The organism is Candidatus Pantoea rara (genome assembly GCF_051136265.1).
In the GTDB taxonomy this organism is placed as follows: domain Bacteria; phylum Pseudomonadota; class Gammaproteobacteria; order Enterobacterales; family Enterobacteriaceae; genus Pantoea; species Pantoea rara.
Window position 1 is genome coordinate 3088590 of the sequence record NZ_CP194942.1, and the last position, 113489, is coordinate 3202078.

Annotated in this window: 109 protein-coding genes, 3 tRNA genes and 3 rRNA genes (2 of these 115 cut by a window edge); 43 read left to right on the plus strand and 72 right to left on the minus strand. The window is 56.4% G+C overall.

The genetic code is table 11. The features are described 5' to 3' along the window. The 5 genes from brnQ to phoB all read right to left on the minus strand — a co-directional run. Positions 1 to 987: the 5' portion of a branched-chain amino acid transporter carrier protein BrnQ gene (gene brnQ / locus ACR8BF_RS14750; RefSeq protein WP_434745189.1), read on the minus strand. It extends 333 nt beyond the left edge of the window; only the first 987 of its 1320 coding nucleotides appear in the window; the start codon lies at positions 985 to 987; its stop codon lies beyond the left edge, outside the window. A 391-nt stretch (positions 988 to 1378) separates the two neighbouring features. Beyond that, entirely contained in the window at positions 1379 to 2485 is a 1107-nt protein-coding gene (locus tag ACR8BF_RS14755) for a cobalamin-independent methionine synthase II family protein (RefSeq protein WP_434745190.1), read from the minus strand. 156 nt (positions 2486 to 2641) lie between these two features. After that, on the minus strand, positions 2642 to 3568 hold the full coding sequence (locus ACR8BF_RS14760; protein ID WP_434745191.1) for a PstS family phosphate ABC transporter substrate-binding protein: 927 nt from the start codon (positions 3566 to 3568) through the stop codon (positions 2642 to 2644). Between the two features lie 19 nt (positions 3569 to 3587). Further along, positions 3588 to 4901: a phosphate regulon sensor histidine kinase PhoR gene (phoR, locus tag ACR8BF_RS14765; protein WP_179896833.1), complete on the minus strand. Its 1314-nt coding sequence runs from the start codon at positions 4899 to 4901 to the stop codon at positions 3588 to 3590. A gap of 15 nt (positions 4902 to 4916) precedes the next feature. Continuing rightward, on the minus strand, positions 4917 to 5606 hold the full coding sequence (phoB, locus tag ACR8BF_RS14770; RefSeq protein ID WP_003852491.1) for a phosphate response regulator transcription factor PhoB: 690 nt from the start codon (positions 5604 to 5606) through the stop codon (positions 4917 to 4919). Between the two features lie 197 nt (positions 5607 to 5803). Between phoB and sbcD the strand changes: the two genes are divergently transcribed. Both sbcD and ACR8BF_RS14780 read left to right on the plus strand, forming a co-directional pair. Beyond that, complete coding sequence (gene sbcD / locus ACR8BF_RS14775; RefSeq protein WP_434745192.1) at positions 5804 to 7003, plus strand: exonuclease subunit SbcD; 1200 nt, start codon at positions 5804 to 5806, stop codon at positions 7001 to 7003. Then, on the plus strand, positions 7000 to 10674 hold the full coding sequence (locus ACR8BF_RS14780) for an AAA family ATPase (RefSeq protein ID WP_434745193.1): 3675 nt from the start codon (positions 7000 to 7002) through the stop codon (positions 10672 to 10674). The genes sbcD and ACR8BF_RS14780 overlap by 4 nt, the downstream gene beginning before the upstream one ends. Positions 10675 to 10703: 29 nt before the next feature. Here the strand turns inward: ACR8BF_RS14780 and ACR8BF_RS14785 are convergent, their stop codons facing one another. Genes ACR8BF_RS14785 through ACR8BF_RS14795 form a run of 3 tightly spaced genes read right to left on the minus strand, consistent with a single transcriptional unit; the run spans position 10704 to position 12405 of the window. After that, positions 10704 to 11360 carry a DUF799 domain-containing protein gene (locus tag ACR8BF_RS14785; RefSeq protein WP_179896840.1) on the minus strand — a complete coding sequence of 219 codons (657 nt, stop codon included), beginning with the start codon at positions 11358 to 11360 and terminating at the stop codon, positions 10704 to 10706. Beyond that, positions 11357 to 11716, minus strand: coding sequence for a DUF4810 domain-containing protein (locus tag ACR8BF_RS14790; protein ID WP_179896842.1), 360 nt, complete (start codon positions 11714 to 11716; stop codon positions 11357 to 11359). The genes ACR8BF_RS14785 and ACR8BF_RS14790 overlap by 4 nt, the downstream gene beginning before the upstream one ends. An 11-nt stretch (positions 11717 to 11727) precedes the next feature. Then, positions 11728 to 12405 carry a CsgG/HfaB family protein gene (locus ACR8BF_RS14795; RefSeq protein ID WP_179896844.1) on the minus strand — a complete coding sequence of 226 codons (678 nt, stop codon included), beginning with the start codon at positions 12403 to 12405 and terminating at the stop codon, positions 11728 to 11730. Positions 12406 to 12580: 175 nt separating this feature from the next. Here ACR8BF_RS14795 and ACR8BF_RS14800 point away from each other — a divergent pair, with 175 nt between their 5' ends. Beyond that, the gene (locus ACR8BF_RS14800; protein ID WP_255434159.1) at positions 12581 to 12952 is read left to right on the plus strand and encodes a cell envelope integrity TolA C-terminal domain-containing protein; all 372 of its coding nucleotides are present in this window, start codon (positions 12581 to 12583) and stop codon (positions 12950 to 12952) included. Here ACR8BF_RS14800 and qhpR read toward each other — a convergent pair. After that, complete coding sequence (gene qhpR, locus ACR8BF_RS14805) at positions 12949 to 14016, minus strand: AraC-like transcriptional regulator QhpR (RefSeq protein ID WP_434745194.1); 1068 nt, start codon at positions 14014 to 14016, stop codon at positions 12949 to 12951. The genes ACR8BF_RS14800 and qhpR overlap by 4 nt on opposite strands. A 162-nt stretch (positions 14017 to 14178) precedes the next feature. Further along, positions 14179 to 15183: a phosphotransferase enzyme family protein gene (locus tag ACR8BF_RS14810; protein ID WP_434745195.1), complete on the minus strand. Its 1005-nt coding sequence runs from the start codon at positions 15181 to 15183 to the stop codon at positions 14179 to 14181. A gap of 250 nt (positions 15184 to 15433) precedes the next feature. Between ACR8BF_RS14810 and eat the strand changes: the two genes are divergently transcribed. Continuing rightward, entirely contained in the window at positions 15434 to 16798 is a 1365-nt protein-coding gene (gene eat / locus ACR8BF_RS14815) for an ethanolamine permease (RefSeq protein ID WP_313699911.1), read from the plus strand. A gap of 86 nt (positions 16799 to 16884) precedes the next feature. Here the strand turns inward: eat and mak are convergent, their stop codons facing one another. Then, on the minus strand, positions 16885 to 17796 hold the full coding sequence (mak, locus tag ACR8BF_RS14820; protein WP_434745196.1) for a fructokinase: 912 nt from the start codon (positions 17794 to 17796) through the stop codon (positions 16885 to 16887). A gap of 146 nt (positions 17797 to 17942) precedes the next feature. Between mak and rdgC the strand changes: the two genes are divergently transcribed. Beyond that, positions 17943 to 18854 carry a recombination-associated protein RdgC gene (gene rdgC / locus ACR8BF_RS14825; protein WP_022625153.1) on the plus strand — a complete coding sequence of 304 codons (912 nt, stop codon included), beginning with the start codon at positions 17943 to 17945 and terminating at the stop codon, positions 18852 to 18854. Between the two features lie 67 nt (positions 18855 to 18921). Here rdgC and ppnP read toward each other — a convergent pair whose 3' ends face one another. From ppnP to aroL, 3 genes are all read right to left on the minus strand, one after another. Further along, entirely contained in the window at positions 18922 to 19218 is a 297-nt protein-coding gene (ppnP, locus tag ACR8BF_RS14830) for a pyrimidine/purine nucleoside phosphorylase (RefSeq protein ID WP_003850060.1), read from the minus strand. Positions 19219 to 19487: 269 nt separating this feature from the next. Continuing rightward, positions 19488 to 19679 (minus strand): YaiA family protein, encoded by a 192-nt coding sequence (locus tag ACR8BF_RS14835; RefSeq protein WP_090963318.1) that lies wholly within the window; start codon positions 19677 to 19679, stop codon positions 19488 to 19490. Between the two features lie 111 nt (positions 19680 to 19790). Then, positions 19791 to 20315: a shikimate kinase AroL gene (aroL, locus tag ACR8BF_RS14840; protein ID WP_179896855.1), complete on the minus strand. Its 525-nt coding sequence runs from the start codon at positions 20313 to 20315 to the stop codon at positions 19791 to 19793. A gap of 315 nt (positions 20316 to 20630) precedes the next feature. Here aroL and ACR8BF_RS14845 point away from each other — a divergent pair, with 315 nt between their 5' ends. Next, on the plus strand, positions 20631 to 21359 hold the full coding sequence (locus ACR8BF_RS14845) for a DUF2076 domain-containing protein (RefSeq protein ID WP_434745197.1): 729 nt from the start codon (positions 20631 to 20633) through the stop codon (positions 21357 to 21359). On the opposite strand, the gene ACR8BF_RS14850 is transcribed toward ACR8BF_RS14845, so the two are convergent. Then, a complete protein-coding gene (locus ACR8BF_RS14850) occupies positions 21356 to 21811 on the minus strand; it encodes a YaiI/YqxD family protein (protein WP_003850071.1) in 456 nt (151 codons plus the stop codon). The genes ACR8BF_RS14845 and ACR8BF_RS14850 overlap by 4 nt on opposite strands. A 168-nt stretch (positions 21812 to 21979) precedes the next feature. On the opposite strand from ACR8BF_RS14850, the gene proC reads away from it, so the two are divergent. Next, positions 21980 to 22792: a pyrroline-5-carboxylate reductase gene (proC, locus tag ACR8BF_RS14855; protein WP_313699918.1), complete on the plus strand. Its 813-nt coding sequence runs from the start codon at positions 21980 to 21982 to the stop codon at positions 22790 to 22792. A 59-nt stretch (positions 22793 to 22851) separates the two neighbouring features. Here the strand turns inward: proC and ACR8BF_RS14860 are convergent, their stop codons facing one another. The 4 genes from ACR8BF_RS14860 to ACR8BF_RS14875 all read right to left on the minus strand — a co-directional run bounded on the left by ACR8BF_RS14860 (position 22852) and on the right by ACR8BF_RS14875 (position 25615). Further along, positions 22852 to 24378, minus strand: a complete 1527-nt coding sequence (locus ACR8BF_RS14860; RefSeq protein ID WP_179896861.1) for an FAD-dependent oxidoreductase — start codon at positions 24376 to 24378, stop codon at positions 22852 to 22854. Between the two features lie 225 nt (positions 24379 to 24603). After that, positions 24604 to 24909: a PsiF family protein gene (locus ACR8BF_RS14865; protein ID WP_179896863.1), complete on the minus strand. Its 306-nt coding sequence runs from the start codon at positions 24907 to 24909 to the stop codon at positions 24604 to 24606. 115 nt (positions 24910 to 25024) lie between these two features. Beyond that, positions 25025 to 25276: an anti-adapter protein IraP gene (gene iraP, locus ACR8BF_RS14870; RefSeq protein WP_313699922.1), complete on the minus strand. Its 252-nt coding sequence runs from the start codon at positions 25274 to 25276 to the stop codon at positions 25025 to 25027. Positions 25277 to 25480: 204 nt separating this feature from the next. Further along, positions 25481 to 25615 carry a hypothetical protein gene (locus ACR8BF_RS14875; RefSeq protein WP_255434160.1) on the minus strand — a complete coding sequence of 45 codons (135 nt, stop codon included), beginning with the start codon at positions 25613 to 25615 and terminating at the stop codon, positions 25481 to 25483. A gap of 253 nt (positions 25616 to 25868) precedes the next feature. Between ACR8BF_RS14875 and ACR8BF_RS14880 the strand changes: the two genes are divergently transcribed. After that, complete coding sequence (locus ACR8BF_RS14880; RefSeq protein ID WP_434745198.1) at positions 25869 to 29006, plus strand: beta-galactosidase; 3138 nt, start codon at positions 25869 to 25871, stop codon at positions 29004 to 29006. Here ACR8BF_RS14880 and ACR8BF_RS14885 read toward each other — a convergent pair. Then, the gene (locus tag ACR8BF_RS14885) at positions 28888 to 30162 is read right to left on the minus strand and encodes a multidrug efflux MFS transporter (protein WP_292989433.1); all 1275 of its coding nucleotides are present in this window, start codon (positions 30160 to 30162) and stop codon (positions 28888 to 28890) included. The genes ACR8BF_RS14880 and ACR8BF_RS14885 overlap by 119 nt on opposite strands. 435 nt (positions 30163 to 30597) lie before the next feature. Between ACR8BF_RS14885 and ACR8BF_RS14890 the strand changes: the two genes are divergently transcribed. Beyond that, a complete protein-coding gene (locus ACR8BF_RS14890; protein ID WP_292989430.1) occupies positions 30598 to 30849 on the plus strand; it encodes a biofilm development regulator YmgB/AriR family protein in 252 nt (83 codons plus the stop codon). Positions 30850 to 30858: 9 nt separating this feature from the next. Here ACR8BF_RS14890 and ACR8BF_RS14895 read toward each other — a convergent pair whose 3' ends face one another. The 3 genes from ACR8BF_RS14895 to ACR8BF_RS14905 all read right to left on the minus strand — a co-directional run bounded on the left by ACR8BF_RS14895 (position 30859) and on the right by ACR8BF_RS14905 (position 34507). Next, positions 30859 to 31176 (minus strand): hypothetical protein, encoded by a 318-nt coding sequence (locus tag ACR8BF_RS14895; protein ID WP_434745199.1) that lies wholly within the window; start codon positions 31174 to 31176, stop codon positions 30859 to 30861. Between the two features lie 154 nt (positions 31177 to 31330). Further along, positions 31331 to 31627 carry an I78 family peptidase inhibitor gene (locus ACR8BF_RS14900; protein WP_179896871.1) on the minus strand — a complete coding sequence of 99 codons (297 nt, stop codon included), beginning with the start codon at positions 31625 to 31627 and terminating at the stop codon, positions 31331 to 31333. Between the two features lie 282 nt (positions 31628 to 31909). After that, a complete protein-coding gene (locus ACR8BF_RS14905) occupies positions 31910 to 34507 on the minus strand; it encodes a bifunctional diguanylate cyclase/phosphodiesterase (protein WP_434745200.1) in 2598 nt (865 codons plus the stop codon). Positions 34508 to 34720: 213 nt separating this feature from the next. Here ACR8BF_RS14905 and ACR8BF_RS14910 point away from each other — a divergent pair, with 213 nt between their 5' ends. The 3 genes from ACR8BF_RS14910 (at position 34721) to ACR8BF_RS14920 (ending at position 36047) form a co-directional block, all read left to right on the plus strand. Beyond that, positions 34721 to 35371, plus strand: a complete 651-nt coding sequence (locus ACR8BF_RS14910; RefSeq protein ID WP_179896875.1) for a CPBP family intramembrane glutamic endopeptidase — start codon at positions 34721 to 34723, stop codon at positions 35369 to 35371. Positions 35372 to 35543: 172 nt separating this feature from the next. Next, positions 35544 to 35714, plus strand: a complete 171-nt coding sequence (locus tag ACR8BF_RS14915; protein ID WP_003850083.1) for a hypothetical protein — start codon at positions 35544 to 35546, stop codon at positions 35712 to 35714. A 99-nt stretch (positions 35715 to 35813) separates the two neighbouring features. Continuing rightward, positions 35814 to 36047 carry a hypothetical protein gene (locus ACR8BF_RS14920; RefSeq protein ID WP_179896876.1) on the plus strand — a complete coding sequence of 78 codons (234 nt, stop codon included), beginning with the start codon at positions 35814 to 35816 and terminating at the stop codon, positions 36045 to 36047. 115 nt (positions 36048 to 36162) lie between these two features. On the opposite strand, the gene yniD is transcribed toward ACR8BF_RS14920, so the two are convergent. From yniD to ACR8BF_RS14950, 6 genes are all read right to left on the minus strand, one after another. Next, on the minus strand, positions 36163 to 36270 hold the full coding sequence (gene yniD, locus ACR8BF_RS14925; protein WP_292989419.1) for a small membrane protein YniD: 108 nt from the start codon (positions 36268 to 36270) through the stop codon (positions 36163 to 36165). A 120-nt stretch (positions 36271 to 36390) separates the two neighbouring features. Next, positions 36391 to 36819, minus strand: coding sequence for an OsmC family protein (locus ACR8BF_RS14930; RefSeq protein WP_022625164.1), 429 nt, complete (start codon positions 36817 to 36819; stop codon positions 36391 to 36393). Positions 36820 to 36876: 57 nt separating this feature from the next. Continuing rightward, positions 36877 to 38064, minus strand: coding sequence for an FMN-dependent L-lactate dehydrogenase LldD (gene lldD, locus ACR8BF_RS14935; RefSeq protein ID WP_292989414.1), 1188 nt, complete (start codon positions 38062 to 38064; stop codon positions 36877 to 36879). Then, a complete protein-coding gene (gene lldR / locus ACR8BF_RS14940) occupies positions 38064 to 38837 on the minus strand; it encodes a transcriptional regulator LldR (protein ID WP_179896881.1) in 774 nt (257 codons plus the stop codon). The genes lldD and lldR overlap by 1 nt, the downstream gene beginning before the upstream one ends. Continuing rightward, positions 38834 to 40489 carry an L-lactate permease gene (gene lldP, locus ACR8BF_RS14945; RefSeq protein ID WP_434745201.1) on the minus strand — a complete coding sequence of 552 codons (1656 nt, stop codon included), beginning with the start codon at positions 40487 to 40489 and terminating at the stop codon, positions 38834 to 38836. Before lldP ends, lldR begins: the two co-directional genes overlap by 4 nt. A 207-nt stretch (positions 40490 to 40696) precedes the next feature. After that, positions 40697 to 41869, minus strand: a complete 1173-nt coding sequence (locus tag ACR8BF_RS14950) for a cyanate transporter (RefSeq protein WP_434745202.1) — start codon at positions 41867 to 41869, stop codon at positions 40697 to 40699. Positions 41870 to 41956: 87 nt separating this feature from the next. Here ACR8BF_RS14950 and ACR8BF_RS14955 point away from each other — a divergent pair, with 87 nt between their 5' ends. From ACR8BF_RS14955 to dbpA, 3 genes are all read left to right on the plus strand, one after another. Continuing rightward, a complete protein-coding gene (locus ACR8BF_RS14955; protein ID WP_292989402.1) occupies positions 41957 to 42817 on the plus strand; it encodes a LysR family transcriptional regulator in 861 nt (286 codons plus the stop codon). 90 nt (positions 42818 to 42907) lie between these two features. Beyond that, the gene (locus tag ACR8BF_RS14960) at positions 42908 to 44296 is read left to right on the plus strand and encodes an amidohydrolase (RefSeq protein ID WP_434745203.1); all 1389 of its coding nucleotides are present in this window, start codon (positions 42908 to 42910) and stop codon (positions 44294 to 44296) included. A gap of 764 nt (positions 44297 to 45060) precedes the next feature. Further along, positions 45061 to 46443 (plus strand): ATP-dependent RNA helicase DbpA, encoded by a 1383-nt coding sequence (dbpA, locus tag ACR8BF_RS14965; protein ID WP_434745204.1) that lies wholly within the window; start codon positions 45061 to 45063, stop codon positions 46441 to 46443. A 36-nt stretch (positions 46444 to 46479) separates the two neighbouring features. Here dbpA and ACR8BF_RS14970 read toward each other — a convergent pair whose 3' ends face one another. Further along, positions 46480 to 46872: a YgiW/YdeI family stress tolerance OB fold protein gene (locus tag ACR8BF_RS14970; protein WP_179896893.1), complete on the minus strand. Its 393-nt coding sequence runs from the start codon at positions 46870 to 46872 to the stop codon at positions 46480 to 46482. A gap of 167 nt (positions 46873 to 47039) precedes the next feature. Between ACR8BF_RS14970 and ACR8BF_RS14975 the strand changes: the two genes are divergently transcribed. The 3 genes from ACR8BF_RS14975 (at position 47040) to ACR8BF_RS14985 (ending at position 50116) form a co-directional block, all read left to right on the plus strand. Further along, on the plus strand, positions 47040 to 48002 hold the full coding sequence (locus ACR8BF_RS14975) for a chemotaxis protein (protein ID WP_179896895.1): 963 nt from the start codon (positions 47040 to 47042) through the stop codon (positions 48000 to 48002). An 82-nt stretch (positions 48003 to 48084) separates the two neighbouring features. Next, on the plus strand, positions 48085 to 48237 hold the full coding sequence (locus ACR8BF_RS14980; protein WP_179896898.1) for a hypothetical protein: 153 nt from the start codon (positions 48085 to 48087) through the stop codon (positions 48235 to 48237). A gap of 301 nt (positions 48238 to 48538) precedes the next feature. Further along, positions 48539 to 50116: a methyl-accepting chemotaxis protein gene (locus ACR8BF_RS14985; protein WP_434745205.1), complete on the plus strand. Its 1578-nt coding sequence runs from the start codon at positions 48539 to 48541 to the stop codon at positions 50114 to 50116. Between the two features lie 232 nt (positions 50117 to 50348). On the opposite strand, the gene ymcF is transcribed toward ACR8BF_RS14985, so the two are convergent. The 10 genes from ymcF to proB form a co-directional block, all read right to left on the minus strand. Further along, entirely contained in the window at positions 50349 to 50519 is a 171-nt protein-coding gene (ymcF, locus tag ACR8BF_RS14990; RefSeq protein WP_136197472.1) for a cold shock small protein YmcF, read from the minus strand. Positions 50520 to 50522: 3 nt separating this feature from the next. Beyond that, entirely contained in the window at positions 50523 to 50735 is a 213-nt protein-coding gene (gene cspE / locus ACR8BF_RS14995) for a transcription antiterminator/RNA stability regulator CspE (RefSeq protein WP_003854408.1), read from the minus strand. Positions 50736 to 51113: 378 nt separating this feature from the next. Then, entirely contained in the window at positions 51114 to 52859 is a 1746-nt protein-coding gene (locus tag ACR8BF_RS15000) for a glycosyl hydrolase family 28-related protein (RefSeq protein WP_314985203.1), read from the minus strand. 204 nt (positions 52860 to 53063) lie between these two features. Then, positions 53064 to 53357: a hypothetical protein gene (locus ACR8BF_RS15005; RefSeq protein WP_434745206.1), complete on the minus strand. Its 294-nt coding sequence runs from the start codon at positions 53355 to 53357 to the stop codon at positions 53064 to 53066. Next, positions 53354 to 53701: a hypothetical protein gene (locus tag ACR8BF_RS15010; protein WP_179896906.1), complete on the minus strand. Its 348-nt coding sequence runs from the start codon at positions 53699 to 53701 to the stop codon at positions 53354 to 53356. Before ACR8BF_RS15010 ends, ACR8BF_RS15005 begins: the two co-directional genes overlap by 4 nt. Then, the gene (locus ACR8BF_RS15015; RefSeq protein ID WP_313699953.1) at positions 53698 to 54165 is read right to left on the minus strand and encodes a glycoside hydrolase family protein; all 468 of its coding nucleotides are present in this window, start codon (positions 54163 to 54165) and stop codon (positions 53698 to 53700) included. Before ACR8BF_RS15015 ends, ACR8BF_RS15010 begins: the two co-directional genes overlap by 4 nt. Positions 54166 to 54369: 204 nt before the next feature. Beyond that, positions 54370 to 54648 (minus strand): hypothetical protein, encoded by a 279-nt coding sequence (locus tag ACR8BF_RS15020; protein WP_313536323.1) that lies wholly within the window; start codon positions 54646 to 54648, stop codon positions 54370 to 54372. A 423-nt stretch (positions 54649 to 55071) separates the two neighbouring features. After that, positions 55072 to 55803, minus strand: coding sequence for a S24 family peptidase (locus ACR8BF_RS15025; protein WP_179896910.1), 732 nt, complete (start codon positions 55801 to 55803; stop codon positions 55072 to 55074). 360 nt (positions 55804 to 56163) lie between these two features. Further along, positions 56164 to 57417: a glutamate-5-semialdehyde dehydrogenase gene (gene proA, locus ACR8BF_RS15030; protein ID WP_434745207.1), complete on the minus strand. Its 1254-nt coding sequence runs from the start codon at positions 57415 to 57417 to the stop codon at positions 56164 to 56166. A 10-nt stretch (positions 57418 to 57427) separates the two neighbouring features. Next, positions 57428 to 58531, minus strand: a complete 1104-nt coding sequence (gene proB / locus ACR8BF_RS15035) for a glutamate 5-kinase (RefSeq protein WP_179896914.1) — start codon at positions 58529 to 58531, stop codon at positions 57428 to 57430. Between the two features lie 238 nt (positions 58532 to 58769). On the opposite strand from proB, the gene ompC reads away from it, so the two are divergent. Continuing rightward, positions 58770 to 59882: a porin OmpC gene (ompC, locus tag ACR8BF_RS15040; RefSeq protein WP_179896916.1), complete on the plus strand. Its 1113-nt coding sequence runs from the start codon at positions 58770 to 58772 to the stop codon at positions 59880 to 59882. A gap of 110 nt (positions 59883 to 59992) precedes the next feature. Here the strand turns inward: ompC and crl are convergent, their stop codons facing one another. The 3 genes from crl to gpt all read right to left on the minus strand — a co-directional run bounded on the left by crl (position 59993) and on the right by gpt (position 62348). Beyond that, on the minus strand, positions 59993 to 60394 hold the full coding sequence (crl, locus tag ACR8BF_RS15045; protein ID WP_179896918.1) for a sigma factor-binding protein Crl: 402 nt from the start codon (positions 60392 to 60394) through the stop codon (positions 59993 to 59995). Between the two features lie 132 nt (positions 60395 to 60526). Next, positions 60527 to 61774, minus strand: coding sequence for an esterase FrsA (frsA, locus tag ACR8BF_RS15050; protein WP_179896920.1), 1248 nt, complete (start codon positions 61772 to 61774; stop codon positions 60527 to 60529). 115 nt (positions 61775 to 61889) lie between these two features. Next, the gene (gpt, locus tag ACR8BF_RS15055) at positions 61890 to 62348 is read right to left on the minus strand and encodes a xanthine phosphoribosyltransferase (protein ID WP_031590376.1); all 459 of its coding nucleotides are present in this window, start codon (positions 62346 to 62348) and stop codon (positions 61890 to 61892) included. A gap of 253 nt (positions 62349 to 62601) precedes the next feature. On the opposite strand from gpt, the gene pepD reads away from it, so the two are divergent. From pepD to ACR8BF_RS15075, 4 genes are all read left to right on the plus strand, one after another. Then, a complete protein-coding gene (gene pepD / locus ACR8BF_RS15060) occupies positions 62602 to 64059 on the plus strand; it encodes a beta-Ala-His dipeptidase (RefSeq protein ID WP_179896923.1) in 1458 nt (485 codons plus the stop codon). A gap of 260 nt (positions 64060 to 64319) precedes the next feature. Beyond that, positions 64320 to 65825, plus strand: a complete 1506-nt coding sequence (locus ACR8BF_RS15065; protein ID WP_434745208.1) for a sugar ABC transporter ATP-binding protein — start codon at positions 64320 to 64322, stop codon at positions 65823 to 65825. After that, positions 65822 to 66823 carry an ABC transporter permease gene (locus ACR8BF_RS15070; RefSeq protein WP_314985220.1) on the plus strand — a complete coding sequence of 334 codons (1002 nt, stop codon included), beginning with the start codon at positions 65822 to 65824 and terminating at the stop codon, positions 66821 to 66823. Before ACR8BF_RS15065 ends, ACR8BF_RS15070 begins: the two co-directional genes overlap by 4 nt. A gap of 25 nt (positions 66824 to 66848) precedes the next feature. Continuing rightward, positions 66849 to 67916: a sugar ABC transporter substrate-binding protein gene (locus tag ACR8BF_RS15075; protein WP_434745209.1), complete on the plus strand. Its 1068-nt coding sequence runs from the start codon at positions 66849 to 66851 to the stop codon at positions 67914 to 67916. Positions 67917 to 67952: 36 nt separating this feature from the next. Here the strand turns inward: ACR8BF_RS15075 and dinB are convergent, their stop codons facing one another. After that, on the minus strand, positions 67953 to 69008 hold the full coding sequence (dinB, locus tag ACR8BF_RS15080; RefSeq protein WP_292989351.1) for a DNA polymerase IV: 1056 nt from the start codon (positions 69006 to 69008) through the stop codon (positions 67953 to 67955). Positions 69009 to 69252: 244 nt separating this feature from the next. Between dinB and dpaA the strand changes: the two genes are divergently transcribed. Continuing rightward, the gene (dpaA, locus tag ACR8BF_RS15085) at positions 69253 to 69999 is read left to right on the plus strand and encodes a peptidoglycan meso-diaminopimelic acid protein amidase (RefSeq protein ID WP_179896932.1); all 747 of its coding nucleotides are present in this window, start codon (positions 69253 to 69255) and stop codon (positions 69997 to 69999) included. Here dpaA and ACR8BF_RS15090 read toward each other — a convergent pair. Both ACR8BF_RS15090 and lpcA read right to left on the minus strand, forming a co-directional pair. After that, entirely contained in the window at positions 69970 to 70737 is a 768-nt protein-coding gene (locus ACR8BF_RS15090; protein WP_003851154.1) for a class II glutamine amidotransferase, read from the minus strand. The genes dpaA and ACR8BF_RS15090 overlap by 30 nt on opposite strands. Before the next feature lie 50 nt (positions 70738 to 70787). Further along, entirely contained in the window at positions 70788 to 71366 is a 579-nt protein-coding gene (lpcA, locus tag ACR8BF_RS15095; RefSeq protein ID WP_434745210.1) for a D-sedoheptulose 7-phosphate isomerase, read from the minus strand. A 253-nt stretch (positions 71367 to 71619) separates the two neighbouring features. Between lpcA and fadE the strand changes: the two genes are divergently transcribed. Then, entirely contained in the window at positions 71620 to 74070 is a 2451-nt protein-coding gene (gene fadE / locus ACR8BF_RS15100; protein WP_434745211.1) for an acyl-CoA dehydrogenase FadE, read from the plus strand. 100 nt (positions 74071 to 74170) lie between these two features. Here fadE and mtnK read toward each other — a convergent pair whose 3' ends face one another. Beyond that, a complete protein-coding gene (mtnK, locus tag ACR8BF_RS15105; RefSeq protein WP_313699972.1) occupies positions 74171 to 75370 on the minus strand; it encodes an S-methyl-5-thioribose kinase in 1200 nt (399 codons plus the stop codon). 121 nt (positions 75371 to 75491) lie between these two features. Between mtnK and mtnA the strand changes: the two genes are divergently transcribed. Beyond that, complete coding sequence (gene mtnA, locus ACR8BF_RS15110) at positions 75492 to 76514, plus strand: S-methyl-5-thioribose-1-phosphate isomerase (protein WP_434745212.1); 1023 nt, start codon at positions 75492 to 75494, stop codon at positions 76512 to 76514. A 55-nt stretch (positions 76515 to 76569) separates the two neighbouring features. On the opposite strand, the gene ACR8BF_RS15115 is transcribed toward mtnA, so the two are convergent. Genes ACR8BF_RS15115 through ACR8BF_RS15125 form a run of 3 tightly spaced genes read right to left on the minus strand, consistent with a single transcriptional unit; the run spans position 76570 to position 78408 of the window. Further along, the gene (locus tag ACR8BF_RS15115) at positions 76570 to 77112 is read right to left on the minus strand and encodes a 1,2-dihydroxy-3-keto-5-methylthiopentene dioxygenase (protein WP_136197732.1); all 543 of its coding nucleotides are present in this window, start codon (positions 77110 to 77112) and stop codon (positions 76570 to 76572) included. A 1-nt stretch (position 77113) separates the two neighbouring features. Beyond that, the gene (gene mtnC, locus ACR8BF_RS15120) at positions 77114 to 77797 is read right to left on the minus strand and encodes an acireductone synthase (RefSeq protein WP_313699976.1); all 684 of its coding nucleotides are present in this window, start codon (positions 77795 to 77797) and stop codon (positions 77114 to 77116) included. Further along, positions 77794 to 78408 carry a methylthioribulose 1-phosphate dehydratase gene (locus ACR8BF_RS15125; protein ID WP_179896944.1) on the minus strand — a complete coding sequence of 205 codons (615 nt, stop codon included), beginning with the start codon at positions 78406 to 78408 and terminating at the stop codon, positions 77794 to 77796. Before ACR8BF_RS15125 ends, mtnC begins: the two co-directional genes overlap by 4 nt. Positions 78409 to 78740: 332 nt before the next feature. Here ACR8BF_RS15125 and ACR8BF_RS15130 point away from each other — a divergent pair, with 332 nt between their 5' ends. Together ACR8BF_RS15130 and ACR8BF_RS15135 are read left to right on the plus strand one after the other, a co-directional pair. Continuing rightward, positions 78741 to 79901 carry a pyridoxal phosphate-dependent aminotransferase gene (locus ACR8BF_RS15130; RefSeq protein ID WP_434745213.1) on the plus strand — a complete coding sequence of 387 codons (1161 nt, stop codon included), beginning with the start codon at positions 78741 to 78743 and terminating at the stop codon, positions 79899 to 79901. Further along, positions 79889 to 80656, plus strand: coding sequence for an amidohydrolase (locus ACR8BF_RS15135; RefSeq protein ID WP_434745214.1), 768 nt, complete (start codon positions 79889 to 79891; stop codon positions 80654 to 80656). Before ACR8BF_RS15130 ends, ACR8BF_RS15135 begins: the two co-directional genes overlap by 13 nt. Before the next feature lie 11 nt (positions 80657 to 80667). Here ACR8BF_RS15135 and uraH read toward each other — a convergent pair whose 3' ends face one another. The 9 genes from uraH to hpxU all read right to left on the minus strand — a co-directional run bounded on the left by uraH (position 80668) and on the right by hpxU (position 87867). Continuing rightward, positions 80668 to 81003, minus strand: a complete 336-nt coding sequence (gene uraH / locus ACR8BF_RS15140; protein WP_292989321.1) for a hydroxyisourate hydrolase — start codon at positions 81001 to 81003, stop codon at positions 80668 to 80670. Continuing rightward, positions 81000 to 81494, minus strand: a complete 495-nt coding sequence (gene uraD, locus ACR8BF_RS15145) for a 2-oxo-4-hydroxy-4-carboxy-5-ureidoimidazoline decarboxylase (RefSeq protein ID WP_313699982.1) — start codon at positions 81492 to 81494, stop codon at positions 81000 to 81002. The genes uraH and uraD overlap by 4 nt, the downstream gene beginning before the upstream one ends. A gap of 2 nt (positions 81495 to 81496) precedes the next feature. Then, a complete protein-coding gene (hpxK, locus tag ACR8BF_RS15150) occupies positions 81497 to 82750 on the minus strand; it encodes an allantoate amidohydrolase (protein WP_434745215.1) in 1254 nt (417 codons plus the stop codon). Then, complete coding sequence (locus ACR8BF_RS15155) at positions 82747 to 83982, minus strand: pyridoxal-phosphate-dependent aminotransferase family protein (protein WP_292991107.1); 1236 nt, start codon at positions 83980 to 83982, stop codon at positions 82747 to 82749. Before ACR8BF_RS15155 ends, hpxK begins: the two co-directional genes overlap by 4 nt. A gap of 21 nt (positions 83983 to 84003) precedes the next feature. Further along, positions 84004 to 84735, minus strand: coding sequence for an amino acid ABC transporter ATP-binding protein (locus ACR8BF_RS15160; RefSeq protein ID WP_008924827.1), 732 nt, complete (start codon positions 84733 to 84735; stop codon positions 84004 to 84006). After that, entirely contained in the window at positions 84716 to 85372 is a 657-nt protein-coding gene (locus ACR8BF_RS15165) for an amino acid ABC transporter permease (RefSeq protein WP_033742952.1), read from the minus strand. Before ACR8BF_RS15165 ends, ACR8BF_RS15160 begins: the two co-directional genes overlap by 20 nt. Beyond that, the gene (locus ACR8BF_RS15170; RefSeq protein WP_179896957.1) at positions 85372 to 86040 is read right to left on the minus strand and encodes an amino acid ABC transporter permease; all 669 of its coding nucleotides are present in this window, start codon (positions 86038 to 86040) and stop codon (positions 85372 to 85374) included. Before ACR8BF_RS15170 ends, ACR8BF_RS15165 begins: the two co-directional genes overlap by 1 nt. Positions 86041 to 86050: 10 nt before the next feature. Beyond that, positions 86051 to 86836, minus strand: a complete 786-nt coding sequence (locus tag ACR8BF_RS15175; protein ID WP_090963444.1) for a transporter substrate-binding domain-containing protein — start codon at positions 86834 to 86836, stop codon at positions 86051 to 86053. A 191-nt stretch (positions 86837 to 87027) separates the two neighbouring features. Beyond that, the gene (hpxU, locus tag ACR8BF_RS15180) at positions 87028 to 87867 is read right to left on the minus strand and encodes a MurR/RpiR family transcriptional regulator HpxU (RefSeq protein WP_292989314.1); all 840 of its coding nucleotides are present in this window, start codon (positions 87865 to 87867) and stop codon (positions 87028 to 87030) included. A gap of 151 nt (positions 87868 to 88018) precedes the next feature. On the opposite strand from hpxU, the gene ACR8BF_RS15185 reads away from it, so the two are divergent. The 4 genes from ACR8BF_RS15185 to hpxZ are packed head-to-tail and all read left to right on the plus strand — an operon-like array spanning position 88019 to position 91574. After that, a complete protein-coding gene (locus tag ACR8BF_RS15185) occupies positions 88019 to 89605 on the plus strand; it encodes a gamma-glutamyltransferase family protein (protein ID WP_434745216.1) in 1587 nt (528 codons plus the stop codon). 12 nt (positions 89606 to 89617) lie between these two features. Then, a complete protein-coding gene (gene hpxX / locus ACR8BF_RS15190) occupies positions 89618 to 89800 on the plus strand; it encodes an oxalurate catabolism protein HpxX (RefSeq protein ID WP_434745217.1) in 183 nt (60 codons plus the stop codon). Continuing rightward, complete coding sequence (locus ACR8BF_RS15195) at positions 89797 to 91194, plus strand: AtzE family amidohydrolase (RefSeq protein WP_434745218.1); 1398 nt, start codon at positions 89797 to 89799, stop codon at positions 91192 to 91194. Before hpxX ends, ACR8BF_RS15195 begins: the two co-directional genes overlap by 4 nt. After that, the gene (gene hpxZ, locus ACR8BF_RS15200) at positions 91194 to 91574 is read left to right on the plus strand and encodes an oxalurate catabolism protein HpxZ (RefSeq protein WP_179896969.1); all 381 of its coding nucleotides are present in this window, start codon (positions 91194 to 91196) and stop codon (positions 91572 to 91574) included. The genes ACR8BF_RS15195 and hpxZ overlap by 1 nt, the downstream gene beginning before the upstream one ends. A 49-nt stretch (positions 91575 to 91623) precedes the next feature. On the opposite strand, the gene puuE is transcribed toward hpxZ, so the two are convergent. Genes puuE through ACR8BF_RS15215 form a run of 3 tightly spaced genes read right to left on the minus strand, consistent with a single transcriptional unit; the run spans position 91624 to position 94060 of the window. Further along, positions 91624 to 92577: an allantoinase PuuE gene (gene puuE, locus ACR8BF_RS15205; RefSeq protein WP_292989307.1), complete on the minus strand. Its 954-nt coding sequence runs from the start codon at positions 92575 to 92577 to the stop codon at positions 91624 to 91626. 32 nt (positions 92578 to 92609) lie between these two features. Next, the gene (gene hpxA, locus ACR8BF_RS15210) at positions 92610 to 93341 is read right to left on the minus strand and encodes an allantoin racemase (protein ID WP_003852554.1); all 732 of its coding nucleotides are present in this window, start codon (positions 93339 to 93341) and stop codon (positions 92610 to 92612) included. Further along, complete coding sequence (locus ACR8BF_RS15215) at positions 93338 to 94060, minus strand: GntR family transcriptional regulator (RefSeq protein ID WP_292989304.1); 723 nt, start codon at positions 94058 to 94060, stop codon at positions 93338 to 93340. The genes hpxA and ACR8BF_RS15215 overlap by 4 nt, the downstream gene beginning before the upstream one ends. Before the next feature lie 144 nt (positions 94061 to 94204). On the opposite strand from ACR8BF_RS15215, the gene ACR8BF_RS15220 reads away from it, so the two are divergent. Next, positions 94205 to 95713 carry an NCS1 family nucleobase:cation symporter-1 gene (locus ACR8BF_RS15220; protein WP_434745219.1) on the plus strand — a complete coding sequence of 503 codons (1509 nt, stop codon included), beginning with the start codon at positions 94205 to 94207 and terminating at the stop codon, positions 95711 to 95713. 49 nt (positions 95714 to 95762) lie between these two features. On the opposite strand, the gene ACR8BF_RS15225 is transcribed toward ACR8BF_RS15220, so the two are convergent. Then, positions 95763 to 95839, minus strand: a tRNA-Asp gene (locus ACR8BF_RS15225). A 134-nt stretch (positions 95840 to 95973) separates the two neighbouring features. Then, positions 95974 to 96705: a DNA polymerase III subunit epsilon gene (gene dnaQ, locus ACR8BF_RS15230; RefSeq protein ID WP_013356870.1), complete on the minus strand. Its 732-nt coding sequence runs from the start codon at positions 96703 to 96705 to the stop codon at positions 95974 to 95976. Between the two features lie 51 nt (positions 96706 to 96756). Here dnaQ and rnhA point away from each other — a divergent pair, with 51 nt between their 5' ends. Further along, the gene (gene rnhA, locus ACR8BF_RS15235; RefSeq protein WP_434745220.1) at positions 96757 to 97224 is read left to right on the plus strand and encodes a ribonuclease HI; all 468 of its coding nucleotides are present in this window, start codon (positions 96757 to 96759) and stop codon (positions 97222 to 97224) included. On the opposite strand, the gene ACR8BF_RS15240 is transcribed toward rnhA, so the two are convergent. Then, positions 97206 to 97943 (minus strand): class I SAM-dependent methyltransferase, encoded by a 738-nt coding sequence (locus tag ACR8BF_RS15240; protein WP_314985250.1) that lies wholly within the window; start codon positions 97941 to 97943, stop codon positions 97206 to 97208. The two genes, rnhA and ACR8BF_RS15240, sit on opposite strands and share 19 nt — an antisense overlap. Positions 97944 to 97985: 42 nt before the next feature. On the opposite strand from ACR8BF_RS15240, the gene gloB reads away from it, so the two are divergent. Both gloB and mltD read left to right on the plus strand, forming a co-directional pair. Then, positions 97986 to 98741, plus strand: a complete 756-nt coding sequence (gene gloB, locus ACR8BF_RS15245; RefSeq protein WP_434745947.1) for a hydroxyacylglutathione hydrolase — start codon at positions 97986 to 97988, stop codon at positions 98739 to 98741. A 71-nt stretch (positions 98742 to 98812) separates the two neighbouring features. Next, positions 98813 to 100189 (plus strand): murein transglycosylase D, encoded by a 1377-nt coding sequence (gene mltD / locus ACR8BF_RS15250; RefSeq protein ID WP_179896985.1) that lies wholly within the window; start codon positions 98813 to 98815, stop codon positions 100187 to 100189. Between the two features lie 108 nt (positions 100190 to 100297). On the opposite strand, the gene ACR8BF_RS15255 is transcribed toward mltD, so the two are convergent. Beyond that, entirely contained in the window at positions 100298 to 101089 is a 792-nt protein-coding gene (locus ACR8BF_RS15255) for an endonuclease/exonuclease/phosphatase family protein (protein WP_179896987.1), read from the minus strand. Positions 101090 to 101354: 265 nt separating this feature from the next. Between ACR8BF_RS15255 and yafC the strand changes: the two genes are divergently transcribed. Next, positions 101355 to 102257, plus strand: a complete 903-nt coding sequence (gene yafC, locus ACR8BF_RS15260; protein ID WP_434745221.1) for a DNA-binding transcriptional regulator YafC — start codon at positions 101355 to 101357, stop codon at positions 102255 to 102257. 144 nt (positions 102258 to 102401) lie between these two features. On the opposite strand, the gene ACR8BF_RS15265 is transcribed toward yafC, so the two are convergent. The 6 genes from ACR8BF_RS15265 to gmhB all read right to left on the minus strand — a co-directional run bounded on the left by ACR8BF_RS15265 (position 102402) and on the right by gmhB (position 108584). Then, a tRNA-Asp gene (locus tag ACR8BF_RS15265) sits at positions 102402 to 102478 on the minus strand. Between the two features lie 87 nt (positions 102479 to 102565). Then, positions 102566 to 102681 (minus strand): 5S ribosomal RNA (rrf, locus tag ACR8BF_RS15270). Between the two features lie 92 nt (positions 102682 to 102773). After that, positions 102774 to 105682, minus strand: a 23S ribosomal RNA gene (locus ACR8BF_RS15275). A 231-nt stretch (positions 105683 to 105913) separates the two neighbouring features. Then, a tRNA-Glu gene (locus ACR8BF_RS15280) sits at positions 105914 to 105988 on the minus strand. An 88-nt stretch (positions 105989 to 106076) separates the two neighbouring features. Continuing rightward, positions 106077 to 107617 (minus strand): 16S ribosomal RNA (locus tag ACR8BF_RS15285). Together the 16S, 23S and 5S rRNA genes with 2 tRNA genes alongside form the textbook arrangement of a ribosomal RNA operon. A 406-nt stretch (positions 107618 to 108023) precedes the next feature. Then, a complete protein-coding gene (gmhB, locus tag ACR8BF_RS15290; RefSeq protein ID WP_179897816.1) occupies positions 108024 to 108584 on the minus strand; it encodes a D-glycero-beta-D-manno-heptose 1,7-bisphosphate 7-phosphatase in 561 nt (186 codons plus the stop codon). A 189-nt stretch (positions 108585 to 108773) separates the two neighbouring features. Here gmhB and metN point away from each other — a divergent pair, with 189 nt between their 5' ends. The 6 genes from metN to proS all read left to right on the plus strand — a co-directional run. Continuing rightward, a complete protein-coding gene (metN, locus tag ACR8BF_RS15295; protein ID WP_434745222.1) occupies positions 108774 to 109805 on the plus strand; it encodes a methionine ABC transporter ATP-binding protein MetN in 1032 nt (343 codons plus the stop codon). Further along, entirely contained in the window at positions 109798 to 110451 is a 654-nt protein-coding gene (locus ACR8BF_RS15300) for a methionine ABC transporter permease MetI (RefSeq protein ID WP_031375299.1), read from the plus strand. The genes metN and ACR8BF_RS15300 overlap by 8 nt, the downstream gene beginning before the upstream one ends. A 34-nt stretch (positions 110452 to 110485) precedes the next feature. Beyond that, positions 110486 to 111301 (plus strand): MetQ/NlpA family lipoprotein, encoded by an 816-nt coding sequence (locus tag ACR8BF_RS15305; protein ID WP_090964440.1) that lies wholly within the window; start codon positions 110486 to 110488, stop codon positions 111299 to 111301. A 128-nt stretch (positions 111302 to 111429) separates the two neighbouring features. After that, positions 111430 to 111828 (plus strand): Rcs stress response system protein RcsF, encoded by a 399-nt coding sequence (rcsF, locus tag ACR8BF_RS15310; RefSeq protein WP_434745223.1) that lies wholly within the window; start codon positions 111430 to 111432, stop codon positions 111826 to 111828. Continuing rightward, positions 111825 to 112529 (plus strand): tRNA (N6-threonylcarbamoyladenosine(37)-N6)-methyltransferase TrmO, encoded by a 705-nt coding sequence (gene tsaA / locus ACR8BF_RS15315; RefSeq protein WP_179897810.1) that lies wholly within the window; start codon positions 111825 to 111827, stop codon positions 112527 to 112529. Before rcsF ends, tsaA begins: the two co-directional genes overlap by 4 nt. A gap of 89 nt (positions 112530 to 112618) precedes the next feature. Continuing rightward, positions 112619 to 113489, plus strand: partial view of a proline--tRNA ligase gene (gene proS, locus ACR8BF_RS15320; protein WP_434745224.1) — the 5' portion only. Its footprint extends 848 nt past the window's final position; 871 of the gene's 1719 nt are visible here — the first part of the coding sequence; its start codon is at positions 112619 to 112621; its stop codon lies off the right edge, out of view.

Below are 113489 nucleotides of genomic sequence, written 5' to 3' on the forward strand. Positions count from 1 at the left end.
CGACACCACCATCGAGAACAGACCCAGAATAAACACCAGCTTTTTATACGATAACGGCAGGTATTGCGCAAAAAATTCCGCACAGGCACAGGTCAGGCCAACAGCTGTCACCATACAGGCGATGAAGATCAGGGTGGCCAGGAAGAAGCTGCCCATGTTGCCAAAGGTGTGCTGAACATACGCATGCAGAATCGCTGCGCCGTTGGCGTTCTGATCCACCAGCGCCCCGCTGCCTGCGCCCAGTTTAAACAGGCAGAGGTAGACCAGCGTCAGGCCCAGACCCGCGATCAAGCCTGCCAGGACAGTGTAACGGGTCAGCAATGCGGCATTATCGACGCCACGCGAACGGGCGGCGTTGACAATCACGATGCCAAATACCAGCGCGCCCAGCGTATCCATGGTCAGATAGCCGTTAACGAAACCACTGGAAAACGCCGCACGCTGATAATCAGCCGTCGCCGGAATGGTTCCGCCTGCCGGCCACACCAGCGCAGCCACGCCCAGCACAGTCAGCGCGATGATTTTTAGTGGCGCAAGGAAGTGCCCTACCGTGTCGAGCAACTTACCCGGATAGAGCGACACGCCAATGACCAGCGCGAAATAGATCAGGCTGTAGATAAACAGCGGCAGCGCGCCATCGCCGGTCAGCGGGGCAATGCCCATCTCAAACGAGACCGTTGCTGTGCGCGGGGTGGCAAACAGCGGTCCGACAGCCAGATAGCACACGGTGGCCAGCACGATGCCAGCGACCTTGCCAATCGGGGTGCTGAGCGCATCCACACCGCCGCCGACACGGGCCAGTGCGATCACGGTCATCACCGGTAAACCGACTGCGGTAATCAGAAAACCAATCGCGGCGGTCCAGACGTGTTCACCAGACTGAATACCGACCATTGGCGGGAAAATGATGTTGCCCGCGCCAACAAACAGGGCGAATGTCATAAAGCCCAGCGCGAGAATGTCCTTCGAAGTTAAACGATGTGTCATACGGCCTGTCACTGATGTTGCGGTGGAAGTTGGGTTAGTGTTGTCCCCTCGCTGCGTGTAAACCGCGATCTGGCTGACAATGTCAGCGCATTATGCTCATCGCAGGCTAAAGCGCAGGTGATTTAAGCTGCTTTTATTCTGTTCACAGAGGGATGGATCGACAACGGCGCTAAGTAAAACGTTTATAGCGGCGAAAGGCAATACGGGATCGGAAAACCAGAAGGTTATACCGCCATTTTTTTAAAAGGCAGTGGATAGCGTTAATTTTTGCAGCAGCCACACAAGATGATGTGCCTAAATAATAGACAGAGAGTGAGAAATCCCCGCATAAACGGGGCTGTAGATACACAAAAGGCGCGTTTTACGCGCCTGTCTGCACAACGTTACAGCACTACCAGACCTGATTCGCGATCTCAACGACCAGGCGAATCTTCTGCCACTGCTGCGCTTCGGTCAGGCTGTTGCCCTCTTCGGTTGAGGCAAAACCGCATTGCGGGCTGAGGCAAATCTGATCCAGGCTGACATACTGCGCCGCCTCGTCCAGCCGGATTTTCACCTGCGCCGGATCTTCCAGTTCACCCACTTTAGTGGTGATTAAACCCAGCACCACCTGCTGATGACCCGGCTTAATGTAACGCAGTGGCTCAAAGCCACCGGAACGGGCGTTGTCATACTCCAGGAAGAATGCATCCACGTTCACGCTGCCGAACAGAATTTCTGCCACCGGCCCGTAGCCCCCCTCGGAGATCCAGGTGGAGCGGAAGTTCCCGCGACAGACATGCAGACCCACGGTCAGATCGGCAGGTTTATCCTCCAGCGCTTTATTAAGTACCTGAGCGTAAATCTGTGCCAGCTGATCCGGATCGTCGCCGCGTGCGCGGATATCGCGCTTCTGATCTTCAGAGCAGAGATAAGCCCAGACGGTGTCATCCAGTTGCAGATAGCGGCAGCCCGCATCATAAAACGCCTGAATCGCCGCTTTGTAGGTCTGCGCCAGATCGTCAAAGTAGTCCGCCAGATCGGGATAGACCTCAGCATCGATTACTTTGCGGCCACCGCGGAAGTGAAGCACGCTGGGGCTCGGAATCGTCATCTTCGGCACCGCGTCCCCGGCAATACTCTGCAGGAAGCGGAAATGCGCCAGCATCGGATGATCCGCCGGAAAACCGAGTTTGCTCACCACTTTCACACCATGCGCTTTGGTCTGCACGCCATTAAACTGGATGCCCTGTTCCGCTTCATAGCGCTCGACGCCATTCAGGCCATAGAAGAAGTCGAAGTGCCACCAGCCGCGACGAAACTCGCCGTCAGTGACCACCTTCAGGCCATTTTCACGCTGCTTCGCCACCACATCGCGAATCGCATCATCTTCGATCTGCTGCAGGGCCGCCGCATCAATCTCTCCGGCAGCAAACTGTTTACGCGCCTGCTTAATCGCAGCGGGACGCAGGAAGCTGCCAACGGTATCGGCACGGAACGGGGCGGTTTCTCTTTGCATGATCACTCCTGTCTCTCCTGCCGGTAATGACGGCAGGAAATAATTGCATCCTGATATAAATAGCCGTCTGGATGGCTACATGTCTGAACACAGAGTGGCATGCACCGCGCTCATCTGCAACTGAAGAAAATTCAGCGATGATGAAAAAAATTCAACTTAGGGGTTAAGCAGCGCGGCACGCGCCTGCGCCATCTGGCTGTCTGAGAGCGGCAGATAGCCCGCTTCGCTGACCCGCCGCTGACCTTGCGGAGAGAGCACCTGCTGCAGAAACGCGGCGACCAGTGGCGGCAGCGGTTTACCGGGTGCTTTATTAACGTAGAGATAAAGGGGACGCGCCCAGGGATAGCGCCCGCTGCGGATGGCATCGGCATCCGGGGCAATCCCCTGCCCCTGATCATTCGTCACCGCCAGCATTTTTACGCCGCTGAGATGAAAGCCAAAACTGGCGTAGCCGATACTTCGCGAATTACCGGCCACCGCCTGCACCACCGCGGCCGAGCCGGGAAACTCCGCCACGTCGCTGCTAAAATCGCCTTTGCAGAGTACCTGCTGTTTAAAGAAACCCCAGGTGCCGGAGGCGGAATTACGTCCATAGCGCTGAATAGGTCGTTTGCTCCACTGCGCGCCGCTTAACCCGAGATCGCCCCAACGCAGCGGCACGCTGTGTGCGCCACACAGACGGGTAACGGAGAAGATGGCGTCGAGCTGACGTGGTTCAATCTGCTGTAGCGGATTGCGCTGATTCACGACCACCACCAGCGCATCCATCGCCACGGGAACCGCCAGCGGCGGATAGCCGTAGCGCGCCTCAAAAGCCTGCCGCTCATCGGCCTGCATCGGACGGCTCATCGGTCCGAGCTGTGCGGCACCCGCCGCCAGCGCGGTCGGCGCAGTAGAAGAACCGGAAGCCTGAACCTGCACATTGACGCCCGGCGCCTGACGACTGAAATCTTCGCCCCACAGGGTCATCAGATAACCGAGCGTATCGGATCCCACGCTGCTGAGATTGCCGGAGAGCGTGCCAGGCTGGGCCAGAGCCAGGCCCGGCAGCAGAGTAACGATCAACAAGAGAAAGAGACGCATCAGAGAGATCCGGCAGCGATTAGTGAACGGCATTCTCCTGCATGACGCTGCTGACAATCAACCTCGCGGGCAGCGTAAAAGTAAAACAGGTCTCTTTGTGCGGCACGCTGGTGATATCGAGCCGCGCGTTATGGTGGCTCAGCGCATGTTTTACAATCGCCAGCCCCAGCCCGCTGCCGCCGGTCGCACGCGAACGCGCTTTATCAACCCGGTAAAAACGCTCGGTCAGACGGGGAATATGTTCTGAGGCGATACCCGGTCCGTTGTCGCACACCCGGAAGGTGGCGCCCTGCTTGCTGCGCAGCCAGCTGATATCAATCCGCGTGCCATCCGGGGTGTGATTCACCGCGTTGTAAACCAGATTAGAAATGGCGCTGCGCAGCTGCTCATCGTTGCCGAACACTTTCAGATGGGGATCGGTATGGAAATGGATATCGTGACGCCCACCACTCAGCGTCGCCGCTTCATGCTGCAGCAGTTTCAGCATCACTGGCACATCGACCTTCTCTTTCAGATCGATTGCCGGTGCAGCTTCAATGCGCGACAGCGTCAGCAACTGTTTGACCAGGCTATCCATACGGCGCGTCTGCTCCGACATCGTGTGCAACGCTTTGCTGCGGGAAGGCTCGCTCATCACCGAGTCGTTCATCATCTCCAGATAGCCCTGCAGCACCGTGAGTGGCGTGCGTAACTCATGGCTGACGTTGGCAAAGAAGTTGCGGCGCGCCCCTTCCAGCTGATGCATCTGCGTCACATCACGTGCCACCAGCAGCCACTGCCCTTCGCTGTAGGGCATGACGCGGAATTCCATATGAAGTTTGTTGTTCAGCACCAGCGTCAGCGGCTTGTCAAAATCGCGCTGGCGAAGATAACGGGAAAACTCCGGATAACGCAGCAGATTGAGGATGTTCTGGCCATTATCTTCTGGCCAGCGCAGACCCAGGTGCTGCTGGGCCAGGCCGTTACACCAGAAAATGGTGCCCTCTTCCGTGGTCAGGATCACCGCATCCGGCAACGACTCAGCACCGCTGCGGAAACGTTTGATCAGATTACCGAGTTCACGCCGCCGTCGCCGGTTGCGCAGCTGCATCTGGTAAAGACCATAAAACAGCGGTTCCCAGCTGGCACGCCCGGCGGGCGGCGTCATGGTGCGGTCCAGCCACAGCCAGTGCGACAGCCGCATCAGATTGTGGAAATGCCATAACAGCACCATGACCACGCTGAGCAGCAGCCACCAGGGCAAGCCGCCAGACAGCATGCCCAGCAGCGCCGCAGGCAGACAGGCCAGCAGCAGTTCTGTCAGTAATCTCTTCCAGGAGAGGCGTTCCAGCACGGTTAAAGCTCCGTCTTAGTAGCGGGCAGAGAAACGATACCCTGTTCCACGGACGGTTTGTACCATGCGATCGTGGCCGGAGACTTCCAGCGCTTTACGTAAACGACGGATGTGAACATCGACAGTACGATCTTCCACATACACATTGGTGCCCCAGACATGGTTCAACAGTTGTTCGCGGCTGTAGACGCGTTCCGGGTGGGTCATAAAGAAGTGCAGCAGCTTATATTCGGTAGGGCCCATCTCCAGCGGGGTGGTTTCGGACATCACACGATGTGAAGAGGGATCCAGACTCAGTCCCTGCATCTCAATCACCTCTTCCACCGCCATCGGTGAAATACGGCGCATCACCGCTTTAATTCGCGCCATCAGCTCTTTGGGTGAAAACGGCTTGGTAATGTAATCATCGGCGCCCACTTCCAGGCCGCGTACCCGATCTTCCTCTTCACCGCGCGCGGTGAGCATCATCACCGGAATATCGCGGGTCATCGCCTCACGTTTCAGATGCTTGATAAACTGAATACCGCTGCCACCGGGTAACATCCAGTCCAGTAAAATCAGATCGGGCCAGGGTTCAATCAGCTTGCCAACGGCACTGTCATAATCTTCCGCCTCGATTGGCTGATAGTCGTTCTGTTCCAGAACAAAACATAACATTTCACGGATGGGGGCTTCATCCTCCACAACCAAAATGCGCTTAGCCATTATTACTCCTGCTGATTATGACGGCTGTCACTGAGATTCGCGGCGCCATTATGCGTCAGATTTGTGACACTTTTATGAAAAACATAACCTGCCTGTAACGCCGTTGGTAATCATTTATGACAGCGCAGCGACAATTTTTTGCTTTGGCCGCAGAGCCAGTATAATCGCCGGGCGAATCACAACGGCAGGGACTCATCATGCGCATCATTCATACTGCGGACTGGCATCTGGGGCAGTTCTTTTACAACAAAAGTCGGGCAGCCGAGCATCAGGCGTTTCTCGACTGGCTGTTGATCCAGATTGAACAGCATCAGGTGGATGCACTGATTATTGCAGGCGATCTGTTTGATACCGGCACGCCGCCCAGCTACGCCCGCGAGATGTTTAACCGTTTTGTGGTGGCGCTGCAGCCCACCGGCTGTCAGCTGATTGTGCTGGCGGGCAACCACGATTCCGTGGCGACACTGAATGAGTCGCGCGAACTGCTTGCCTGTCTCAACACCCGGGTGATCGCCACGCCCCAGGAGCAGGATGATGTGCTGCTGCTCAACACCCGCCAGGGCGAACCTGGCGCGCTGCTGTGCGCCATTCCCTATCTGCGGCCGCGCGATATCCTGCGCAGCCGTGCGGGTCAGTCGGGTCGCGACAAACAGACCTCGCTGCTGGAGGCGATCGCCCATCACTATCAGCAGCGTTTCGCCGCTGCCCAGGCGCTGGGTTATGCGCTGCCGATTATCGCCACCGGCCATCTCACCACCGTCGGCGTCAGCCAGAGCGATTCGGTGCGCGACATCTATATCGGTACGCTGGATGCCTTCCCCGCCAGCGCCTTTCCGGCGGCTGACTACATTGCGCTGGGCCATATTCACCGCGCCCAGCGCGTCGCGGGAAGCGAGCATATCCGCTACAGCGGCTCGCCGATTCCACTGAGCTTTGATGAGCTGGGCAGCGAAAAGAGCGTCTTCCTGCTGGAACTGGCCGCCAGTGGCCTGCAATCGGTCACGCCGCTGATGGTGCCGCAGGCGCAGCCGATGCAGGTGCTAAAAGGATCGCTGGCGCAGATTGCAGAGCAGGTAAACGCCTTCAGTACGGCAGAGCAGGAGAAGCCAACCTGGCTCGACATCGAAGTCACCACGCAGGAGTACCTCAGCGATCTGCAGCGTCAGGTCGAAACCCTGACCGCCACGCTGCCGGTTGAGGTCTTGCTGCTGCGCCGCAGCCGTGAACAGCGGCAGCAGAGCCTGGCGCGGCTCGACAACGAAACCCTGAGTGAGCTGAAGGTAGAGGAGGTCTTTGCCCGCCGGCTGGCGCTGGATGAAGAGCTGCAGCCGGCGCAAATCGACGAGATGACCACCCTGTTCCGCCAGACGCTGGCCGCCATGGAAGAGACCCAATGAAGATCCTCACGCTACGGTTTAAAAACCTCAATGCCCTGCGCGGTGAATGGTTCATCGACTTCCGTGCCGAACCCTTTGCCAGCAACGGCCTGTTCGCCATAACCGGGGCCACCGGGGCGGGTAAAACCACGTTGCTGGACGCCATTTGTCTGGCGCTCTATCACCAGACACCGCGCCTGGGCGCGATTTCCCAGAGCCAGAATGCGCTGATGACGCGCGACTGTGCCGAATGTCTGGCTGAAGTAGAGTTTGAGATCAAAGGCGAAGCCTGGCGCGCCTTCTGGAGCCAGAACCGCGCGCGCGGCACCGCCGACGGCAAGTTACAGGCACCGCGCGTTGAGCTGGCGCGCTGCGCCGATAACACCATTGTTGCCGATAAAGTCGGTGACAAACTGAAGATGATCGAAACCCTCTCCGGTCTTGATTTCGAACGCTTTACCCGCTCGATGATGCTGTCACAGGGCCAGTTCGCTGCCTTTCTCAACGCCAAAGCCAGTGAGCGTGCCGAACTGCTGGAGGAGCTGACAGGCACCGAAATTTACGGCCTGATTTCCGCCGCCATCTACGAGCGCCATAAAGAGGCAAAAAACCAGCTGGAACTGCTGCGCAGCCAGGCTGGTGCGATGGCGCTTCTGGATAGTGACGCACGCGACGCGCTGCAACAGCAGCTCACCGATCTGACCGACGCTGAACAGCGGCTCAGCGCGCACTATCAACAGGCGCAGCAACAGCAGCAGTGGCAGCAGCAGACACAGCAGTTACAGCAGGAGAAGGAGCAGGCTGAAGCGGCAGTACAGCAGGCCCAGGCCGCATCCCAGGCGGCAGAGATGGACCGCCAGCGGCTGGCTCGCAGCGAGCCGGCTGAAAAGCTGCGGGTAAAACTGCAGCAGCGCGACGCGTTACGCACCGAACAGCAGCAGGTTGAGAGCCGCTGTCAGCAACTCACCGCGGCGGCATCGCAGGCGCAGAACCAACAGCAGCAGCATCAGCAGAATTACGCAGCTGCTCAGACGGCCCGCCAGCAGGCGCTGCAGGAACAACAGCTGCAGGAAAGCCTGCTGACGGAACAGGTTCTCCCGCTGGATCAGCGGATCAGTACGTTGCAGCAGCATCTTGCGGAGCAGCAGCAGGAAAATAGCCGTCTGCAGCAGCATGTCGACCAGACCCAGGCCAGCCTGACGGAGCAGAAGCGGCAGGTCACGTCAGTGCAGCAGAAGATGGCTGAACAGCATCAGTTACGTGAGCAGCTTGCCGATCTGGCGCATTGGGGCGCTTCGCTGCCGGTATGGCAGGAGAACTTTGCCCTGCTGGCACAGCGTGAGGCGACGCTGGCGGAACTGACCCGGCAGCGCGATCAGCAACAGCAGCAAATCGACGCGCAGCGTGCAAAGCAGCAACAGCAGGCACAGCAGGCATTGCCGCGCCAGCAGGCGGAGCAACAGGCCCGCCAGGCGCTGTTGCAAACGGAGCAAGCACTAACTTCGCTTCAGGAACAGCATGCGCCAGCCGCACTAAGGCAGGCATTGAGCCAGTTGCAGAACAGCCGTCCGGCGCGTCAGCAACTGCTGCTGCTCTCTGCACAGTGGCAGCCGCTGCACCAGCAGCTGGGACAACGTCAGCAGCGGCTGAACACACTGGAAAAAGCGCATCAGCAGAGTGAATCAGAACTCCAGACCCTGCGCGAGACGTGGAAACGCGAAAAACAGCAGCTGGATGACGTCGAAAAAATCTGCGCGCTGGAGCAGCAGATTGTCGATCTCAGCGATTACCGTGCACGACTGACCGTCGATCAGCCCTGCCCGCTATGCGGCTCCTGCTCCCATCCTGCCGTCGAGGCCTACAGCACGCTGGAAGTGAGTGCTAACCAGCAGCGCCGGCCTGCTCTGCAGCAGCAAACCGAGGCATTGCGCGAAGCGGGCACGGCCAAAAGCGAACAGCTGAAGCAGTCCGCACTGCAACAGCAGACGCTGCGCGATGAAATCGCGGAGACGCAGCGTCAGCTCGACCAGCTAGAGCAGCAATGGCAGGCGCTGAGCGGTGAGCTGGCACTTACCTTCCCGCTTACCGATCGTGACGCTTTAGCCACGTGGCAGCAGCAACAAAGCGAACGTGAAAGCCAGCTTGAGCAGCAGCGCCAGGCACAGGAAGCCGCTGAACAGGCGCGGCAGGCTGCAAAAGATCACCATCTTCAGCAGTCGCAGGCCTGGCAGCAACATCTGCAGGCGGAGCAACTGGCGCAGCAGTCGCTGACCAGCCTGCAGCAGACGCTGGATGCGCTGCAACAGCGTCTGCAACAGGAACAGCAGGCCATGGCGCAATTGCAGAGTCGTCTGGAACAGCAGTTCAGCGCGCATAACCTGACTTTGCCGGATGCCGCCTCTCGCGATGCATGGCTGGCAGAACAGCAGCAGCGCTGGCAGCGCTGGCAGGAGAGTGAGCAGTTGCTCGCTAACCTGCAACCGCAGCTGTTAAAGGGCGAAACCCAGCTCACTGCGCTGCAACAGCAGGCAGACCTGGAACAGCAGCAGCTGGCGATCCGTCAGCTGCAGCAGCAGCAGAGCCAGACGCAGCTAGGCGAAATGCGTCAGCAGCGCCACGCGCTGTTTGGCGATCGCGACGTCACCCAGGCCCGTCAGCAGATGCAGGCCCGCGTTCAGCAGTCTGATGAACAGCTGACCCAACAGCTCAGTGCCCTGCAGCAGGCCCAGGCCGAGGTCAGTCGCCTTCAGGGTGAGCTTTCAGGTCTGGAAAATCAGCGTCAGACACTCAGCGGCAAACTGGCAGAAGCGGAAAGTGCGCTGCAGCACGCACGTGAGAGCGCCGGATTCGCCGACGAAGCCAGTCTGCGCGCGGCGCTGCTGGATGAGCAGACCGCGCTGCAACTGCGTCAGCAGCTGCAACAGCTCGATCAGCAATGCCAGCAGCACCAGGCGCGACTGGCCGATCTGCGCCAGCGGCTCAGCGTCCATCAGCAGGCGAAGCCTGATGCGATGCCAGAATCCGCCGAAGCGCTGGTGCAACAACTGGAGCAGTTACGGCTGGCACTGCGCGACAACGCCAGTCAGCAGGGTCAGATTCAGCAGCAACTGCACAGCGATGCCAGCCTTCGTGTGCGGCAGCAGAGCCTGATGACCCAGATTGAACAGGATGGCGTGGTGCTGGCGCAGTGGAGCCGGCTCAACGATCTGATCGGCTCCGCGACCGGCGATAAGTTCCGGCGCTTTGCACAGGGCTTAACGCTGGATCACCTGGTGGCACTGGCTAACAGGCAGCTTGATCGGCTGCATGGGCGCTATCTGCTGCAACGCCGGGCGCAGGATTTGCTGGAGCTGGATGTGGTCGATACCTGGCAGGCCGACGCGGCACGTGATACCCGCACGCTATCGGGAGGCGAGAGTTTCCTGGTCAGTCTGGCGCTGGCGCTGGCGTTATCGGACCTGGTCAGCCACAAAACGCGCATCGAATCGCTGTTTCTGGATGAGGGGTTCGGCACGCTGGATGCCCAGACGCTGGATACCGCGCTGGATGCTCTTGACGCGCTTAATGCCAGCGGCAAAACCATTGGGGTGATCAGTCATGTGGAAGCGATGAAAGAGCGTATTCCGGTGCAGATTAAAGTGCGCAAGATGAATGGATTAGGATACAGCCAGCTGGAACTGCCGCAGGGATAACGGGCGCCAGAGCGCCCGTCTGAATCTGATCAGCGGGCGCTAACCAGCGTATAGCGTGGACCGGTAAGTAACCCGCCCTGCTCGTTCTGTGCCAGCATACGATTGCTGGTCAGTCCGGCAACGGTGTGCGCTTTGTCAGTCACGTTGCTGGCAATCTGTTTGATCGCCGCGTTAACCAGCATCCCCACCAGTCCGCCATTATTATTGTTGTTCTCTTCATTGTCGCTGGCACTGGCCTTACCCTGCCAGATCTCTTTGCCGCTGCGCAGATCGACCAGCCGTGCCTGAGCCGTCACGGTCGTTACACTGTCAATAACCCGGTAGCTGCTGCCATATTCGCTGATCGAGATATAGAGCGCGCTGTCGGCGTGGAAGATCTCATTCAGACGCTTCGCGCTGACAGCCTGAGCGTCAGTGGCGCTGGTCACACCATTCTGCTGAAACGTCTCTTCAACCACAGCTACCGGGAAGACGTAGTAACCGGCTTCGGCCAGCGGACGCGTCACCAGCGAGTTCAGACTGTGTGCGGCGTTGATATCCGGTGATTTATTATCCGCAGGCAACACCAGAATCGAGGCGGGCTTGCTGGCACGAAACGCGCTGTAGTCATACGGTTTTTTCGGCTGCGCACAGCCGGTCAGCAACAGCACCATCAGCGCGCCACTCAGGGCAATCAGTTTTTTCACCGTACTACTCCTTGTTTTTTACTCATCAGAAAATCCATGTAAGGTGCCGATTCAGGAAACAGTTGCTTCTCCGTGGCGAACTGACCAAAGGCTTTCTGCGTATCGCCAGTCTTCGCATAGAGCAGGCCGAGCTGGGCATGCAGGCCAGGCGCAACCGCCTGGTTAACGGCACGGGCTTTCTCAATATCCAGATTCAGCGCATCAATCTGCTTCAGCGGATCGCTGCCCGGCTGATAGTAGCTGTAAACCTGCTGCTGATAATCGCCCCAGTAGTAGATCGTTTTCGGCGCTTTTGGCGCGCAGCCCGCCAGCAGCGCCGCTGCAATCAGCACGCCGCTCAGTGTCATCATCTTCATTTACTGCTTCCTTATTTAGCCGGACGCCATGCGCCGTTGTTGATTCCATCCACTAAATGATCGACTGCTTCCCGAATCGCCAGATCCATCACTTTGCCGTTCAGCGTCGAGTCATAGCTGCTGGTGCCCCCAAAGCCGATGACTTCACGCGCCGAAAGCTGATACTCGCCCGCACCCTGGGTGCTGTAGACCACTTCAGACGTGGTGACATCCACCACGTTCAGATTCACTTTGGCATAGGCGACCTGCGTTTTACCGCGGCCCAGAATGCCCCACAGCTGCTGATCGCCCACTTCTTTGCGGCCAAACTCGGTGATATCACCGGTGATGATATAGTTCGCGCCTTTGATATTCTGCTGGCTGCGTTTGAAGTCCGACTCCTGCTGCAGCTCTTTCAGATTGCTGCGATCCAGCACGCTGAAACGGTTAGTCTGCTGCAGATGGGTAATGAGAATGGTTTTCGACTGATTACCCAGCCGATCGACGCCATCAGAGAAGATGCCGTTCATGTACGAAGAGCGGTTATCAAACTGACCCACCGCAATCGGGCTGCGCACGCCCTGATAAACCGGCTGGCTGGCAGCGCGAGCCTGCGGGGCCTGAATAGCACGGGAGGATTCGGTGGCACAGCCGCTGATCAGCGACGCCGTTAACAGGGAGAGTGCCGCAAAGGCATATTTTTTCTGCATTTCTAATCCATGAAGTGAAAGAGACGTAAACCCGCGCGAGGGCGGTAAATTCTGGTTCTGTCGACAGTCGGAGTAATGCCATAGCATTCATGATGCCGGTCTGTAGACTGTCGGCAGCAGACTGAAAGATCTTTAAGGAAAGTTGGCCAGTTAAATGAATTTAATTAATATAAAAATGAGAATATTGCTGGGGGTGATTATTGTAACGTCGCTCAGCGCCTGTCAGCAACCTGTGACAAAGCAACGGGATAGTGTGGCAAACCTGTGTCAGCCGGCAAAAGATCCGGACAGCGAATCCTGTCACTGGACTTATCAAATGCAGCCGGTGCTCAACAGGCAGTTCACGGATGCAGCGCGTTATGCTGGTCAGCAATGTCTGGTCCGGATGGAATGGCAGGAACACAGCAGACGTTATGCGGTGACACAAACTCAGGGTAATGAAGCGCTCTGCCTGCGCGCCTGGCAGCTGGTGGCGCAGACCCGCGATTTGCCGCCGCCACCGGAGCCAGGGCAACCGGCGTGGTTCGGCTTTGCACCGCGCGGTTAGCTGGCCAGACCTTCCTGACGCCACTGACGTGGACTGATGCCAAACCAGCGGCGAAATGCGCGTGAGAATGCACTGACTTCTGAGTAGCCCAACAGCAGCGCCATCTCTGATATCGGCAGTTGCTTCTGCTGCAGATAGTGCGTCGCCATTTCGCAGCGCACCTGATCCACCAACGCGGTAAAGCTGCTGCCCTCTTCGCGCAGTCGCCGCTGCAGTGACCAGCTCGATAGCCCGAGTTTATCCGCCACCTCTTCCAGCACCGGCTCACCCTGCATCAGCGATAAATTAACCTGCGATCGCGCCTGCTCAATCATACTTTGCTGCGACGTTCCACGGTTAAGCCGCCGGATCGCATCCTGCATCACCATCAACAGGATCGGATCGCTCTCCGGCATCGTGCGCAGCAGATCGCGTTTCGGGATTACCAGCGAATTAAACGGCTGATCGAACCAGACCGGCGCATCAAACACTTTACAGTGATCGTGCCACTGGCCGGGACGCGGATGTTCAAAGTGAACTTCACGCGGTGCCCAGTGCCTGCCTGCCACGTGACGGATCAGATTCATAAACATGCCAAGCGTCAGCTCGGCGTCCTGACGGCGCGACAGGATTGCGCCGTGTCGCACCTGGTAGTCGAGCCGCCAGCACTCTCCCTTATCCACCAGCCTGGTTAAGGTGTCGTGCTGATGCCAGGGAAAGGCATTGACCACATTGTGCAGCGCCTGCTCCAGCGTGTCGGAGCACAAGCCGATGTAGCCGATCAGGCCTAATGACTGCGGTTTAAACTGCCTGCCGTAGTGCAAACCGAAGTTATCAAAACCGGAGTGACGCGCCGCCTCTTCCAGCACCCGACAGTAGTTAACCAGTCCCAGGCTCAGCGTCGGGCTGGCCAGGCGTTCCGGGTCAATGCCGCTGATACCGAAGATGCGATCAACATCGCCGCCCTGGGTATGAATAAATTCGCTTAAGCCGGTCGCCGCCGCTGCCAGCACGCCGTGATTGCCTGCGCCCGCCGCTGCAGAGCAGGCCGCAAAGGCATCAGGCTTTATCAGTGTCGGATTCATGGTCGCCTCAGTCAGAATTCAGGTGGATCACCCGTCCCTGAGATCAGAGCAAATTTCATACCAGGTCCCCGAGGCCCGCCGCGCCGCCTACTTGCGGGTCAGCCTGCGCGCGGGCATGGCATCCGGCACTGCGGCGGCGCAGTAACGCCCGCCGCTGGTGCATCAGACGCCAACCGGCAGCTGCTGACCTTCCAGATAACGGCGGCAAAGGCGAACCGAATGGCTTGCCCACGCCGGACCGAGACTGTGCGCCATGTCGGTTTCGGCATGCGATCCTACCCATGCAGTGAGCTGGATGCGGCGCTGGATCAGCAGCGCGGGCAGCATGGCCATCTCCGCATCGCTGATATGCGCCACCTGCTCGTAACCGCGGATCCAGTGATCGATCCACTCTGTCGCGCGCGGATGATGTTCAACAAAACTGATCGCTGCCGCCAGATCATGCAGATACCAGCCAAGCCCGCAGTCATCGAAGTCGATCACCCGCGTTTCGCCCTTGTGCAGCAGCAGATTGGTCAGCCGCAGATCGGCGTGGATCAGACCATAGCGATCCGATCCCTTGCCAAACTGTGCCATCGCCGCACCGACCTGGCTTATCGCCTGCCCGACCACGTCGTGATCGGCGGGATCCAGGTTGGGTGCATCCTGCCAGCGTCCCCAGTGACTCTCGCTACTGGTCATGGTGTGGTGATCCCAGATAATCCGCTGAAAACCCGCAGGCGGCTGCCACTGTTTACTGTGCTGATGCAGCCGCGCGGTAATGTTGCCCAGTTGCTGAAAAGCGCGGGGATCGACGTCGGTGGTCGGCATCTCGCCGTCGATCCAGTGAAACAGCACCACATAGCGTTCACTGCCGTCCGGCAGCCGCAGTGTCAGCACGGTTTCGCCCTCTTTGTCCGGTACCGCTTCCGGCACCTGAATGCCGGTTTCGCGCAGCGCATCGAGCCACAACAGTTCGCTGATGATGTCCGCTTTTTGATGGTAATCGCCGCGATGCAGCCGCAGCGCATAACGCCGGCCAGCCGCCTGCAGCAGGAACGTGGCGTTCTCTGAGCGGCACAGCAGGCTGAGCTGCCCCTGCAGCGCGGCGGGATAACAGGCCAGCGCCTGCTGCGCCATCAGGGTGAGTTGTGAATCAGTCAGGTTGTCATATTGTTTAGCGCTCATCTGTCCGGCTCCTTTTCACTTGCGTTATCTCAGCATGCGTTGCCAGAAGGTGAGCTGCTTGACCTCAGAAGAGACAAAGTTGACCGCAGCGTGCATCTGGCCCGGTTTTTGCCTGTGAGTTGACCGTGGAGGACAGAAGTCACTGCGCCCGCGTCAAGTCGCGGCGCGCAAGGCAACGGCATTATCTCCTTACTTTAGTCGTCATGGCGGTGTAACGCCGCGTGAGACCAACAACGACGGGGATAACGGTATGACAAACAGACTCAAGCCCACGCTGGGCACCCTGCATCTGTGGGGGATTGCGGTTGGCCTGGTGATCTCAGGCGAATATTTTGGCTGGAGTTACGGCTGGGCTGTGGCAGGCACGCTGGGATTTCTGGTCACTACCGCACTGATCGCCACGCTCTACACCTGCTTTATCTTTAGCTTCACCGAACTGACCACTGCGATCCCCCATGCGGGTGGGCCCTTTGCCTATAGTCGTCGCGCCTTTGGCGAAACCGGCGGACTGATTGCCGGTCTGGCGACACTGATTGAGTTTGTCTTTGCGCCACCGGCGATTGCTATGGCGATCGGGGCTTATCTCAATGTGCAGTATCCCGGGCTCAACCCGAAAACCGCGGCGGTTGGGGCTTACCTGATATTCATGACGCTGAATATTCTTGGTGTAAAACTGGCGGCGATGTTTGAACTGGTTGTCACCGTGCTGGCCGTAATCGAACTGCTGGTGTTTATGGGTGTGGTCTCACCCGGCTTTAGCCTGGCAAATTTTGCCGCGCACGGCTGGGCAGGCAGCGACACTTTCGGACTGCCCGCCTTCTCCGGTATTTTCGCCGCCATTCCCTTCGCCATTTGGTTCTTCCTTGCCATTGAAGGCGCTGCGATGGCAGCCGAAGAGGCAAAAGATCCAACCCGGACAATCCCCCGTGCCTACATCAGCGGAATTCTGACGCTGGTGGTGCTGGCGATAGGCGTGATGCTGATGGCGGGCGGCGCGGGCGACTGGCGCAAACTCTCAGATATTAACGATCCGCTGCCGCAGGCGATGAAAATGATCGTCGGCGAACACTCTACCTGGATGCACATGCTGGTGTGGATTGGACTGTTTGGCCTGATTGCCAGCTTCCACGGCATCATCCTCGGCTATTCACGGCAATTTTTTGCCCTGGCACGTGCGGGCTATCTGCCGCCTTCTTTGGCAAAACTGTCACGCTTTCAGACCCCGCATCGGGCAATTATTCTCGGCGGGCTGCTGGGTATCGCGGCAATTTACAGCGATGGCGTGATTAATCTGCAGGGGATGACGCTGACGGCCGCGATGATCACCATGGCAGTCTTCGGCGCGATTGTAATGTACATCATGAGCATGCTGAGCCTGTTTAAACTGCGCCGCAGCGCACCGGATATGGCCCGCAGTTTCCGCGCGCCGGGCTATCCGATTATACCGGGCATCGCACTGCTGCTGTCGGTGGTCTGTCTGCTGGCGATGCTGTGGTTTAATCCGGTGATTGCCGCGCTGTTCTTCGCCATCATGCTGGTCGGTTATCTCTACTTCCTCGCCACCAAAGCGCAGCGCGATCGGGCACCGCAGGACAGTATGCTGGTCGGCGAATAAACGCGGCGCGGCAGGGTGCCGCGCCGTGGGTTACATTCAGCGCCTGAAAACCCAGGCGCTGAATCGTCAGCGGATGCACGGGTCACTCAGCCGTTAAGCGGCCAGAGCCATGCCGCACCGCGCACGCCGCTGGAGTCGCCATGCCGCGCCTTCAGCACCGGCGTTTCACACTCGCCGCCAAATACCCACTTCTTCATCAGCACCGGCACGGTCTGATAGAGACGATCCACATTGCTCATCCCGCCGCCCAGCACGATCACATCGGGATCGATCAGGTTCACCACCTGTGCCAGCGATTTTGCCAGCCGCAGCTCATAGCGACTCATTGCCAGTTCGGCGATCGGATCCTGCTGCGCCAGCAGTGAGACGATCTCCGCGCCCTTGCGATGCACGCCGCTCAGCCGCTGATAGTCGATACCAAAACCGGTGCCTGAAACGAAGGTCTCAATGCAGCCCTGCTGCCCGCAATAACAGGGCACTTCCTGCCGGTAGCGCAGCTCATCCTCATCCATCCACGGCAGCGGATTGTGGCCCCACTCACCGGCATTACCGTTACCACCGATGCGCGACTCCCCGTTGATCGCCACCCCCGCACCCGATCCGGTGCCGATGATCACGCCAAACACCAGCGACTGTCCGGCACCCGCACCATCGACTGCTTCTGACACCGCCAGGCAGTTAGCATCGTTGGCGATACGCACTTCCCGGTTCAGCGCCTGCGCCAGATCCTTATCCAGCGGCTGACCGTTGAGCCAGGTGGAGTTGGCATTTTTCACCCGCTTACTGTAAGGCGAAAGCGAGCCGGGAATGCCGAGGCCGACCGTACCGGTCTCGCCGGTTTTCTGCTCCGCCAGTGTGACCAGATCAACAATCGCCTGCACGGTTGCCGGATAGTCATCACGCGGGGTGTTCACCCGGTGGCGGAACAACTCCTGTCCCGTATCTGACAATGCGATCACTTCTGTCTTGGTGCCACCCAGATCTATGCCTATGCGCAAGGTTACGTCCTCGTTATTCATTCAGGTGAGAGATACAGTAGAAGGCAGCTGCCCTAAAGGCAATGAAACCACTCCGATGTTTCGCTATCATGCGCGCTGACTCTCGCAGACTTGTGCGCCCGATCGCGCCACGGTAAGGAATCCCGATGTTGTGGTTTAAAAATATGATGGTTTATCGTCTGAATCGTGACATTCCGCTGTCCGCAGATGAGATGGAAAAACAGCTCGACGCCTTCACGTTTTCACCGTGTGGCAGTCAGGATATGAGCAAGACCGGCTGGGTCTCGCCGATGGGCAATCGAAGCGATGCGCTGACCCATGAGAACAAAGGCCAGATTGTGATTTGCGCCCGTAAAGAAGAGAAAATCCTGCCTTCGCCAGTGGTAAAGCAGGCGCTGGAAGCGAAAATCGACAAGCTGGAATCTGAGCAGAGCCGTAAGCTGAAAAAGACCGAAAAAGATTCGCTGAAAGATGAAGTGCTGCACAGCCTGCTGCCGCGCGCCTTCAGCCGTTTCAGCCAGACCTATCTGTGGATAGACACGGTCAACAATCTGATTATGGTTGACTGTGCCAGCGCGAAAAAAGCGGAAGATACGCTGGCGCTGCTGCGCAAGAGCCTGGGTTCACTGCCGGTGGTGCCGCTGACGCTGGAAAGCCCGATTGAACTGACCCTGACCGAATGGGTGCGTTCAGGTGAACTGCCTGCCGGTTTCGCCCTGATGGATGAAGCGGAGCTGAAAGCGCTGCTGGAAGATGGCGGTGTCATCCGTTGTAAGAAGCAGGATCTGGTCTGCGATGAGATCGCCAACCATATCGAAGCGGGCAAGCTGGTGACCAAACTGGCACTCGACTGGCAGGAACGCATTCAGTTTGTTCTGGCCGATGACGGTTCGGTGAAGCGTCTGAAGTTCAGCGACACGCTGCGTGACCAGAACGACGATATCGACCGCGAAGATTTTGCGCAGCGCTTTGATGCGGACTTTATTCTGATGACCAGCGAACTGGCGGCACTGACCAGCAATCTGGTGGAAGCGTTAGGCGGCGAAGCCCAGCGTTAAGCTGTAATCCGCAGAATCCCGGACGAGGATGTTTGCCCAGGAAAAGGGCCGCTGAGCGGCCCTTTTCTTAATCTTTATCTTTCAGGTAGCGGCAGAGATAGGAGCTTGGCTCGCCAACCTGCAGATGAAATTCACTGTGACCCGGCACGTTAAACACCGAACCCGCTTCAAACCATTTCCACTCGGTCTCACCTGGCAGCAACACCTTAAGCGAGCCGCTGACGACGGTCATCTCTTCTGGCTGACCGGTTCCAAATGTGTATTCACCTTCTGACATCACGCCCACGCTGGCACGACCGGTGCTCGCACTGTCAAAACCGATAGATTTAACTTTTCCGTCAAAATACTCACTTACGTTGAGCATAATAGTTCTCCAGAGCACATGTTGTGTGTCTGGCAGTGTAGAAGGGAACCTGCTGATCTGTCACGCGAAATGATGGTCGTTTGTGATCTCCTTCGGGGGAAGATCAGACAGGCAGCCAGAGAGCGCTCAGACGATGCTCCGGTCAGCTTTGTTTTTATGCGGCAAGGGGATGTCAGAGGTGAAGGCGTGGGGGGAAAGCTCAGACGATTTGGTGTCAGACGGCGAATAACGCTGAATATCAGGCTGGCCTCCCTGCCAGCCGCAATGCTTTACTCTTTTTCGACGTCTTCGTAACGCGCTTTAGCATCGTGCGCTTCTTCTTCCGTCTCGTGCTCACTGATTAATGAATTCGGTTTGGGATGATCAGCACGCAATTCGTATGAGGTTACTTTATTACCTTCAGTGCCCTTTTCAACAGGCACAACTTTCGCTTCACGTGGGTACGGCGGTCTGCTCGGCATACTGTGTCCCTCTTGTCTGAATAACATTCCACAGGACAGGCTGCTGCCTGTCATAGGATAAGTATAGACAATGACATCATAAGCGGGATCAAAGCGGGAAAAATCTGAGGGTTAGCTGGCGCGCGCCAGCGAAAGTGACAGCAGAATTTCCTCCACCACGCACGCTGGCGATTGCATGGCATTCACCTGGTGATGAGCCGCCGCCTGGTAAAGGTGCGCGCGTTCGCGCAGCACATCACTCATCTCATCGGCAATCGGACGTCCGGTCAAGGTCGGACGCTGGGCTGCTTCAGGCTCGCTTTCCAGTCGCTCTGCCAGTACTTCGGGCGATGCGCTGAGCCAGATCACCTGACCGTGCTCCTGCATAAAACGACAGTTCTCTTCAGCCAGAATCATGCCACCGCCCGTCGCAATAACAGTGCGGGGCGCCGTCACCGCCTTGAGCGATTCCGTTTCACGGGCGCGAAAACCTTCCCAGCCTTCCGCCTCCACAATTTCGGTCACACTGCGCTGCGTGCTGAGTTGCAGATGGTGATCGGTATCCGTAAAGGCGTAACCCAGCGCCTGCGACAACGCCTCGCCAACCGTGGTTTTGCCGCAACCGCGAGCGCCAATCAAAAAGATGGGTAGTGACATCAGGGCCGTTCCTCCGCCTGACCGCGCGAGGCGGTTGCATGGTTAGCTTATTAATGCGACGCATAATAACTGGAAATTATTAAGGCCTCCACCTGTCAGGCATGTTTTACGCATTTTCCTTACCGGAACAACGATAATCTCTATATTTTCAAGGGGAAATGCATGCACGTTTTGTGCATCAGCACGCTAACAGGCCGCTGATAAACTCGCAAAAAGGCGGTTAAAATGGGCTGGCAATATTTGCTTACCGCCCCGATTTTACTTTTCGTGTTGACGCCCCCATATACTGATAACAATCGCCACAGGAGAGTCATCATGCAACGCGAAGAACAACAACTGATCGAAGGGCTGTTCAGCCGTCTGAAACAGGCCGAAAGCCAGACCGTGGCACGCGATGCCGCAGCCGAACAACTGATTAACCAGCATCTTCAGACGCAGCCAGGCGCGCCTTACTACATGGCACAGGCGATCCTGATTCAGGAAGCGGCGCTGAAAAAACTTAATGAGAAAGTGTCGGCGCTGGAAAGCCAGGTGGCACAGATGCAACAGCAGCAGCAACCCGCACAGAGCAGCGGCGGCTTCCTGTCGGGACTGTTTGGCAGCGGTTCGCGTCAGCAGCCGCCCGCTCAACAGCAGCAGCAACAGCAACAGTCGCCGTGGAACAGTGCGCCACAGCAACCGGCACAGCAGCAATATGCCCCTGCTCAGGCACCCGCGCCACGCGGCACGGGTTTCCTTGGCGGCGCACTGCAAACTGCCGTGGGCGTAGCGGGTGGTGTCGTGATGGCTGACATGCTGACCAGCATGTTCCACCATTCTCAGCCGGAAGAGATTGTGAATATCATCAATGAGCCACCGCTGCCGGAGGTGAATGATAATCTCAACACCTTCAATGGTGGCGATGACAATGCCGATAACTTTAACGGCGGTAACGACAACGCCTTCCTGGACCAGAATACGGGCTGGGACAGTAATTATGCCGACAACAGCGATCTCAACGATTTTGGCGGCAACGATTACGACGATGACGACAGCTTCGTTTAAGTTGAGCGTTTCTGCTGGGTGAGCCAGCTATCCAGCTCATTCGCAAACTGCTGGCGGTCACGCGGACTCATCGTCGCGGGGCCGCCGGTCTGCACGCCACTTGACCTCAGGGTATCCATAAAATCACGCATCGTCAGACGTTCACGTATCGTCGCCGGTGAGTAACGCTCGCCACGCGGATTCAGTGCCGCAGCACCCTTCTCAATCACCTCTGCCGCCAGCGGAATATCGGCGGTGATCACCAGATCGCCAGGCTGACAACGTCTGACGATCTCGTTGTCCGCCACATCAAAGCCAGCAGGCACCTGCAGGGTGCGCAGATAAGGCGAGGGCGGCACGCGCAGAAACTGGTTCGCCACAAACGTCACCGTGGTCGCGGTACGATCCGCCGCACGGTAGAGCACCTCTTTGATCACATTCGGACAGGCATCGGCATCGACCCAGATAAACATCATGATTCCTTACAGTCAGAGAAGCCTGAGATCTTGCCGGGTTCCCCTTAAATGGCAAATTTTATTTGCGGCACACTTTCCCGCCCGTACCCGGCTGACTTGTTATTCGGGCTGGCTGAAGTAAGCTAGCGCACTGAGAAAAACGAATAATGTCCTAAGGAGATGGCGATGCTGGCAAAGAAAATCGGGTTTATCGGCGGGGGAAACATGGCGAAAGCCATTATTGGCGGACTGGTCAACAGCGGCAAAATTACTCCGTCTGATATCTTCGTTTACGATCGCAAAGCCGAAACCAACCAGGCGATGGCAGAGCAGTATGGCATCAACGCCGCAGAGAGCGCGGATGCGCTGGCGCGCGAAGTGGACATCCTGTTCGGTGCGGTAAAACCCAATGTCATCCTGAAAGTGTTAAAAGAGCTGTCCGGCAGCCTGAAAAAAGAGGCGCTGGTGGTATCGATTGCGGCTGGTGTGACGCTGGATTCGCTCTCATCCGTGCTGGGTTACGATCGCAAACTTGTCCGCGCAATGCCGAATACGCCCTCACTGGTAAGCGAGGGCATGACCTCGGTAACGCCCAACGTACTGGTTGAGCAGGCGGAAATCGACGAGGTCGTGGCGATTTTTGAGTGCTTCGGCAAAGCGGCCGTGGTGGATGAATATCTGATTCACTCCGTGGTCGGCGTCAGCGGTTCTGCACCGGCGTACGTGTTTATGTTTATCGAGGCGATGGCAGATGCGGCCGTATTGGGTGGCATGCCGCGCGCTCAGGCCTATCAGTTTGCTGCGCAGGCGGTTAAAGGCGCGGCCCAGATGGTGCTGACCACCGGTAAACATCCGGCTGAACTTAAAGATATGGTCTGCTCACCTGGCGGCACCACCATTGAAGCGGTGAAAGTGCTGGAAGAAAAAGGGATGCGCTCGGCGGTGATGGAAGCAATGCAGCAGTGCATGGCGAAGTCAGAGAAACTGAGCCGCAGCTAACCTGTCAGGAAGTGCGCAAGGCGGCCCGTCACCCCGGTCCGCCCTGCGTGCAGCGAAGATTATCCGATGTGTGCCTGACAGTGCGCCACCGCATCGGCAAGCGTCATCGGTTGCTGCATCCGCTCCACCAGCTCAGCGGTCAGCGTATACATGCCGCATGAGCAGATGGCTGCCAGTTGCCCCTGCTGACCATAAAACGCCATAAACTTTTTGTCCTCCAGCGAGCCGATCAGCTGGAAATTATCCCATTCTGCCGCGTGACCAACATACTCATAACGGGTGCCATATTGGGTCGTCCAGAAGAACGGCACACGATCAAACGCGACGTTCTGATCCAGCATGTTCCATGCGGCGGTCTGCCCCTGCTGATGCGCGACGCGATAGTGCTCAATACGCAGCGGACCCTGCGCCGCCGGATACGTAGCGATGTCACCCGCCACCCAGATATTGTCAGCGACCCGCAACTGCTCATCTGCCTGCAGACTGCCATCCTCTGCCAGCGGCAAATCGTGGATAAAGTCGGTGGCCGGTTCAACACCCGTAGCAAACAGCACAACGGTCGCGTCCAGCGTCCTGCCGCCCTTTAGCTGCACGCCAGTCACCTGCTGGTCACCCTGCAGTGATTCGATCTCGCCCTGCACCCATTTCACGCCGTTTTGCTCATGTAACTGGTAGAAATAGCGGCCAATCTGTTCGCCAAATTGTTTAGCAAAAGGCAGCGCCTGACGAGCAACCACCGTTACGTCAATATCACGGTTACGCAGTGCTGACGCCAGTTCAGTACCGATAAAACTGTTACCGACAATGACGATTTTATGGCTGGCATCCACCGCATGTAGTAACGCATCGGTCTGCGCTTTGCTGCGCAGCAGATAAACGCCGTCGAGATCGCTGCCCGGCAAATCAGGGCGGACAGGCGTCGCGCCGCTGGCGATCAGCAGTTTGTCGAAGGCGAGCGTCCCGCCATCTTCAAAGATCAGCCGCTGTTGCTGTGTATCAAGGCGGCTCACGGTAGCCTGAATCCGTTCAACGTGATCCATCACATCCGCTTTCAGCAGCTGTGGCACCTCACTGATATCCATTTTACCCGACGGTACAAACTTGGTCAGCGCAGTGCGGTCATAAGGCGCATCCGCTTCCCGTTCGACCAGAATCAGGCGGCCTTTAAAGCCGTCATGGCGCAGGCGCCATAAAGCTGCGCTGCCTGCTGCTCCCGCACCCAGCACCACATAGACCGGCGCAGTTGCCCCGCTGCCAATCGGTGCCGCAGGTGACATGGCTTTCGGGTTAACCAGCACCCGGCCCTCTTCAATGCGCAGCGAATACTGTTTGAGATCGGCTAACGCCAGCGGTTCACACATTTTGCCATCGGCGATATTAAACGCGGCTTTGTGCCACGGACAGACCAGCCGGTCGCCACAGATCGCGCCCTGCTCCAGCGGCGCGCCCGCATGTGGACATTTCGCCTGGTAAGCACGGACGTTGTCCCCATCGCGGATCAGTAATACTTCCACTTCGCCGAGTGTTTTCTTCACGGGCTGTCGCTGGGGCAGATCCTTCAGGTCGGCGGTAAATTGATAGTTCACGGCATGGCTCCTTTCGCTGTTTCTGGTCTGAAGCTGCGCGGCAAAACAGCGCGCGGCGCAAATCCCCACAAACAGTAAGTGTGGCAAAGGAACCGGCAAGCCTGAGGATGAATCTGTTTAAGAAAGGCAACGTATTGTTGTGGAAGGCAATTTAATTGGCGTTAAGGAGAACTTGAATCTGCGCTGAGCGCAAACGAGAAGCGGCCACCTGCGTGGCCGGGGGAGTCATGCGCTTTTTTTCAGGCACTGGCTCATAAAGGTCTTACGTGCATCACCTGCCAGTTTTTTATCGCCAGCTTCACCGTTACAGCTCTTCATTTTCATTTGCTGCGGTGACATCTGCGACAGCTTGCTGTCCTTTTTCAGGCATTCACTCATAAAAGATTTGCGCGCATCGCCTTTGAGGTCCTGAGATTTGGCATGCTGGTTACACAGGGCCATCTTCTCCTGCTGCGGGGTCTTCTCCGCCGCACCGGCCAGCCCGCTAACCAGCAGACCTGCCATCATCATCGCCATTAAACCGACTTTCATCTTGATATCTCCACAGTGGATTGTCCTTTATTATTCTGGCAGCGAATAAACAAAGCGGAAGATTTTTCAGGTCAAACTGATGTGAAGATCCCATTCCAGACTGGCACTGGGGTCGTTACTGGCGGGAATGCCGGAGCAGCTTTTCGATGTAATTACGCAGCAGCAGCGCATCGTCTTCATCAGCACCGGTTACAGTATTCATGGCAGTTTCAATGCTGGAGGCCATCGACAGATATTGTTGCGGCTCGAGCTTGCGAACCAGCGCCGTGACAACAATCTCCAGCGCTTCAATCTGCGCCATCTGCTCTTTCGCTGTCGCCTCTTTTTCAGCCAGCTTTACCAGTAATTCAGCAATCAGGTTTTTCATGCTGTTGTCTCAGCGGTGGAGAAAAGCTGAAATTATCACCACACTGACTAAAAAAACAGAGGTTAACAGTCATTTTTTCAGTGAGTTAGCCCACATCTCCGCCCTCTTTTGAGCAACCTCCGGCTAACCTTGCAGGCGAAACGTTTTGCGGGCAGATATCACCGCAGTTAAACGTTTCGCCTGCTCCCGATCGATGAGTGAGGCCTAACGCGGATCGACAAAGCCGCGACCAGGCCCACCGCCATGTCCGCCCCAGCCGCCGCCTGGAGGCGGGAAAATACATCCACTTAATGCAGTCACTAATGCCACAACGGCAGCCAGCTTAACGATTCGTACCATACCTACCTCAGGGTGAAGAAATCGGGCTGAGTGTATGAAGCCTCCTGCAGGACGACAAGTGAGATTCCTCCGCATCCGGCCGCTATTCACCTTTGCTGACCAGACTTAACGTTTTACCGTCACGCTGCCACCAGATTCTCAACATCCCAGCCGGTTTGTACCCCAAACTATTTATGTAAATCGGGATGGCGGGCTCTTTACAGCCAGAAGAATTTTACGCATTGTGAGCGCATTACATTTACAGGATATAACCATGACTCTCTCTCAGACTGCTTTCAGTGACATCCTCTCCCGGCGCGACTGGGAAAACCCGGTTGTGACCTCGCTTAACAGGCTGGATGCCCACCCGCCATTCGCCAGCTGGCGCGATGAAGCAGTGGCACGCGATGACACGCCTTCGGTGTCACTGCAAAGCCTCAACGGAGAGTGGGGTTTTAGTTACTTTTCGCAGCCCGAAGCGGTGCCCGCCAGCTGGTTACTGCAGGATCTGCCGGATGCCAGCACGATTCCGGTCCCGGCTAACTGGCAGATGCACGGCTTTGATGCCCCCATTTACACCAACGTGCAGTATCCGATTCCGGTCAATCCGCCGCAGGTTCCCGCTGATAACCCCACAGGATGTTACTCGCTCACATTCAGTACTGACGCAGCCTGGCTCGATGCCGGACAGACACGCATCATTTTTGACGGGGTAAACTCAGCTTTTCACCTGTGGTGCAACGGACGCTGGATTGGCTACTCTCAGGACAGCCGTTTGCCCGCTGAATTTGACCTCAGTCCCTATCTGCAACCGGGCAAAAACCGGCTGGCGGTGATGGTGCTGCGCTGGAGCGACGGCAGCTATCTGGAAGATCAGGATATGTGGCGGATGAGCGGCATTTTTCGCGATGTCACATTACTGCATAAACCGCAGGTGCATCTGGCCGATGTTCAGCTGGAAACCCGGCTCAGTCCGGAGTTTACCCGTGCCGAGCTGCGCGCCCAGGTTCGCGTCGCCTTGCCGCCGGACGTCACCTCACTTTATCAGCTGCGCCTGACGCTGTGGCAGGGTGAACAGCGGGTTGCCCAGTGTCAGCAGCCTCTGGGCAGCACCATTATTGACGAGCGGGGTCACTATCCTGAACGCGCCCTGCTCTGCCTGCCGGTGGAACAGCCTGCGCTGTGGAGCGCCGAAACGCCTCACCTCTATCGCGCCACGCTGGCGCTACTGGATGGGGATCAGCAACTCATCGACGTGGAAGCTTATGATGTCGGCTTCCGTCAGGTCACCATCGACAACGGCCTGCTCTGTCTTAACGGCAAACCGCTACTGATCCGCGGCACCAACCGTCACGAACACCATCCGGAGAACGGTCAGGTGGTGGATGAGGCCACGATGCGCCGCGACATCGAGCTGATGAAACAGCACAATTTCAATGCGGTGCGCTGTTCGCATTATCCTAATCATCCCCTCTGGTACCGGCTCTGCGATCAGTACGGGCTGTATGTGGTGGATGAGGCCAATATCGAAACCCACGGTATGCAGCCGATGAACCGGCTCTCCGACGATCCCCGCTGGTTTGCCGCCTATAGCGAACGCGTGACGCGCATGGTGCAGCGCGATCGTAATCACTGCAGCATTATTATCTGGTCGCTGGGCAATGAGTCGGGACATGGCGCTACACACGATGCGCTCTACCGCTGGGTGAAAAGCAGCGATCCTACCCGCCCTGTTCAGTATGAAGGCGGCGGAGCCGATACCGCTGCGACCGATATTATCTGCCCGATGTACGCCAGGGTTGATGAAGATCAGCCGTTCCCGGCAGTACCCAAATGGTCGCTGAAAAAGTGGATCGGTCTGCCGGGCGAAACCCGCCCGCTGATCCTGTGTGAGTACGCGCATGCCATGGGCAACAGCTTCGGCGGCTTCGCAAAATACTGGGAGGCTTTCCGCCAGTTCCCACGTCTGCAGGGCGGCTTTGTCTGGGACTGGGTGGATCAGAGCCTGACCCGCTTTGACGATAAGGGCAAACCCTGGCAGGCCTATGGCGGCGATTTTGGCGATAAACCCAATGACCGTCAGTTCTGCATGAACGGGCTGGTGTTTGCCGATCGCACGCCGCATCCGGCGCTGTATGAGGCGCAACGTGCACAGCAGTTCTGGCAGTTCGTGGTCGATCCCGTCGATCCTGTGAGCTTTACGGTCAGCAGCGACTATCTGTTCCGCCATAGTGACAATGAGGTGCTGCGCTGGCGCATCGAACAGGAGGGACAAGTGGTGACGGAAGGTGAAGTATTGCTGGATATCGCCGCGCAGGGTCAGCAGCGGATCACGCTGCCCTCTCCGTCCACGTTACAGGGCGAATGCTGGCTTAATGTCGCGGTTCATCAGATTCACCCGACCCGCTGGAGCGCCGCCGACTGGTGCGTCGCCTGGCATCAATGGCCGCTGCCCTCGACGTTAGCGCTACCGTCACAGCCGGAGGCGGGCGAAGCACCCGTGCTGCGCGATGACGCCGGTGAGTTTGTCGTGACCCATCAGCAGCAACGCTGGCATTTTTCACGCCACAGCGGCGAACTGACGCAGTGGTTTGTCAATGAAGAGCCAACGCTGCTCTCCCCTCTTCAGGACTGCTTTATTCGCGCGCCGCTGGACAATGATATTGGCACCAGCGAAGCAGAACGGGTTGATCCTCATGCCTGGGTTGAGCGCTGGAAAACGGCGGGATATGACCAGATGAGCAGCCAACTGATGTCGATTACGGCGAATGCGTTGTCGCAGGCGGTGCAGGTTGAGACGCTGCATAGCTGGCTCGCCAACGGCCAGGTCGCTTTCATCAGTCGTAAACGTTATGTGATCAACGCACAGGGTGAGTTACAGCTGCAGCTTTCGGTTGAGCAGTCGCGCGGATTGCCGCCGCCAGCACGCATCGGCTTACGCTGCGCGCTGGTGCACATTCCGCAGCAGGTGAGCTGGCTTGGCCTGGGGCCGCATGAAAACTACCCCGATCGTCAGCTGGCCGCGCAGTTCTCACGCTGGCAGCTGCCGCTGGCGCAGCTTTCAACGCCCTACGTTTTCCCCAGCGAGAACGGTCAGCGTGGCGGCACCCGTCAACTCGATAGCGGCAGCTGGCAGGTCAACGGCGATTTTGCTTTCTCGCTGAGCCGCTTCAGTCTGGAGCAGTTGCGGGAGACCTCACACCGCCACCTGCTGCATCCGGAAGCGGGCTGCTGGCTGCATCTGGATGCCTTCCACATGGGCGTGGGCGGCGATGACTCCTGGAGCCCCAGCGTCAGTCCTGAGTTTTTACTGACTCAGCAGCGCTGGCAGGCTGAACTGACGATTTCTCAGCCGACGCGGGCAGCACGGTCTTCGGACGCCGGTAAAAACGCTTCAGAAAGAGCACATTAATCAGCACGACCACGGCGGTGGCAAAAAAGACCCAGCGAAAGCCTGCCACCGCCGACACCGCGGCCCCTAATAGCGGACCCGCAACATTGCCGAGATACATAAACGACTGGTTATAGCCGAAGATGCGTCCGGTGATATTGTCGCGCGAATGACGAACCAGAAGCGTCTGCACCGCAGGCATCATTGCACCATCGGCGAAACCCAATAGAAAACGTAAAACGCCCAGTTGCGTGGTGCTGGTGACAAAGGACATCGCAACAAACAGCAGCAGCGAAATAACCATTGTCGCCAGAAGAATACGCTGGGTGCCAATGCGATCGCCGAGCCGTCCCAGCCGGGGTGCGGCCAGGAGTGCCGAGACGCCAGGCAGTGCGGCAATGACGCCACTCAGAAAGGCGATATTCTCCGCAGTCGGTGCCAGTTCACGCACAAACAACGTCAGGATGGGGTTCACCGACCCGTTGCACATCTGAATCACCATGGTGGTGAAAAAGAGACAGAGCATCAGCTTTGGGTTATCCAGCGAGCGGAAAACCTCGCGTCCGCTGAGCTTCTCTTTTTTACTCACCGGGGTGTAACCCGTCTCTTTGATCAGGAACAGCGTGACCAGAAAGCTGACCATCAGCAGCGCCGCAGTGACGATAAATACCGTGCGTAGTCCGACCCAGTCGGCCAGCAGCCCGCCCAGCATCGGCCCCAGAATCACCCCGCCAATCTGACCCGTTGAGACACAGCTCAACGCCCAGCCGCTGCGTTCACGTGGAACCTGAGCCGCCACCAGCGCCATCGCGTTGGGAATATATCCTGAGGTCAGCCCCATCAGGGCGCGTAACAACAGCAACTGCCAGGCTTCGGTGACAAAAGCCTGTAGCAGTATCACCACGCCCATGCCAAACGCCGCGCGTAACAGCATCAGTTTACGGCCTTTGCGATCGGCCAGGCTGCCCCACAGGGGGGCTACCGCCGCCGAGACCACAAAGGTGATACTAAAGGTGAGACCCGACCAGAGGCTCAGTGATTCACCACCGGTAACGCCAAGCTGCTCAAGGTAGAGTGGCAGAAACGGGATAATCTGGCTGATGGCCAGTCCGGTAAAAAAACAGCCAAACCAGACCGAGATCAGGTTTATCTTCCAGGGTTCAATAGTGCGTGGCATGAGCAGATGATGTAAAGAGAAGGAAGGCTCAGTCTAACGCGCGCATTCTCAGCGTGACCGACAAAACATGGCACAAACGGCAAAAGACCGGATTCCTCTTTGATTCCGCTCAATTACCGGCGCAAATGTTCCCGACTCAAGGGTTTATAGCGCGAATCACGCGTAGACGGCACGACCCTGACGTGCGCTTCCTAAACCAACCCTCATCAATATGGAAAAATATGTCATTCTGTTACTGACAACCTTCTACCCCGCTTCTATGTTTAAAAAACCGCCAGCTGTGGCGGTGTGGCGATCGTTCTGATCGGCGCAACGTCCTCCGCAAAAAAACGGTGCACACCGTCCGGCTACGCTGAGGCAGACCAGCTTATTCCATGTAAAGACGCCCTTACTCAGCCGTAAGGGATGGGGCAGTGTTTCAGCGGAGGTGGGGAAATGAGAGTACAACCTGACAGTGCCAGTCGTGCTATCAACGACTATTTCAAAAGCCCGAACTGGCGAACACCGCCAGAGTCCGATCTGCTGGCGGTGATCCTGCGGGAAATAATGGAGGCGGGCGAGCCCGCGACCAGTAACGTACTGATTGCGCGGGTGATCGACAAACTGGAAGTAGAAGGCGACGAGATGCAGTTGCAGCGTTACCGTACCCTGCTGGCTCAGCTGATCGACACGCAGCCAGAGGCGTAAACCTGCTACCTATTTTACCCAGCGCAATTTATCCGCTTCGCTGACGCTGGCACGCCCGCTGCTGCGCTGGAACAGGCAAAGCTCCCGCCCACGCCTGTTTTTCATGTGCTGCTGGGCATAGCGCCCCTCCAGCAAGAGTGCGCTGTAACCTGTGTTGTCGTCATACTCAATCGGTTCGCCCAGCACCTTTACTTTGCTCAGGTGACTGGCGTTAATGCACGCCTGCGCCATCACCTGACGGCTCTTTTGCCAGGCCTCTTCACTGGAGGCGTGCACCAGTGTGCTGCTGAGTAACAGTATGGGCAAGAGTGACCGTATGCTTTTCATCTTCTCCGCTCCTGTTCCGGCCCGAAGGCGCTAAAAAAATTCCCGCCGGGGCGGGAATAAACAAGACGAGCACTATCTATTGTGTGGCGAGGAAGTTTTAAAGCGCGCGGCTATCCTCGCCTGCCGTTATGACAAGCCTATGACAGACCGGCCATTAACCACAATAAACGGAGCTGATATTGCCATTTTTGTCGGCCAGGAAGTTAAGCCGGTTGAGATTGAAGTCCATGGTGACGGCTGAATTGTAGGGGATCGGACGCACCTGCTGTTCGAAGTGCTGGCCCTGCAACGCGGTTAACGGCTTGCCCACATAGTTCTGAAACTGAGATGCCCCACAGCGGTCGGCATCGGGATCCTGTGCCACACGGGCGGTGTCGGGTTTAGAGGCAGACTGGCAGGCGGTTAAGGCGAACAGACCCATTACCAGCAGCCCCTTTCCATAAAATTTCACGTTTATTCTCCTGTTGGACGTGTAAAACCTGGTCCCAAGAGTAGCAAAACGTGCCTGCTGACCTGAACCCTTAAAAGGTAAAGTTGTTACAGCAGTATTAATGTGGCGGCTGCATCGGCCACACGTTGAGATCAATCGCACTCACTGCTTAAAAAAAGAACAACACCCCCCTACAATATCTTAAGATTTTTCTTAGCACCTGGAGGTCATTATGGAACTGATTATTTTTGTTGTCTGCGCAATGCTGATGACCGCCGTGGCGGTCAAAGTGCGTTAAGCCAGTTAAACCTGGTTTTGCGCGGTTCTCTCCAGAAGCGTACTGAATGCAGCCAGCGGCATCGGCCGACCGAGGAAGTAGCCTTGCCCCTCTTCGCACGAGAGCTGTTTTAGCTTGTTCAGTTGCGCTTCTGTCTCAATCCCCTCTGCCGTGATCGTCAGGGCAAAAGCGCGTGCCAGCGCGATTATCCCCGCCACCACGGATTGCGCCTGCTGCGACTCCGGAAAATCTTTCATCCAGGAGCGATCGATCTTCAGACCGTTAAACGGGAAGGTTTTAAGGTAACCCAGCGCTGCATAGCCGGTACCGAAATCGTCAACGGTTAACCTGACACCCAGTGACCGTAATCCCTGCATTACCTCCAGCGCATGCTGGGGATGCTCAAAGGTGACGTTCTCGGTAATCTCCAGCTCCAGCCGCGTAGCAGGCAGGCCACTTTTCTCCAGCGCATCGGCCACCCGCTGCACCAGATCACTGGTGCGGAATTCCATTGGGGAGATATTGACCGACACATAGCGCTCGCTGCCCCATTTCAGCGCATCCTCACAGGCGCGCATCAGCACCCAGTCGCTGATGGTGGCGATCAGACCGCTCTCTTCCGCCAGCGGAATAAAGTGGTCGGGCGTAATCCACTGATCCGGCGCAATCTGCCAGCGAATCAATGCCTCGGCGCCCGCCAGCTGTCCGGTCAGCAGTTGATAGCGGGGCTGATAGTGAAGGCGAAATTCATTGTTCTTTAACGCTTTCTCGATCCGCCGCGCCATTTCTCGCTTATCTTCACGCTGGCTGGCCATTTCACTGGCATACCAGATCCACTGATTGCGTCCCGCGTCACGCGCTTCATTCAGCGCGATATCCGCCATTTGCAGAAGCGCTTCGGGATGGCTGGCATCCTGCGGTGCAGAGGCGATCCCCATGCTGATGGTAAGATAGTGGACATGCTGGCCAGTGCTGATGGGTTGCTGAACCTCATGCACCAGCTGAGCACAACGCTGATCGACCCCTTCACGGTTCGTTTCACGCAATACCAGGACAAACTCATCGCCACTCAGCCGCGCCACCAGCTCCTGCGGGCCGATACAGCGCTTCAGACGCTGCGCGATCTGGCTTAGCACTTCATCACCCGCCGCATGACCCCAGGTTTCATTGATCGGCCGGAACTGATCAAGGTCGAGGGTGACCAGCGTCAGCGGCGCGCTGCCATCAGGCAGCTCAAGATGCAGCGTCAGAAACTCCAGCAGCTGCACGCGGTTTGACAGGCCGGTTAAGACGTCATGACGCGACAAAAACTGAATGCGCGCTTCTGCTTCCATGCCCTGTGTGATGTCCGATACCGTGCCGCGAAACCCAATACGTCGCTCATCATGCCAGATGGTTTTCGCCACCAGCTGGCCAATGCGGCGGTTACCCTGTGCGGACATAAACTGACAGCGCAGCGGCATCTGTTGCCCGTGCTCTTCCTGACGCAGCAGCCAGGCGACCAGCGAATGGCTGGGATGCGTCAGCAGATGATCGATGTGACGTCCCAGCCAGTGAGTAATGTCGTGGCCGGTCACGGTGTGAAAGCGCGCGGAAAGATAGATAAGACGGCCCTCTTCATCCGTCTCCCAGATCCAGTCTGACGCGGCCTCAGCAAGATCGCGAAACCGCGCTTCGCTGCTGGCAAGCTCCTGCTGACTGATCGCCAGCAGGTCAAAACGGCGATCAGAGAGTATCGCATTGGAAAGCGCATGGCGGCTGACGCGATGAGTAATCATAGCGATGATGATCGCCATCATCATCAGCAACGGCAGCAGGAACCAGATCAGACCCATGCCAGGCATCTTCGACGTCCAGCGCAGTACAATCGAATCGCCGCCTGGCAACGGCTGCACCAGCCGCGGTTCACGCAGGGCATCCTCCTGATTGAGGGGCTGACGCAGTTTACGCACATCCAGCGTGGTGCCCAGCGCCTGTAATTTGGCAGGCGTGAACAGATTCACAAACACCATGATAGATGCGGGTCCCGCCACGGGCGGCACCGTCGTCACTTTGCCGCTGCTGATAGGCGCGGCAACCGCAATGGCGGGCTGATGGTTGACCAGCACATCCCGGGTAGTCGCCTTGTTGTTAAGCTTACGTGCCGCCGCAATCAGTTCTGAGGCCTTCTCATTGCCCAGCCAGGCTTCAAGCGGCGTATCCACCAGCTGTCCATTAATCACGCTGTATGAAGTGTGGTTACGGCCGTCAACCACGAACACACCTTCATAGTGATACTCTTCGTAGAGACCCGGTCCAAAGTTCTCTTCGTCAAAAGCCCAGACTTTGTTCACCCTGACATGAAGATTGCGCCAGGCTTCACTCCAGAACGCATAATCACGGATATCTGTCATCATCGCATCCTGACGATTTTTCCAGGCCTGCTGCACCAGCACCCGGTCATGATCAACCGATGCACTGTTCTGACGCTGCGCAATCGTCAGCACCATCAGCATCGAGAGCACCAGCACACCAAACAGCAGCAGCGAAAGCGTACGCAGGCTGCGCCGCGTAAAGCGGACAGTGCGGTCTTCAGCAATCTGTCTGAACGGAGGCGAGGGTGGCGCCGGTGGGTTAAATGTCATTAAGAGTGCTCACTACACAGTCAGGGTTTGAGATGACGGGCCTGCAATACGACATACGGCGCTGACCAGATTAGTTTCCTCAGTTATCGGCTCGCGTGTCCTGGTGTTTAGCCTGCAGTTAACATTTTGCGCTTAAATATTGTGTTACAGGCTGACTCGACAGCGATCGGGGGCATTGCTACTATGCGCTTACCTTCGCTGGCAGAGTCGCCTATGAATACCAATTCCGACAGAGTGACCCTGACGCTGTTCTACGTCGGCAGCTTTGTGGTCTATTACCTGGTTACCATGCTGATCACGCTGTTTCCTAATTACGGCGTGCTGCGCAATGACGGCCTGCTGGTGCCGGTGCTCTGCCTGTTTGAATTTGCTGTGATCTATCCGCTTTACCGTTTCTACTGCCAGCGCCGCACCGATTTGCCGCTGGGCGAACTCTGCACGCTGCAAACCCTGCTCTTTACCGGCGCGCTGTTTATGCTGATGGCGGCACAGATGCAGTTTATGCAGCCGGAAGGCTGGCTGGTGATGCAGGCGCAGCAGGGACGTAACTCGCTGCTGATTCTGTTGCTTACTGCCGTGCTGCTGGCACCGGTGTTTGAAGAAGTCCTGTTCCGCGGCTTTTTGTTACAGGGTTTTCTGCTGTGGGCACCGCGCAGCCGTTTCGCCTGTATGCTGCTGACCTCACTGCTGTTTGCGATGATGCATACGCAGTATGTGCACTGGCAGACGCTTATCGCTCTGACGCTGTTTTCGCTGCTGCTCTGCTACGCCCGGCTGCGCAGTAACAGTCTGGCGCTGCCCATCTTCCTGCATACCCTGAATAACCTGATTGCGCTGCTGCCCGCCTGGTATTTCGCTGGCTAATTCCTGACCTCCCTGCTCGTCTGACACGCCTGGCTGACCGCGGCCTGCCCCTGCTGGCGGGTCATAGCTCACACTGACAATGCCGCCCCGTCACGTTTGTCTATACTGGTTGTTAAAAAAGGATAAAAAGCACCGCAGTCCGGACCACCAGACCGTGCAAAGGAGAGGAACTATGTTGATAGGATTTGTGTTGTTAGTGAGCGCGTGCGGTTACGATGCCTGCGAAGCCCTGCCGGTCTCGGAGCGCATCTATCCCACGAAGGTCGACTGCGAAACGATGGCGAACCGTATTCATAAAGTCCGGCCGAATGTGGTACTGCTTTGTGGTGAGGTACATCGCTGATTCAGGGCCAGGTGCAATAAAGCCGCGTTGTAACATTGCAAGCTGACGCTTTAGCGTACAAAATATAAGCTGTTGTTAACCATTATCGTTGTGAATCCCATGAAAATATCACGCCCCCGTCGTCCTGGTGGACGCTGGGTTTACTATCTTTTGTATGATGGCATTCTGTGGCCCTGCCCCGTCCGTTGGGAGTGGGAGAGCAGCTATGGCGGCTGGTTGCCATTTTACTACACGCCTACCTTTGAATTTGTGGTGGGCGATCCCCGCAAAGCGTATCGCATTGCGCGCAGCGATGTGCGGGCGAAACAACGGCGCGAAGATGTCTTTGTCTGAAAGCCACTATCCCCAGGGCAGCCATGAGGCTGTGAGCAGATAGAGAATCACTTCCAGCACAATTATCACCATCAATAAGATGCCCAGCGTTTGACGGCCAATGCTTTTCATCGGCTCAGGCCCAGATCATGGCAGCCCAGCGGATGAGCAACAGCGCACCGCAGATGCACATCAGAACCAGCACCATCTTCCCGTACTTTTTAGCCGCCCGATATCTTGTCACCTCGGTTTCCCCTAATCAGAAAGCGAAAATGCGCCAGAAGGCGCATCTGTTCCGGTCAGTAACAGGACCGGGAGGCATAGCATAACGCTCAGGCCGCCAAAAGGCGACCCGTCGCCGGCATCAGTTATTCAGGGTGTAATCCAGCGTAATTTCCGCGTTCAGTACCTGAGAAACCGGGCAGCCCGCTTTAGCTTTATTGATGATCTCGTCGAAGGTTGACTCATCAATGCCTGGCAGGGAGATGGTGCTGGTCAGTGCCACTTTGGTGATGGCAAAGCCGTCCCCTTTTTTGTCCAGCGATACGTCAGCCGTGGTATCGATGCTTTCCGGCGGATGACCCGCGTTACCCAGCATCAGCGACAGCGCCATAGAGAAACAGGCTGCATGTGCTGCACCAATCAGTTCTTCCGGGTTGGTGCCTTTACCGCCTTCAAAACGGGTGTTAAAGCCATAAGGCTGCTGACTCAGTACACCGCTCTCGGTGCTGACGGTGCCTTTGCCTTTGATATCGCCTTCCCAGTGCGCCGAACCTTTCTTATGAATGGTCATGTCATTCCTCCTGTTGGTAAAGAAGTTAAGTATAGACAATACATTCATTTTCGCAGGCTAACTCACCGCGCGCGGGCGTGGTGGTGTGCTTTGCGGAGCCAGCAACGCCTCCGCCTGCACCAGCGAGTCGCGGGTTATCTCGCTGATCGATTTTGCGCCGGTCAGTGTCATGGCGACGCGCATCTCTTTCTCAATCAGGTTCAGCAGGTTTTCAACGCCGCGCTGACCGTGGGTGGCCAGCGCATAGATAAATGCCCGTCCCAGCAGCACGCTGTCTGCGCCCAGCGCGATCATCCGCACCACATCCAGCCCGTTGCGAATACCACTGTCCGCGAGAATAGTGATGTCACCTTTGACGGCATCGGCAATCGCTGGCAGCGCCCGCGCTGAGGAGAGCACGCCATCCAGCTGACGTCCGCCATGATTCGAGACCACGATGCCATCTGCGCCAAAACGCACCGCATCCCGCGCATCTTCAGGATCAAGAATGCCTTTGATCACCATTGGCCCGTCCCAGAATTCGCGGATCCACTCCAGATCTTTCCAGCTGATCGAGGGATCGAAGTTGTTCGCCAGCCAGCCGATATAATCTTCCAGCCCGGTCGGCTTACCCAGATAGGCAGAGATATTCCCCAGATCGTGGGGACGCCCCTGCAAGCCCACATCCAGCGCCCACTGAGGATGGGTGACCGCCTGCCAGTAACGACGCAGCGCCGCGTGATTGCCGCTCATCCCGGAGTGCGCATCACGATAGCGCGCACCCGGCGTTGGCATATCCACCGTAAACACCAGCGTTGAACAACCGGCGGCTTTGGCGCGTTCCAGTGCATTGCGCATAAAACCACGATCACGCAGCACATAGAGCTGGAACCACATCGGACGGTTGATCTGCGGCGCCACCTCTTCAATCGGGCAGACCGAAACCGTCGACAGGGTAAACGGAATACCTTTCAGGGCGGCTGCGCGCGCGGCCTGCACTTCACCCCGGCGGGCATACATGCCGCACAGGCCGACCGGTGCCAGCGCAACCGGCATCGACAGGGTTTCATTGAATAATTTTGTCTCAAGACTCAGTTCCGACATGTTCTTCAGAATGCGCTGGCGCAGCGCCACGTCAGACAGGTCCTCCACGTTGCGACGCAGGGTATGCTCGGCATAGGCCCCACCATCAAGATAGTGAAACAGGAACGGCGGCAGGATACGTTGCGCGGCGGCGCGATAGTCACTGGCAGCTGAGATAATCATCAGTCAGATTCCTTTGGGTTGCGTGTGTCGTTATCCGGTAAGCGGGTGATGCGCGCCTGACGCGCTTCATCTTCATGCAGGCTTTTCATGGTGGTGTGCACAAAACCCAGATGTTGCATCGCCGCCTGGCGGGCCGCTTCGGCGTCGCCGGCGAGGATCGCATCGAGCAGCGCCTGATGCTGTTCCGTCAGATGGGCGAAAATCGCCGGCTGGGTATACATGCGCTGACGGCTCTGCATCACCGACGATTGCAGCAGCTCGAAAAAGCCACGCATAGTCTGCAGCAGCACGACATTGTGCGACGCCTCGGCAATCGCCAGATGGAAGCGCACATCCGCCTGGGCAGCGAGATCGGGATCGTCACTCTCTTTCAGCTTCAGGGTGGCGTCAAAAGCGTACTGCAGCTTCTCTTTGTCGGCATCAGTGGCTCGCAGGGCGGCGTGCCAGGCGGTGCTGGCCTCAATGGCATGGCGCGCTTCCAGAATATCGTAGCGATAGTCGGGATCGTCGCGCAGCAGCCGACGAATCGGCTCGACGATGCGCTGTTCCGACCAGGGTGCCAGCTGTTGCCGGAGCCAGGTGCCGCCGCCGCGTCGGCTGATCAGCATTCCGCTGCTGATCAGCTGCTGTATCGCTTCCCGCAGCGAGGAGCGGGAAACCCCAAGCTCCGCAGACAGTTGTCTCTCGGCGGGCAACCGCATACCCGGCTCAAGCTGATGTTCGGTGATATAGGCCCGGAGGCGCGTCACCAGCGAATCGGCATGGCTGTTCATGGGATCATCCACGGGAAGACGTAAGCCTGAAGTGTGGTAATCACGCCGACCATACAGGTGAAAATCAGGCTGTGTTTAAGGGTAAACCGGAACAGGTCGGACTCCTTCCCCACCAGCCCGACCGCCGCACAGGCGATGGCGATCGACTGCGGGGAGATCATTTTACCGGTCACGCCGCCCGTGGTGTTAGCCGCCACCAGCAGGATATCGGAGACGCCAATCTGCTGGGCAGTCGTGGCCTGAAGTGCGGCGAACAGCGCATTCGATGAGGTATCGGATCCGGTCAGGAAAACCCCCAGCCAGCCGAGGAACGGCGAGAAGAAGGTAAACGCGTGGCCCGTGTGCGCCAGCGCCAGTGCCAGCGTCGCAGACAGGCCGGAGTAGTTGGAGATAAACGCAAACGCCAGCACCATTCCGATGGAGTAGATCGGCAGCGCCAGCTCTTTAAGCGTTTCACCAAAGGTCTGCAGTGCCGCCTTTGGCTTCATGCGCAGGAACAGGATAGCCATGATCGCCGCAATTAAAATAGCGGTGCCGGTGGCGGAGACCAGATCCAGTTTATAGATCGCCGGATACGGTGTGGCGCTATCGACAACCGGCGGCATCCGCGCCACCAGCTCATTCAGCATCGGAACCGGCACAGCCAGCACCCAGTCATAGAGCGCACCACCTTTGGCGAACAGCGCTTTAAACGGCGGAATGCTCCAGAGCGTGACGGTGGCGGTGAGAAACAGGAACGGCATCCAGGCGCGGATCACCTGCCCCAGCCGATACTTTTGCGAAGGCTGCAAAAGATCGCCTTGCTTCGCCTCTGCATCGGCAAAGCGGAAGATGCGCACCGGTTTCCAGACCCGCAGAAACAGCGTCAGCGAAATCAGCGAGGCGAGCGACGAAATGATATCCGGCAGCTCCGGACCCAGGAAATTGGAGCTGAGGAACTGGGCAATGGCAAAGGATCCACCGGCGACAACGACCGCCGGCCACGTCTCTTTCACGCCGCGCCAGCCGTCCATAATCGCCATAATCCAGAACAGTACAATCAGGGTCAGTAACGGCAGCTGACGTCCGGCCATCTGGCCGATGGCAAAGCTGTCCAGCCCGGTCACCTGACCTGCCACAATAATCGGGATGCCCATCGCGCCAAAGGCAACCGGCGCGGTATTCACAATCAGGCAGAGTCCGGCGGCATAAAGCGGGTTAAAGCCGAGTCCCACCAGCAGTGCGGCCGTAATCGCCACCGGCGCACCAAAGCCCGCCGCGCCCTCCAGGAACGCCCCGAACGAGAAGCCGACAATCAGCATTTGCAGACGCTGATCCGGCGTAATCGACAGGATAGAGGCGCGGATAATATCGAACTGACCGGTTTTGACCGAGATTTTGTAGACGAACACAGCGGCGACAATAATCCAGGCAATCGGCCACAATCCATACAGAAAGCCATACACCACGGCGGCCAGCGCCAGTGCAGTCGGCATCTGATACAGAAAAAGCGCCACCAGCAGCGCCAGGGCCACGGTGGTGGTGGCCGCCAGGTAGCCTTTCATCTTGAGTTTAATCAGCGCAAAGAAGAAAAAGAGAATCGGGATCAGTGCGACCAGGCTTGAGAGCCAGATATTACCCAGCGGATCGTAGTTTTGATGCCAGATCTGCATGCCAGTATCTCCAGAGAAAGAGGTAACGTGGCCTGCAGCTGCAGCGCTACAGGCCATCCACCCCTGGATTGGTCAGACCAAACCACTGTAACGGGGCTTATGGCAACAGATAGTTAATGTATTGTTAACCTGTGGCAACAGAAGTTGTGTGAATTTTCCCGGAGTGTGAACCAGAGAAAAATATTGCCTTGATTGGTCTGACCAAAATCAGCGATTCACCCTGGAAAAGCTGCGCTGATAGCTACGCGGATGGAAACGCAAATTCAATCCGATCAGCAGCAATGTGATCGCCGCCTGCAGACTCCAGACGCTGGTAAAGTGGCCGGTGAACGCATGCAACTGTCCCGCGATAAACGGCATGCTACCCGCAATCATAAAGCCGACGCCCTGCATAAAGGCCACAAGCCGTGCGCCAGCCTGGGGCTGCTCCAGATGATCCAGCGCCAGCACCAGTGCCAGCGGAAACGCGCCACCCAAGCCAAAGCCCGCGATCCCCGCCCAGAGCCACGGGGCCAGTTGTGGCGCGAACAGGAAGCCGAGCATGCCGCTGAACTGCATCACCAGCGTCAATAGCAGCAGCGGACGGCGATCGCGGCCCCGCGCCAGTAACGGCAGCACCAGCGCACCCGTAACCTGACAGCCGATCATCATGCCCAGCAGTGAACCGCCCGCCTGCGCGCTCCAGCCGAGCTGATGATAAAAATCGGGCAGCCAGGCGACACAGATGGCGTAACCGCCGTTCACCAGACCAAAGCTCAACGCCAGCGTCCAGGCACGGGTTTTTCGCCATAGCGAAGGCATATCTGCTGCCTCTGTCCGGGCTGCGGGAGGCGTGGTGGTGATAAACAGCCAGAGCAGGATAGCCAGCACTACCGGCAGCGCCCAGCTACTCAGCGCGCCCTGCCAGCCAGAATGCGCACTCAGCCACGGCGAGATCGCCGCGCCAATTCCACCCCCGCCCATCAGCGCCGCTGCCCACAGTCCGGTTACGCCAGCACTGCGGCTGCCGAAGCGCTGACGGATCAATCCCGGCATCGACATCTGTACAATGCCAATACCTGCCCCACCCGGCACGGCTGTCAGCACCAGCCAGCGTCCGTCAGTGACAAACAGCCGACTCACCAGCGCCAGCAGCAGCAGCAGCAACCCGCCCAGCAGCAGTCTGCGCACCGCAAAACGCTGCATCAGTGGGGCGCTGATTAACGCAATAGCACCCATCATCATCATCGGCACCGCAGGCAGCAGCGAGGCGGCCAGCGGTGACAGTCCGATGCTCTGCCGTAGCTGGCCAAGTAGCGGGCTGACCGAGGTCATCAGCGGTCGCATATTGAGTCCGGCCAGCACCAGTGCCGTCAGCAGCAGGTTGTTCTCTCTCTTCATCTGAGATCCACACAGTTAAAAGTTGCCAGCCTGACAGCAGTCGCTACTATCTGGAAATGAAATATTACTCTGCCAGGTAGTGGAAAAATGAATCGTCAGCCGATGTTCACCCCTCAGCAACTGCTCAGCTTTGTTGCGGTGTGCGAAACCGCCAGCTTTACCCGCGCCGCCGACCGGGTGCACCTGTCGCAGTCTACCGTCAGCCAGCAGGTGCGGCGCCTGGAGGAGATGATAGGCAAAGAACTGCTGGTGCGATCGTCGCACCAGGTGCAGATCACCGAAGAGGGCGAGAAACTTTTAGGCTACGCCCGGCGGATTATCGCCCTGAATGGCGAAGCGCACGATGTACTGAGCGATCAATGGCGCGACGGCGTGCTGCGGCTCGGCGTGCCGGAAGATTTCGCCGCGCCCACAGCGGGTCTGCTGGCGCACTTCAGTCGTGACCATCCGCAACTGCGGCTGGATGTGATGAGCGGCATGCAGGTGGAACTGCGACGCGCCTGGCAGCGTGAAGAGCTGGACATCATGCTGATTAAGCAGCCTTACGGCGAGCGTCCGCTGGCATCGCGTCCTGAACCGCTGCTCTGGCTCGACAGCGCAGAGTGGCCCTGCTTTGAGCAGACGCCGGTGCCGCTGGTTTTGTTTCCCCAGCAGGGACTCTATCGCGATGAGGTGTGTCAGACACTGGACGCGCTGGGCCGTAGCTGGCGCATTGGTTACAGCAGCGCCAGCCTGGTCGCGCTGGCCGCCGCCAGTTCGCAGGGACTGGGGCTCACATTACTGCCCGCCAGCTGCCGCCTGCCGCAGCACCGGGTACTGGGTCCTGAACAGGGGTTGCCGGTGATTGATACCTTTGAACTGGCGCTGTTCTGCCGTCATCCGCAGGATCCGCTGCAGCATGAACTGGCGGCGTCACTGGCAGCATTCGGTCAGCTGCGCTGGCAGTGAGATATCGAATAGTCGTCAGTGGAAAATAACGCAGCAGGGTGAACCCGGGTTTGTCAGATTAAGACCTTGTTCATTTTGCAGGAGCCTCTGATGCCCATTTCCCTTTCACCGAGCCGCCGTGACTTCCCTGGACAAAGCGTTCGCTGGACCGCCGCTGGCGGGTTGCTGGCCGCCGGTCTCGGTCAGCCCAGTGCCGCCACATCCTCACCTTTACCTGCCCTCAATCCCGACCAGCCTGCCGCCCTGCCCCGGCAGGATCGCTACCTGCTGCGCAATGTGCGGCTGGAAGAGGGTTTTATCCGCGAGGATGGGGAGATTGTCGCGACACGGACCGGACGTTACGACATCAGCGTGCGCGACGGTAAAATTGACCAGCTGACACCCGCAGGCCAGGGCGACAACGCCCTGCCGTCGTGGGATGCGCATGATGCCCTGCTGCTGCCCGCTACCCAGGATATGCATATCCACCTTGATAAAACCTTCTACGGCGGCCCGTGGCAGGCTCCGCGTCCGCGTCAGGGCAAAACCATCATGGATATGATTGCGCGCGAACAGGTGCTGATTCCGCAACTGCTGCGGCACTCCCAGGCACGCGCCGAAGGATTGATCGCCCTGCTGCACGCCAAAGGCACCACCCGCGCCCGCAGCCATTGCAACATCGACCCGGTCAGCGGCCTGAAGAGCCTGGAACATTTGCAGGCGGCATTAGCCCGTCACCCCGCCTTTCCCTGCGAGATCGTCGCCTTCCCGCAGCACGGCCTGCTGCACTCGCAGGTTGACGGGCTGATGCGCGAGGCAATGCAGCACGGCGTTGAGTATGTCGGCGGGCTGGATCCCACTAATGTCGATAGCGCGATGGAGAAATCACTGGATGCGATGTTCCAGATTGCGCTCGATTACCAGCGCGGCGTGGATATTCATCTGCATGAAACCTCGCCGGCTGGCGTGGCGGCGATTCAGTACATGATTGACACCGTGGCGAAGAATCCGGCGCTAAAAGGCAAAGTGACGCTGAGCCACGGTTTCGCGCTGGCGATCCTGAACGGCAGTGCGCTGGACAAGATGATTGAAGGGCTGTCGGAGCAGCAGTTCAGCATTGCCTCCACGCTGCCCATCGGCAAGCTCACCATGCCAATTCCGCAACTTCAGGCGGCAGGCATAAAGGTCATGACCGGCACCGACAGCGTCATCGATCACTGGTCTCCGTTTGGCACTGGCAGCATGCTGGAAAAAGCGAATCTTTACGCACAGCTCTATCGCGGCTCAGATGAGTTCTCGCTGTCGCGGGCGCTGGCGATCGCCACAGACGATCGGCTGCCGCTCTCTGCCCGGGGTGAACGTCAATGGCCAGTAACAGGCGATGAAGCGAGTATGATGCTGGTGGCGGCAAGCTGTTCCGCAGAAGCCGTGGCCCGGATCTCTCCCGTCGTCGCGACCTTCTCACGGGGTAAACCGGTTTTTGCGCTGGCATCGGCCTGAAACAGCAGAACTAAAATATGTGTTCAGCGGCGGCCACCTCACATAAAGCAATGGGAGCCACTCCCTGTCGCATCTCCAAAACAACAGAGCCTCCACATGGGAGGCTCTGCATTTACCTGAGCGGAGTGCGTGTTACGCGCTTTTGGCCCATTTATCGTTCGACATTAGTTCCATTGCCAGCGCGTATAAGCGACGATCTTCCTGATCACAGGGCTCATCTTCCGCATAACACGCAATCATCGAAGCGATCTTATCAGCCGATAAGGTCTCTCCGTGAATATGCAGTGTCAGTACGGCGCGGCCTACTATTTTAAGCACATTTTCATGTGGTCCCTGGATGCGATTACTCAATGCAAATACCCTCTACCGGTCGTTGTACCAGGAATATGGCGCGCTAAATATAAAGCAATTAGCTCAGGATTTTTATCGGCACGGAGAGGGATATTTTTTAATGATTAATTTCATTACTGGAGTTATTATTAAGGAATTATCTGATTAACAATGAAATTAATATTTAAAAACGACGACTTATAAAATAATGAATGGCCTTGATAAGTTATCCCTATGATATGAAAACCTTTTCATCTCGCTAAACGATAAAAAAAAACCACCTTTTAAGAGTAAACTTCAGTCTATTCCTAAGCCCGCAGGTGGATTTAGTTTCATACTGCTAACCATCGAGGTTCCCGTTGCTGTCAGGCGTGCTTTCTGCCAGACTTGCCCCGCAATAATGCCCTACACTTTCAGCCTCAGAGGCCGCGCCCGTGACCGCTTTTTCTACCCTCAATTCGCTTCCCGACAGCCAGCTCGATAACCTGCGCGAGATGGGCTACACCAGCATGACGCCCGTGCAGGCCGCTACGCTGCCCGCCATTCTGCAGGGACGCGACGTGCGCGCGCAGGCAAAAACCGGCAGCGGTAAAACGGCTGCCTTTGGTATTGGTTTACTGCACCATATCGACAGCACCCGCTTTCAGACACAGGCATTAATCCTCTGTCCGACCCGTGAACTGGCGGATCAGGTGGGCAATGTGCTGCGCCAGCTGGCGCGCTTCACCCGCAACATCAAAGTCCTCACCCTGTGTGGCGGACAACCGATGAGCGCACAGCGTGATTCGCTGGTGCATCCACCGCATATCGTGGTTGGCACGCCTGGCCGTATCCTCGACCACATCAGCCGTGAAAACCTCAAGCTTGACCAGCTCAACACGCTGGTACTGGATGAGGCAGATCGCATGCTGGAGATGGGCTTCCTTAATGATATGGAAACCATCATTGAAGCGACGCCCGCCTCGCGTCAGACGCTGCTCTTTTCCGCTACGTGGCCCGACGGCATTACGGCTATCAGCACCCGCTTCCAGCGTGATGCGCTGAGCGTCGTGACGGAAGATGTCAGCGAACTGCCCTCAATCGACCAGCAGTTCTTTGAAGCCAGCCACAATGAAAAACTGGGTCTGCTCATCGCACTCCTCAGCGATCGTCAGCCTTCATCCTGCGTGGTCTTCTGCAACACTAAACGCGAATGCGATGATGTCGCCGCGGCGCTTAACGCGCGTGATATCAGCGCCCTGCCACTGCATGGCGACCTGGAACAGCGGGATCGCGAACGCGTACTCATCCGCTTCGCAAACGGCAGCGGTCGCGTACTGGTTGCCACCGATGTCGCCGCACGCGGACTCGACATCAAATCGCTGGCAATGGTGGTCAACTACCAGCTCGCCTGGGATCCCGAAATTCATCTGCACCGCATTGGTCGTACCGCACGTGCAGGGGAACAGGGCGTTGCTGTCAGCCTGGTTGCTGCCGATGAGATGGCGCGCGCCCATGCACTGGAAGATTTCCTGCAACAGAAACTGCCGTGGGTCTCTGCCAGCACGCTGAAAAAAGGCAGCAGCAAACCGCTGCCAGCTGCCATGATGACGCTGTGCATTGATGGTGGTCGTAAAGCCAAGATACGTCCGGGAGATATTCTGGGTGCACTGACTGGTGAGGCGGGTTATCGCGCGGATCAGATCGGCAAAATTGTCCTGACCCCGACCCATGCCTACGTGGCGATTGAAGCGAGCCAGGCCAAAGCGGCGCTGGTGAAACTCAAGCAGGGTAAAATCAAAGGCAAAACCTGCCGGGCGATTCTGCTAAAAGACTGAATAAAAACGGGCGAGGTCATGACCTCGCCCGATTTCTTATGGCTCTTCGATTTGTGTCACATGAAGAATAGTTTTATCCCCTTTACCGTGTACCTTGCCACTGACTCGTACCTTGTCATCCGCGGTGTAGGTTTTACCATCAAAGGTCTTCTTCGGTGCAATGATCGGTAACGTACCGGTGTTGTCGCGGAACTGATAGCGCTCGCCCTGCTCTTTTTTCACGATGTAACCTTCCAGCGTGACATACCCGCCCTGACGGAAATCGCGGATCTGATCAATATGCGTCTGACCAGTATCTTCTGATCCTTTATAACCGGCATCCTGCTTGTGCTGTGGCGGTGGTGTGTCACCCGCTTTGTATCCGCCCTCTTCAGCCGACACACCCGCACTCATCATCACCAGCAACGACGCTAAAATCACTTTTTTCATTTCACACTCCTTTATTGGAAAGGTGTCCATGTTGAACCTTCAGGGTTAAGCCTGGCACAATAATTGGCGTTCGTTTTATTTCACCCTTCTCTTCTCACCTTTTTCCATTTGCTGCCGATAACCTGTTCACACCCTATTTCACCAGCTGCGTTAATGCAGAGGCAACCATGGATAATTTTCAGAAAGAGATTGATGAGAGAGCGAACCTCGCATTATCGAACAAGTTCGAGCTGCTGCTGTTTCGCTTAGGTTCCGATCAGCTGAAAGGCAAGTCTGAACTGTTTGGCATTAACGTCTTCAAGCTGCGTGAAATTGTGCCGATGCAGACCATCACTAAAGCTGCGGGTATGAATTCGCCGTTGCTGGGTATGGCCAGTATTCGCGGTCAGTTCATCCCTGTCATCGACCTGCCTGCCGTGGCGGGTTGTGTGCCGGAAACCGGTCTTAACCTGCTGCTGGTCACCGAGTATGCCCGTAATACTCAGGCGTTTGCCGTGGAATCCGTGGATAACATTGTGCGTCTCGACTGGAGCCAGGTCCATACCGCTGAAGCCGGTATTGGCGGCCGCAACATCACCAGCATCGCCTGCCTGGATACAGATAAGCAGGGCAGCGAGCTGGCGATGGTGCTGGACGTTGAGCAAATCCTGTATGACATCATCCCGTCGTCGCGCGGGGTCGAGCCTGAAGCGGCCAAACCGCGCGCCTTCAACTATCGCCCGGGTGCGGTAGCGATTGTGGCAGAAGATTCCAAAGTCGCGCGTCAGCTGCTGGAGCAGGGTCTGAAGAGCATGGGCATTCCGGCGCTGATGTTTAACACCGGTCTGGATGCCTGGGAAAAAATTAAGGTGATAAGCCAGGAAGTGCAGGCTGCAGGCGAGTCGATTCACGACAGAATTGCCATGGTACTGACCGATCTGGAGATGCCAGAGATGGATGGCTTTACCCTGACCCGCAACATTAAGCGTGACCCGATTCTGAAAACGCTGCCGGTCGTGATTCACTCCTCACTCTCTGGCAGCGCTAACGAAGACCACGTGCGTAAAGTGGGTGCCGACGGCTATGTGGCGAAGTTTGAACTGAATGAACTTTCAGACGTGATTTTTAACGTTCTCGAGACTGCGCGCTAAGCGAATGCGGGCCACTAAGAATGCCCGCCGCGCTTTTTACTTTTTTAAACAGCGGAATCGCTGACCTGACCAGGAACCGACTATGCATATTGAAACTTTACCTGTTGTTACGCCTGCACCTGCTGCCCCTTCTCCTCAAAAGGTATTGCGCGGCCGTTTACGCCAGCTGGCCTGGATTAGCGCAGTGAGTTTAAGCGTCACGTTCTGGGTAGGCCTCTACTTCTTAGTTTTCTGAATCCATTCATGTTTGTCTGGATCGGGCTGTCGGCATCACTGCCGACAGCTCTTTTTTTTGCCTGAATTTCCCATCTGCTCATTTGTTAACCCTTTCTGATGCTTTTCGCTGATTATTTATTCACGCGGCGTTATTACATAAAAATTATTAAAGGTACAACTGCGTGCTCCGATAACTGTATGCGCGAGATCACCTTTTTGCCTGCGGCTGTGACCACAGACATCAGCAAGGCACTGCGCACAACAGCAGGGAACCTGAGCGTTGCGAACAAATTGATTAATAATAAAGCGGGGAAGATAAGATGGTCAGTATCAAGAATATGAAGGTCGGAATGCGGCTCGCAGCAGCCTTCGGTATTATTGTGACGTTACTGATAGTGATTGGCGTAACATCCATTAGCAGAATTAACAGTATTAATGCGGCGATCTCATCGATCGTTGACGATCGCTATGTGAAAGTACGACTGGCATTTGATGTGCGCGATGGCGTCAACGATCAGATCAAATACCTGCGGGGCATGGTGATCGATACGACACGTCCGGAAATGAATGTAAAGCGTTATGGTCAGCTGGATGAAGCCACGCAACGCACCAACCGCGCGATGAAAAAGATCGAAGACATTCAGGTCACAGCGATAGGTAAGAAAAAGATTGCGGGTCTGCTGGAATCTGCCCAGGCGTTTGAGAAAGTTAAAGCCGAGCTGATTACCCTGATCAAAGCGGGCAACGTTGATGCCGCCAGCACCTATGTACTGAAATCGATGACCGCCACCCAGAATAAATTCCTGCAGGACGCCGTGAATTTTGCCAACTCTCAGGACTCACAGCTGCGCACTGAAGGTCAGGGTATTGTGGAAAATGGTCAGTCTGCCATCTCCATCACACTGATTTTCTCCGCCCTGGCGATTCTGGCCTCTATTATGCTGGGCTACTTCCTGACCCGTTCTATTGTGCGTCCGCTGGTTGCAGCAGTGAATGTGGCCGAACGCGTTGCCGCAGGCGATCTGAGCACGCAGATGCAGGTGACCTCGCGTGATGAAACCGGTGTCCTGATGCAGGCGCTGCAGCGGATGAATGATAACCTCCTGTCGATTGTCACCGAAGTGCGTACCGGTTCCGACACCATTGCGGTGGCGTCGAATCAAATCTCCAGCGGTAATCTTGATCTCTCAAGCCGTACCGAGCAGCAGGCGAGTTCGCTGGAAGAGACCGCCTCTGCTATGGAGCAGATGACGTCGACCGTGAAACACAACGCCGACAACGCGCGCGAAGCTAATAACCTGGTGTCGACCACCACCAGCGTAGCGCGTGAGGGTGGCGTGGTGATGGAGCAGGTTATTGAGAAGATGGAAGCAATCGCCCTCTCCTCACGAAAAATTGTTGATATCATCAGTGTTATTGACTCAATCGCCTTCCAGACAAATATTCTGTCCCTGAACGCCGCCGTTGAAGCGGCCCGCGCAGGTGAACAGGGTCGCGGCTTTGCCGTCGTGGCGAGTGAAGTGCGTAATCTGGCGCAGCGTTCCGCTTCAGCCGCCAAAGAGATTAAGGTTCTGATTGAAGATTCTGTCGCAAAAGTCGATGAAGGCAGCAAGCTGGTGACCCATGCCGGTTCAACCATTGGTGAAGTGGTGAACAGCGTGCAGAGCGTGGCGAATATCATGAGCGAAATCACCATTGCCAGCAGCGAACAGAGCAGCGGCATCAATGAAATCAATCAGGCGATTACTCAGATGGAAGCGGTAACGCAGCAGAACGCCGCGCTGGTACAGGAAGCGTCAGCCGCCTCTCAGGCGCTGCAGGATCAGGCAGAACGTATGGCACAGGCGATGAGCGTGTTTAATACCGGCAAGCTCTCACTGCAACCGGTTCTTCGCTAATCTCCTTCAACGGCCCGCTTCGGCGGGCTTTTTTTTTGCCTGATGCCAGACAAAGGAGAGATTACAGGGTATTTACAGTGAGATTAATCAGGGAGGAATGCAGAGGTAAACAGACAGATACACGGGGAAGATTTGGGGTTTGAGCCACGGAAAGACAGAAACAAAAAAGGCCGCCAGAGGCGACCTTTTATTACTGTAAATGCAACAACGCTATAAAGCTCACTAGCCTTTATCAGAGAGCACGAGGCTGGCTCTGAATTGCAATCCTTGCCAGATTCACTTGAATCACAGCAGATTTGCAGAAAATGCATTTCGCTCCATGCGGGTTGGCTCTTGTAACATCAAAATGTGATGTACGAAACTGTGAGCCATTACAGTGAGGACATTTAAAAGTAATTTTCAGTCCTTAGAGACCAACAACGTTCGCAGCAGCTGGGCCTTTGGCGCCATTTTCTACTGTGAATTCAACTTGCTGACCTTCATCTAATGAACGGAAATCGGTGCCCTGGATTGCAGAGAAATGTACGAATACATCTTTGCTGCCGTCTGCAGGAGAAATGAAACCGAAGCCTTTCTCTGCGTTAAACCATTTAACGGTACCGCGAATTTTGTTAGACATGCTTAAATCCTTAATATATCGAGCCTTCCGGCATAATGGCCTGAGAACAGATTTTAATCAGAACGTAAGAGAAGACTCAAAAAGAAGGGATGTCTCGCGACAAACTTAGAGATGAGAACTGCTTTGGTTACTTACTTTGATAGTGTCTGTTAATCAAACCGACAATTCATTAAGCCACACTTCTCACAGCGACGCAAGCCGTAATTCAAATTAATCGCAATCAGCCTGCTTAAGAAAATGAAGCCGGGACACTGCTTCAGGGAAGCGGCTTTGTCTGACAGGGCAGCAATAGCTTCCTGGCGACGTAAAAAGAGAAGCGGAGACAACATCAGATCAAAAAAGGGCGAGGCCAGAGCCTCGCCCAAAACATGCCGATCATCAATCGTAGTAAGGAACCTTACGGTCAACGCCGTTGATATTGATCAGCACAAAACCCGTTGGCGCGGTCTTATTGGCTGGTGTGCCCGCTGCAGTAGCGAGCGTAACCACCCCTTTTTCATTAGCCCCAATGCCCGCCAGTCCATTGTGCATGCCGAAACGTGCAGCGGGTTTCAGGTTGCCGATTTTGGTGATATCCGTTACCACCGACATATCAGCCTGGAACAACGAGCAGCCACCGGTATCGAAGCGGGTCGGTCCGGTATTCTTCAGGTTGAACATGGTCTCGCCGCTGTTGGCTCTTAACTTGACCCACACTACGGCATAGGTAGTCCCTACCCGGCCATAGCGAATGTCCAGCACCGAAGGCTGTCCCATGAAGTAGGCATCGGCCCAGACCGTCTCCAGTCGCTGCAGGTTAATCAGGGCTTTACCCGTGCCTGGCACATTAACCGGTGAACCGGCAGTGCCGGATGGCGTGGTGGCATCTGCTTTGCCGATCAGCTCCATGACCCATGCCTGATTAGGTGCCGGAAAAAAGAGCTGCCCCAGCCGATACCAGTTATCGGTATCGGTGTTGTTCACCACTTTATAGCCGCTGAAATAGCCGGCGCGCAGCGAACCGCTCATGAACGTGCCGAAGTTCTCATCCCGACGATAGCCATATTCGAAGGTTGATAACCATTTATCACCGACTATCTCATTGGTGATTTTCGACCCGGACTGAAGGTTAATCTGACGCATCATCACGCGAGCATTGTTGAGGTTGAGCGGGGTAGCGCAATCCTCAATGTTAAGCGTATCAATGGTCCAGCCACCATCTGACAGATCCCCTGGGTTGGCCGAATGCTCAATCCAGACGTTGCGCAGGATCCCCTGCGTGACGCGTGGCATGTAGAGCGTGGCATCCCCATAACCCGACTGGAAATTGGCATTACATAACTCAATGGCGGTTGAGTGGTCCCAGCTCCCCTTCGCTGCACCTGACCAGCCGATATCAAACACCCGCGAAAAGGTGCTTGAGGTGTAAATCTGATCGAATTTACTGTCGAGTGTATCCTGCAGTTTAAAGACGGTGCCGCCTGTACTTTGCGCCTTGACACAGTAAAGACTGACCACCTGACCGCCAGTGATTGTATTTTCGAAAAACGGCTGCTTGTTGCTGCACTGCTCAGGACTCACCGTCGTTTTGGCCGCAATATTGGCACTGGCCTGCCCGTGCCATGCAATCCCCTGTAGGGCAATCCGGCGCGCCATGACCTTAAATACGGGTTTATCACTTTTGTCAGAAACAATGGTGGTGCGCGGTGACGACCCCTGCTCCATGTCATCCCCTGACAGACCAAAAAATGACAGCTCCGTATCGCTGATATCGATGGGTGAAATCAGGAAGCGGCCGCCAGGAAAACGTACTGGCAAAGATTTCACAAAGGTGTTGTAGGTCTGCGTCCAGGCCAGCATCCGCTTAAAGGCATCAGTATCATCCGTTACGCCATCTCCTTTTGCACCAAAGTGCAGGATATTCACTTCGGTAGGATCGTTGATGGTGCGCTTCCAGTAAAAACCATTGCCCACAGCTACCGTGCCGCCATCATCCACGGGTGTGGTAGTACTGAGAAAACCAACAAAATCAGCGCCGCCACGAAAGCTGGAATCTTTGTCGTAATAGCGTTTAAGGATGGCGATGTCACCTGATTTTGATGGGGCCGTGGTGCGCAGTTCAGCAAAAGAGTTAACTTCGATCATAGAATCCTCCTCAGGATCATTGAGATTTCGCGCTGATCATCAGCGCACTACTTAGCCGCAGCCGGATGGCTGCAAAGGGAGTCCCACATGTCGTTGTGGGTGTTGATGGCGCGCACCGTACGAACGTCCATTTTTTGCGCGTCATCGCCGTAGGTATAAAGAGGGGAAAAAAGTACGCAGGCAGAATCGGTGATCGCCACCGGCTCAGGGTTTGTTGTATTTCGACTGCTGCAGCTTGTCGCGAGCAGCAGCGTCATCAAGGCTATGGTTGTCGGTCGCCACACGGTTAGCCTCCTCGCGGTTGTGTTGTTGCTGTTGCGCCACCGCGCTAACGCGGGACGCCTCCTGCTGCGCGTTATCGACGTCAGAACGCGCTTTTTGCTGCACTTTGCCGATTTTCTTGCCGCCGAAATAACTGGCGCACAGCGCCGCAAGGACGCCAGCGAGGGCGGCAAGCCAGTGCCAGCTGCCGCCCAGCAAGGTGGTAATCAGAGTCATGGTTTTGCTCCTTCAGCCTGTTCCTTTGCGTTAAACAGGTTTTTCTGACGAACAAATTGTGCAAGTACCCCCATCGCCACCATGAACGCCCCCACCAGCCCCAGGTAGTTGTGCGGCAAAATAGCTTTAACGTCTTCGGGTAGTGCGCTCCAGGCATCGACGGCGGCGGAAGGAAACGACTGCGCCCAGGCGCTGAGCATGGAACCCAGTGATGCAAGCCACACAGACCAGGTTTTGAAGAGCAGACGGGCATGCGCGACAAACTGCAGAGTGGTAAAGCGCTGCAGCAGCAGGAGAATGATGATCGCCGCCAGCACGGCGACGAGAAACATGAGCCATCTCATAGCAGCCCCCTGTAAATCGCATAGGTTCCGGTACGCATCATCTCCGCGTGACGACGGGCGCGGCCCGGCGTCTGACGCGCCCAGAGGCTGTTCATCATCGCGTCTGCTGCGTCATTAAACTGTTCAGCGCCGATGGCGGTGAGCATGTTTCTGAACTGCAGGACACCCTCGACGCCCAGTTGATACGTCATGCTCAGCAACACATCGGTGCGAGCGTCATTGCACTTCGTCAGCGCATTGCGCAGCAGCTCCCTGCTCTGCATCTCCTGAACTTTGTTTTCAAGAATGCATTGCTTCCAGACATCACCGACGCGCCGTGGCACGCGGAAAGTGTAATTACTCAGCGACGCCCCCTTTGGCCCGATGCGGATGCCGCCCGCCACCGTGGGAAAACCCAGCGTGTCGAGATAGGGCGTATCCGCATACCCCTCTTCAAAATTCAGTACTGCGATGATCTGGCTCATAACGACTCCTCAATAACGGGTTAAGGCAATTCAGCCTTGTGAAAAGAAATACATAACGCCTGCTGATCATTACCCTGTCCGGCGCAGCAGAAGGCCTTACTGACTCTGCAGCAAAACTGAACAGTAATTCAGCAGATTGCGCCCAGTGGGAACTGGAGATAACGAAGAGTTAGCCGGAACGGAAAAAACCACTTCCTGCGTGTTTCAGCTCACTGCGTAGAGGTGAACATGCGGAAGACAGCAATTGTCGAAACTGGGTGTTTCCTGACTGGTAACGCGGGGGGCAGTGATTGCGCGATCAACGCGCGGGGCGACCTGACGCTGGCAGATTTGTTCTGCACGTCTCAGGGTAGGTGTTTCAGTTGGGAAGTTCAGGGCCTGGTCGATGCTCTGTTGCAGGCTGCTGAGAGGTTGGCGCCGCCGATGGCGACGAGTACGTGCGTTGCCCATAAAAACGCTTTTGCCATAGTGAATTATCGCCATAACTCCTCCTGTGAATGAGTATTTGGCGATGGGGTGGCAGGCGCGAGCTTTCGGCGAACCGAACGGGCCCGAATGCCGCATATTGCGATCGCACGCTCGCCGCCCGACTGCATCAGCAGTCAGGTGGAAAGTAAGCGAGGGGAAATAAACGGCATCTGACGACGCTGCATTTTGCGCATCCACCCCATCCCAAAGTTCACTGACTTTTGGGTGGTATGATTCGCGCTTGTGCAGCGCCTCAATTGTTTAAGAGCGGGTCATCCCTGAAAAGAACGGCGTCGTTCATCCATATCCAAATTATTAACAGGTTCTTATGCTTTATCAAACACTGTTGGTTAATTTTTTATTTACCGCTGGTTAAATTTATGAATTTATGCCGATTATTTTTTTGCAGGCCTCCTGCGAAAAATGCCAGAAGCGGCCTTAGCCGAGGATTTGATAGTGGCGCGCCTGGCTCATAATCACTTTTGCCAGCACCTTCAGGCTGGTGACGTCATCATGATTAAGATACCAGGTTTCATACCGTTTATTGTCTGATATTACAGCAATTTTCTTATGCTGGAGCTGTAGACGCTTGAGGTAGAGTTGCTCATCGAGGGTAAAAATATAGATGCCGTCACCGTCGAACATCCGCACGCTGATGTCTACAAACAGCTGATCGCGCGGTGCAAAGGTGTCGGCCATAGAGTCACTGTTGATTGCAATTAACCGGATGTTTTCTGCCGGCCGACCGTTGAACAGCACACGCGCCTCATCCAGACCATATTCGATCGCCTGGATGGTCTCGACAAACTCATCACGCGCGGGCATGCCCGCAGCGCTGCGCTGACCAATGTCGAGACTATCAACCCGAAACACATTCTTATGGCCGGTAAGTGGACTTAACGTCACCGGCTCAGCAGGTTGTTCCATACCGTACTGCAGCCACTCAACCCTGACACCCAGCAGCTGGCTGAGTGCCAGTAAATTGCCACCATCAGGGACTGACTGCGCGTTAAACCACTTCCACACTCCCGGCGTTGAAATTTTGCAGCCTTGCTGCTGGAGGGCCCTGGCAACCTGTTTGTTTCGTCCATGTCCGACAATGCCGGCACTCTCACAGGCCGCTATCAGCCTGGCAGTGAAAGCTTGTCTTGTACTTTCTTTTTTAACCATTAGTTAATAATCAGCCATAGAAGAGATACTGGATGTTATTTTCATTATTGCTACCAGTTCATTTTATATTACCGCTCGTTTACTACCTAACCGCTTTATCAAGCATTTCTAATTACCATTATCCGCTTCAGCCTGCGGCTGACCAAAAAATATTGTCTCAGGCCGCATACAGCCCCGGCTTTCAGGAATGTTCCGTAAAAAATTGCGTGAATATCAGCCAGCTTAATGGCCAGCAGTGGCTGGTATAGAACGGAAATTAATCAGATTCGCAGAAAACTCTACCTTTTACTGGCCCGGAAAATAGCGCTAAAAAAAACGGGAGTCTGTGAAAGACTCCCGCTTTGTTAAAAATTATTGTCGTTATGAGCGGAGTGTATCGTCGCCCCAGGCAATCCATTTATAGGTGGTCAGCGCCTCTAATCCCATCGGTCCACGGGCGTGCAGTTTCTGGGTACTGACCGCCACTTCAGCGCCCAGGCCGAACTGCCCGCCATCGGTAAAGCGGGTGCTGGCATTGACATAGACGGCTGAGGAGTCGACCTGACGCACAAACCGCGCGGCGTTGCGGGTGTTGCGTGTCAGAATCGCATCTGAGTGCTGAGTGCCGTGCGTACGGATGTGATCGATTGCCTCATCCATATCCGCCACTAATTTCACATTAAGATCCAGCGACAGCCACTCATCATTGTACTGCTCCGGATTAACCGGTTTGACCGGCGACGGACCCTGCTGCAGCTGCGCCAGTACGTTGCTGTCAGCATGCAGCGCGATTCCTTCCTGCGCCATACGCGCGCTGAAAGCAGGCAGGAAACGTTCGGCCATCGCCTGGTCCACCAGCAGCGTTTCCAGTGAGTTACAGGCGCTGGGACGCTGTTTCTTGGCGTTGACGATCAGATCAAGTGCCGGTTCGATCTCCATCGTCTCATCAATGTAGATGTGACAGACGCCGATGCCGCCGGTAATCACAGGAATGGTCGAGTTTTCCCGGCACAGCTTGTGCAGGCCAGCTCCGCCACGCGGGATCAGCATATCGACGTAGCGATCCAGCTTCAGTAGCTGATTCACCAGCTCGCGATCCGGATTTTCAATCGCCTGCACAATCGCTTCCGGTAAACCATGCTGCTTCAGCGCGTTCTGAATCACCCGGACGGTGGCCGCGTTAGTGCGCCAGGTCTCTTTGCCGCCACGCAGAATAGCGGCGTTGCCGGTTTTCAGGCACAGGCTGGCGACATCCACAGTGACGTTAGGACGGGCCTCGTAAATCACCGCGACAACCCCCAGCGGCACGCGACGACGTTCAATACGCAGGCCGCTGTCGAGCTGGCCGCCGTCGATTAACTGCCCCACCGGATCGGCCAGCTGGCAAACCTGCCGCACATCGCTGGCGATGCTGCTGAGGCGTTGCGGATTGAGTGTTAATCGATCTAACAGCGCGGCGCTCATGCCGTTCTGCCGCGCATCGGCTAAATCCAGTTCATTCGCCGCCAGAATGTCTGCGCTTTCCGCCTCAAGACGGTCGGCAATGGTCATCAGAACCTGATTCTTTTCTGCCGTCGACAGATCGGCCACGGTGTACGCTGCGGCACGTGCCGCTTTTCCCATCTCTTCAAGCATTGTCCGCTCCTTAACTGACGATCATGTCGTCGCGGTGAACCGCCACCGGGCCATATTCATATCCCAGGATCTCGCTGATCTGCTGGCTATGATGACCGGCAATCATCCGCATCGCATCGCTGTTGTAGCGTGAAACGCCGTGAGCGATATCCCGCCCCTGCAGACTGCGAATACGGATCACCTCGCCGCGCGAGAAATTCCCCTGGATCGCCCGGATCCCTTTCGGCAGCAGCGAACTGCCGCGCTCGATGATGGCTGCCAGTGCACCGTCATCGACGGTGATTTCACCCGCCGGTGGCGCACCAAAAATCCAGCGTTTACGGTTTTCCAGCGGCGATTGCTGCGCATGGAAGCGCGTACCGACCGACCTGCCGTCAATTACATCGCTGATCACACCGCTGCGGCTGCCCGAGGCGATGATCACATCAATACCGGCACGGCAGGCAACATCCGCCGCCTGAAGCTTGGTCGACATACCGCCGGTACCAAGTCCGGAGACACTGTCACCCGCCAGGGCGCGCAACGCATCATCAATCACATGCACGTCACTGATCAGCTCAGCCTCAGGATTGTTACGCGGATCGGCGGTGAAGAGTCCCTGCTGATCGGTCAGCAGCAGCAGCTTGTCGGCCCCGCCGAGCATCGCCGCCAGCGCAGAGAGATTGTCGTTGTCGCCCACTTTAATCTCAGCGGTGGCAACGGCATCGTTCTCATTGATCACCGGCACAATGTGGTTATCCAGCAGCGCACGCAGCGTGTCACGGGCGTTCAGGAAACGTTCGCGATCTTCCATATCAGCACGGGTCAGCAACATCTGGCCAATATGGATACCGTAGATAGAAAAGAGCTGTTCCCACAGCTGGATCAGACGGCTCTGCCCCACCGCAGCCAGCAGCTGCTTTGAGGCGATGGTCGGTGGCAGTTCGGGGTAGCCCAGATGTTCACGTCCGGCGGCCATTGCGCCAGAGGTAACGATCACAATGCGGTGGCCTGCGGCATGCTGCTGCGCGCACTGACGAACCAGTTCCACCATGTGCGCCCTATTCAACCGACGAGACCCGCCGGTGAGAACGCTGGTACCCAACTTGACCACTAAGGTCTGACTGCCACTCATATTTCCTGCCGTAGTGAAAAATTTTTACGAAAGGACGTTTTAACAGGAGTCGATAAGGAAGCCAACAGCCAGCGGGGGAAAAGCACGAATTTACGCGGACAAGGGCGTAGACCAAAAGTTCAGCGTTAACAAGAAATCAGGAAAAGTGTCATAAAAAGTTCATCGCCGGCGGGTAAAAAGTCCGTGTTTTACAAAAACTTTCATTTTTTTACGGCGTTCACATTGGGATTGATAGCAAATGAAGAAAAGCACACTGGCACTGCTCCTCTCCACGCTGACGCTGGCTTCTGCCGCGCAGGCTGCCGAAATCTATAACAAAGATGGCAACAAACTGGACTTATACGGCAAAGTTAAAGCTGAGCACTACATCAGTGATAATGCCAGCCAGGATGGAGACAAGTCCTACACCCGTATCGGCTTTAAGGGACAGACACAGATTAACGACCTGATGACCGGTTACGGTCAGTGGGAATATCAGTACAACGTTAACAACTCCGAAGGCAGTGACGCCAATAACGGCAACAAAACCCGTCTTGGTTTTGCCGGTCTGAAATTCTCTCAGTACGGTTCGGTGGATTACGGCCGTAACTACGGCGTGCTGTATGACGTGGAAGCCTGGACGGACGTGTTCCCGGAATTCGGCGGTGACGGTACTGCCCGTTCTGATAACTTTATGACCCAGCGCGCCACCGGCGTCGCGACTTACCGCAACAACAACTTCTTTGGTCTGGTCGATGGCCTGAAGTTTGCGCTGCAGTATCAGGGCAAAAATGACGCGACCAGCGCCAATACCCGTACTGACATTAACCGTCAGAATGGTGACGGTTATGGTGCCTCACTCGGTTATGCGCTGGGTGATTCCGGTGTGAGCCTGATGAGTGCCATCACCTCATCTGACCGCACCAACCAGCAGCAGGCACGCGCCTATGGCGGCGGTGATCGTGCGGATTCCTGGGGCGCAGGCGTGAAGTATGATGCCAACAGCGTCTACCTGGCCGCAATCTACACCGATACCCGCAACATGACACCCATCAGCGGCACCAACCGTAACACCGGTGCTACCGTCGCGGGCGCAGCCAACAAAGCGCAGAACATCGAACTGGTGGCGCAGTATCAGTTTGATTTCGGCCTGCGTCCGTCAATCGGCTACGTACAGACCAAGGGCAAAGATATCGAAAACGGTATCGGCGATGCGGATCTGGTTAAATATATCGATGTGGGCGCGACCTACTACTTCAACAAAAATATGTCCGCCTTCGTTGATTACAAAATCAACCAGCTGGATGATGACAACGCGCTGTCGATTAACAACGATGACATTGTCGCGATGGGTGTGACTTACCAGTTCTGATTTCAGACTTATGCTGCACAGCATAAGCGACAGAATGTGTGAGCGTAAAAGTAAAAAAGGGCGAGTGTTTCCACTCGCCCTTTTTACGCTTTTTTAACCGATCCACCCTATCAGGCACTCAGCTTTACCGGTTTCTCATCGAAATCGCTGGCTGGGATCAGATCCAGCTCGAACTCTTTCAGCATCGCTTTCAGACGGGTATGGAAATTACGTAAGGTCTCTTCCACGCGCGCCGTGTTCTCTTTGCCTTTGATGTTTGCCACCGACCAGTCACCCTCTTTATCGAACAGGCCGATATGGTAGACATAGGTAAAGTGGTCAGCCTGCGCTTCCAGCTCCATCCACCAGCCCCAGAACTCGCGTAGTTCCGGTGCCGGTTTCACATTAACGCAGGCAGCCAGGCAGTCGAAGAAGAACCGGGTTTCGCCACATTTCCCATCGCGAATATAAGGCCCAAGCTCCGTAAAACGCTTAAGCAGGCGACTGCGGGGATGACCACTTGGTAACGTCATGCTGAATCTCCATAGATTTTGACCGCTATACAGCCCTGATTTTCCGGACGGCCAGGTGATGTCATGCTTCGCTTAACGACAGCCCGGAAGAATTCCGCTACTAGTTGTAGCAAATACTGTAAATTTTGCCAGTTACCTTTTTAAACGCTTCTCCAGCCAGTCGCAAATTTCATTCAGCGCCTTGTCAAAACTGGCCATCATCGGCTTCACCGGAATCAGCAGCGCTTTACCGTCTGAGGAAGAGTTCGCGATCAGCTTGCTCTCCTCTTCCGGGCTGAAGAGATCGTTCTGCCAGTAGCCCGACAGCATCGGCGTTGGCGTCCGGCGGCCGAGCAAGCCCTGAGTTTTAAGCGAATACCGGTTGAGTTCGGTGCGCAGCGCGCTGTCAGAGGCCGTTGCCATGCCCAGCCGGCTCGCCAGCATATCCATATACATATCCGGGATCTCATCCTGCAACGCCGTCTGCGTCAGCAGCGCATGCACAATCGGACCAAGACAGGCCACGCCGCGCAGCCGCTGCGATTCCAGATAGGCCAGTCGCACGGCGACGTTCGCGCCAAAGCGATAACCCAATGCCGCCACGCGGGTATGGTCGATCCAGGGCACGTTTGTCAGATCGCGCAGCACCTGCTGATGCAGAAAACTGGTGTCCTGATTCAGTGTCCATTTCACTGAGTAACCCACGGAGGGCACATCAATGGTCAGCATCGCAATGCCGCGGGGCGCGAGGTAGTCATGAAACAGACGGTAGTGATCGCTCTGTAACGAGTCGAGTGCGCCGCAAAACAGCACGGTGGGATAAGGCGCTTCAACATCAGGCGGCATATGCAGAAAGCCGCTGACCGGGCTGCCGCCAGGGATGGCAAAGGTCAGGAGTTTCAGCTCGCCGGGTAATCGCTGCGTTGCCTCTTCATAGGCGCGGTTAGCCAGTGTCTGTGCCTGGTCGGCCAGCTCATCACCTTTTATATAGGGATAAGCAGCGACGCTATAAAGATGCGCTGCGTGCAGCCAGGAGTCGCCCGCCTCGCTGTCGTCGATCGCCTCCAGCGCTTTCTGCTGCCAGAACCCCGCCTGTTTGCACCATTCGAAATGCCAGTTGCCACCGCGGAAACCGATCACGGTGTCGAGCAGCGAGTCATCCGTATGTTCAACGTTGCTGATGGCGATACGCGCCAGCACCTCGCTAATCTCCTGGGGCGTCAGGCCGCGCCACGTCCACATCAGCTTATTCAGCATGCGATACCAGCCACGCTGGCTGTCACCATCCAGGGCAGAGTGGACATCCGGGGTTGCATGATGATGACGGCGAACCAGGGAAGAGGTTTCGGGATGTTTAAAGCGCGGCTTGAACAGCTCCTCGCTGAGATTTTTGCTCGACATACTCGCTTCTCCTGCAACAGAACGGCAATGGCTAAGTGTACTGTACGGCCATTCAGGGCGCGAGGCTCAGAAAGCACAACGCCCGGAAAACCGGGCGTTGTCTGATGTGTATCAATCAGTTTTTTACAATTGGCGGGATGTAGACCACACCCATATCCCACGGCTGTTCGATCCAGGTATCCTGCGGGATATCGACAATATAGTCATCAACCAGTGAGCGACCGGCTGGTTTAGCGAAAATGGTGCAGAAACGCGCTTTCGGGTACATCTCACGAATCGCCTGCGCGGTACCGCCGGTATCAACCAGGTCATCGATTACGATAAAGCCTTCGCCGTCGCCTTCTGCGCGCTTAAGAACTTTCATTTCGCGCTGGTGATCGTGGTCATAGCTGGAGATGCAGACGGTATCAACGTAGCGGATACCCAATTCACGTGCCAGCAGCGAAGCCGGTACCAGACCGCCGCGGCTCACCGCGATAATGCCTTTCCACTGTTCAACAGGCAGCAGGCGCTGGGCCAGTTTACGGGCATGGATTTGAAGCATGTCCCAGGTAACGACGTATTTTTCGCTCATAAATAGAAATCCCAGCCAACCAAGGTGGCGTAAAAATGTGCAACGGGGAAAAGGTTGCGCGAGATTATAAGGAGTTGACGCACTAAAAACCAGCACCCGGGCGCTGGTTGCGGCTTTTTAGCGCGTCTGAGAGCGCACCCGGTAAAAAACAGTGATATTCTCAGGCCTGGCTCGTCAGATTCTCTGACGGCGATTTTTCACTGGAAACTCGCGATGTCCGGCCTCGCCGGTACACTGACACAGGAGACCTGTCGTGTCTGAATTGTCTCAACTCTCTCCACAGCCGCTGTGGGATATTTTCGCTAAGATCTGCTCGATTCCCCATCCCTCTTTTCACGAAGAAGCGCTGGCGAACTACATCACTGGCTGGGCTAAAGAGCAAGGCTTCTGGTGTGAGCGCGATCAGGTCGGCAACATCCTGATTCGTAAGCCCGCCACCGCAGGGATGGAAAACCGTACCCCGGTTGCGCTGCAGGCGCATCTGGATATGGTGCCGCAGAAAAATAACGACACCGTTCATGACTTCACCAAAGATCCAATTCAGCCGTGGATTGACGGCGAGTGGGTGAAAGCGCGCGGCACCACGCTGGGCGCGGACAACGGCATCGGTATGGCTTCTGCGCTGGCGGTGCTGGCTGATAACAGCCTGACGCATGGCCCGCTGGAAGTGCTGCTGACTATGACTGAAGAGACCGGCATGGATGGTGCTTTCGGTCTGCAACCTGACTGGCTGCAGGCTGAAATCCTGATCAACACCGACTCCGAAGAAGAAGGTGAGATCTACATGGGCTGCGCGGGCGGTATCGACTTCGTCACCACCCTGCCGCTGACCCGTGAAGCCGTGCCTGCTGAGTTCCAGACCCTGAAGCTGACGCTGAAAGGACTGCGGGGCGGTCATTCCGGTGCCGATATTCATATGGGCCTCGGCAACGCCAACAAACTGCTGGCGCGTTTCCTGGCGGCCCACGCGGCTGAACTGGATCTGCGTCTGCTGGCGTTCAGCGGCGGTACGCTGCGTAACGCAATTCCACGTGAGGCCTTCGCGACCGTCGCGGTCGAAAGCCACAAAGCGGATGCGCTGAAATCAGCGGCGGCGCACTTCCTGAGCGCCATCAAAAACGAGCACGGTATCAAAGAGCCGAACATTGCCCTGGTTACCGAGCCGCTGGCGCATCAGGGTGATGCCCTGAGCACCGACAGCCGCGATCGCTTCCTGAACCTGCTTAACAGCACGCCAAACGGCGTGATCCGCAATTCAGACGTGGCGAAAGGCGTAGTCGAAACGTCACTGAATATCGGTGTGGTGACGATGGAAGCCGATCACGCAGAGATCAACTGCCTGATTCGTTCGCTGATCGACACCGGCCGCGATTATGTGGTGCAGATGCTGACCTCGCTGGGCCAGCTGGCCGGCGCGCAGACCAAAGCGAAAGGCGGCTACCCAGGCTGGCAGCCGGACGCGGACTCCGCCATCATGGCGCTGACCCGTCAGACCTATATCGCGCTGTTTGATAAGACCCCGAACATTCAGGTGATTCACGCCGGTCTGGAGTGTGGTCTGTTCAAAAAGCCTTATCCGGACATGGATATGGTCTCGATTGGGCCGACTATCACCGGGCCGCACTCGCCTGATGAGCAGGTTCACATCGAAAGCGTGGGTCTTTACTGGAAACTGCTGACCACCCTGCTAAATGTGGTGCCAGAAAAGTAATTCTGTCACAAAAAAAGTAAACCAGGCTCCGGCCTGGTTTTTTTATGCCTGTGATTTCTCACCAGCATAATTCGCTACCTTTTTCGTGCTTTCCCCTACTATTCCGCCACGTTCCCGCGCTTCGCTGGTCACAGCCGCCATTATGTCCAGATGTCTGGATGGCTAATAAGATTTCGTGCTAGCTTATGCGCTTTCGGCTGTTGCCGCGCCTGAAGGTTCAGGAAAAAATGCGGCCAGTGTTTCTTCAGGAGAGTCATCACATGCCAGGGTTAAACTGCCTTGAGATGCGTAACATCTCCATCGCTTTTGGCGGGTTTGCCGCGCTATCGTCGGTGGATTTCCGCATTGAGGGTCATTCGGTTCATGCGCTGACCGGCGCTAACGGCGCGGGCAAGTCCACGCTGATGGCGATCCTTTCCGGCGCGCACAGCCACTACAGCGGCGAGATCCTGCTGGACGGTGAGCCGGTCTCTATCCGTACGCCGCGTGATGCCAGACAGTTGGGTATCCATCTGGTTCAGCAGGAAGTGGATGTCGCCCTGGTGCCGCAGCTTAGCGTGGCGGAAAACATTATGCTGGATCGGCTGGCAGAGCCCGGCCACCGCTATCGATGGGGTGAGATTCGCCGCCAGGCACGGACCTTGCTGGCTCAGCTCGACCTGGCGCTGGACGTCAACCGGCTGGTGGAGCGCTGCACCCTGGCTGAAAAGCAGCAAATTCTGCTGGCGCGGGCGCTGTCTCATCACTGCCGCTTCCTGATTCTCGACGAACCCACAGCCCCGCTGGATCAGCACGAAAGCGAGCGGCTGTTTGCCGTGGTGCGTCGTCTTAAGGCCAGCGGTATCGGCGTGGTGTTTATCTCTCACCGTATCCATGAACTCAACGCGATCTGCGACCAGCTGACGGTGCTGCGTGATGGCCGGTTAATCGAAACCGGCCCGATGGCGGCACTAAGCGGTGAACAGATCGTGGAGAAGATGCTGGGCCATCAGCTAACCGATATCTTCCCGGCCCGCCGTGAACAGCAGGCACAGCCGCTGCTGCTGGCGGTGGAAGGACTGCACGATGAGCAGCTGCTGCAGGATATCTCGCTGCGGCTGCACAAAGGCGAAATTCTGGGCATCGCAGGTCTGGCTGGGGCCGGCAAAACCGAACTCTGCAAAGCGCTGTTTGGTGCCAGCAAAAGCCGCGTCAGTGGCGGTGAACTGCACGGTCAGCGCTGGCAGCCCCGTTCGCCACACGACTCCGTCAGTCGCCGCATGGCGCTGGTACCGGAAGAGCGGCGCAAAGAGGGGATCTTTATTGATGAGTCGGTCGCGATGAACCTCAGCGTCAGCGCGGACGACAGCTTTTCGCGCTGGAGCCTGTTCGGGCATCGCCAGGCATGGCGCTGGGCAGAGCAGATTATTCAGCAATTGCAGGTGCGCACCACCGGCCCGGCACAGACACTGCGACGCCTTTCCGGCGGCAACCAGCAGAAGGTGGCGATTGGCAAATGGCTGCGTAACAACGCTGACGTGCTGATTTTCGATGAGCCAACCAAAGGCGTCGATATCAAAGCCAAAACCGAGCTGTTCACCCTGATCGACAACCTGGCGCGCGAGGGTAAAGGCATCATCTACGCGTCAGGTGAATTTTCTGAACTGGTCGGCTTATGCGACCGGATTTGCGTGCTCTGGGATGGACGCATTGTGGCCGAACTGGCTGCCTGCGACGTCACCGAAGAGACGCTTTTGCTCTATTCCACCGGAGGAACCCCTGCGTGAGCAGCAAAGAAACCAGCCTGAACCTGACTCCCTCGCCGTGGCGTCACCAGTTGTTCGACTTTCTCTATAAATGGGGCATGTTGCTTACGGTGGTGATTCTGATCGCCGCCTTTGGCCTGGCCTCCGACAGCTTCCTTGAACCCAATAACATCATCAATATTCTGCGATCCATTGCCATTGTTACGGTGATTGCGATCGGCGTCTCGATCTCGCTGACCGTCGGTGGCTTCGATCTGTCGGTCGGCTCAACCGCTTCACTGGCAAATGCGTTAGTGATTTCGCTGTTTGTCTGGTACGGCTTCGGCACCACCACCGCGATCCTGATTACCCTGGCGCTCTGCACGCTGGTCGGGCTGTTTAACGCCTTCCTGATTGTGATCCTGCGCATCCCCGACATGCTGGCGACACTGGCGACGCTGTTTGTGATTCAGGGTGTGGCGATGACCTACAGCTTTGGCGGATCGATCACCGAGAACATGGTGCTGCCGAGCGGTGATATGGCGGAAGGCACCCTTCCGGCGACGTTTGGCCTGCTCGGCCAGGTGCCGACCATCGTCATCATTATGCTGGTCGTCACCGTCGCCGCGCAGCTGGCGCTGTCCCTGACCAAACACGGTCGGCGGATGTACGCGCTGGGCGGCAATCCAGAAGCGGCGCGCCTCTCCGGCATCCGCACCACACGCTACCGGGTGCTGGCCTATGTGATCGCTTCACTGCTGGCCGGTCTGGGCGGCATCCTGCTCGCCTCGCGTATCGGTTCATCACAGGTCAATGCCGGTAGCGGCTACCTGATGGATGCCGTCGCGGCGGCGTGGATTGGCTTCTCACTGGCAGGCTCAGGCAAACCCAATGCGCTGGGCACGCTGGTCGGCGCGGTTATTCTCGGCGTGCTGCAGAACGGCCTGGTGATGCTCTCTGTTCCCTACTACGCCATGGACATTATTAAAGGGCTGGTGCTGGCTTTAGCACTGGCGATCACCTATATCCAGCGCCGCTGAGGCGCGATGACCGGAGTTGATAACAATGCAAAAAATAACACTCTCGCTGCTGGCCCTGAGCCTGCTGAACGCCAGCGCCGCCTTCGCGGACACCGTCACGCCGGTACCGGCTGCTATCGCCAGCCATGATGGCCCGATCCGTATTGCGGTGATCCGTAACCTCGGCTCTGATGACAACACCACCCAGTTTGTTGCCGGGGCTATTCAGCAGGGTCGCCAGTTGGGCTTTAAGGTCAGCACCTTCCTGAGTAACGGTGATGATGCGCGCTTCCAGGATTTCGTGAATCAGGCGATCAGCCAGAAATATGACGGCATCGTGCTGTCGCACGGTAAAGCGCCCTATGCCAGCGGACTGGTGAAGCGCATTGCCGACGCGGGCATCAGGCTGTCTATGTTTGATACACCGGTGGATAGCCCGATTCCGGGCGTCACCGTCACCGCGCAGGATGACGCTTCACTGGCACAGCTTTCGCTGGGCCAGCTCATCCATGATTTCAATGGCAAAGCGAATATCGTCAAACTGTGGGTCGCCGGTTTCCCGCCGATGGAGCGCCGTCAGGTGGTGTATGAAAAACTGCTGAAAGAGAATCCGGGCATTCATCAGCTGGAGTCGATTGGTGCAGTTTCAACGGATGTGCAGGGCGATACCGCCAACAAGATTGGTGCGATTCTGGCGAAATACCCGAAAGGCAAAATCGACGCGATCTGGGGGGCCTGGGATGCCTTCAGCCAGGGCGCTTACAAAGCGCTGCAGGAGAATGGCCGGACCGAGATCAAGCTCTACAGCATTGATGTCTCGAACCAGGATTTGCAGCTGATGCGTCAGAAGAACAGCCCATGGGTGCAGACGGTGGCGGTCGATCCTAAAACCATCGGCGCGGTGAATATGCGCCTGGTGGCGAAAAAGATTGCCGGTGAAGAGACGCCAGCGACGTACCAGTTTAAAGCCGCGTCAATCTCTCAGCAGCAGCTCGGCAGCCAGCCTGGCGCAGTGAACGTGGCGTCGCTGAACAGGATCATTCCGGGCTGGGGCAGCAATGAAGATTTCGTCGCGCCGTGGTTTGCTACCCTGGCGGCGAAATATAAGAAGTAATCCGGCGTCAGCCTTGCCAATCGGTGAGGCTGGCCGTTACAGGCCCAGCAGCAGCTGACGCTCAAGCTGGGGATCGACCATGGTGACATGCAGTCCCACCAGCCGCACGCCGCGTCCGGCACGACGCTCATCCCAGGTTTTCCGGGCGATGGCAATCATGTCCTCTTTATTCAGTACCGGCCAGATGTGCTCCTGGGTCGTCTGCTGAAAATCACTGAACTTGAGTTTAACGCCCTGACGCGCCACCTGCCTGTCAGGGCGGATCTGCGTAAGCCGGCGATCCAGTTCGGCATAGAGAAAATCGATAATCTCCAGGCAGGCATCCCAGTCGCTGATATCTTCCGCCAGCGTGCGTTCCACCCCCAGCGATTTACGCTCGCGCTCCACAATGACGCTGCGATCATCAATGCCATTGCTGCGCTCCCACAGTACCCGGCCAAACTTCCCAAAGCGCTTCAGCAGTAGCGCCAGATCGGCCTTCTGCACGTCGCCGCAGGTCACCAGCCCCATCTCTTCCAGCTTTTTGGCCGAGACCTTACCAACACCGGGGATCTTCGCCAGCGGCAACGTCAGCAAAAAACCAGCCATCTCCGGCGGTGTAATCACGAACTGTCCGTCCGGCTTATTCAGGTCAGAGGCGATCTTTGCCAGAAATTTAATCGGGGCGATGCCCGCTGAAGCGGTCAGCCCGGTTTCACGGTAGATGGTGGCGCGGATCGCCTGCGCCATCAGCGTGGCAGAGCCGTGACAGTGCGGGCTGTCGGTGACATCCAGATAGGCTTCATCAAGGGAGAGGGGTTCAATCAGGGGCGTATAGCGGGTAAAAATGTCGCGGATCTGCGCAGAGGCTTCTTTGTAGGCATCGAAGCGTCCTGGCAGCAAACGGAGGTGTGGGCATAGCTTGAGGGCCATGCCAGTTGGCATCGCGCTGCGCACGCCAAATTTACGAGCCGGATAGTTGGCGGTGCTGATTACGCCGCGACGTTCGCGGCTGCCACCAATGGCGATCGGGATATCGCGCAGCTGGGGATTATCACGCATCTCCACCGCGGCATAGAAGCAGTCCATATCGACATGAATGATTTTACGCATACCCCCTCCAGCACTGGATAAGTATACAGTTGGCAGGGGTAACTGCAATATTTGTCGCGCCCACAATTAAAGTTTACAAATTTGTGGCCGAATATCCTTCAGTAAATCGCGAATTTCGCTGACGCCGTCTTGCTAAAAAAACAGACAATGTTTAATGTTGCGCTGCGGTAGCGGACAGTTCCGATAATGCAAACAGAGACGCACAATTTGCGTCATGTTCTCTTCATTTCAAGGTATACACAGCATGGGCAAAATCGCACTCCTGTTTGCGATGATTTTACTGCCAGCCCTCAGCATGGCAATGACACCCGAACCCGTTCAGACAGCGGCACCGGTCAGTAAAGAATTAAAGAAGCAGTTACTCGGCACCCCGGTCTATATCCAGATTTTCAAGGAAGAACGCACCCTCGAACTCTACGGCAAAATCGGTAATGAATACCGCCTGCTGGATACCTACCGCATCTGTAACTTTTCTGGCGGCCTCGGCCCGAAACGCCGCGAAGGTGATTTCAAAAGCCCGGAAGGTTTTTACAACGTGAAGCTGAATCAGTTGAAGCCAGATAGCCGTTTTTATCGTGCCATCAACATTGGCTTCCCGAATCAGTACGATCGTAATCAGGGCTACAGCGGCAACTACCTGATGATTCATGGCGACTGTAAGTCGATTGGCTGCTATGCCATGACAAACGCCTATATGGATGAGATTTTTACGTATGTGAACGCCGCGCTGCGTAACGGCCAGCAGGATGTCAGCATCAGCATCTATCCGTTCCGCATGACCGACAGCAATATGCAGCGTCACCGCTACTCCAGCGATGCCAGTTTCTGGCAGCAGTTACAGCCAGGATACGCTTACTTTGCGAAGTATCGCCAGCCGCCGACGGTCAATGTCGCCAGCGGTAAATATGTGATGAACAGCAGTCCGGCACCGGTTTTAGCGAGTCCCGAAGCCGCTTCCCGTTCATTCCTGGCGCTCTCCAAGGCAGAATAACGCCCATTCACCTGGCGCAATTCGCTGCCAGGTTTCATTGGCCGTCAGTGGCTGCGTAGCAATCACCGTCACCACGTCATGCGGCGTGGTGTGCTGCTGAAAATCAACTTCCACATCCTGATCCAGTAACTGCGCCCGGCCAAAGGGTGCACGACGGGTGATCCAGAAGAGGTTGGTGGAGCAAAAGGCCATCAGATATCGCCCGTCTGACAGCAGCATGTTAAACACGCCCTTCTGCCGCAATGTGCCAGCCAGCTCCCCGATAAAACGAAACACTGCAGGCCAGTTGCCCGGCGTGCGCGGATAGCGCGTCGCCAGCTGATGCAGGATCCAGCAAAACGCCTTCTCGCTGTCCGTTTCGCCTACCGGCCGGAACGTACCGGTCTCCAGTTGCCGATAGCCCTTAAGCTGGCCGTTGTGCGCATAGGTCCAGTGACGGCCCCACAGCTCGCGGGTAAACGGATGCGTGTTCTCCAGCGACACCTGACCGCGATTCGCCTGGCGGATGTGCGCCACCACCGAATGCGATTTGATCGGATACTCCTGTACCAGACGCGCAATCGGCGAGTTAAAACTCGGCAGCGGATCTTTAAACGTACGACAACCTTTATCTTCGTAGAAGGTAATGCCCCAGCCATCTTTGTGAGGCCCGGTTCCACCGCCACGCTGAACCAGTCCGGTAAAGCTGAAACAGATATCCGTGGGAACATTGGCGCTCATCCCGAGCAATTCGCACATAGCCACCACCTCTGATTAAGCGGCCTCCCGTCTGCGGGAGGCCGGCGCAGTTACTTCACCATCTCTTTTTCGATCAGCAGCATCAGGATGTGGATCACTTTAATGTGGATCTCCTGGATGCGATCGGCATACCCAAAGTGTGGCACCCGGATTTCAATATCGGCACTGCCTGCCATCTTACCGCCATCTTTGCCGGTCAGGGTGATCACTTTCATGCCCTGCGCACGGGCGGCTTCAATCGCTTTAATGATATTGGCAGAGTTTCCGGAGGTGGAGAGGCCCAGCAGTATATCGCCCGGACGCCCTACTGCTTCCACATAGCGTGAAAAGACATAGTCATAACCAAAGTCATTACTGACGCAGGAGAGATGGCTGACATCAGAGATGGCAATCGCCGGATAGCCGGGACGATTTTCACGGTAGCGCCCCGTCAGCTCTTCGGCAAAATGCATCGCATCGCAATGTGAACCGCCGTTACCACAGGAAAGCACCTTGCCGCCTGCCTTAAAGCTGTCAGCCAGCAGCACCGCAGCGCGTTGGATCGCATGGATATTGGCGTCGTCGCTGAGGAATTTATTCAGCGTATCAGCAGCTTCATTCAGCTCTGCGCGGATGATGTCCTGGTACATAGGGATGTCCTTTTTTAGGAGAGGTTAATCGCAGCAAGTTTAACGGAATGGCCGGTAAGCGCAAAGCGTCATGCCATGTCCGGGCGGGAAGTGACAGCAAATATCCCTGCCGCAGGTGATGCAAAAATGGGCTAAAAACGGTTTTTGTGAGGCAGGTTGTAATTGCGATGTAAACAAATTGATAAATCCGGCCAACTCCTCTAAACCTCTCTACATAACAGGTCAGACCTCTTACTACTTGGAGCGGTTCATTATGATGGTTGTCTCGATACTTGCCACGGTGGCGCTGATTGGCGCCCTGTTCTATCACCGCCTGTCGTTACGGCTCAGCAGCGCAATTCTGTTGCTGTGGACTGCAGCGATGGCTTTTGCTCATCTCTGGACGCCATGGCTGCTGCTGCCGCTGGCGATCATCCTGCTGCCGTTAAACCTGACGTCACTGCGCCGCGACCTCTTTTCAAAACCAATATTTCAGCGCTTCCGAAAGGTCATGCCGCCGATGTCACGCACTGAGAAAGAGGCGATCGATGCGGGCACCACCTGGTGGGAAGGCGATCTGTTCCAGGGCAAACCGGACTGGCAGAAGTTGCACAACTATCCTCAGCCACGCCTGACTGCCGATGAGCAGGCCTTTCTCGCTGGCCCTGTCGAAGAAGCGTGCCGCATGGCCAACGATTTCCAGATCACCCATGAGCTGGCCGATATGCCGCCGGAACTCTGGGCATATCTGAAAGAGCATCGTTTCTTCGCGATGATCATTAAAAAAGAGTATGGCGGACTGGATTTCTCCGCTTATGCGCAAGCCTGTGTGCTGCAAAAACTGTCGGGCGTCTCCGGGATTCTGGCGATTACCGTAGGTGTGCCTAACTCACTCGGTCCGGGCGAACTTCTGCAGCACTACGGCACTGAAGAACAGAAGAATCACTATTTACCCCGGCTGGCGCGTGGCGATGAGATCCCCTGCTTTGCGCTGACCAGCCCGGAAGCGGGTTCAGATGCGGGCGCGATCCCCGATACCGGCGTTGTCTGCATGGGCGAATGGAAAGGTAAGCAGGTGCTGGGTATGCGCCTGACCTGGAACAAACGCTACATTACGCTGGCACCGATCGCCACCGTGCTGGGCCTGGCATTTAAACTCTCCGACCCGGATCATCTGCTCAGTGACAACGAAAATCCTGGCATTACCTGTGCGCTGATCCCGACCAATACGCCCGGCGTGGAAATTGGCCATCGCCACTTCCCGCTTAACGTACCGTTCCAGAACGGACCGACGCGCGGCAACGATATCTTTGTGCCCATCGACTATATTATTGGCGGTCCGGACATGGCTGGTCAGGGCTGGCGGATGCTGGTGGAATGTCTGTCAGTGGGTCGCGGCATCACGCTGCCATCAAACTCAACCGGTAGCCTGAAAAGTGTGGCACTGGCGACAGGCGCATATGCTCATATCCGCCGTCAGTTCCGGCTTTCTATCGGTAAAATGGAAGGGATTGAAGAGCCACTGGCGCGCATTGCTGGCAACGCTTACGTAATGGATGCGGCGGCTACGCTGATTACGGCCGGCATTATGCAGGGTGAAAAACCGGCGGTGCTGTCGGCGATTGTTAAATATCACTGCACCCATCGCGGCCAGCGCGCCATTATCGACGCCATGGATATTGCTGGCGGTAAAGGCATCATGCTCGGCAACAGTAACTTCCTGGCCCGTGCCTATCAGGGTGCGCCCATCGCGATCACGGTGGAAGGCGCGAACATTCTGACGCGCAGCATGATTATCTTCGGTCAGGGTGCAATTCGCTGCCATCCTTATGTGCTGCAGGAAATGGCGGCCGCAGCCAGCAACGATGTTAACGCGTTTGATCAGGCGCTTTTCAGCCATATCGGTCATGTGGGCAGCAGCACGATGCGCAGCCTGTGGCTGGGTTTAACCGCCGGACGTACCAGCGCCAGCCCGACCCGCGATGGTACCCGCCGTTATTACCAGCACCTGAACCGCATCAGTGCCAACCTGGCGTTGCTTTCTGATGTGTCGATGGCGGTGCTGGGCGGCAGCCTGAAACGTCGCGAGCGCATCTCGGCGCGTCTGGGCGATGTACTGAGCCAGCTCTATCTCGCTTCGGCGACGCTGAAACGCTATGACGACGAAGGCCGTAACGAAGCCGATATGCCGCTGGTTCACTGGGGTGTGCAGGATGCGCTGCATCAGGCGGAAGTGGCCATTGACGATCTGCTGCGTAACTTCCCGAACCGTCTGGTGGCGGGCGCATTGCGGATGACGATTTTTGCAGGCGGTCATCACTGCCCTGCGCCGTCTGACCGTCTGGATCATCAGCTGGCAAAAATGCTGCAGCAGCCGTCAGCCACCCGCAGCCGACTGGGCCGTGGCATGTACCTGACGCCGAGTGAGCATAACCCTGCCGGTCAGCTGGAACAGGCGCTGCAGGATGTGATGGCAGCAGAAGTGATTCATGACCGGCTGTGCAAACAGACGAAGCAGCACCTCTCCTTTACCCGACTGGACGCGCTGGCGAAGCGCGCGCTGGAACAGGGCTGGATTGATGCGAAAGAGGCTGATGTGTTGCAGCGTGCTGAAGTCAGTCGTCTGCGTTCAATTAACGTCGATGAGTTTGAGCCGGAAGCACTGGCAGTACCGGTGCCCGAGAAAGCGCCTCAGCCTGCATCACGGGCGAGTGAGGCGGCATAGGGTTAGCGTTAGCCTGTCGCACTGGCTCAGGGATGAGGTGTGTCATCGCTCGCGCTAAGCCAGTCCTGTTTTTAGAGGCCGACATAATGTCGGCCTTTTTTTATCCTGCCTGACGGATGCGGGCAATCAGCGCATCCACATCTTCTACGTGATCGGCTGCCAGAATCAGCGTGCGTCCCAGGTTAATCGCATTACGAATGCAATCAGTGCGCATCGCCGGATCGGCAATCAGCTTCATATCCGCCACATGCGACATCCCCACCGTGCGGCGAATCAGTTCGGTGCCGCAGTAACCAATGGTATCGGCCCACACTTTTCGCACAAAGGCCTCGGCATAGCCTGGATAAGCCAGCGCCTCATCACGGGTCTTCTCTGCCGCCAGCGCCAGGAAGCCTGAAGCAAACGTCGTCCAGAGGGTATGCACATCACTGAGGCGCTGCTCACGTGCATCGGCAGCCTCACGCGGTGCCAGCAGCCCCGGCAGGCCGCAGTAGTTAATCAGCAGGTTGCCTATCGCAGTACCAACATCAAAACCGACAGGACCAAAATACCCAAACTCCGCATCAATCGCCTTCAGGCTACCGTCAGCAACGAAAATCGAGCCGCTGTGAATATCCCCATGCAGCAGCGCTTCGGCGTGGGCAAAGAAACGATGCTTAAGACCGCCCACCGCAATGCGCAGCGCATCATCATTGCGCAGGCTGGCGACCAGCGGTTCAAGTGCTTCGGGATAGCTGTTGCGCTCATGATTGGTGTAGGGATCGTTAAAGAAAAGATCTTCGGTAATTTCACACATTTCAGGATTAATGAAGCGCGCCACTTCCGCTTTTTTCTGATGCGGATGCAGGATGAAATCGGAAGTATGGAACAGGGTTTGTGCCAGATAGTCGCCTAACTGCTGAGCCGCTTCCGGGTAGTAAGCGCCCTTCACCAGCTCGCCGCGCCAGATGCGATGGCTGGAAAGATCTTCCATCACCATCACCGCCAGCTCTGCATCGTAATGGGTAATCTTCACTGTATGCTGCGGACAATATTTGTAGTGCTCGACCAGCGTCTGCGCTTCCAGCCGCGCCCGATCCAGCGTCAGTGGCCAGGACTCCCCCACGCAGCGCACATAAGGCACTGCCTGCTTGACGATAACGCGACTGATGCCCTGATCGTCATAAATCTTAAACACCAGGTTGAGGTTGCCATCACCAATCTCTTCTGCGCTGCTCAGCGCGGCAGGATTGTCCACGCCGCCAAATTGTCGGGCATATTCCACAGCATCAGCAGCAGTAAAGGTACGGTATTGCGACATTGCCTGTTCCTCATCATTCGAAGGGGGTCACTCAGGTGTAATAAGCCGTGCAGACGTCTATACATCCGTTCAGCATGTTGGCACAATACGCATCATTAACGCAACATGGATTTCACCCACAATGCAGACACTTCAAACCACCAGCTTACAGGTTCGTGACAATCAGCTCTGGATTCTGGATCAGCAGGCACTGCCGCAGCAGAAGAACTGGCTGCCCGCGCACAGCGTTCCTCAACTGATTGAACATATTCATGCACTGCGGGTGCGCGGTGCGCCGCTGATCGGCCTTTCCGCCTCGCTGCTGCTGGCGCTGCTGGCAGAACAGGGGCAGACGCGCGCTGAACTGGCACAGGCGCTGGAGACCCTGCGCGCTGCGCGCCCTACCGCCGTCAACCTGATGAACAATCTTGATCGGATGAAAGTGGCGCTGGCTCAGCCGAACTTTGCCCCTGCGCTGGCTCAGGAAGCCTGGCGGCTGGTGCAGGAAGATAAGCAACTGTGTGATGCCATCGCTGACGCCGGTTGCACGCTGGTGAAACCCAACAGCCAGTTGCTGACGCACTGCAATACCGGTGGACTGGCAACGGCGGGTGTGGGCACCGCGCTGGGCGTCATTGCCCGCGCCCATCAGCAGGGCCTGATTAAGAATGTCTGGGTTGATGAAACCCGTCCGTTGTTGCAGGGCGGCCGCTTAACCGCCTGGGAACTGGGCGAGCTGGCGGTTTCTTACACCCTGATTACTGATTCCATGGCCGCCAGTCTGATGGCCCGTGGCGAGGTAGATGCCGTGTGGGTCGGCGCTGACCGCATTGCCGCCAACGGCGATGTCGCCAATAAGATCGGTACCTACAGCCTGGCGGTGCTGGCACATTATCATCAGATTCCGTTTTACGTGGCGGCCCCGCATACCACGCTGGATCGCAGCTGTCCTGACGGCGCAGCCATTCCCATTGAGCAGCGCGCCGCCAGTGAAGTGACAGGCGTTGCCGGCAGTTTTGGCAGTGTGCAGTGGGCGCCGGAAGCAGCGAAAGTCTATAACCCGGCGTTTGATGTCACGCCAGCCGCCCTGATCAGCGGCTGGGTGCTGGACACTGGCGTGATGACGCCTGACCAGGTGCAGAACGGCATCTTTCAGCCGCAGTAATGGTCTGCGAGGCGTTTGCCGCTATGGCAGACACCTCACATAACAGGCTGACAGATTACGCCAGACGCGGATAGGCGTCCGCGATCTTATCCCCGGTAAAGTTCGCTACCCAGCCTTCCTGATTGTCGAAAATCCGGATCGCCGTGAAGTGCGGTGACGATCCCATATCAAACCAGTGCGGCGTTCCCGCTGGCACCGAGATCAGATCGTTTTTTTCGCACAGGATCTGCAGGATCTCGCCATCCAGATGCAGGCAGAACAGCCCGGCACCCTCCACAAAGAAACGTACTTCATCTTCGCCGTGCGTATGTTCAGAGAGAAACTTCTCGCGCAGCACGGTTTTCTGCGGATTATCGGCGCGCATGCTGATCACGTCCCAGCTCTGATAGCCTTTTTCCGCCACCAACCTATCGATCGCATGCTGATAGGCGTTGATCACCGTTGCGGGATCCGGGTTTTCACCCAAATCGCGATCGGCTTCCCAGCGCTCAAAACGGACGCCTTTGGCGTTCAGGCGGTCACGAATCGCTTCCGCGTCAGTGCTGTGCCACACCGGCTGGCTGGCTTCACGATCGGTAAAAATAGTCAGTGCGCTCATCCTAAATCGACTCCGGGTTAATCTGGGAAAAATCCGTCACCTGACGATGGCGGCTCTCGTCGTCCGCATCGCCACGCAGTAATTGCAACGTCTGCCAGCCCGCCTCTGCGGCGGCATCCAGCTCCTGATGAATATCGGAGAGAAACAGCAGTTGCTCCGCTGGCTGACCAATCTCAGCGGCGATAGCGCGATAGGCCGCCACATCGCGTTTGGCGCCGACGTGGGTGTCAAAATAGCCGCTGAACAGGCCAGTAATATCACCTTCGTCGCTGTAGCCAAATAACAATTTCTGCGCCGCAACCGAGCCAGAGGAATATACATAGAGTTCAATACCCTGCGCCTTCCAGTGGGTCAGCGCAGGCAGCACGTCGGGATAGAGATGACCGGTAAAACTCCCATTCACATAGCCATCGCGCCAGATCATGCCCTGCAGCGCCTTCAGGCCGGTGGATTTGCGATCCTGGTCCATAAAGCCCAGCAGAATATCTGTCACGCCAGCCAGATCGGCCTGCGGCTGACCGGCCTCTTCACGCACCGACTGCAGCGCCGCCGCCACGTCGGGCTGGTGCGCATTATCACGCAGGAAATCCGGCAGATGCTTGCGGGCATAGGGAAACAGGATGTTATGTACAAAGCGGATATCGCTGGTGGTGCCTTCGATATCAGTAACAATGGCGCGAATCATGCTTTCTCCAGCAGGCGACGTTGACGTTCACATTCGAATAAAAATTCCAGACCTTCCAGATGACGGCGGGCTTCGCTGACATCCCGGCCCCAGCAGGTTAAGCCGTGGCCGCGCAGCAGAAAGCCGTAGCGCAGCGGAAAACGAGCAGCGTAGTCTTCAATTTCTGACGCCAGCGCCGCGATGTCCTGGCTGTTGTCGAACACGGGAATCGCCAGCGTGTCCAGATGGGTGTGCTGGCCGGTTAATGATTTCTGCATCTCATAGCCATGCAGCAGCAGCGCCGCGCCCTGCTCTACCCGCGACAGCACGGTCGAATTCACCGTATGGGTATGCAGCACCGCGCCCGCCTCAGGAAAGAGGCGATAGATCATCGTGTGCAGGCCGGTTTCTGCGGATGGCTTACGGTCAGAGAGCGACTGGCTGGTGGCGATATCGACGTCGATAAAGTCATCCCGCGTCAGCGTGCCTTTATCTTTGCCTGATTCGCTCAACAGGCAGACATGTTCATCGCGGCGCACGGACATGTTCCCGCCGGTGGCCGGTGCCCAGCCTTTTTCGCCAATCCAGTGACAGGCGGCGACCAGCTGATCTAACGGAAGACTCTGCGACATAAAGGTTCCTTGCGGTGAAAGGTAATCCCGGGTAAGCAAACGCTGCTGACGCGCGGAGCATGACGCATGCAAATGCTAAATGGACCGTGTGTAACATAGCGCATGTAAATGCGAAATGATCCGTGTGTCAGCAAGGCGGCAAGCGCGCTTATCCCGGGGAGCTTACATGAGTAAGTGACTCGGGTAAGCAAGTGCAGCCAACACCGCTGACGCGCGGAGCATGACGCATTTAGCCGTCTAAGCGTCTTGATTGCCAAATACTACCATCCTGTTTATAGTGGCACAAACCCCGGGTGACTCCGCATCAATCTTCGCGCTTAAGGCCTGACACCATGACGCAGCACAACCTGATCCCCGAGAGTAAACTCCCTTTGCTCGGCACCACGATTTTTAGCCAGATGAGTGCGCTGGCGCAGCAGCATAACGCCATCAATTTGTCTCAGGGCTTTCCCGATTTCAGCGGCCCGGACTATCTGCAGCAGCGGCTGGCGTTTCACGTCAGCCAGGGCGCGAATCAATATGCGCCGATGACCGGTGCGCTGCCGTTACGTGAGGCGATAGCTGAGAAAACCGCGCGGCTTTATGACTATCGTCCGGATGTTGACGCGGAGATTACGGTGACGGCGGGCGCGACCGAAGCGCTCTATGCGGCGATTACCGCACTGGTGCGGCCGGGCGATGAGGTGATCTGCTTTGATCCCAGCTACGACAGCTATGCGCCTGCGGTGGCGTTGTCTGGCGGCGTGATGAAACGCATTACGCTGCAGCCGCCCGCTTTTCGGGTGGACTGGCAGGCGTTTGCTGCGCTGCTGAGTGACAAAACCCGGCTGGTGATCCTGAATACGCCGCACAATCCTTCGGCTACCGTCTGGCAGCAATCCGATTTCACCGCGCTGTGGCAGGCGATTACTCAGCACCCAATCTATGTGCTGAGCGACGAAGTTTATGAGCACATCTGCTTTGATGAGGCGGGCCACGCCAGCGTGCTTGCACATCCTGATCTGCGTCAGCGCGCCATCGCAGTGTCGTCGTTTGGTAAGACTTTCCACATGACCGGCTGGAAAGTGGGCTATTGCATTGCCCCCGCGGCGATCAGCGCTGAACTGCGCAAAGTGCATCAGTACCTGACCTTCTCGGTGAATACCCCGGCGCAGCTGGCGATCGCCGATATGCTGCGTGAGCATCCGGAACACTATCTTGAACTGCCAGCGTTTTATCGCGATCGCCGCGATCGCCTGGCGACGGCGCTGAGCAACAGCCGCTTTAAGGTGCTGCCCTGTGAAGGCACCTACTTTTTACTGGTCGATTACAGCGCCATCTCCGATCTGGATGATGTCAGTTTCTGCCAGTGGCTGACCCGTGAAGTCGGCGTCGCCGCGATTCCATTGTCGGTGTTCTGCGCCGATGCTTTCCCCTATAAACTGATCCGCCTCTGTTTTGCCAAACAGCCGGCGACATTAGATGCCGCTGCGGAGCGCTTATGCCAGCTTTGAAAATTACGCTATTGCAGGAGACGCTGAGCTGGATGGATGGCGAGGCCAACCTGCGTCATTTTGACGCGCAGCTGGCCGGTCTCACCGGACGCGATCTGATTGTTCTGCCGGAGATGTTCACCACCGGCTTTGCGATGGAGGCGGCGAAACGCTCGCTGCCTGAGGCGCGGGTAATTGAGTGGCTGCATCAGCATGCCCGCAACACCGATGCTCTGATCGGCGGCAGCGTGGCGATCCAGACCGACAACGGTGCGGTAAACCGTTTCCTGCTGGTCGAGCCGGATGGCACGCTGCATCAGTACGATAAGCGTCACCTGTTCCGTATGGCGGACGAGCATCGCCACTATCAACCCGGCGAACAGCGGCAGGTGTTTGAGTGGCGCGGCTGGCGGATCCTGCCGCAAATCTGTTACGACCTGCGTTTTCCGGTCTTCTCCCGCAACCGCAATGATTACGATCTGGCGCTCTATGTCGCCAACTGGCCTGCGCCACGCGCGCTGCACTGGCAGGCACTGCTGCTGGCGCGGGCGATTGAAAATCAGGCTTATGTGGCAGGCTGTAACCGCGTCGGCAGCGACGGCAATCAGCATCACTACAGCGGCGACAGCCAGATTATTTCCCCACAGGGCGAGATCCTCAGCGCGGCCGAGCCGCATCAGCGCGCCCGGCTGGATGCGGAGCTGTCACTGGAGGCGCTTCAGGCTTACCGCGAACGCTTCCCTGCCTGGCAGGATGCGGACCGGTTTTCGCTATAAACTGACGCCGATTAACTGCCGCGATAGGTTGACCACGACCAGGGCGAAATCAGAAATGGCAGATGAAAATGGCTGCCCGCCCCGGCAATCACAAAGTCGATCTGCGCACTGACGTAGAGCGCATCCCGACCGGCGACAGCAAAATAGTCGCCAATTTCCGCCGTTAAACGGTAGTGGCCCGGTGTCAGCGGCTCGGGCGTCAGATCTTTCAGACGTCCGTCGCTGTCCGTTTCACCCTGTGAAATCGGAAACCATCCCTCAGGCGTGTTCTGCTCCAGTGAAATCGCCACGCCGCTGGCCGGTTTGCCCAGCGCCGTGTCGAGAATATGGGTGGTAACAGTACTCATTGAATCGTCTCCTTAAGGCGTAACAGGGTAATTTCACGCAGCTGTTCCAGCGCCTCCTGCTGCTCGGCCAAATCGCTATTCTGCAACCGACGCTGCAACGCTGCCAGCATCTGCTCGCCGCTGCGCCCTTTGGCGCGAATCAGAAATACCCGGCCAAAACGCGCTTCATACGCCTGATTCCCCTGCTGCATCGCCTGTTGCAGAGTGTGATCAGCCTGCTGCATCGCGGACTGCTCGCCGCGCGACAGCGTTGCCTCTTTGTCCGTGCCGTTCGCGCGTTCACCAATGCGGGGATGCGCCGACAGTGCCGCCTCCAGTTCGGGCTGCTGCCACTGGTGAGCCAGCGCATCGGCAGTAGCCAGTAGCGCCTCCGTGGTGGCAAAAGGCCGTGCCGCCACCAGCGACTGCTGCCAGTGCGGGATCGCCACACAGTGCCGGATGGCAGACTGCGCCTCATCAGCCGATAGCTGATTAAATACGGCTAACTCCATATTCAGCTCCGTCCGGCAATCAGCGAGACCGCCTGTAAATAGGCCTGAAGTGCAGGTGCCACATCGTCCACTGCGACCGACTCCGCCGGATGATGACTGATGCCGCGATGGTTACGCACAAATAACATGCCGACCGGCCAGCGTTCAGCAATCGCGATGGCATCGTGTCCGGCCCCGCTCGGCAGTGACAGGCTGCGACCCTGCACCATTTCTACCGCATGGCTCAAAGCCTGTTGCAGCGCGGAGTCACAGGCGGTGGCACCGATGCGATAATATTCCTTAGACTCGAAGCGAAGTCCACGGCGCAGCGCAATCGCCTCCGCCTGCGTTAACAGGCTGGAGAGCAGCGTCTCCAGTGGATTATCCAGCGGACCGCGCACGTCCAGCGACAGGGACACCTCGCCAGGGATCACATTTACCGCGCCCGGCGCGCAGTTAATCGTACCGACGGTAGCCACCAGCTGCGGATCCTGCTCACGGGTCGTCTGCTCAATAAACACCATCCACTCGGCAGCCGCAGCCAGTGCATCTTTGCGATGCGTCATCGGCACCGTGCCCGCATGGCCTGCTTCACCGGTGAAGCGGCAGTTGAGACGGCGCGCGCCGTTAATCGCCGTGACCACACCCAGCGCCAGATCGGCCTGCTCCAGGCAGGGGCCTTGTTCGATATGCAGCTCAAGATATCCGACGATATCCTCAACCCGCCGCGTAGCCGCCTGGATCTGCTCGCTGTCGAGTCCGACATCGGCCATCGCCTGCGCCACGGTGATGCCGTTGCCGTCCGGATGCGTCACCCAGCTTTGCGGCCAGCTGCCGGTAATCCCGCGACTGCCAAGCAGCGTAATGCCAAAGCGGGTGCCCTCTTCGTCGCCAAAGCCAATCACCTCAATCGCCAGCGGCAGGCGGCGCTGATGTTCATTAAGCCACTGCACGGTTTCAATCGCGCTGAGCACGCCCAGCATCCCGTCGTAGCGACCGGCGTTGCGCACCGTGTCAAGATGCGAGCCGAGCAGCAGCGCAGGCGCGCCGGCTTCTGCCGCCTCATAGCGCCCACAGATATTGCCGACTTCATCCTGCCACACCTGCATCCCCGCCGCCTGCATCCACTCACCGACGCAGGCGTTAGCGCGCAGATGTTCTGGCGAGAGGTAGACGCGGGTCAGCCCCTCAGCCGTTTCACTGATCGCTGCCAGCGCATCGCAGCGCGCCATCACGCGCTGTGCAGCGGCCTGGGCTTCGCTGGCGCTCATCATCATGCCTGGCTCCCGTAGTGATCCCATGCGGCCTGCGCGCCAGCGCCCTGCGGCGTGCGATGACCGACATAAGTCAGCACCGTTTCCAGCGCCGATAGCGTCTGCATCACGCAATCTTTACGCGCGTTATACCCCATGGTGCCGATGCGCCACACTTTGCCATGCAGCGGGCCAAACGAGGTGCCAATCTCAATGCCGAAATCCTCCAGCATCAGTTTGCGTACCTGATCGCCGTTGACACCTGACGGGATCATCACGCCCAGCACGTTGTTCATTTTGTTTTTCAGGTCGCCGAAGGTCTCCAGCCCCATTCCCTGAATGCCTTTCAGCATCGCTTCACCATGCAGTTTGTGACGGGCGATGCCGTTATCCAGCCCCTCCTGCAGGATCAGACGTGCACACTCGCGTGCGCCAAACAGCGCACTGGTCGCTTCAGTGTGATGGTTAAGCCGCTCCGGCCCCCAGTAATCCATGATCATGCCGAGATCAAAATAGTTGGAGTAGATCATTTCCTCTTCGCCATCCTGATGCGCCTCGGTGCGGATCCCCTGCTCAACGCATTTGCGTTTACGGATCACCGCTTCCATCTCTGCGCTCAGCGTGATCGGCGACGTGCCCGAGGGGCCGCCCAGGCATTTTTGCATCCCCGCCGACACGGCATCCAGTCCCCAGGCATCCGTTTCCAGCGGGTTGCCCGCCAGCGACGCGGTGGCATCGGTGTAGAACAGCACGCCGTACTGTTTGCAGATCGCACCCAGCTGCTCAAGCGGTTGCAGCATGGTGGTCGAGGTGTCGCCCTGCACGGTCAGCAGCAGGCGCGGCCGCACTTTTTTGATCGCATCTTCGATCTGGTCAGGGGTAAAGACTTCGCCCCACGGCACTTCGATAGTGTGAACGTCCGCACGACAGCGACGGGCTATTTCGCACAGCAGATGACCGAAGCGGCCAAATACCGGCACCAGCACCTTGTCGCCAGGGCGGATAGCGGAGAGCAGGATCGATTCGATGCCAGCACGTGAAGTGCCATCAATCAGCAGCGTCCAGCGGTTCTCTGTGCGGAACACGCCGCGATAGAGCGCCATCACTTCGTTCATATAGTGGGTCATCGCAGGATCGTACTGACCCAGCAACTGACTCGACATGGCGCGCAGCACGCGGGGATCGGCATTGATCGGTCCCGGTCCCATCAGCAGACGCTGTGGCGGATTGAGTTGCGGGAATTGCGTAATATCCATCATCTTTTCCTTTTCTAAGACTCAGAGACGAACCGAAGAGATAAACTGCTTCAGTTCCGGCGTCTGCGGCTGGGCGAACAGCGTTTTACTGTCGCCCTGCTCCCAGACGCGCCCCTGATGCATAAAGACCACACGATCGCCCACATCGCGGGCGAAGCTCATTTCATGGGTGACGAGGATCAGCGTCATTCCCTCTGCCGCCAGCTGCTCCAGAACTTTGAGCACTTCGCCCACCAGTTCAGGATCAAGCGCGGAGGTGATCTCATCACAGAGTAAAACTTTCGGCGTCATCGCCAGCGCACGGGCAATCGCCACGCGCTGCTGCTGACCGCCAGAGAGGCTGGCAGGATAGTAGTCAAGACGCTCACCCAGCCCGACCTTCTCCAGCATCTGCGCCGCCAGCGCCCGGCACTCGGCCTCGCTTTTCTTCAGCACCCGGCGCGGCGCCAGCATCACGTTCTCCAGCGCCGTCATGTGCGGGAACAGGTTGAAGCTCTGAAATACCATCCCGACCGAGCGGCTGATTTCACGCGCCTGCGAATCGCGGTCGGTGATGGTCATTCCGCCGAGCTTAATGCTGCCTTCCTGATAGCCTTCCAGCCCGTTCATACAGCGCAGCAACGTGCTTTTGCCCGATCCGCTGCGACCAATGATGGAGATCACCTCGCCCATGTCGATATCCAGATCCACGCCTTTCAACACATGGTTGTCGCCGTAATATTTTTGCACCTGATTAATGGTGATGAGCGGCATTGAATTTTTTCTCCAGATACTGGCTGTAGCGAGACAGCGGATAACACATCAGGAAGTAGCCCAGCGCCACCAGCCCGAAGACTTTAAACGGCTGATAGGTCACGTTGTTCAGAATGGTGCCCGCCTTGGTCAGCTCGATGAAGCCGATAATCGAGGCCAGCGCGGTGCCCTTGATCACCTGCACGGCAAAGCCCACGGTCGGCGCGATACCGATGCGGATCGCCTGCGGTGCCACTACCCGCCACAGCGTCTGACCAAAGGTCAGGCCGAGACAGCGCGACGCTTCCCACTGCCCTTTCGGCAGGGCGCGAATGCTGCCGTACCAGATGTCCACCAGAAAAGCGCTGGTGTAGAAGGTCAGTGCCAGCGAAGCTGCGGTCCAGGGCGCGACATCAATGCCGAATAGCCCGACGCCGAAAAACGCCAGGAACAGCTGCATCAACAGCGGCGTGCCCTGAAACAGCGCGGTGTAACCGCGTATTACGCGCGTCAGCCACTTACGTTGCAGCAGACGCAAAAACAGTAACGGTAGCGTCACCAGCGTTCCACCTGCAAAGGCCACCAGCGACAGTAACAGGGTCCAGCGCGCTGCCAGCAGCAGGTTGCGCAGAATGTCCCAGTCGGTAAAGGTCGTCATCATGATGGCTGCACTCCAAACCATTTACGGCCAATCGCCAGCAGCAGATGGCGCATCGCAATCGACAACGCCAGATAGATCAGCGTGGTCACCAGATAGACCTCAAAACTTAAGAAGGTACGCGACTGAATCAGGTTGGCAGCGAAGGTCAGCTCCTCATAGGAGACCTGCGACACCACCGATGACCCCAGCATCACAATGATGCACTGACTCACCAGCGCCGGATAAATGCGCTGTAACGCAGGCGGCAGCACGACCCGCAGAAATGTCTGGCTGCGGGTTAATCCCAGCACCCGTCCCGCTTCCCACTGCCCTTTAGGTGTCACCTGGATCCCGGCGCGGATAATCTCGGTGCTATACGCCCCGAGGTTGATCAGCATCGCCAGCAGCGCTGCCTCGCCAGCAGTGAGTTTCAGCCCCAGCGCAGGCAGGCCGAAAACAATAAAGAACAGTTGCACCACAAACGGCGTATTGCGGATCAGCTCGACATAGAGGCCCCACAGGCGGCTCATCCAGCTGGGTTTGCCACTGCGCAGCGCCGCGCCCGCGATGCCGAGCGCCACACCACCGGTGGTCGCCAGCACCGTCAGCTGGAGGGTGACCCACAGACCGGAGAGCAGCTCCGGCCAGTAGGGCCACAGGGCGGGAAAGTTAAGTTGCCCGGTCATGAATCCGTCCTCAGGCGCCGAGGTTGGCGGGCAGCGGCGCTTTCAGCCACTCTTCTGACAGTTTATTCAGGGTGCCATCTTTGATGCCCTGCTCAATCAGCGCATTCACTTTCGCTTTCAACGCAGGCTCATCTTTCTTCAGCCCGATAAAGCAGGGTGAATCTTTGAGCATAAACTGCGCGACGGGCGCTTTAGCCGGATTCTGGCGCGCAATAGCGGCGACGACCAGGTTACCGGTGGCGACATACTGCACCTGACCAGAGAGATACGCAGACAACGTCGTGTTGTTATCTTCGTAGCGTTTCACCTGCGCATCTTTCGGGGCCACTTCGCTCAGCACCATATCTTCTACCGCACCGCGCGTGACGCCAATCGACTTGCCGCTCAGCGCCGACGCCGCTTTGATCTCATCGCCTTTCGGCCCAAATACGCCCAGGAAAAACGGCGCATAGGCGCGAGTGAAGTCGATGACTTTTTCACGCTCGGCATTTTTACCCATGCTGGAGATAACCAGATCGACCTTGTCGGTTTGCAGATAAGGCACACGGTTGGCACTGCTGACCGGCACCAGCTGCAACTTAAGTTTCATCTGCTTTGCCAGATATTTTGCCGTGTCGATATCATATCCCTGCGGCTGCAGGTCGGTGCCGACTGAACCAAACGGCGGGAAGTCCTGTGGCACGGCAACGCGGATAACGCCGCGTTTCTGAATGTCCTGCAGTTGATCGGCCAGCGCGCTGCCCGCCTGAGCCATCAGTAATGCTGCTGTCGCTACCGCCATTAAAACTTTTTTCATTATGCACCCCGGTGAGATTACGTGAAACAAAAGATTCTTTGACATGCATTCTGCAACTAATGTGCCAATCAGCGTGGCAACAGAAAAAGGGTTAATCAGCAGAGAGTTCAGCAGAAACCGGGCGTAATCAGGAGCAACTACGCCGGTAAAGCAATGTTCTGAAATGGGGCAAAGCACCAAAATGGTGACTGTTAACGGTGCTCCAGCTCGTCGAACTGCTGGTAAAGGTCGGCGATCTGATGAATCCGCTGGCGTCCCTCAGCCAGCATTTCATGCAGCAGGGCATTGGCGATCAGGTTAACCAGACTCATGGCCGCACTGTAACTGTCAAAGGCGGAGACGCTGTCCAGTGGCGTACAGAGCTGCCAGCGCGCCAGCGTAATGACCGTCTGTGCCTGCGGCTCACACAGCGCCAGCAGCGGAATACCGGCAGCCTGCAACTGCTGCATCAGCGGACGAATGATGCGCGGACGACGACGAAATGCCATCACGATGACCATGTCATCCGGCGTGATATCCACCAGCTCCTCAGCCAGCGTCTGGCCCGGCTGCGGCAGGATATGCACCTGCGAACGCGCCTGTACCAGTTGCTGTCGCAGATGCAGCGCCACCGGATAGGCGTTGCGCATGCCGATGATAAAGATGCGCTTTGCCTGTGCCAGCTGCTGGATAACTTCACTAAAGTGCCGGGCATCCAGACTGTTTACCCATTGCGTCAGATTTGCCATCTCCTGCTTGTAGTGGCGCGCCAGCAGCGTATTGCCCTGCACCGCATCACGATTATCGGTCAGCGGCATACCGCTTTGGCGCAGGATGCGTAACTCATCACGCATATCCTTGTATTTCTCGTAGCCCAGACGCTTGAACAGCCGACTGACCGTGGCTTTCGACACCCCACTGAGCCGCGCCAGTTCGGCGCTGTTGTAGCTTATCAGGTCATCGAAGTGGTCAAACACGAAGTCGGCAATGCGCTGCTCCTGCGGAGAGAGCTGGGGATAGTGACTTCTGAGTCGTTCATCAAGCTGCTTCATAAGGCGTCCTGTAACTTTTGTTTCAGCACTTTTGTTTAGCAAAACCTAGCACAATTTACGCCAGGTTAACTGTCGCATTGTCAGCTGGGGGTGAAAACTGGAACAGCTCTTGCTTTGTTATGGGTTCTGTCACCCGTAGAACGAGAAAAAGATGATTCAAAGCAATATGGCCCCGCAGGGGATGGCGGTGACGCCACACCATCTGGCGAGTGAAAGCGCCCTCGCGGTGCTGCGTGATGGCGGTAATGCCATAGAAGCGATGGTTGCCGCTGCCGCAACTATCGCCGTGGTCTACCCGCACATGAATGGACTGGGCGGCGATGGTTTCTGGCTGATTCTGCCACCTGGCGGCGATCCCGTCGCTATCGACGCCAGTGGTGCAGCCGGTTCGCTGGCGCACTGCGATTTCTACGCCGATCAGCCTAAGATCCCGCATCGCGGGCCGAAAGCGGCGCTGACCGTGGCTGGAACGGTCAGCGGCTGGCAGGAGGCCCTGACGCTCTCTGCGGAGATGGGCACCCCGCCGCTGCCGCTGGCGCGTCTGCTGCGTGATGCGATTCGCTACGCCGCCGATGGCATTCCGGTGACCGCTTCACAGAGCGCCGCCACCGCGACGTTTCTGCGTGAACTGCAGCATCAGCCCGGCTTCAGCGCCAATTTTATGCCCGACGGCGATGTGCCGCAGCCGGGCAGCCGCTTTACCCAGCCCGCACTGGCGAACACCCTGAGCCAGCTCACCGAAGAGGGGCTCGACAGTTTTTATCGCGGTCCGCTGGCTCACCATATGGCCGATGAGATGGCGACGCTCGGCATGCCGGTCACGCTGGCCGATCTGCAACAGCATCGCGCCCGCCGCACGACACCGCTGCATCTCGCCCACAGTGAAGGCGACATCTGGAATATCGCTCCACCGACGCAGGGCATGGTGTCACTGGCAATCCTCGGCATCACCGATCATCTGGAGATGGCGGAGGCTGACGATGCGCAGACGGTGCACCGCATCGTTGAAGCCACCAAGAAAGCCTTTGCGCTGCGCGACAGACACATCACCGATCCGCGTCACGTCACCGAAGATTTGCAGGCACTGCTGGATTGCGATCACCTCGCCACGCTCGCCAGCCAGATCATCGACGGAGAAGCTTTAGCCTGGGGTAGCGGACGCGGACCGGGCGATACGGTCTGGATGGGCGTGATGGACAGCAGCGGTCTGGCTGTCTCCTTTATTCAGAGCATTTACCACGAGTTTGGCAGCGGTGTGGTGCTCCCTGGCACCGGCATTACCTGGCAGAATCGTGGCGCGGCGTTCAGCCTCGATCCTGACCATCTGCTGTCCCTGGCACCCGGTAAGCAGCCGTTCCATACCCTGAATCCCGCCGCAGCACGACTGAAAGATGGCCGGACAATGGTGTATGGCGCCATGGGCGGAGATGGACAGCCGCAGACCCAGGCGGCGATTTTTACCCGCCATGTCATTCAGGGTCTGCCGTTACAGCAGGCGGTCAGTGCGCCGCGCTGGCTGCTGGGCCGGACATGGGGTCAATCGTCCGACTCCCTGAAACTGGAAGGCCGCTTTGATGACGAAACGGTATTGATGCTGCGTCTGTGGGGACATGAGGTGGAATTGCTGCCCGACTTCAGCGAATCCGTGGGCCATGCAGGCGCCATTGTGCGTCACAGCAATGGCATGTTTGAGGGCGCAAGCGATCCGCGCAGTAACGGCAGCGCCGCCGGTTTTTAACAGGAGCGAATCATGAATCAACACGACTGGGCCCGCTACATCGGCCATATGGAGCAGATCCTGCAACTTGAGCTGGATGACGCCCGCCGCGCTGAACTGCTGATCCAGCTGTCGCGTATCGTGGAGATGGCCGCGCCGCTGATGGCGTTTCCGCTGGATGACCGGCTGGAAGTGGCAGGAGTATACCAGGCATGAGATTAGGTGACATTTCGATTCAGACCCTGCAACGGGCGATCCAGCAGGGTGAGATCAGCGCGCTGGAGGTGGCGAAACGCACACTGCAGGCGGTTGAGCAGCATAATCCGGCGCTGAATGCCTGGACGGAAGTGACCGGGCCGCGCATGTTAAAAGAGGCCAGCGCGATTGATGCGCAGCGGCAGCGCGGCGAAACCCTGCCACCGCTGGCGGGTATCCCTTATGCGGTGAAAAACCTGTTTGATGTGGCGGGTCACAGCACTCTGGCCGGTGCCAGCCTGTTCCGCGATCGCCCTGCGGCACAGGCCGATGCGTTTGCCGTCGAAAAACTGCGTCACGCTGGCGCACTGCTGTCGGGCATGCTGAACATGGATGCCTACGCCTACGGTTTTACTACCGAAAACAGCCACTATGGTGCGACGCACAATCCGCGTGACCTCAGCCGCGTGGCGGGCGGCTCCTCAGGCGGTTCAGCCGCCGCCGTCGCCGCCGGGCTGGTTCACTTTTCGCTGGGCACCGACACTAACGGGTCGATTCGGGTACCCGCGTCGCTGTGCGGTATTTTTGGTCTCAAGCCGACCTTTGGTCGTCTGTCACGCAGCGGTAGTCATCCGTTTGTCGCCAGCCTTGACCACATCGGTCCTCTGGCCCGGCGGGTGGAAGACCTGGCGCTGGTTTATGATCAGTTACAGGGCGCAGACCACGCCGATGTGTTTCAGGCCGATCGTCCGCTGACCGCGACATTGCCGGGGCTGTCGCAGGGCAATGAAGGATTGCGCTGTGGCGTGCTGGGCGGCTTTTTTGATCGCTGGTGTGATGAGGATGCCCGCGCTGCCGTCGCGGTGGTCGCAGCCGCGCTTGAGGCTCAGGAAGAGGTGCTGATGCCGGAGGCGGAGCTGGCCCGCTCGGCGGCGTTTATCATGACCGCCGCCGAGGGCGGCAATCACTATCTGCCCGCCCTGCGCCAGATGCCTGAGCAGTTTGAACCGAACTCCCGCGAGCGTCTGCTGGCCGGTGCCATGATGCCGGGTGCCTGGTATGTGCAGGCACAGCGTTTCCGCCGCCATTTCCAGCAGCAGGTGCTACCGCTGTTTGATCATTTCGATGTGCTGATCGCCCCGGCGACACCCTGCAGCGCGATCACCATTGGCCAGCAAACCCTGACGATTCAGGGTGAGTCGCTGCCCGCCAAAGCGAGTATGGGGATGCTGACCCAGCCGATCTCCTTCCTGGGATTGCCGGTCTGTACCGTGCCGCTGGCGACCCGAAGTGGCCTGCCGGTTGGATTACAGCTTATCGCCCGTCCGTTTAATGAAGAGGCGGTATTACGCGCCGCCTGGGCACTGGAACAACAGGGCATTACGATACCGCAAATGAATATGGCAGGAGCCTGATGAACAGAGAGATTAATTTACCGCAGGTGCTCACTGAGGTGACGACGCAGTTTTATCGCTACGAGCAGGCGCTGGTCAGCAACGACGTGGATGAACTGGATGCGCTGTTCTGGCATGACCCGCGAACCGTGCGTCTCGGCGCGGGTGAGAATCTGTATGGCATTGATGAGATTCGCGCCTTCCGTGCCGCGCGCCCTTCAGCCGGACTGAACCGGACGCTGCGAAACACCGTGATTACCACGTTTGGCGAGGATTATGCGGTCTGCAGCACCGAATTTACCCGCACCGGCAGCGATAAGATTGGCCGTCAGCAGCAGACCTGGGTGCGAATGCCGCACGGCTGGTGCATCGTGGCGGCGCAGGTCAGTCTGATGAGCTGACGCCGTCCGGCGCTTCGCCCGGTTGCGTGGAGCAAGCGCCGGAACCGGCTTAAGGTGCCGGGTGGGTCGCGATCCAGTGGTCAGCAATCTGCTGGCGGGTACAGATCCAGACATCGTCGTGCTGCTGAATGTGATCGAGGAAATTCTGCAGCGCGCGGAATTTGCCAGGACGCCCCAGCAGACGGCAATGCATGCCGATCGACATCATCTTCGGCGCCGTTTCGCCCTCTTCATAGAGCACATCGAAGGTGTCCCGCAGATAGGTAAAGAACTGTTCGGCGGTGTTAAAGCCCTGCGGCGAGGCAAAGCGCATGTCGTTGCACTCCAGGGTGTAGGGAATAATCAGGTGCGGTTTCACTGTGCCATCCTGACAGGTGACCTGGGTCCAGAACGGCAGGTCGTCGCCATAGTAGTCACTGTCGTAGCTGAAACCGCCCTGCTCCACCACCAGCCGACGGGTGTTAGGACTGTCGCGGCCGGTGTACCAGCCGGTCGGCGCTTTACCAAACAGATCCACCAGCACATCGACCGCCTGCTGCATATGCTGACGTTCGGTTTTTGCATCCATGCCCTGATAGTGGATCCAGCGCCAGCCATGACTGACCACATCGTAGTCCGCCTGTTTGATCGCCTCTACGACTTCCGGATGACGCGCCAGCGCCATCGCCACACCAAACACGGTTAGCGGCAGACCGCGTTTCTGGAATTCGTTGTGGATGCGCCAGAATCCGGCGCGGGAGCCGTACTCATACAAAGACTCCATCGACATGTGACGATCGGCATAGCTGGCTGCGCCAATGATGTCGGAGAGGAACTGCTCAGAGCCGGCGTCACCATGCAGCACGCTGTTTTCTGCGCCCTCTTCGTAGTTCAGAACAAACTGCACCGCCACACGGGCGTTATTGGGCCAGGCGGCCTGCGGCGGATGAGCACCATAACCGATTAAATCGCGCGGATAGTTTTTGTTAAAGCTGTACTCTTTTTTCTCTGCAGCGTCAGTCATCACTCCACCTGTTTTGATTCGGGAAAGTTCCGTTAGTTTAGATGCTGAAACGCACCTGAGAGAGGTTTCTGCAAAGGCCAGGCCAGATCGCCATGTTTGCTGGTGCCAAAGCCAAGCGCCACCAGCGACTCAACCATTTTTACCGCTGCACTGACGCCATCGATTACCGGCAGGCCCAGCTCCTGGGTCAGCGAGGCAGCCAGCGTCGCCATCCCGCCACAACCCAGCACAATCGCTCCGCTGCCATCTTCCCGTTTCGCCTGAATGCAGCGCTGTCGCACTTTTTCCTGCGCCAGGCCGCTGCCATCCTCCAGCGCCAGCACCGGCAGATCGATGGCGTGCAGCGCGGCACAGTGATGGGTAAAGCCGTATTGCTGCAGCAGATGACGCGCAATCACCAGCGTGCGCGGCAGCGTGGTGACAATAGAGAATCGGGTCGCCAGCAGCGTGGCGGTGTGCATCGCCGCCTCCGCAATGCCGATCACCGGTCCGCTGGCCAGCTCACGTGCCGCCAGTAAACCTGGATCGCCAAAGCAGGCGATGACGTGGCCGCTGACCCCCTGCTCCCTGCCGAGTTTGATCTGCTCCAGCACGCCGATAGCGGCGATCGCCTCATCGAAGTGCCCTTCAATGGAAGGCACGCCCTGCGACGGCGACACCGCTAGGATTTCTGTGCCTGGCGCAGCGACCGCACGGGCAGCCTGAGCGATGGTTTCGGTCATCGCCAGGCTGGTGTTGGGGTTAATAACCTGAATCAGACTCATGAGGCAGCTCCGGAGCCTGCGGCAAACAGTCGGGAAAAATCGGGCAGGGTTTCTCCGCTGCGCTCAAAGTGCAGACTGGAGACAATGTGCTCAAAGTGATGCTGCAGTGCCTGCGTCAGCGGTTCCAGCGCACGTGCGCGTAATAACCTGAGCAGATTCGCATGATCGTCACAGCGGCAACCGCGCTGCCAGGGTGCGCCATAAGCGGCAATCACCAGCGAGGATCGCTGGCTCAGGCTGGTCACCATACCGGTCAGCACCTGATTACCGGAGATTGCCTGCAACTGAATATGAAACGCGGCTGAAAGCCGGATGGCTGCGGGACCATCATGATCGGCGTGCGCCTGGTTCTCCTGTGCGATGAGCTGCTCCAGCGCCACCAGATGAGGAGGCTGCAGATGCGAAAGGACTGCAGGCAGATTGGCGCACTCCATTAAACTGCGTGTTGAGAAGATGTCACGTGCCTCTTCCACACCGGGCGTTGCCACCTGCGCACCACGTTTGGGCGTCAGGGTGACCATCTGCACCGCCGCGAGGCGCTGCAGCACTTTGCGGATGCCGGTGCGGCTCACGCCAAAGACCCCGGAAAGTGCCTCTTCCGGCAATTTACTGCCCGGCGGCAGTTGGTGCTCAACAATAGCGTTCATTAACGCCTGGTAGATCCCTTCATCTTTATCCTGCAGATGGGTGGCGTCTCGCTGGCCTGTTTTACTCGTCATTACCTGCTCCGGTCGCTCGCTGTATGCCACATATCGTATACGTGAAAAGTAAAAATTGTATACAAGAAAACAGATCTGGCCTGAATCCTGCAATACCGCTTTACCAGATTATTCATTCCACTCTCGGGTAGAGGAGCAGGTTTCATGCCAAATCAATCAACGGTGGCCAGCAAGGCCTCTGAAGCCAACGCCCGTTACAGCCCACGGCTCTGTAACGAGGACCTGGCACCGACTCGCGATCAAAACTGGTCGTGGTACAACATTTTCTCTTTCTGGATGTCCGATGTGCACAGCATGGGCGGCTATGTGGTGGCCGCCAGCTTTTTCACGCTGGGATTAGCCAGCTGGCAGGTTCTGCTTTGCCTGCTGGCCGGGATCTGCATTGTGCAGCTCTGTGCGAATCTGGTGGCGAAACCCAGCCAGATGGCGGGTGTACCTTATGCAGTGATCTGCCGTCAGGCGTTTGGCGTATTTGGTGCCAATATTCCGGCGGTGATACGCGGGCTCATCGCATTTGCCTGGTATGGCATTCAGACCTGGCTTGCGGCGAACGCCCTGATGCTGGTGCTGCTAAAGTTCGCGCCTTCTCTGACGTCGATGACCGTGCCGCACTGGCTGGGTCTGTCGCTGCTGGGCTGGTGCTGTTTCGGCATTATGTGGATACTGCAGGCGATGGTGTTCTGGCACGGCATGAACGCCATTAAACGGTTTATTGATGTCGCAGGACCAGCCGTCTATGTGGTGATGCTGGCACTGGCGGGCTGGATTGTATACAAGACTGGCTTCGATGGCATCTCCTTTACCCTCGCCAGCAAATCACTGTCCGCAGGCGAGCAGACGTGGCAGATGATCACGGCCACGGCGCTGGTCGTCTCTTACTTCTCCGGGCCGCTGCTGAACTTCGGTGACTTTTCACGCTACGGCAAGAACATGTCAGAGATTCGTCGCGGTAACCGCTGGGGTTTGCCATTTAACTTCCTGCTGTTTTCTGTGGTGACGGTCGTCATCGTTTCAGGAACTCAGTCGCTGTTTGGCAAAATGATTACCGATCCCATTGAAACCGTCAGCATGGTCGGCAACGATCTGGCCGTCGCGATTGGTCTGCTGACCATGATTACCGCCACCATCGGCATTAATATTGTGGCGAACTTCGTCTCACCCGCGTTTGACTTCTCCAACTGTTCACCGCAGAAAATCAGCTTTCGCACCGGCGGGATGATCGCCGCCGTCGGCTCGGTGCTGTTAACGCCGTGGAATCTGTTCCAGTCGCCTGAGCTGATTCACTACACCCTGGATGTGCTGGGATCGTTTATCGGGCCGCTGTTCGGGATTCTGCTGACGGATTTCTATCTGATTAAACGTGGACGCATCTCGGTCGACGATCTGTTTAACGACACGCCTTCAGGTCGCTACTGGTATCGCGGTGGGTTTAACCCGAAAGCGATTGGCGCTCTGCTGCCGTCGGTGGCGATTTGCCTGGTGGTTAGCTTTATCCCTTCCCTGCATCAGGTGGCGAATTTCAGCTGGTTTATTGGTGCTGGTCTGGCAGCAGGCTGCTATCGCTTTATCGCCCGTGAAGACCGTGAAGCCGGGGACGTGACCCACTTGCATGGCGAGGTGGTGACGCAGAACAATCAAGCCGTCGCTGAATAACAGACAGCAAAAAGCCGATTCATTTCTGAATCGGCTTTTTTAAAGAGATTGGCGGAACGGACGGGGCTCGAACCCGCGACCCCCTGCGTGACAGGCAGGTATTCTAACCAACTGAACTACCGCTCCGCGCTTTGTTCCCCGTCGAGAACGAGGCGCATAGTAATGGCAGGCTGTTGCGGCGTCAACGCTTTTTCCAGGCAAATAAATCGTTTGCTGTTTTTTTCAGCTTGACGTTGATTTTCTCCACAAAAACAGGCCATTCAGCCGCGCCACAGGCAACTGCCACCCTTTTTCATCACCAAATCCAGCCGGGACTCGTGGGCAACGACTTCTTCTTCGCTGGCCGTGACCACGCGCAGTGCAGAGGCGGGACGCACGATGCGCTGAATGCTTTCTCCCTGTGCCTGGCGGGCGCTTTCACTTTCCGATAAAAAGGAGAGTGACGTCTGCCCGCCAGTCATGGTCAGGAAGACTTCAGCCAGAATCTCGGCATCAAGCAGTGCGCCGTGCAGGGTTCGTTTGGTGTTGTCTATTTCGTAACGCGAGCAGAGCGCATCAAGGCTGTTACGCTTACCGGGAAACATACGACGCGCCAGCGCCAGGCTGTCAGTAATTTTGCAGAAGGTTTCGGTTTTCTCAATGCCGCGATTCAGCTTTGAAAATTCGTAATCCATAAAGCCGATATCGAAGGGCGCGTTATGGATGACCAGTTCCGCACCGCGAATGTAGTCGAGAAACTCATCGGCGATTTCGCTGAAGGCGGGCTTGTCGGCCAGGAACTCATCGGCAATGCCGTGAACGCCAAAGGCTTCGGGATCGACAAGCCGATCGGGCTTAAGATACATATGAAAATTGTTACCGGTCAGGCGACGATTAATCACCTCTACCGCACCAATCTCAATAATGCGGTGCCCCTCATAATGTACCCCGATCATGTTCATGCCGGTGGTTTCAGTATCAAGAACGATCTGGCGGTTATTTGCAGTGCTCATAAGACCCGTTTTATGTCAGACTTGGCATTTTTGAGAGGAAGTCTACCAGAGATGCGCAAACAGGTAGAAATATTCACCGATGGATCCTGCCTTGGAAATCCCGGTCCCGGCGGTTACGGGGCGATTTTACGCTACGGTCAGCATGAGAAAACCTTCAGCGCGGGCTATCACCTTACCACCAATAACCGCATGGAGCTGATGGCGGCGATTGTCTCGCTTGAAGCGTTAACCAAGCCGTGCGACGTGGTACTCAGTACCGATAGTCAGTATGTGCGTCAGGGTATCACCAGCTGGATCCACAACTGGAAAAAGCGTGGCTGGAAAACCGCTGATAAAAAGCCGGTTAAGAATGTTGATCTCTGGCAGCGTCTCGACTCAGCACTCAGCACTCACAAAATTCAGTGGGAGTGGGTTAAAGGGCATGCCGGACATCCGGAGAATGAGCGCTGCGACGTTCTGGCCCGCAGCGCGGCTGAAAATCCTGCTTTTGAGGATATCGGTTATAAAACCGAGTCCTGATCCTCTGACTTCCGGAACTGACGCGTAGCATTGACCGTTTGACGAATCTTGCTGGTGCTCAGGCTCTTCTTTGCCCGGGTCGGCAGCAGCGGGAAGGTGCGTTTACGTGCTACCACAATATTCAGACAGCCCAGCGCCGGTAGGTGGGCGCTGATCAGCTTTCCGCCCTGCCGATGCCACGGCAGCACCTGAAATCGGGTGCGATAGACCACTTCATAATTCAGCAGTCCCAGCCAGTCGAGCAACCGCATCTGGCTGAACATCCGTCCGCTCCACGGCGCTTTGCGGGTTAATCCCGGCACCATTTTACTCACGCCGAGCAGACTGAAGGGATTGAAACCGCTGATAATCATCCAGCCATCGTCAATTAACACTCTGTCTACTTCGCGTAATACACGGTGAGGATCCTGGCTCCAGGCGAGCGTATGGGCCAGTAAACAGGCATCAATCGACTTCGACTCAAACGGCAGTTGCATCGGGTCAGCCTGCACCTGTAACAGCTCACCATGGCTGCCCACATTGACCTGATGTGAAATAGAACAGTTTTCAGTGTTGATTTCTGCGCTGAGGTTGCCAAGCTTAAGCATATGAAAGCCATATAGCTTTCCAAGGTAAGGCTGAAGCTGCTGCGTAAGCGCGTCGCGGAAATAATCTCCCCACGGCATATCGCGCCACGACAGCGGTGCGTTCAGAATCTGGCGTGATTTAGCGGGCTTCATGCTTTACGCTCTTCCTTTTCCTACGACCTGCGAGAGGTGATGATGAATCTTACCAGTATTCCTGCGTTGCAGGACAACTACATCTGGACACTGACAGACGATGAAGGGAAATGCGTGATTGTCGATCCCGGCGAAGCCCATCCGGTGTTAGAAAAAATGGCCTCCAACGGCTGGGAACCGGTCGCGATTCTGCTGACTCATCACCATAACGACCATACCGGCGGAGTGAAAACCCTGTGTGAGCATTTCCCGCAACTGGAGGTGTACGGCCCTCAGGAAACCGAGGCCAAAGGGGCCAGAACGGTAGTGAGTGAAGGTGATAAAGTCACAGTTCTGGGCCTGACTTTCGACGTGATCCACACGCCTGGTCATACTTTAGGACATATCTCATATTACAGCGCGCCTTATCTTTTTTGTGGCGACACCCTCTTTTCGGGTGGCTGCGGACGTCTTTTTGAGGGCACACCAGAGCAGATGTATGATTCTTTTCAAAAGCTTAATCAGCTGCCAGCAGAAACACTGGTTTGCTGCGCGCATGAATATACTTTATCCAATTTGAAGTTTGCTGCGGCTATTCTGCCCCATGACCCACAAATAACGGCCGAATATCAGAAAATTAAGGACTTACGCGCTGAAAACGGCATTAGTCTGCCAACAAAACTGGCGCACGAACGGACTATTAATTTATTTTTGCGCACGCAAGACATTGATTTACAACGCGCTTTAAACGTTAATGTTTCTGATGGACCGGTATGGCATACATTTGCCATTCTACGCGAGAAGAAAGACGCTTTTTGATTTTTCGGGTTGTGTTGTGAAAAGTCGTCACGTATAGTTGCTCGTCTTTTAAGCGAACTATTGACACACATATGAAGGCTAAAGCGATATTACTCGCCTCAGTCTTGCTGGTGGGATGTCAGGCGTCCAGGAACGATGCCAATATCCCGGTACAGCATGCACAGAGTCTGTCTTCAGCTGGTCAAGGTGAAAATGAAAAGTACGGAGACGAGTTTTTGTCGCCGCGTTGGCAGGAAGATGGAACTGGCCTCGCAGCAGACGCAGATCTCTGGAGTTTCATTAGTGACGAGTTGAAGATGGGGATTCCGGAAAACCCGGCAATCCGCGAACAAAAAAGTAAATTTCTAAAAAATAAGAGCTATCTCCACGATGTAACATTACGGGCAGAGCCGTACATGTACTGGATAGTCGAGCAGATACAGAAACGTAAAATGCCGATGGAACTGGTACTGCTACCCATAGTGGAGAGCGCTTTTGACCCCCATGCAACATCATCCGCCAATGCCGCTGGTATCTGGCAGATTGTTGCGGCTACGGGTCGAAACTATGGTTTGAAACAAAACCAGTATTACGATGGGCGACGTGATGTGGTCGCATCCACGAAAGTTGCGCTGGATATGATGCAGCGTCTTAACACCATGTTTGACGGTGACTGGTTATTAACCATCGCCGCATACAACAGTGGTGAAGGACGTGTGCTCAAAGCGATTAAGCAGAACAAGGCGCGCGGTAAGCCGACTGACTTCTGGCACTTATCGCTGCCACGCGAAACGACCGTGTATGTGCCTAAAATGTTAGCTCTGAGTGAACTGCTCAAAAATAACAAGCGTTACGGTATCAAACTGCCGACACCAAATGAAAGTCGTGCTCTGGCACGAGTAGAAGTGGGTCAGCAGATGCAGCTGACGCAGGCTGCCGAAATGGCGGGTATGTCGCTCACGAAACTGAAGAGCTTCAATACCGGTTACAAAGGCGGTGCAACAGCGCCAAACGGCCCGCACTACATTATGGTGCCGAAGTCGAACGTCGCGAAACTGCGTAACTCACTGGCTTCCGGTGACATCGCAGCGGTACAGCCTACGCAGCTTGCGAAAGCCAGCGCGAGTGGCGGGTATAAAGTGCGACGTGGTGATACGCTCTCTGGTATCGCCTCAAAACTTGGCGTTAGCGTCTCGACACTGAGGCAGGAAAACAACCTGCGCGGTGCTGATATCCGACCGGGTCAGACTCTGACCATCGGTTCGAATGGCACCCGACTGGCCGATAACGGCAACAGCATCACCTACCGTGTTCGTAAGGGTGATTCTCTTGACAGTATTGCCCGTCATCACGGCGTCAATATAAAAGACGTGATGCGCTGGAACAGTGTTCTGGACAGTGCGAAAGATATTCAACCCGGCGATAACTTAACGCTGTTTGTGAATAATAACGCTACACCTGATACCTGATACGTTGAAAAGGCTGACAATTGTCAGCCTTTTTCATTTATTCATGAGCCTCAATTTACTCATCTCCCTGCCCGCCTCTTCTTCTGCAGGCACACACAATGCACCAGACTAGCCCCCTGAACTGAACTCCACCAGTAATGGGTTATGGTCGGACGCGCGCGTCACCAGTACAGATGCCTCGCTGACTCTGAGATCGCGATAGAAAACGAAATCGAGCGGTCGTCCAAACGCTTTGCGGCGGTGGTCAGCAGTAAACATCACCTCTTCCAGCTTCATTCGTTGTGCAAACCGGTAGAGCGCATTAATGCGCTGACGGCTCCAGGCATTGAAATCTCCAGCCATAATCACCGGCCCCTGGTGATGCATAATCTGCTCGCCGATTGGCCCCAGTTGTTTACTGTAGACGTCGACACCCAGACTAAAGTTAACTGCGTGGATGTTGACAACCATCAGCATCTCACCGGTCGGCAGAGGATAAGCCGTGACCAGCGCTGATTTAGAGAGCCTCAGCAAGGGCTCACGCTCACGCAAGGGGCAACAATAGACTGGGTGCGCAGAAGCAAGTGTCATTACCCCAGAGGGATGCTGAGGCAGCACAAAGGCGGGCACCTGATCGGCAGCCAGATAATTACTGGTGGCAAACTGTACCAGCTCAGGCGTGGTCTGTGCTTCCTGCAGTAACACGAGGTGTGCATCCTTACCGAATCCTTCCAGTACTGACATCCAGTCTGCGCGTTGCTGCTTAAAGATGTTCCATACCAGGACCTTGAGGTTTGGATGCGCAGGCAATGGCGCGCCTGGAGGCAGTGCCTGACCGAGATGGAGCATCGCGCCAGGTGGAAAGATCTGTTCCACTGGTTGTCCTGCTACATATCGCATTGCATAAGTTTTTTTGCGCACTTTCCCGCCTGGCTGATGATTCAAAAAATACAGTTAACACCTGTCTGTTATAGGGATTCTAGACCGGGGTTTCAATGGATGCAGGTGAATGTCAGAATTCATCACGCTTTTGCAGCATAAAGCAGCCCTTTTAAGTTCGCTAAGCAAAACGAGGCAGATCGGGAGACAACATTGAGGTTGTCATCATCGAGGACTCTGGGCTGGTTATAACAATATTATCGGCTATAAACTGACTGAATGACCACGTCACTAGCAGGGAGGAAGAATGAAGGCATCTTCTGACGAACTAAAAGTGTTTGTCAGCGTAGTAGAAAGTGGAAGTTTCAGTCGCGCTGCTGAACAGTTGAAGATGGCAAACTCTGCCGTCAGCAGGACCATTAAAAAACTGGAGAGCAAGCTTGGTATCGCTCTACTGACCCGCACAACGCGGCAACTGGCCTTGACTCAGGAGGGCGAACGCTATTTCCGCCACGTTCAGCGTTTTTTGCAGGAGATGACGACTGCAGAAAGCGATTTGATCGAAAGTCTGCAGGCGCCGAAAGGACTCCTGCGGGTTGATGCCGCGACACCCGTCATTCTGCATTTGCTGATGCCGATGATTAAGCCCTTTCGTCAGCGCTATCCTGAAGTGACTATTTCTTTAATTTCCTCAGAGAGTTTCATCAACCTGATTGAGCGAAAAGTCGATATCGCCATTCGTGCCGGCAATCTGACTGACTCTACTCTGCGCGCCCGGCTGTTGTTCAACAGCTTTCGCAAGGTGGTTGCTTCACCCGCCTATCTCCGTGAACATGGGATACCGCGTACGGTCGCTGAGCTGGATAACCATTACTGTCTTGGCTTTGATGACTCTCCAAAACTCAATCGCTGGCCCGTCGCCCGTGAAAGTGGCGAACTCTATGATATTAACTGGGCTCTCTCCTCTAACAGCGGAGAGACGATTAAGCAGCTCTGCCTTACCGGTAATGGCATTGCCTGCCTGTCGGATTATATGATCGATAGTGAGGTAGCAGAAGGAACACTGATGGAAGTGCTGGCCGATCAGCGTCTGCCAGTCGAGATGCCCTTCAATGCAGTTTACTATAGCGATACTGGCGTGAGCCAGCGTGTGCGGGCTTTCATCGATTTTCTTAGTAAGTGGACAGCTGAGCAGCCGTGGCGCACCTGACATCTTCAGGGGCAGGCCTTGTCAGGGTCTGCTACTACCCTATGGTCCTGAAGATCGAATAGAATTTCAGCGCGGGTAATTTTCCGGGTAAATTTGCTGCAATGGAAAAAGCCCTGACCGTTAAGTCAGGGCTTTCCAATTAAGTGGCGGAACGGACGGGGCTCGAACCCGCGACCCCCTGCGTGACAGGCAGGTATTCTAACCAACTGAACTACCGCTCCACCGATTCTTTCACAGCGCTCAGCAACCGGCTGAGAGCCGTCTGTTCCTGTTATTTTCCCTGTCAGAGGAAAAGGAACGAATTTGATGCCTGGCAGTTCCCTACTCTCGCATGGGGAGACCCCACACTACCATCGGCGCTACGGCGTTTCACTTCTGAGTTCGGCATGGGGTCAGGTGGGACCACCGCGCTAAAGCCGCCAGGCAAATTCTGTCTCCGCGCCGCCCGTTAAGGCCGCGCAGATTATCCGGTACAAGGCTGAAAATCGTGTCTCTCAAAAACGCCTCTGGCGTTGTAAGGTTAAGCCTCACGGGTCATTAGTACCGGTTAGCTCAACGCATCGCTGCGCTTACACACCCGGCCTATCAACGTCGTAGTCTTCAACGTCCCTTCAGGACTCTCAAGGAGTCAGGGAGAACTCATCTCGGGGCAAGTTTCGTGCTTAGATGCTTTCAGCACTTATCTTTTCCGCACTTAGCTACCGGGCAATGCCATTGGCATGACAACCCGAACACCAGTGGTGCGTTCACTCCGGTCCTCTCGTACTAGGAGCAACCCCCCTCAATTCTCCAGCGCCCACGGCAGATAGGGACCGAACTGTCTCACGACGTTCTAAACCCAGCTCGCGTACCACTTTAAACGGCGAACAGCCGTACCCTTGGGACCTACTTCAGCCCCAGGATGTGATGAGCCGACATCGAGGTGCCAAACACCGCCGTCGATATGAACTCTTGGGCGGTATCAGCCTGTTATCCCCGGAGTACCTTTTATCCGTTGAGCGATGGCCCTTCCATTCAGAACCACCGGATCACTATGACCTGCTTTCGCACCTGCTCGAGCCGTCACTCTCGCAGTCAAGCCAGCTTATGCCATTGCACTAACCTCACGATGTCCGACCGTGATTAGCTGACCTTCGTGCTCCTCCGTTACTCTTTAGGAGGAGACCGCCCCAGTCAAACTACCCACCAGACACTGTCCGCAGCCCGGGTAACGGGCCTACGTTAGAACATCAAACATTAAAGGGTGGTATTTCAAGGTTGGCTCCACGCGAACTGGCGTCCGCGCTTCAAAGCCTCCCACCTATCCTACACATCAAGGCTCAATGTTCAGTGTCAAGCTGTAGTAAAGGTTCACGGGGTCTTTCCGTCTTGCCGCGGGTACACTGCATCTTCACAGCGAGTTCAATTTCACTGAGTCTCGGGTGGAGACAGCCTGGCCATCATTACGCCATTCGTGCAGGTCGGAACTTACCCGACAAGGAATTTCGCTACCTTAGGACCGTTATAGTTACGGCCGCCGTTTACCGGGGCTTCGATCAAGAGCTTCTCCTTGCGGATAACCCCATCAATTAACCTTCCGGCACCGGGCAGGCGTCACACCGTATACGTCCACTTTCGTGTTTGCACAGTGCTGTGTTTTTAATAAACAGTTGCAGCCAGCTGGTATCTTCGACTGGCTTCGGCTCGGGGAGCAGGTCCCTCCACCTACGCGCCAGCGTGCCTTCTCCCGAAGTTACGGCACCATTTTGCCTAGTTCCTTCACCCGAGTTCTCTCAAGCGCCTTGGTATTCTCTACCTGACCACCTGTGTCGGTTTGGGGTACGATTCTGTGTTACCTGATGCTTAGAGGCTTTTCCTGGAAGCTGGGCATTTATCACTTCAGCACCGTAGTGCCTCGTCGTCACGCCTCAGCGTTAATAAGGGACCGGATTTACCTGGACCCTCCGCCTACACGCTTAAACCGGGACAACCGTCGCCCGGCCGATATAGCCTTCTCCGTCCCCCCTTCGCAGTAACACCGAGTACAGGAATATTAACCTGTTTCCCATCGACTACGCCTTTCGGCCTCGCCTTAGGGGTCGACTCACCCTGCTCCGATTAACGTTGAACAGGAACCCTTGGTCTTCCGGCGAGCGGGCTTTTCACCCGCTTTATCGTTACTTATGTCAGCATTCGCACTTCTGATACCTCCAGCAGCCCTCACAGGCCACCTTCGACGGCTTACAGAACGCTCCCCTACCCAACAACACATAGTGTCGCTGCCGCAGCTTCGGTGCATGGTTTAGCCCCGTTACATCTTCCGCGCAGGCCGACTCGACCAGTGAGCTATTACGCTTTCTTTAAATGATGGCTGCTTCTAAGCCAACATCCTGGCTGTCTGTGCCTTCCCACATCGTTTCCCACTTAACCATGACTTTGGGACCTTAGCTGGCGGTCTGGGTTGTTTCCCTCTTCACGACGGACGTTAGCACCCGCCGTGTGTCTCCCGTGATAACATTCTCCGGTATTCGCAGTTTGCATCGGGTTGGTAAGCCGGGATGGCCCCCTAGCCGAAACAGTGCTCTACCCCCGAAGATGAGTTCACGAGGCGCTACCTAAATAGCTTTCGGGGAGAACCAGCTATCTCCCGGTTTGATTGGCCTTTCACCCCCAGCCACAGGTCATCCGCTAATTTTTCAACATTAGTCGGTTCGGTCCTCCAGTTAGTGTTACCCAACCTTCAACCTGCCCATGGCTAGATCACCGGGTTTCGGGTCTATACCCTGCAACTTAACGCCCAGTTAAGACTCGGTTTCCCTGCGGCTCCCCTATACGGTTAACCTTGCTACAGAATATAAGTCGCTGACCCATTATACAAAAGGTACGCAGTCACCCTGATAAATCAAGGCTCCCACTGCTTGTACGTACACGGTTTCAGGTTCTGTTTCACTCCCCTCGCCGGGGTTCTTTTCGCCTTTCCCTCACGGTACTGGTTCACTATCGGTCAGTCAGGAGTATTTAGCCTTGGAGGATGGTCCCCCCATATTCAGACAGGATACCACGTGTCCCGCCTTACTCATCGAGCTCACAGCGCGTGTGCTTTTGTGTACGGGAGTATCACCCTGTACCCTGCGACTTTCCAGACGCTTCCACTAACACACATGCTGATTCAGGCTCTGGGCTGCTCCCCGTTCGCTCGCCGCTACTGGGGGAATCTCGGTTGATTTCTTTTCCTCGGGGTACTTAGATGTTTCAGTTCCCCCGGTTCGCCTTGCAGCACTATGTATTCATGCTGCAATGATGCACAGAGTGCACCGGGTTTCCCCATTCGGACATCGACGGCTGTAGCGGTTCATATCACCTTACCGTCGCTTTACGCAGATTAGCACGTCCTTCATCGCCTCTGACTGCCTGGGCATCCACCGTGTACGCTTAGTCGCTTAACCTCACAACCCACAGGCGTTTTACAACGCTTGTAAGTCACGAGCATTTGAGAGACTCGAACGCATCGTGCTTTTCATTCTTATTACGGAGAATGAAAACGACGCGTCGTTTCAATTTTCAGCTTGTTCCGGATTGTTAAAGAGCAAATATCTCAAACGCGCCACGGCTGCTTACGCAACCAGAACGGTTTTGAGATACTGTATGGAGACACCTTTCACCTGTCACCAAGCAGGTGGCGTCCCCTAGGGGATTCGAACCCCTGTTGCCGCCGTGAAAGGGCGGAGTCCTAACCGCTAGACGAAGGGGACACGATCGTGTCACGACTTCGCAGCCGTCCTGCTCATTACTTTTTATCAGACAATCTGTGTGGACACTGCGCGGGAAGGTATCTTCAGGTAAGGAGGTGATCCAACCGCAGGTTCCCCTACGGTTACCTTGTTACGACTTCACCCCAGTCATGAATCACAAAGTGGTAAGCGCCCTCCCGAAGGTTAAGCTACCTACTTCTTTTGCAACCCACTCCCATGGTGTGACGGGCGGTGTGTACAAGGCCCGGGAACGTATTCACCGTGGCATTCTGATCCACGATTACTAGCGATTCCGACTTCACGGAGTCGAGTTGCAGACTCCGATCCGGACTACGACGCACTTTGTGAGGTCCGCTTGCTCTCGCGAGGTCGCTTCTCTTTGTATGCGCCATTGTAGCACGTGTGTAGCCCTACTCGTAAGGGCCATGATGACTTGACGTCATCCCCACCTTCCTCCGGTTTATCACCGGCAGTCTCCTTTGAGTTCCCGACATTACTCGCTGGCAACAAAGGATAAGGGTTGCGCTCGTTGCGGGACTTAACCCAACATTTCACAACACGAGCTGACGACAGCCATGCAGCACCTGTCTCACGGTTCCCGAAGGCACTAAGGCATCTCTGCCGAATTCCGTGGATGTCAAGAGTAGGTAAGGTTCTTCGCGTTGCATCGAATTAAACCACATGCTCCACCGCTTGTGCGGGCCCCCGTCAATTCATTTGAGTTTTAACCTTGCGGCCGTACTCCCCAGGCGGTCGACTTAACGCGTTAGCTCCGGAAGCCACTCCTCAAGGGAACAACCTCCAAGTCGACATCGTTTACGGCGTGGACTACCAGGGTATCTAATCCTGTTTGCTCCCCACGCTTTCGCACCTGAGCGTCAGTCTTTGTCCAGGGGGCCGCCTTCGCCACCGGTATTCCTCCAGATCTCTACGCATTTCACCGCTACACCTGGAATTCTACCCCCCTCTACAAGACTCAAGCCTGCCAGTTTCAAATGCAGTTCCCAGGTTAAGCCCGGGGATTTCACATCTGACTTAACAGACCGCCTGCGTGCGCTTTACGCCCAGTAATTCCGATTAACGCTTGCACCCTCCGTATTACCGCGGCTGCTGGCACGGAGTTAGCCGGTGCTTCTTCTGCGGGTAACGTCAATCGACGCGGTTATTAACCGCATCGCCTTCCTCCCCGCTGAAAGTACTTTACAACCCGAAGGCCTTCTTCATACACGCGGCATGGCTGCATCAGGCTTGCGCCCATTGTGCAATATTCCCCACTGCTGCCTCCCGTAGGAGTCTGGACCGTGTCTCAGTTCCAGTGTGGCTGGTCATCCTCTCAGACCAGCTAGGGATCGTCGCCTAGGTGGGCCATTACCCCGCCTACTAGCTAATCCCATCTGGGTTCATCCGATAGTGAGAGGCCCGAAGGTCCCCCTCTTTGGTCTTGCGACGTTATGCGGTATTAGCCACCGTTTCCAGTGGTTATCCCCCTCTATCGGGCAGATCCCCAGACATTACTCACCCGTCCGCCACTCGTCACCCAAGAGCAAGCTCTCTGTGCTACCGTCCGACTTGCATGTGTTAGGCCTGCCGCCAGCGTTCAATCTGAGCCATGATCAAACTCTTCAATTTAAGTTTGATTTGCTTAAACAAGTTAAGCGGTGCTCATCTGTAAAACGTCATAATGAATTTCATTATGTGTTCACTCGTGAGGCTTGATATATTTTTTACGTCCGGAGACGCTGATATCAATCCTGCGAGTGCCCACACAGATTGTCTGATAAATTGTTAAAGAGCAGTGCGAACAGTGCGTTAGCGTCCTGTCGCGAGGTGGCGTATATTACGCTTTCCTCCTGCAGAGTCAACCTCTATTTCAGAAGTTTTTCTCCGGCGGCGCAGTCTCCTGTGCCTCTCAGCCCGTTTCCCGTTGCCGGTGTTCCGTGTTGATGGAGGCGCATTATAGGGAACGGCTGAGAGAGCGCAAGTGCAAACTTCAACTTTTTTACTGTTCGCCTGAAATTTGCACAAAAGCGCCGTTTTAACCCTTTTTAATGCGTCCTGGCAGCTCTGCAAGGCTATTAATTACCCAATCTGCTGCCGCTTCACCTTCAGCCGTGACCGGTTTACCGCTGCGTACCAGCACTTTGGTGCCAACACCGGCAGCCTTACCGGCCAGCATGTCTTCCAGCTTGTCACCCACCATATAAGAAGCAGCCATATCAATATGCAGTTCTTCCTGCGCCGTCAGCAACATTCCCGGCTGGGGCTTACGGCAGTCACACTCCTGACGAAACGCTTCTACTGTTGCTTCGGGATGGTGAGGACAGAAATAGATGCCATCAAGATCAACGTCGCGATCGGCCAGCGACCAGTCCATCCATTCAGTCAGCCGCATAAAGGTATCTTCGGTAAACATACCGCGCGCTATGCCAGACTGATTGGTCACAACCACCAGCGCATATCCCATTGCCTTCAGTTGTTGCAGCGCTTCAATCGTGCCGTCAATAAACTGGAAGTCATCGATCTCATGGACATAGCCATTATCGACATTAAGGGTGCCATCACGATCAAGAAAAATAGCGGGGACTTTATTCGCCACGTAGAAACTCCTGCTGTAAAAATTGCCAATCAGTATCGCATGATTGCTATAAAAGGGAGAATGTCAGATTGAATCACTTCCATTGATTTAGACGTCTGGATGCCTTAACATCCATCCAGCTTTTATCATGAATAAAAGCGACGAGGCCTCCCACACCACGGACAACGCAACACAATAATAAATAACATAATGATTAAACTAGAAAATATCACCAAGTTGTTTCAGCAAGGCACGAGAAGTATTCCGGCGTTAACGGATGTGAGTCTGCATGTGCCTGCCGGACAGATTTATGGCGTTATCGGCGCGTCCGGTGCCGGTAAAAGTACATTGATTCGTTGCGTTAACCTGCTGGAGCGCCCAACTTCGGGCCGCGTGCTGGTCGATGGAGCTGATTTAACCGCACTCAACGAACGTCAGTTAACCCAGGCCCGCCGCCAGATCGGAATGATCTTTCAGCATTTCAACCTGATGAACTCCCGGACCGTCGCAGGCAACGTCTCTCTGCCACTGGAACTCGGTAATCTCTCCCGCGCTCAGATCAACGCTCGCGTCACTGAGCTGCTGGAACTGGTGGGATTATCAGATAAGCATGATGCGTGGCCCGCCAATCTGTCGGGCGGACAAAAGCAGCGTGTCGCGATTGCCCGTGCCCTGGCCAGCAATCCCAAGGTCCTGCTGTGTGATGAAGCCACCAGCGCACTGGATCCCGCGACGACGCGCTCAATTCTGGAATTGCTTAAAGACATTAATCGCCGGCTTGGCCTGACAATTCTGCTGATCACTCATGAGATGGATGTGGTGAAACGCATCTGCGATCAGGTTGCAGTCATCAGTCATGGTGAGCTGATAGAGAAAGATAGCGTCAGTGAGGTTTTCTCGCATCCCAAGACGCCTTTGGCACAGCAGTTTATTCAGTCAACGCTGCATCTGGATATCCCGGATGATTACCAGCAGCGTCTGTCTGACACCGCCGCTGAAGGCACCGTGCCTCTGCTGCGACTGGAGTTCACCGGTAAATCGGTTGATGCACCGCTGCTTTCCGAAGCGGCTCGCCGGTATAACGTCAATAACAACATTATCAGTGCCCAGATGGATTACGCCGGTGGCGTGAAGTTCGGCATTATGCTGGCCGAAATGCACGGCACAGAGGGCGATACCCGCGAGGCGATAGCCTGGCTGAAGGAGAATCATGTGAAAGTAGAGGTGTTAGGTTATGTCTGAGGCGATGATGTGGTTGCTGGGACGGGGCGTGTGGGAAACGCTGATGATGACCTTCGTCTCGGGCTTTTTCGGTTTTGTGCTGGGACTGCCGGTCGGCGTTTTACTCTATGTGACACGGCCTGGACAGATTCTTCAGAATCAGGGGCTTTATCGCGTGCTTTCTGCGCTGGTGAATATTTTCCGCTCGATTCCTTTCATTATCTTACTGGTCTGGATGATTCCGTTTACCCGCGTGATCGTCGGCACCTCAATCGGACTGCAGGCGGCCATCGTGCCATTAACAGTCGGCGCAGCGCCATTTATTGCGCGTATGGTTGAAAACGCCCTGCTGGAACTGCCAACCGGCCTGATTGAAGCGTCACGTGCTATGGGCGCCACGCCAATGCAGATCATCCGTAAGGTTCTGCTGCCGGAAGCGATGCCAGGCCTGGTGAACGCGGCGACCATCACGCTGATTACGCTGGTCGGTTACTCCGCCATGGGTGGCGCGGTGGGTGCAGGTGGCCTGGGACAGATCGGTTATCAGTATGGTTATATCGGATATAACGCCACTGTGATGAATACGGTATTGGTGTTGTTAGTGGTTTTGGTGTATCTCATTCAATTCTGTGGCGACCGCATCGTGCGTGCTGTGTCCCATAAATAAGCAAGCAATATCACATTATTAAGAAGGAAAGGATATGTCTTTCAGATTCAAGAAAATTGCCGCTGTGGGTGCACTGATTGGCGCGATTGCGCTGGCAGGATGCGATCAAAAAGAGAAAGACCCTAACCACATCAAAGTGGGCGTGATTGTCGGTGCTGAGCAGCAGGTTGCTGAAGCAGCGCAGAAAGTAGCTAAAGATAAGTATGGTCTGGACGTTGAGCTGGTCACGTTCAACGACTACGTTCTGCCAAATGAAGCGCTGAGCAAAGGCGATATCGATGTTAACGCCTTCCAGCATAAACCTTACCTTGATCAGCAGATCAAAGATCGTGGCTACAAGCTGGTTTCAGTGGGTAATTCTTTCGTCTACCCAATCGCAGGCTATTCGAAGAAGATCAAATCACTGGATGAACTGCAGGATGGCGCGCAGGTTGCTATTCCAAACGATCCGACCAACCTGGGCCGTACGCTGCTGCTGCTGCAGAAAGTGGGTCTGATCAAACTGAAAGATGGCGTGGGCTTGCTGCCAACCTCGCTGGATATCACCGAGAACCCTAAGCATCTGAAAATTGTTGAGCTGGAAGCGCCGCAGCTGCCACGCTCACTGGACGATCAGCAGATCGCACTGGCGGTGATCAACACTACCTACGCCAGCCAGATTGGCCTGACGCCAGCGAAAGATGGCATTTTCGTCGAAGATAAAGATTCACCTTATGTGAACCTGATTGTCGCGCGTGAAGATAATAAAGATGCCGAAAACGTGAAGAAATTCGTCAAGGCTTACCAGTCTGATGAAGTCTACGCAGAAGCTAACAAAGTCTTTAACGGCGGCGCGGTTAAAGGCTGGTAATTTAGCTGTACATCTCCTTAAGGGCGGCGCTATGCCGCCCTTTCTGTTATTGGGTGCCCTGCCCGACTTGTTATTTATTCTTGTCCTTGTTTCAATAACGCCACTTTTTGAAACCTGAGGATGTTGCCATGCGTTTTTTACCGCTCTGCTTGTTAGCATTGATGCTGACAGGGTGTGTTCATGAGTATCACCCGATAAGCAGCGCACCGTCCCGGCCGCAGCAATCCAGTGAACCGACCCGCAAGCCTGTAGCGCGACCCGCCCCGGTTAAGCTCTATACCGATGCCGCCGATCTGGTCAGCAAGCCGTTCCGCGATTTGGGTGAAGTCTCCGCTGAAGATTGTCAGAGCAGCAATCAGAACTCCCCGGCCAATATCGCGACAGCACGTAAACGTCTGCAGATCAAAGCGTCACAGATGAAAGCCAATGCAGTGCTGCTGCATCAGTGTGAAATCGTCACCGGCACGCCAGGCTGCTATCGTCAGGCCGTCTGTCAGGGTTCAGCGCTGAAAGTCAGCAATCAATGAGTGCGTTCACCTTTGCGCAAATTGGGGTAATCCATTCGCCGTGGAAAGAGAAGTTTGCCGTGCCGCGCCAGCCCGGTTTGGTCCAGGATGGCGGCGGCGAACTTCATCTGCAGCCACCTTACAATCAGCCGGAAGCAGTACGCGGACTGGAAGCGTTCAGCCATCTCTGGTTGCTGTTTGTATTCCATCAGACGATGGAAGGTGGCTGGCGTCCCACCGTTCGCCCTCCCCGTCTGGGCGGCAATGCGCGCATGGGTGTATTCGCGACACGTTCAACGTTCCGTCCCAATCCCATTGGGATGTCGCTGGTTGAACTGAAAGGAATCAGGATTGAGAAACAGCAGGTGATCCTGCAGCTTGGCAGTCTGGATCTGATCGATGGAACGCCGGTGGTGGATATCAAACCTTATCTGCCTTTTGCCGAAGCGCTCCCTCACGCCGAGGCGGGTTTTGCGCAGACGGCACCTGCGGCTGATATGCCGGTTCGCTTCTCCGACCTGGCCCAACAGCAACTTCACCAGCAGTCACGCTACCCCAATCTGGCACGCTTTATCAGTGAAGTGCTGGCACAGGATCCCCGCCCCGCTTACCGTCAGGGCGAAACGCAGGAGCGGGAATATGCGGCCTGGCTGATGGATTTTAATGTACGCTGGCGCATCGACGATGCCGGTACTGAAGTGATCGCTATCGACCCGCGTTAAAACCCGCTTTTGAGCCGGTGATCTCACTGGTACACTAGCCGCCAGCAAAATTCTGTCTGTGATTTTCCGATCAACTGGAACCGTAATCAATGCGTACTACTCAATATCTGCTCTCTACTCAGAAAGAGACGCCTTCCGACGCTGAAGTGATCAGCCACCAGCTGATGCTGCGCGCCGGTATGATCCGCAAACTTGCTTCTGGCTTGTACACCTGGTTACCGACCGGGGTTCGCGTGCTGAAAAAAGTTGAAAACATCGTGCGTGAAGAGATGAACAACGCGGGCGCGGTTGAGATTTTAATGCCGGTTGTGCAGCCCGCCGACCTGTGGCAGGAGAGCGGTCGCTGGGAGGAGTATGGCCCGGAACTGTTACGGATTGCCGATCGCCACGAGCGTCCGTTCGTGCTGGGTCCGACGCATGAAGAGGTGGTCACTGACCTGATCCGCAACGAGCTGAGCTCTTATAAGCAGTTGCCGCTCAATCTGTATCAGATTCAGACCAAATTCCGTGATGAAGTGCGTCCGCGTTTTGGTGTGATGCGTTCGCGCGAATTCATTATGAAAGACGCTTACTCGTTCCACACTTCACAGGCGTCGCTGCAGGAAACGTATGACGCGATGTACCATGCCTATAGCCAGATCTTCAGTCGTATGGGGCTCGATTTCCGCGCCGTGCAGGCTGATACCGGCTCTATCGGCGGCAGCGCATCACATGAGTTCCAGGTGCTGGCTCAGAGCGGTGAAGATGATGTGATCTTCTCTACCGATTCTGATTATGCCGCCAACATTGAGCTGGCCGAAGCCGTCGCTCCCGCTGGCGAACGTGCCGCGCCGTCACAGGAGATGCAGCTGGTTGAGACGCCTGACGCAAAAACTATTGCGGAGCTGGTTGAGCAATTCAATGTGCCTGTTGAAAAGACAGTGAAAACGCTGATTGTTAAAGGTGCCGAAGAGAGCGGTC

Bases quoted from the DNA above. Each gene is read 5' to 3' on its own strand.
- ACR8BF_RS14915 (WP_003850083.1), top strand. From the start codon at position 35,544: ATGTTGATAGGATTTGTGTTGTTAGTGAGCGCGTGCGGTTACGATGCC.
- ACR8BF_RS14880 (WP_434745198.1), top strand. From the start codon at position 25,869: ATGACTCTCTCTCAGACTGCTTTCAGTGACATCCTCTCCCGGCGCGAC.
- ACR8BF_RS15010 (WP_179896906.1), bottom strand. From the start codon at position 53,701: ATGAGATGGCTCATGTTTCTCGTCGCCGTGCTGGCGGCGATCATCATT.
- ACR8BF_RS14795 (WP_179896844.1), bottom strand. From the start codon at position 12,405: ATGCAGAAAAAATATGCCTTTGCGGCACTCTCCCTGTTAACGGCGTCG.
- puuE (WP_292989307.1), bottom strand. From the start codon at position 92,577: ATGACTGACGCTGCAGAGAAAAAAGAGTACAGCTTTAACAAAAACTAT.
- proA (WP_434745207.1), bottom strand. From the start codon at position 57,417: ATGCTTGAAGAGATGGGAAAAGCGGCACGTGCCGCAGCGTACACCGTG.
- ACR8BF_RS14810 (WP_434745195.1), bottom strand. From the start codon at position 15,183: ATGAGCGCTAAACAATATGACAACCTGACTGATTCACAACTCACCCTG.
- ACR8BF_RS14780 (WP_434745193.1), top strand. From the start codon at position 7,000: ATGAAGATCCTCACGCTACGGTTTAAAAACCTCAATGCCCTGCGCGGT.
- ppnP (WP_003850060.1), bottom strand. From the start codon at position 19,218: ATGCTCAACGTAAGTGAGTATTTTGACGGAAAAGTTAAATCTATCGGT.
- proC (WP_313699918.1), top strand. From the start codon at position 21,980: ATGCTGGCAAAGAAAATCGGGTTTATCGGCGGGGGAAACATGGCGAAA.
- ACR8BF_RS14800 (WP_255434159.1), top strand. From the start codon at position 12,581: ATGAGAATATTGCTGGGGGTGATTATTGTAACGTCGCTCAGCGCCTGT.
- ACR8BF_RS14980 (WP_179896898.1), top strand. From the start codon at position 48,085: ATGCATATTGAAACTTTACCTGTTGTTACGCCTGCACCTGCTGCCCCT.
- rdgC (WP_022625153.1), top strand. From the start codon at position 17,943: ATGTTGTGGTTTAAAAATATGATGGTTTATCGTCTGAATCGTGACATT.
- ACR8BF_RS15220 (WP_434745219.1), top strand. From the start codon at position 94,205: ATGCCAAATCAATCAACGGTGGCCAGCAAGGCCTCTGAAGCCAACGCC.
- mtnK (WP_313699972.1), bottom strand. From the start codon at position 75,370: ATGTCGCAATACCGTACCTTTACTGCTGCTGATGCTGTGGAATATGCC.
- ACR8BF_RS14955 (WP_292989402.1), top strand. From the start codon at position 41,957: ATGAATCGTCAGCCGATGTTCACCCCTCAGCAACTGCTCAGCTTTGTT.
- ACR8BF_RS15215 (WP_292989304.1), bottom strand. From the start codon at position 94,060: ATGACGAGTAAAACAGGCCAGCGAGACGCCACCCATCTGCAGGATAAA.
- hpxA (WP_003852554.1), bottom strand. From the start codon at position 93,341: ATGAGTCTGATTCAGGTTATTAACCCCAACACCAGCCTGGCGATGACC.
- dinB (WP_292989351.1), bottom strand. From the start codon at position 69,008: ATGCGTAAAATCATTCATGTCGATATGGACTGCTTCTATGCCGCGGTG.
- ACR8BF_RS14835 (WP_090963318.1), bottom strand. From the start codon at position 19,679: ATGCCGAGCAGACCGCCGTACCCACGTGAAGCGAAAGTTGTGCCTGTT.
- ACR8BF_RS15240 (WP_314985250.1), bottom strand. From the start codon at position 97,943: ATGAAGCCCGCTAAATCACGCCAGATTCTGAACGCACCGCTGTCGTGG.
- ACR8BF_RS15090 (WP_003851154.1), bottom strand. From the start codon at position 70,737: ATGTGCGAATTGCTCGGGATGAGCGCCAATGTTCCCACGGATATCTGT.
- ACR8BF_RS14950 (WP_434745202.1), bottom strand. From the start codon at position 41,869: ATGAAGAGAGAGAACAACCTGCTGCTGACGGCACTGGTGCTGGCCGGA.
- ACR8BF_RS15025 (WP_179896910.1), bottom strand. From the start codon at position 55,803: ATGGTTAAAAAAGAAAGTACAAGACAAGCTTTCACTGCCAGGCTGATA.
- ACR8BF_RS14930 (WP_022625164.1), bottom strand. From the start codon at position 36,819: ATGACCATTCATAAGAAAGGTTCGGCGCACTGGGAAGGCGATATCAAA.
- ACR8BF_RS14875 (WP_255434160.1), bottom strand. From the start codon at position 25,615: ATGGTACGAATCGTTAAGCTGGCTGCCGTTGTGGCATTAGTGACTGCA.
- ACR8BF_RS14890 (WP_292989430.1), top strand. From the start codon at position 30,598: ATGAGAGTACAACCTGACAGTGCCAGTCGTGCTATCAACGACTATTTC.
- ACR8BF_RS15185 (WP_434745216.1), top strand. From the start codon at position 88,019: ATGATTCAAAGCAATATGGCCCCGCAGGGGATGGCGGTGACGCCACAC.
- ACR8BF_RS14905 (WP_434745200.1), bottom strand. From the start codon at position 34,507: ATGACATTTAACCCACCGGCGCCACCCTCGCCTCCGTTCAGACAGATT.
- hpxK (WP_434745215.1), bottom strand. From the start codon at position 82,750: ATGATGATGAGCGCCAGCGAAGCCCAGGCCGCTGCACAGCGCGTGATG.
- ACR8BF_RS14845 (WP_434745197.1), top strand. From the start codon at position 20,631: ATGCAACGCGAAGAACAACAACTGATCGAAGGGCTGTTCAGCCGTCTG.
- sbcD (WP_434745192.1), top strand. From the start codon at position 5,804: ATGCGCATCATTCATACTGCGGACTGGCATCTGGGGCAGTTCTTTTAC.
- ACR8BF_RS15175 (WP_090963444.1), bottom strand. From the start codon at position 86,836: ATGAAAAAAGTTTTAATGGCGGTAGCGACAGCAGCATTACTGATGGCT.
- iraP (WP_313699922.1), bottom strand. From the start codon at position 25,276: ATGAAAAACCTGATTGCTGAATTACTGGTAAAGCTGGCTGAAAAAGAG.
- metN (WP_434745222.1), top strand. From the start codon at position 108,774: ATGATTAAACTAGAAAATATCACCAAGTTGTTTCAGCAAGGCACGAGA.
- ACR8BF_RS15125 (WP_179896944.1), bottom strand. From the start codon at position 78,408: ATGTCGCAGAGTCTTCCGTTAGATCAGCTGGTCGCCGCCTGTCACTGG.
- uraD (WP_313699982.1), bottom strand. From the start codon at position 81,494: ATGGAGTTAGCCGTATTTAATCAGCTATCGGCTGATGAGGCGCAGTCT.
- cspE (WP_003854408.1), bottom strand. From the start codon at position 50,735: ATGTCTAACAAAATTCGCGGTACCGTTAAATGGTTTAACGCAGAGAAA.
- ACR8BF_RS14865 (WP_179896863.1), bottom strand. From the start codon at position 24,909: ATGAAAGTCGGTTTAATGGCGATGATGATGGCAGGTCTGCTGGTTAGC.
- ACR8BF_RS15160 (WP_008924827.1), bottom strand. From the start codon at position 84,735: ATGCCGCTCATCACCATTAATCAGGTGCAAAAATATTACGGCGACAAC.
- hpxX (WP_434745217.1), top strand. From the start codon at position 89,618: ATGAATCAACACGACTGGGCCCGCTACATCGGCCATATGGAGCAGATC.
- lldD (WP_292989414.1), bottom strand. From the start codon at position 38,064: ATGATTATCTCAGCTGCCAGTGACTATCGCGCCGCCGCGCAACGTATC.
- ACR8BF_RS14895 (WP_434745199.1), bottom strand. From the start codon at position 31,176: ATGAAAAGCATACGGTCACTCTTGCCCATACTGTTACTCAGCAGCACA.
- ACR8BF_RS15155 (WP_292991107.1), bottom strand. From the start codon at position 83,982: ATGGATATTACGCAATTCCCGCAACTCAATCCGCCACAGCGTCTGCTG.
- ACR8BF_RS14960 (WP_434745203.1), top strand. From the start codon at position 42,908: ATGCCCATTTCCCTTTCACCGAGCCGCCGTGACTTCCCTGGACAAAGC.
- ACR8BF_RS14975 (WP_179896895.1), top strand. From the start codon at position 47,040: ATGGATAATTTTCAGAAAGAGATTGATGAGAGAGCGAACCTCGCATTA.
- ACR8BF_RS14920 (WP_179896876.1), top strand. From the start codon at position 35,814: ATGAAAATATCACGCCCCCGTCGTCCTGGTGGACGCTGGGTTTACTAT.
- qhpR (WP_434745194.1), bottom strand. From the start codon at position 14,016: ATGAATCCGACACTGATAAAGCCTGATGCCTTTGCGGCCTGCTCTGCA.
- ompC (WP_179896916.1), top strand. From the start codon at position 58,770: ATGAAGAAAAGCACACTGGCACTGCTCCTCTCCACGCTGACGCTGGCT.
- ACR8BF_RS15015 (WP_313699953.1), bottom strand. From the start codon at position 54,165: ATGAGCCAGATCATCGCAGTACTGAATTTTGAAGAGGGGTATGCGGAT.
- rcsF (WP_434745223.1), top strand. From the start codon at position 111,430: ATGCGTTTTTTACCGCTCTGCTTGTTAGCATTGATGCTGACAGGGTGT.
- fadE (WP_434745211.1), top strand. From the start codon at position 71,620: ATGATGGTTGTCTCGATACTTGCCACGGTGGCGCTGATTGGCGCCCTG.
- ACR8BF_RS15300 (WP_031375299.1), top strand. From the start codon at position 109,798: ATGTCTGAGGCGATGATGTGGTTGCTGGGACGGGGCGTGTGGGAAACG.
- ACR8BF_RS15305 (WP_090964440.1), top strand. From the start codon at position 110,486: ATGTCTTTCAGATTCAAGAAAATTGCCGCTGTGGGTGCACTGATTGGC.
- ACR8BF_RS14885 (WP_292989433.1), bottom strand. From the start codon at position 30,162: ATGCCACGCACTATTGAACCCTGGAAGATAAACCTGATCTCGGTCTGG.
- tsaA (WP_179897810.1), top strand. From the start codon at position 111,825: ATGAGTGCGTTCACCTTTGCGCAAATTGGGGTAATCCATTCGCCGTGG.
- ACR8BF_RS15170 (WP_179896957.1), bottom strand. From the start codon at position 86,040: ATGACCGGGCAACTTAACTTTCCCGCCCTGTGGCCCTACTGGCCGGAG.
- ACR8BF_RS15020 (WP_313536323.1), bottom strand. From the start codon at position 54,648: ATGGCGATAATTCACTATGGCAAAAGCGTTTTTATGGGCAACGCACGT.
- lldP (WP_434745201.1), bottom strand. From the start codon at position 40,489: ATGCAGATCTGGCATCAAAACTACGATCCGCTGGGTAATATCTGGCTC.
- eat (WP_313699911.1), top strand. From the start codon at position 15,434: ATGACAAACAGACTCAAGCCCACGCTGGGCACCCTGCATCTGTGGGGG.
- frsA (WP_179896920.1), bottom strand. From the start codon at position 61,774: ATGTCGAGCAAAAATCTCAGCGAGGAGCTGTTCAAGCCGCGCTTTAAA.
- rnhA (WP_434745220.1), top strand. From the start codon at position 96,757: ATGCGCAAACAGGTAGAAATATTCACCGATGGATCCTGCCTTGGAAAT.
- dnaQ (WP_013356870.1), bottom strand. From the start codon at position 96,705: ATGAGCACTGCAAATAACCGCCAGATCGTTCTTGATACTGAAACCACC.
- ACR8BF_RS14790 (WP_179896842.1), bottom strand. From the start codon at position 11,716: ATGAAGATGATGACACTGAGCGGCGTGCTGATTGCAGCGGCGCTGCTG.
- ACR8BF_RS15000 (WP_314985203.1), bottom strand. From the start codon at position 52,859: ATGATCGAAGTTAACTCTTTTGCTGAACTGCGCACCACGGCCCCATCA.
- gloB (WP_434745947.1), top strand. From the start codon at position 97,986: ATGAATCTTACCAGTATTCCTGCGTTGCAGGACAACTACATCTGGACA.
- ACR8BF_RS14985 (WP_434745205.1), top strand. From the start codon at position 48,539: ATGGTCAGTATCAAGAATATGAAGGTCGGAATGCGGCTCGCAGCAGCC.
- dpaA (WP_179896932.1), top strand. From the start codon at position 69,253: ATGGGCAAAATCGCACTCCTGTTTGCGATGATTTTACTGCCAGCCCTC.
- ACR8BF_RS14850 (WP_003850071.1), bottom strand. From the start codon at position 21,811: ATGTTTATCTGGGTCGATGCCGATGCCTGTCCGAATGTGATCAAAGAG.
- ACR8BF_RS15065 (WP_434745208.1), top strand. From the start codon at position 64,320: ATGCCAGGGTTAAACTGCCTTGAGATGCGTAACATCTCCATCGCTTTT.
- gpt (WP_031590376.1), bottom strand. From the start codon at position 62,348: ATGAGCGAAAAATACGTCGTTACCTGGGACATGCTTCAAATCCATGCC.
- hpxU (WP_292989314.1), bottom strand. From the start codon at position 87,867: ATGAAGCAGCTTGATGAACGACTCAGAAGTCACTATCCCCAGCTCTCT.
- ACR8BF_RS15075 (WP_434745209.1), top strand. From the start codon at position 66,849: ATGCAAAAAATAACACTCTCGCTGCTGGCCCTGAGCCTGCTGAACGCC.
- mtnC (WP_313699976.1), bottom strand. From the start codon at position 77,797: ATGATTCGCGCCATTGTTACTGATATCGAAGGCACCACCAGCGATATC.
- ACR8BF_RS15115 (WP_136197732.1), bottom strand. From the start codon at position 77,112: ATGAGCGCACTGACTATTTTTACCGATCGTGAAGCCAGCCAGCCGGTG.
- aroL (WP_179896855.1), bottom strand. From the start codon at position 20,315: ATGTCACTACCCATCTTTTTGATTGGCGCTCGCGGTTGCGGCAAAACC.
- ACR8BF_RS14755 (WP_434745190.1), bottom strand. From the start codon at position 2,485: ATGCAAAGAGAAACCGCCCCGTTCCGTGCCGATACCGTTGGCAGCTTC.
- crl (WP_179896918.1), bottom strand. From the start codon at position 60,394: ATGACGTTACCAAGTGGTCATCCCCGCAGTCGCCTGCTTAAGCGTTTT.
- lpcA (WP_434745210.1), bottom strand. From the start codon at position 71,366: ATGTACCAGGACATCATCCGCGCAGAGCTGAATGAAGCTGCTGATACG.
- phoB (WP_003852491.1), bottom strand. From the start codon at position 5,606: ATGGCTAAGCGCATTTTGGTTGTGGAGGATGAAGCCCCCATCCGTGAA.
- ACR8BF_RS15135 (WP_434745214.1), top strand. From the start codon at position 79,889: ATGCCAGCTTTGAAAATTACGCTATTGCAGGAGACGCTGAGCTGGATG.
- mltD (WP_179896985.1), top strand. From the start codon at position 98,813: ATGAAGGCTAAAGCGATATTACTCGCCTCAGTCTTGCTGGTGGGATGT.
- yafC (WP_434745221.1), top strand. From the start codon at position 101,355: ATGAAGGCATCTTCTGACGAACTAAAAGTGTTTGTCAGCGTAGTAGAA.
- ACR8BF_RS15165 (WP_033742952.1), bottom strand. From the start codon at position 85,372: ATGACGACCTTTACCGACTGGGACATTCTGCGCAACCTGCTGCTGGCA.
- ACR8BF_RS14910 (WP_179896875.1), top strand. From the start codon at position 34,721: ATGAATACCAATTCCGACAGAGTGACCCTGACGCTGTTCTACGTCGGC.
- lldR (WP_179896881.1), bottom strand. From the start codon at position 38,837: ATGAACAGCCATGCCGATTCGCTGGTGACGCGCCTCCGGGCCTATATC.
- ACR8BF_RS15005 (WP_434745206.1), bottom strand. From the start codon at position 53,357: ATGACTCTGATTACCACCTTGCTGGGCGGCAGCTGGCACTGGCTTGCC.
- ACR8BF_RS14970 (WP_179896893.1), bottom strand. From the start codon at position 46,872: ATGAAAAAAGTGATTTTAGCGTCGTTGCTGGTGATGATGAGTGCGGGT.
- uraH (WP_292989321.1), bottom strand. From the start codon at position 81,003: ATGAGTACTGTTACCACCCATATTCTCGACACGGCGCTGGGCAAACCG.
- hpxZ (WP_179896969.1), top strand. From the start codon at position 91,194: ATGAACAGAGAGATTAATTTACCGCAGGTGCTCACTGAGGTGACGACG.
- ACR8BF_RS14760 (WP_434745191.1), bottom strand. From the start codon at position 3,568: ATGCGTCTCTTTCTCTTGTTGATCGTTACTCTGCTGCCGGGCCTGGCT.
- mtnA (WP_434745212.1), top strand. From the start codon at position 75,492: ATGCAGACACTTCAAACCACCAGCTTACAGGTTCGTGACAATCAGCTC.
- ACR8BF_RS15195 (WP_434745218.1), top strand. From the start codon at position 89,797: ATGAGATTAGGTGACATTTCGATTCAGACCCTGCAACGGGCGATCCAG.
- proB (WP_179896914.1), bottom strand. From the start codon at position 58,531: ATGAGTGGCAGTCAGACCTTAGTGGTCAAGTTGGGTACCAGCGTTCTC.
- ACR8BF_RS15130 (WP_434745213.1), top strand. From the start codon at position 78,741: ATGACGCAGCACAACCTGATCCCCGAGAGTAAACTCCCTTTGCTCGGC.